The sequence below is a fragment of the Mycobacterium sp. KBS0706 genome, assembly GCF_005938675.2.
Taxonomy (GTDB): domain Bacteria; phylum Pseudomonadota; class Alphaproteobacteria; order DSM-16000; family Inquilinaceae; genus Inquilinus.
Genome location: NZ_VCCH02000025.1, coordinates 1 through 92698, shown reverse-complemented (window position 1 = coordinate 92698; position 92698 = coordinate 1). Strand labels below are relative to the sequence as shown.

Annotated in this window: 77 protein-coding genes and 2 pseudogenes; 48 read left to right on the top strand and 31 right to left on the bottom strand. The window is 69.3% G+C overall.

The features are described from left to right. Positions 1–234 (bottom strand): annotated as a pseudogene (locus FFK22_RS43845) (PE family protein); the annotation flags it as partial. On the opposite strand from FFK22_RS43845, the gene FFK22_RS15950 reads away from it, so the two are divergent. The 10 genes from FFK22_RS15950 (at position 224) to serA (ending at position 12831) form a co-directional block, all read left to right on the top strand. Next, positions 224–739: a hypothetical protein gene (locus FFK22_RS15950; protein WP_186002483.1), complete on the top strand. Its 516-nt coding sequence runs from the start codon at positions 224–226 to the stop codon at positions 737–739. The pseudogene FFK22_RS43845 and the gene FFK22_RS15950 overlap by 11 nt on opposite strands. A gap of 25 nt (positions 740–764) precedes the next feature. After that, on the top strand, positions 765–2069 hold the full coding sequence (gene tolB, locus FFK22_RS15945) for a Tol-Pal system beta propeller repeat protein TolB (RefSeq protein ID WP_138893621.1): 1305 nt from the start codon (positions 765–767) through the stop codon (positions 2067–2069). Between the two features lie 121 nt (positions 2070–2190). Then, on the top strand, positions 2191–2664 hold the full coding sequence (gene pal, locus FFK22_RS15940) for a peptidoglycan-associated lipoprotein Pal (protein ID WP_138893620.1): 474 nt from the start codon (positions 2191–2193) through the stop codon (positions 2662–2664). Between the two features lie 170 nt (positions 2665–2834). Continuing rightward, positions 2835–3638 carry a tetratricopeptide repeat protein gene (locus FFK22_RS15935; RefSeq protein WP_143956827.1) on the top strand — a complete coding sequence of 268 codons (804 nt, stop codon included), beginning with the start codon at positions 2835–2837 and terminating at the stop codon, positions 3636–3638. 3 nt (positions 3639–3641) lie between these two features. Next, positions 3642–4928, top strand: coding sequence for a tRNA lysidine(34) synthetase TilS (gene tilS / locus FFK22_RS15930; protein WP_138893487.1), 1287 nt, complete (start codon positions 3642–3644; stop codon positions 4926–4928). 90 nt (positions 4929–5018) lie between these two features. After that, positions 5019–6968 (top strand): ATP-dependent zinc metalloprotease FtsH, encoded by a 1950-nt coding sequence (gene ftsH, locus FFK22_RS15925; protein ID WP_186002482.1) that lies wholly within the window; start codon positions 5019–5021, stop codon positions 6966–6968. A 347-nt stretch (positions 6969–7315) separates the two neighbouring features. Then, positions 7316–8326, top strand: a complete 1011-nt coding sequence (folP, locus tag FFK22_RS15920) for a dihydropteroate synthase (RefSeq protein WP_221938628.1) — start codon at positions 7316–7318, stop codon at positions 8324–8326. After that, positions 8327–9685: a phosphoglucosamine mutase gene (gene glmM / locus FFK22_RS15915; RefSeq protein WP_138893486.1), complete on the top strand. Its 1359-nt coding sequence runs from the start codon at positions 8327–8329 to the stop codon at positions 9683–9685. A gap of 301 nt (positions 9686–9986) precedes the next feature. Continuing rightward, the gene (locus FFK22_RS15910; RefSeq protein ID WP_138891714.1) at positions 9987–11171 is read left to right on the top strand and encodes a phosphoserine transaminase; all 1185 of its coding nucleotides are present in this window, start codon (positions 9987–9989) and stop codon (positions 11169–11171) included. Positions 11172–11253: 82 nt separating this feature from the next. Next, complete coding sequence (gene serA, locus FFK22_RS15905; protein ID WP_138891715.1) at positions 11254–12831, top strand: phosphoglycerate dehydrogenase; 1578 nt, start codon at positions 11254–11256, stop codon at positions 12829–12831. 171 nt (positions 12832–13002) lie between these two features. Here serA and FFK22_RS15900 read toward each other — a convergent pair whose 3' ends face one another. From FFK22_RS15900 to FFK22_RS15870, 7 genes are all read right to left on the bottom strand, one after another. Further along, positions 13003–13944, bottom strand: a complete 942-nt coding sequence (locus FFK22_RS15900; RefSeq protein ID WP_138891716.1) for an ABC transporter substrate-binding protein — start codon at positions 13942–13944, stop codon at positions 13003–13005. Positions 13945–13998: 54 nt separating this feature from the next. Beyond that, a complete protein-coding gene (locus FFK22_RS15895) occupies positions 13999–15000 on the bottom strand; it encodes an ABC transporter permease (RefSeq protein ID WP_138891717.1) in 1002 nt (333 codons plus the stop codon). After that, complete coding sequence (locus tag FFK22_RS15890) at positions 14997–16523, bottom strand: sugar ABC transporter ATP-binding protein (RefSeq protein ID WP_138891718.1); 1527 nt, start codon at positions 16521–16523, stop codon at positions 14997–14999. The genes FFK22_RS15895 and FFK22_RS15890 overlap by 4 nt, the downstream gene beginning before the upstream one ends. Next, positions 16520–17545, bottom strand: a complete 1026-nt coding sequence (locus FFK22_RS15885) for a LacI family DNA-binding transcriptional regulator (protein WP_138891719.1) — start codon at positions 17543–17545, stop codon at positions 16520–16522. Before FFK22_RS15885 ends, FFK22_RS15890 begins: the two co-directional genes overlap by 4 nt. Before the next feature lie 121 nt (positions 17546–17666). Then, entirely contained in the window at positions 17667–18428 is a 762-nt protein-coding gene (locus tag FFK22_RS15880; RefSeq protein ID WP_138891720.1) for an SDR family NAD(P)-dependent oxidoreductase, read from the bottom strand. Positions 18429–18608: 180 nt separating this feature from the next. Continuing rightward, positions 18609–19505 carry a helix-turn-helix domain-containing protein gene (locus FFK22_RS15875; protein ID WP_138891721.1) on the bottom strand — a complete coding sequence of 299 codons (897 nt, stop codon included), beginning with the start codon at positions 19503–19505 and terminating at the stop codon, positions 18609–18611. A 151-nt stretch (positions 19506–19656) separates the two neighbouring features. Further along, on the bottom strand, positions 19657–20304 hold the full coding sequence (locus tag FFK22_RS15870) for a TetR/AcrR family transcriptional regulator (RefSeq protein ID WP_186002481.1): 648 nt from the start codon (positions 20302–20304) through the stop codon (positions 19657–19659). Between the two features lie 140 nt (positions 20305–20444). Here FFK22_RS15870 and FFK22_RS15865 point away from each other — a divergent pair, with 140 nt between their 5' ends. After that, positions 20445–21578, top strand: a complete 1134-nt coding sequence (locus FFK22_RS15865; protein WP_138891723.1) for an HlyD family secretion protein — start codon at positions 20445–20447, stop codon at positions 21576–21578. A 25-nt stretch (positions 21579–21603) separates the two neighbouring features. Further along, on the top strand, positions 21604–23184 hold the full coding sequence (locus FFK22_RS15860) for a DHA2 family efflux MFS transporter permease subunit (RefSeq protein ID WP_138891724.1): 1581 nt from the start codon (positions 21604–21606) through the stop codon (positions 23182–23184). A gap of 107 nt (positions 23185–23291) precedes the next feature. Here FFK22_RS15860 and FFK22_RS15855 read toward each other — a convergent pair whose 3' ends face one another. Further along, positions 23292–24152 carry a DUF2189 domain-containing protein gene (locus FFK22_RS15855; protein ID WP_138891725.1) on the bottom strand — a complete coding sequence of 287 codons (861 nt, stop codon included), beginning with the start codon at positions 24150–24152 and terminating at the stop codon, positions 23292–23294. A gap of 262 nt (positions 24153–24414) precedes the next feature. Here FFK22_RS15855 and FFK22_RS15850 point away from each other — a divergent pair, with 262 nt between their 5' ends. From FFK22_RS15850 to FFK22_RS15825, 6 genes are all read left to right on the top strand, one after another. Next, the gene (locus FFK22_RS15850; RefSeq protein ID WP_138891726.1) at positions 24415–24804 is read left to right on the top strand and encodes a cytochrome c family protein; all 390 of its coding nucleotides are present in this window, start codon (positions 24415–24417) and stop codon (positions 24802–24804) included. A gap of 344 nt (positions 24805–25148) precedes the next feature. Then, positions 25149–25979: a cytochrome c oxidase subunit II gene (locus FFK22_RS15845; protein ID WP_138891727.1), complete on the top strand. Its 831-nt coding sequence runs from the start codon at positions 25149–25151 to the stop codon at positions 25977–25979. 98 nt (positions 25980–26077) lie between these two features. Further along, positions 26078–27841, top strand: a complete 1764-nt coding sequence (gene ctaD / locus FFK22_RS15840; protein ID WP_138891728.1) for a cytochrome c oxidase subunit I — start codon at positions 26078–26080, stop codon at positions 27839–27841. 11 nt (positions 27842–27852) lie between these two features. Next, on the top strand, positions 27853–28557 hold the full coding sequence (locus FFK22_RS15835; RefSeq protein ID WP_138891729.1) for a cytochrome c oxidase subunit 3: 705 nt from the start codon (positions 27853–27855) through the stop codon (positions 28555–28557). A gap of 15 nt (positions 28558–28572) precedes the next feature. After that, entirely contained in the window at positions 28573–29286 is a 714-nt protein-coding gene (locus tag FFK22_RS15830) for a heme-copper oxidase subunit III family protein (protein ID WP_138891730.1), read from the top strand. Positions 29287–29291: 5 nt separating this feature from the next. After that, the gene (locus tag FFK22_RS15825; RefSeq protein WP_138891731.1) at positions 29292–29663 is read left to right on the top strand and encodes a cytochrome C oxidase subunit IV family protein; all 372 of its coding nucleotides are present in this window, start codon (positions 29292–29294) and stop codon (positions 29661–29663) included. A 307-nt stretch (positions 29664–29970) separates the two neighbouring features. On the opposite strand, the gene FFK22_RS15820 is transcribed toward FFK22_RS15825, so the two are convergent. Continuing rightward, positions 29971–31581 (bottom strand): M20/M25/M40 family metallo-hydrolase, encoded by a 1611-nt coding sequence (locus tag FFK22_RS15820; RefSeq protein WP_138891732.1) that lies wholly within the window; start codon positions 31579–31581, stop codon positions 29971–29973. 4 nt (positions 31582–31585) lie between these two features. Then, positions 31586–31837 carry an Lrp/AsnC ligand binding domain-containing protein gene (locus FFK22_RS15815; RefSeq protein WP_138891733.1) on the bottom strand — a complete coding sequence of 84 codons (252 nt, stop codon included), beginning with the start codon at positions 31835–31837 and terminating at the stop codon, positions 31586–31588. Between the two features lie 378 nt (positions 31838–32215). Between FFK22_RS15815 and FFK22_RS43840 the strand changes: the two genes are divergently transcribed. From FFK22_RS43840 to FFK22_RS15785, 7 genes and pseudogenes are all read left to right on the top strand, one after another. Then, on the top strand, positions 32216–34810 hold the full coding sequence (locus FFK22_RS43840; protein WP_143956826.1) for a calcium-binding protein: 2595 nt from the start codon (positions 32216–32218) through the stop codon (positions 34808–34810). Between the two features lie 91 nt (positions 34811–34901). Beyond that, a complete protein-coding gene (locus tag FFK22_RS15805; RefSeq protein WP_138891734.1) occupies positions 34902–37262 on the top strand; it encodes a calcium-binding protein in 2361 nt (786 codons plus the stop codon). A 99-nt stretch (positions 37263–37361) separates the two neighbouring features. Then, positions 37362–40028, top strand: coding sequence for a calcium-binding protein (locus tag FFK22_RS15800; protein WP_138891735.1), 2667 nt, complete (start codon positions 37362–37364; stop codon positions 40026–40028). A gap of 154 nt (positions 40029–40182) precedes the next feature. Next, positions 40183–40746 (top strand): hypothetical protein, encoded by a 564-nt coding sequence (locus FFK22_RS15795; protein ID WP_138891736.1) that lies wholly within the window; start codon positions 40183–40185, stop codon positions 40744–40746. A 3-nt stretch (positions 40747–40749) separates the two neighbouring features. Then, positions 40750–41214 (top strand): annotated as a pseudogene (locus tag FFK22_RS44775) (calcium-binding protein); the annotation flags it as partial. A 42-nt stretch (positions 41215–41256) separates the two neighbouring features. Continuing rightward, the gene (locus FFK22_RS44770) at positions 41257–42006 is read left to right on the top strand and encodes a hypothetical protein (RefSeq protein WP_373683747.1); all 750 of its coding nucleotides are present in this window, start codon (positions 41257–41259) and stop codon (positions 42004–42006) included. Between the two features lie 203 nt (positions 42007–42209). Then, entirely contained in the window at positions 42210–43181 is a 972-nt protein-coding gene (locus FFK22_RS15785; protein WP_138891738.1) for a calcium-binding protein, read from the top strand. A 6-nt stretch (positions 43182–43187) separates the two neighbouring features. Here the strand turns inward: FFK22_RS15785 and FFK22_RS15780 are convergent, their stop codons facing one another. Continuing rightward, positions 43188–44207: a substrate-binding domain-containing protein gene (locus FFK22_RS15780; RefSeq protein WP_138891739.1), complete on the bottom strand. Its 1020-nt coding sequence runs from the start codon at positions 44205–44207 to the stop codon at positions 43188–43190. Positions 44208–44263: 56 nt separating this feature from the next. Between FFK22_RS15780 and hisE the strand changes: the two genes are divergently transcribed. Beyond that, positions 44264–44872 (top strand): phosphoribosyl-ATP diphosphatase, encoded by a 609-nt coding sequence (gene hisE / locus FFK22_RS44415; protein ID WP_306770117.1) that lies wholly within the window; start codon positions 44264–44266, stop codon positions 44870–44872. 75 nt (positions 44873–44947) lie between these two features. Here the strand turns inward: hisE and FFK22_RS15770 are convergent, their stop codons facing one another. Beyond that, a complete protein-coding gene (locus tag FFK22_RS15770; RefSeq protein ID WP_221938627.1) occupies positions 44948–47233 on the bottom strand; it encodes a phosphocholine-specific phospholipase C in 2286 nt (761 codons plus the stop codon). A gap of 177 nt (positions 47234–47410) precedes the next feature. On the opposite strand from FFK22_RS15770, the gene FFK22_RS15765 reads away from it, so the two are divergent. Further along, the gene (locus tag FFK22_RS15765; protein ID WP_138891742.1) at positions 47411–47890 is read left to right on the top strand and encodes a cupin domain-containing protein; all 480 of its coding nucleotides are present in this window, start codon (positions 47411–47413) and stop codon (positions 47888–47890) included. Positions 47891–47923: 33 nt separating this feature from the next. On the opposite strand, the gene FFK22_RS15760 is transcribed toward FFK22_RS15765, so the two are convergent. Further along, positions 47924–48661: a hypothetical protein gene (locus tag FFK22_RS15760; protein WP_138891743.1), complete on the bottom strand. Its 738-nt coding sequence runs from the start codon at positions 48659–48661 to the stop codon at positions 47924–47926. Positions 48662–48789: 128 nt separating this feature from the next. Here FFK22_RS15760 and FFK22_RS15755 point away from each other — a divergent pair, with 128 nt between their 5' ends. Both FFK22_RS15755 and FFK22_RS15750 read left to right on the top strand, forming a co-directional pair. Beyond that, positions 48790–50292 carry a M81 family metallopeptidase gene (locus FFK22_RS15755; protein ID WP_138891744.1) on the top strand — a complete coding sequence of 501 codons (1503 nt, stop codon included), beginning with the start codon at positions 48790–48792 and terminating at the stop codon, positions 50290–50292. Between the two features lie 314 nt (positions 50293–50606). Next, positions 50607–51584, top strand: a complete 978-nt coding sequence (locus FFK22_RS15750) for a hypothetical protein (RefSeq protein WP_143956825.1) — start codon at positions 50607–50609, stop codon at positions 51582–51584. A gap of 328 nt (positions 51585–51912) precedes the next feature. Here the strand turns inward: FFK22_RS15750 and FFK22_RS15745 are convergent, their stop codons facing one another. Continuing rightward, on the bottom strand, positions 51913–55056 hold the full coding sequence (locus FFK22_RS15745; RefSeq protein ID WP_138891903.1) for an efflux RND transporter permease subunit: 3144 nt from the start codon (positions 55054–55056) through the stop codon (positions 51913–51915). A 22-nt stretch (positions 55057–55078) separates the two neighbouring features. Beyond that, positions 55079–56323 (bottom strand): efflux RND transporter periplasmic adaptor subunit, encoded by a 1245-nt coding sequence (locus FFK22_RS15740; RefSeq protein ID WP_138891904.1) that lies wholly within the window; start codon positions 56321–56323, stop codon positions 55079–55081. A gap of 362 nt (positions 56324–56685) precedes the next feature. Between FFK22_RS15740 and FFK22_RS15735 the strand changes: the two genes are divergently transcribed. After that, positions 56686–57831, top strand: a complete 1146-nt coding sequence (locus tag FFK22_RS15735) for an IS4 family transposase (protein WP_138891905.1) — start codon at positions 56686–56688, stop codon at positions 57829–57831. A 121-nt stretch (positions 57832–57952) separates the two neighbouring features. Here FFK22_RS15735 and FFK22_RS15730 read toward each other — a convergent pair whose 3' ends face one another. The 5 genes from FFK22_RS15730 to FFK22_RS15710 all read right to left on the bottom strand — a co-directional run bounded on the left by FFK22_RS15730 (position 57953) and on the right by FFK22_RS15710 (position 63753). Next, on the bottom strand, positions 57953–59122 hold the full coding sequence (locus tag FFK22_RS15730) for an iron-containing alcohol dehydrogenase (RefSeq protein ID WP_221938626.1): 1170 nt from the start codon (positions 59120–59122) through the stop codon (positions 57953–57955). Between the two features lie 131 nt (positions 59123–59253). Further along, the gene (locus FFK22_RS15725; RefSeq protein WP_138891906.1) at positions 59254–60639 is read right to left on the bottom strand and encodes an aldehyde dehydrogenase family protein; all 1386 of its coding nucleotides are present in this window, start codon (positions 60637–60639) and stop codon (positions 59254–59256) included. Positions 60640–60750: 111 nt separating this feature from the next. Then, positions 60751–61365: a hypothetical protein gene (locus FFK22_RS15720; protein WP_138891907.1), complete on the bottom strand. Its 615-nt coding sequence runs from the start codon at positions 61363–61365 to the stop codon at positions 60751–60753. 13 nt (positions 61366–61378) lie between these two features. Further along, positions 61379–62464: a nucleoside hydrolase gene (locus FFK22_RS15715; protein WP_138891908.1), complete on the bottom strand. Its 1086-nt coding sequence runs from the start codon at positions 62462–62464 to the stop codon at positions 61379–61381. 371 nt (positions 62465–62835) lie between these two features. Continuing rightward, the gene (locus FFK22_RS15710) at positions 62836–63753 is read right to left on the bottom strand and encodes an alpha/beta fold hydrolase (RefSeq protein ID WP_138891909.1); all 918 of its coding nucleotides are present in this window, start codon (positions 63751–63753) and stop codon (positions 62836–62838) included. A gap of 78 nt (positions 63754–63831) precedes the next feature. On the opposite strand from FFK22_RS15710, the gene FFK22_RS15705 reads away from it, so the two are divergent. Further along, positions 63832–64434, top strand: coding sequence for a TetR/AcrR family transcriptional regulator (locus tag FFK22_RS15705; RefSeq protein WP_138891910.1), 603 nt, complete (start codon positions 63832–63834; stop codon positions 64432–64434). Here the strand turns inward: FFK22_RS15705 and FFK22_RS15700 are convergent. Further along, entirely contained in the window at positions 64431–65201 is a 771-nt protein-coding gene (locus tag FFK22_RS15700; RefSeq protein WP_138891911.1) for a DeoR/GlpR family DNA-binding transcription regulator, read from the bottom strand. The two genes, FFK22_RS15705 and FFK22_RS15700, sit on opposite strands and share 4 nt — an antisense overlap. 229 nt (positions 65202–65430) lie before the next feature. Between FFK22_RS15700 and FFK22_RS15695 the strand changes: the two genes are divergently transcribed. Together FFK22_RS15695 and FFK22_RS15690 are read left to right on the top strand one after the other, a co-directional pair. Next, positions 65431–66297 (top strand): choline/ethanolamine kinase family protein, encoded by an 867-nt coding sequence (locus tag FFK22_RS15695; RefSeq protein ID WP_138891912.1) that lies wholly within the window; start codon positions 65431–65433, stop codon positions 66295–66297. Beyond that, positions 66294–68738, top strand: a complete 2445-nt coding sequence (locus FFK22_RS15690) for an FAD-dependent oxidoreductase (RefSeq protein WP_138891913.1) — start codon at positions 66294–66296, stop codon at positions 68736–68738. The genes FFK22_RS15695 and FFK22_RS15690 overlap by 4 nt, the downstream gene beginning before the upstream one ends. Before the next feature lie 9 nt (positions 68739–68747). On the opposite strand, the gene FFK22_RS15685 is transcribed toward FFK22_RS15690, so the two are convergent. Next, positions 68748–69209, bottom strand: coding sequence for an Lrp/AsnC family transcriptional regulator (locus FFK22_RS15685; protein ID WP_138891914.1), 462 nt, complete (start codon positions 69207–69209; stop codon positions 68748–68750). 149 nt (positions 69210–69358) lie between these two features. Here FFK22_RS15685 and FFK22_RS15680 point away from each other — a divergent pair, with 149 nt between their 5' ends. From FFK22_RS15680 to FFK22_RS15670, 3 genes are all read left to right on the top strand, one after another. Further along, positions 69359–70360, top strand: a complete 1002-nt coding sequence (locus tag FFK22_RS15680) for an ornithine cyclodeaminase family protein (RefSeq protein ID WP_138891915.1) — start codon at positions 69359–69361, stop codon at positions 70358–70360. A gap of 102 nt (positions 70361–70462) precedes the next feature. Then, the gene (locus tag FFK22_RS15675; RefSeq protein ID WP_221938625.1) at positions 70463–71038 is read left to right on the top strand and encodes an NADPH-dependent FMN reductase; all 576 of its coding nucleotides are present in this window, start codon (positions 70463–70465) and stop codon (positions 71036–71038) included. Between the two features lie 52 nt (positions 71039–71090). Continuing rightward, entirely contained in the window at positions 71091–71594 is a 504-nt protein-coding gene (locus FFK22_RS15670; protein ID WP_138891917.1) for a VOC family protein, read from the top strand. A gap of 159 nt (positions 71595–71753) precedes the next feature. Here the strand turns inward: FFK22_RS15670 and FFK22_RS15665 are convergent, their stop codons facing one another. From FFK22_RS15665 to FFK22_RS15655, 3 genes are all read right to left on the bottom strand, one after another. After that, entirely contained in the window at positions 71754–72659 is a 906-nt protein-coding gene (locus tag FFK22_RS15665) for a DMT family transporter (RefSeq protein WP_138891918.1), read from the bottom strand. Between the two features lie 14 nt (positions 72660–72673). Continuing rightward, entirely contained in the window at positions 72674–73450 is a 777-nt protein-coding gene (locus FFK22_RS15660; RefSeq protein WP_138891919.1) for an SDR family oxidoreductase, read from the bottom strand. 66 nt (positions 73451–73516) lie between these two features. Then, on the bottom strand, positions 73517–74923 hold the full coding sequence (locus FFK22_RS15655; protein ID WP_138891920.1) for a glutamine synthetase family protein: 1407 nt from the start codon (positions 74921–74923) through the stop codon (positions 73517–73519). Positions 74924–75200: 277 nt separating this feature from the next. On the opposite strand from FFK22_RS15655, the gene FFK22_RS15650 reads away from it, so the two are divergent. From FFK22_RS15650 to FFK22_RS15615, 8 genes are all read left to right on the top strand, one after another. Continuing rightward, a complete protein-coding gene (locus FFK22_RS15650) occupies positions 75201–76766 on the top strand; it encodes an amino acid permease (protein ID WP_138891921.1) in 1566 nt (521 codons plus the stop codon). Positions 76767–76900: 134 nt separating this feature from the next. Beyond that, the gene (gene denD / locus FFK22_RS15645; protein WP_138891922.1) at positions 76901–77899 is read left to right on the top strand and encodes a D-erythronate dehydrogenase; all 999 of its coding nucleotides are present in this window, start codon (positions 76901–76903) and stop codon (positions 77897–77899) included. Positions 77900–78128: 229 nt separating this feature from the next. Then, positions 78129–79187, top strand: coding sequence for an ABC transporter ATP-binding protein (locus tag FFK22_RS15640; RefSeq protein WP_138891923.1), 1059 nt, complete (start codon positions 78129–78131; stop codon positions 79185–79187). Between the two features lie 55 nt (positions 79188–79242). Next, positions 79243–80559 carry an ABC transporter substrate-binding protein gene (locus FFK22_RS15635; RefSeq protein WP_138891924.1) on the top strand — a complete coding sequence of 439 codons (1317 nt, stop codon included), beginning with the start codon at positions 79243–79245 and terminating at the stop codon, positions 80557–80559. A gap of 23 nt (positions 80560–80582) precedes the next feature. Then, positions 80583–81359, top strand: a complete 777-nt coding sequence (locus FFK22_RS15630) for a pentapeptide repeat-containing protein (protein ID WP_138891925.1) — start codon at positions 80583–80585, stop codon at positions 81357–81359. Positions 81360–81393: 34 nt separating this feature from the next. Continuing rightward, positions 81394–82338, top strand: coding sequence for a carbohydrate ABC transporter permease (locus FFK22_RS15625; RefSeq protein WP_138891926.1), 945 nt, complete (start codon positions 81394–81396; stop codon positions 82336–82338). Further along, positions 82338–83222: a carbohydrate ABC transporter permease gene (locus FFK22_RS15620; protein WP_138891927.1), complete on the top strand. Its 885-nt coding sequence runs from the start codon at positions 82338–82340 to the stop codon at positions 83220–83222. The genes FFK22_RS15625 and FFK22_RS15620 overlap by 1 nt, the downstream gene beginning before the upstream one ends. Positions 83223–83233: 11 nt before the next feature. Next, the gene (locus FFK22_RS15615; RefSeq protein ID WP_138891928.1) at positions 83234–84130 is read left to right on the top strand and encodes an alpha/beta fold hydrolase; all 897 of its coding nucleotides are present in this window, start codon (positions 83234–83236) and stop codon (positions 84128–84130) included. 22 nt (positions 84131–84152) lie between these two features. Here FFK22_RS15615 and FFK22_RS15610 read toward each other — a convergent pair whose 3' ends face one another. The 3 genes from FFK22_RS15610 to FFK22_RS15600 form a co-directional block, all read right to left on the bottom strand. Next, entirely contained in the window at positions 84153–85142 is a 990-nt protein-coding gene (locus FFK22_RS15610; RefSeq protein WP_138891929.1) for a glutathione S-transferase family protein, read from the bottom strand. A gap of 239 nt (positions 85143–85381) precedes the next feature. After that, positions 85382–85981 carry an NAD(P)H:quinone oxidoreductase gene (gene wrbA / locus FFK22_RS15605; protein WP_138893603.1) on the bottom strand — a complete coding sequence of 200 codons (600 nt, stop codon included), beginning with the start codon at positions 85979–85981 and terminating at the stop codon, positions 85382–85384. A 125-nt stretch (positions 85982–86106) separates the two neighbouring features. Then, on the bottom strand, positions 86107–87279 hold the full coding sequence (locus tag FFK22_RS15600; RefSeq protein WP_138893604.1) for an MFS transporter: 1173 nt from the start codon (positions 87277–87279) through the stop codon (positions 86107–86109). A 122-nt stretch (positions 87280–87401) separates the two neighbouring features. Here FFK22_RS15600 and FFK22_RS15595 point away from each other — a divergent pair, with 122 nt between their 5' ends. Next, positions 87402–87731 (top strand): helix-turn-helix transcriptional regulator, encoded by a 330-nt coding sequence (locus tag FFK22_RS15595; protein WP_138893605.1) that lies wholly within the window; start codon positions 87402–87404, stop codon positions 87729–87731. A 199-nt stretch (positions 87732–87930) separates the two neighbouring features. Next, positions 87931–88779: a hypothetical protein gene (locus FFK22_RS15590; RefSeq protein WP_138893606.1), complete on the top strand. Its 849-nt coding sequence runs from the start codon at positions 87931–87933 to the stop codon at positions 88777–88779. Positions 88780–89128: 349 nt separating this feature from the next. On the opposite strand, the gene FFK22_RS15585 is transcribed toward FFK22_RS15590, so the two are convergent. After that, positions 89129–90331, bottom strand: a complete 1203-nt coding sequence (locus tag FFK22_RS15585) for an MFS transporter (protein WP_306770116.1) — start codon at positions 90329–90331, stop codon at positions 89129–89131. Beyond that, positions 90316–91032, bottom strand: coding sequence for a GNAT family N-acetyltransferase (locus FFK22_RS15580; protein ID WP_138892840.1), 717 nt, complete (start codon positions 91030–91032; stop codon positions 90316–90318). Before FFK22_RS15580 ends, FFK22_RS15585 begins: the two co-directional genes overlap by 16 nt. A 120-nt stretch (positions 91033–91152) precedes the next feature. Between FFK22_RS15580 and FFK22_RS15575 the strand changes: the two genes are divergently transcribed. Both FFK22_RS15575 and FFK22_RS15570 read left to right on the top strand, forming a co-directional pair. Then, complete coding sequence (locus FFK22_RS15575; RefSeq protein WP_138892841.1) at positions 91153–92040, top strand: LysR family transcriptional regulator; 888 nt, start codon at positions 91153–91155, stop codon at positions 92038–92040. 55 nt (positions 92041–92095) lie between these two features. Then, a partial coding sequence (locus FFK22_RS15570) for an NAD(P)H-binding protein (protein ID WP_143956824.1) occupies positions 92096–92698 on the top strand: 603 nt, incomplete at its 3' end.

The following is a 92698-nucleotide window of genomic DNA, read 5'->3' as shown; positions in this document are numbered from 1 at the left end:
GCCGCCGACCCCGACGCCGCCGCCGCCCACGCCGCCGCCTCCGCCGGTGCAGGCGCCATCGCCCGAGGCCACCAAGCCGCCGCCGCCTCCGCCGACGCCACAACCGCCACCACCCCCGCCGCCGCAGCAGCGGCCGAACCCGCCCTCGGGCAAGCCGGAGGCGGAGCCGACCCCGACTCCGTCCCCGCCGACGCCGCCGGCCGAGACGGCGCAGGCCGACCCGATGGCGATCACGCCGACCGAGGCGCCGCGTCCGGGCTCGCGACCCAAGGCTCCGCCGCCGGCGCCGACGCAGCAGGGCGCGACGACGACGCGGCCGAACGCGCCGTCGCAGCCGCAGGGCGATGAGATCGCGGGGCTTCTGGACGGCGCGCCAAGTGGGCGGACGAGCAGCCGTTCGTCGACCCGTCCGCCGCGAGCGACGGGGCAGGGTGGGCCGGCCACAAGGATCTCGGTCGGCGAACAAGGGGCGATCCGCGACAAGATCAGGGGATGCTGGAACATCGACGCCCAGGCTCTCGGCGGCGTCGTCGTGCAGATCCGCGTCTCCGCCGTCCAGCCGGACGGGACCATCCTGTCGAAGGATGTGTCGATCGCCGACAACGGCGGCAACCAGGCCGCGGCGAATGCGGCGCGGCGCGCCGTCCTGAACCCGACCTGCCAGCCTTGGCCGGCGCCGAGCGGCGGATGGCCGAACGATACGTTCCTTCTCGTGTTCGACCCGAAAGACTTCTTCTGACCAGCCAGGAACCGAGGTGCAGACAATGAAACGAGGCTTCCTCCAGACCACGCTGGCCGCCCTGGCTGCGGTCGTATCCCTCTCGCTCGCCGCCATGCCGGCCCAGGCCGAGATCCGGATCGACATCAACCAGGGCGTGACCCAGCCGATGCCGATCGCGATCACCGACTTTCCCGGTGACTCGGTCGGCAGCCAGATCACGCAGATCATCACCGCGGACCTGCAGCGCTCCGGCCTGTTCGCGCCGATCGACCCGCGCGCCTTCACCCAGGACGCGGCGTCGCTGCAGCAGGGCCCGCGCTTCGCCGACTGGAAGGTGCTGGCGGCCCAGGCCCTGGTCACCGGCCAGGTCCGGCCGCGCGGCGACGGCCGCTACGACGTCGACTTCCGGCTCTGGGACGTCAGTGCCGAGCAGCAGCTGACCGGCCTGACCCTGACGGGCGACAGCGCGCTGATGCGCCGCGTCGCCCACAAGATCGCGGACGAGATCTACCGCGCCGTGACCGGCGAGGACGGCTATTTCGACACCCGCATCGTCTACGTCTCCGAGACCGGGCCCCAGATCAACCGGGTCAAGCGCCTGGCGATCATGGACCAGGACGGCGCGAACCATCAGTTCCTGACCGACGGCTCCCAGCTGGTGCTGACGCCGCGCTTCTCGCCGAACACACAGCAGATCACCTACATGGCCTATGTCGGCAACAAGCCGCGGGTCTATCTGCTCGACCTCGGCAGCGGCCGGCAGGAATCGCTCGGCGATTTCGCCAACATGACCTTCTCGCCGCGCTTCAGCCCGGACGGCAACCGGGTGATCTTCAGCATGGCGCAGGCCGGCAACACCGACATCTACGTCATGGACCTGCGCACCCGCTCGGTGCAGCGCCTGACCTCGGATCCCTCGATCGAGACCTCGCCCTCCTATTCCAAGGACGGGACGCAGATCGTGTTCGAGAGCGACCGCGGCGGCAGCCAGCAGCTCTACATCATGAACTCCGACGGCTCGGGCGTGCGCCGCCTCAGCTTCGGCCAAGGCACCTACGGCACCCCGGTGTGGTCGCCGCGCGGCGACCTGATCGCTTTCACCAAGATCACGGGCGGCCAGTTCTCGATCGGCGTGATGCGGCCGGACGGGACGGGCGAGCGTGACCTAGCCTCGGGCTTCCTGGCGGAAGGCCCGACCTGGGCGCCGAACGGTCGCGTGCTGATGTACACGGCGAGCGGCGGCGGCGGCAGCAAGCTGGTCACGGTCGACATCACCGGCCGGGTCAGCGCCGCGGTGCCGACGCCCTTCGATGCGTCCGACGCCGCCTGGTCGCCGCTGCTGCCGTGACGGCAAGCCGCAGAAATGCTAGAAATATCGCAAGAAATACCTTGCGGAGCGGGCAGTAACCTGCTTTTCCCTCAACCGCTTTCCGAATCGTAACGTCGGATCCACGTCAGGGGCAAATACCATGCGTCTCAAGATTGTGTCCCTCATGGGGGCTCTGCTGCTGGCCACGGCCTGCAGCTCCACCCAGAACGCCGGCACCGGCGCCGGCGCCGGCGGCCTTGGCTCCGGCACCGCCGCTCCCGGCTCGCAGCAGGATCTGGCGCAGAACATCGGCGACCGCGTGTTCTTCTCGCTCAACGGCTTCGACCTGAGCCCCGAGGCGCAGGCCACGCTGAACAAGCAGGGCGGCTGGCTGCAGCAGTACCAGAGCGTCGCCGTGACCGTCGAAGGCCACGCCGACGAGCGCGGCACCCGCGAGTACAACCTCGCGCTCGGCGACCGCCGCGCCAACTCGGTGCGCAACTACCTGATCGCCAATGGCGTTGCCCCGTCGCGGGTCACCACCATCAGCTACGGCAAGGAGCGTCCGGCGGTGCCGGGCCATGACGAGTCGGCCTGGGCGCAGAACCGCCGGGCGGTCACCGTCGTCAACTGATCCCGCCAGGACGGCGGACCGGTCCCCCGGTTCGCCTCCGGACGGAGGACTCGCGCGCCGGACGGCGGCAGCGGCATCGCCGTTGCCGCTGTGCCCGGCGCGTCTTATTTTCGCCGCTGGGATCGGCCCAAGATCGGTCCCGTGCCCCGAACCGTGGAGGTGGAGGCGACATGCCGGCTTCGCACAGGCGATGGAGTATTCTTGCGGTCGCGGCGCTCGCCGTCGCGGTCCTGGCCCCGTCCGGGCCGGGCCGGGCGCAGAGCTACGAGGCCCAGCTCGAGGTCCGGGTCAGCACGCTGGAGCAGCAGATCTCGCAGCTGACCGGCCAGATCGAGCAACTGCAGTACCAGAACCAGCAGCTCGCCGATCAGCTGAAGCGGGCCCAGGCCGACATCGAGTTCCGGCTGAACGAGCTCGAGGGCGGCGGTGGCGGCGCCAAGGCCGCGCCGGCTCCGGCTCCCGCCAAGCGGGCGCCGGCCCAGAGCGCCCCGGCCGCGCCGCGGACGCCGCAGCCCTTCACCCCGACGCCGCTGATGCCGCCGAAGCGGTCCGACGCCGAACCGTTGCCCCCGGCCTATGACGGCCAGGGCGACAGCCTGGGCGGCATGATTCAGGACATGGGCGCGGCCGATCCCGGGACCTCGGTCCCGGGCTTCGCCTCGACCGAGCCGCAATCCTACGGTCTCGCCGCGGCGCCGGGCGGCGATACGACCGACCCGTACAGCCTCGGCGAGTCCCTGCTGGCCCAAGGCCGCCCGGGCGAGGCGGCCAATGCCTTCAACACCGCCTGGTCGATGGATCCGCGCGGGCCGCGGGCGCCGGCCGCGCTGATGCGCCTGGCCCAGTCCCTGCTGGCGGCCCGGCAGGACCGCTCGGCCTGCGACGCCTTCGCCCGGCTGGTGGCGGATTATCCCGACGCCCCGGCGCAGATGCTGCGCCGCGCCAAGGACCAGCAGCTGCTGCTGCGCTGCTGATGCATGCATGACCCGGTCAAGGACGAAGAATTCGCCGCGCGGCTCGACCGCCTCGGCCCGTTCGACCGGCCTCTCCGCCTCGCCGTCGCCGTCTCCGGCGGCCCCGACAGCATGGCGCTCAGCCTCCTCGCCGCACGCTGGGTCCGGCAGAGGGGCGGCCAGATCCTGGCCCTGACCGTCGACCACCGGCTGCGCCCGGACTCGACCGCCGAAGCCGACGCCGTCGGCGCTTCCCTGGCCCGGCACGACATTCCCCACCGCATCCTGACCTGGACCGACGCCCCAGCCCGGGCCTCGCAGGACCAGGCGCGCCGCGCCCGCTACGACCTGCTGGACCTGGCTTGCCGCGAGTCCGGCATCTGCGACCTGCTGGTCGCCCATCATCGCGAGGACCAGGCCGAGACCGTGCTGCTGCGCCTGGCCAAGGGCAGCGGCATCGACGGGCTGGCCGGCATGGCCGCCTGGCGCCCCGCGCCCTGGGGCCGGCTGCTGCGGCCGCTGCTCGACCTGCCGAAGGCGCGGCTGGCGGCCACCTGCGCCGGATTCGGCGTGATCCCGGTCGACGACCCCTCTAACCGCCGCAGCCGCTACGCCCGGCCCCGGCTGCGCGCTGCCCGCGAGGTGCTGGCCGCGGAAGGCCTGACCGACGACCGGCTGTTCGCCCTGGCCCGCCGCGCCGGCCAGGCCCGCGCCGCGCTGGAGCGAATCGCCGCCGATCTGGGCCGCCGCGCCGTGTGGCTCGCCCCCGCCGGCTATGCCGCGATCGACCTCACGGCCCTGCAGCAGGCCGAGCCGGAGATTACCCGGCGCCTGCTCGACTCCGTCACCGCCTGCATCGGCGGGGGCGGCGAGGCTCGCTTCGATGCGCTGGAGCGGTTGGCCGATGCGGTGCGGGCCGGTGCGCTGCTGGGTCGCACCCTCGACCGCACTCTGGGGCATTGCCGCCTGCGCGCCGCCGCCGACCGGCTGCTGGTATTTCGCGAGCGCCGCTTCCTGCCGGAAATCCTCGGCCCGGCGCCTGGCGCATCCTTGCTCTGGGACGGTCGATTCCACATCGACATCCCCACCGACGCCGCTCCGGGCGACCGGATCGCGGCCTGGGGCGACGCGGCGAAGGGGACGGCGCGGCGCGCCGATCTGCCCTTCGACGCGGCCGCGGTATTGCCGGCGCTGTGGCGGAACGGCCACGTGCTGCGCCCTCCGAGCCTTGCCGGCATGGCCGGAGACGGCCTGTTTCTGCGGTTCGAGCCGCTTCGACCGCTGCTTTCGATTGGATTCCCGGTTGTTTAGACGCGGCGCTATATTATCTACTAGCGAGCCTCCGGAGGCTTTCCGGGGACCCACGACGCCGTGGCGCCGCGCAAGCGGTATGCGCGGGACATGAGGCGACCGTCCGTGAACAATTTCGGCAAGAACTTCGCGCTCTGGATCATCATCGGCCTGCTGCTCCTGGCGCTGTTCAACCTGTTTCAGAGCTCCGGCGGCCGTGCCCCGCAGGGCGAGCTGGCCTATAGCGACCTGGTGACCGCGGTCGAGAAGGGCCAGGTCGGGGACGCCAAGGTCCAGGGCAACACCGTCAGCGGCCATTACAACCAGACTGGCGGCGGCGGGACCTTCTCGACCTACGTCCCGGACGGCACCGACATCGTCAACAAGATGACGCAGGCCGGCGTCAAGGTGCAGGCCGCGGCGCCCGAGGGGCCGAACATCATCACCGGCATGCTGCTGAACTGGCTGCCGATGCTGCTGCTGATCGGCGTCTGGATCTTCTTCATGCGCCAGATGCAGTCCGGTGGCGGCAAGGCCATGGGGTTCGGCAAGAGCCGCGCCCGGCTGCTGACCGAGCGCACCGGCCGCGTCACCTTCGACGACGTCGCCGGCATCGACGAGGCCAAGCAGGAGCTCGAGGAGATCGTCGAGTTCCTGAAGGACCCGCAGAAATTCCAGCGCCTGGGCGGCAAGATTCCGAAGGGCGTGTTGCTGGTCGGCCCCCCGGGTACGGGTAAGACCCTGACCGCCCGCGCGGTCGCGGGCGAGGCCAACGTGCCGTTCTTCACCATTTCCGGCTCGGACTTCGTCGAGATGTTCGTCGGCGTCGGCGCCTCCCGCGTCCGCGACATGTTCGAGCAGGGCAAGAAGAACGCCCCCTGCATCATCTTCATCGACGAGATCGACGCGGTCGGCCGCCATCGCGGTGCCGGCCTGGGCGGCGGCAACGACGAGCGCGAGCAGACGCTGAACCAGCTGCTCGTCGAGATGGACGGTTTCGAGGCGAATGAGGGCGTGATCCTGATCGCCGCCACCAACCGTCCGGACGTGCTGGATCCGGCGCTGCTGCGCCCCGGCCGCTTCGACCGCCAGGTGGTGGTGCCGAACCCGGACATCATGGGCCGCGAGAAGATCCTCAAGGTCCATATGCGCAAGGTGCCGCTGGCGCCGGATGTCGACCCGCGAGTCATCGCCCGCGGCACGCCCGGCTTCTCCGGCGCCGACCTGGCCAACCTGGTCAACGAGGCCGCCCTGCTGGCCGCCCGGCGCGGCAAGCGCGTGGTCGCCCATGCCGAGTTCGAGGAGGCCAAGGACAAGGTCATGATGGGCGCCGAGCGGCGGTCCATGGTCATGACCGATGCCGAGAAGAAGACCACCGCATACCACGAGGCCGGCCACGCCATCGTCGGTCTGTACGTGCCGGAGCATGATCCGATCCACAAGGCGACGATCATCCCGCGCGGCCGGGCGCTCGGCATGGTGGTCAGCCTGCCGGAGAACGACCGCATCAGCTGGGCCAAGATCCAGATGGAATCGCGGCTGGCCATGACCTTCGGCGGCCGCCTGGCGGAAGAGCTGATCTTCGGGCCGGAGCGGGTGACCAGCGGTGCCTCGAGTGACATCCAGGCGGCGACCAACCTGGCCCGCGCCATGGTGACCGAATGGGGCATGTCGCCGAAGCTGGGCCGGCTGCGCTACAGCTCGAACGGCCAGGAGGTGTTCCTCGGCCATTCGGTGACGCAGACCCAGAACATCTCGGAGGAGACCGCCAAGATCATCGACGAGGAGATGCGTCGCCTGATCGAGGAGGCCGAGTCCAAGGCCCGCAACATCCTGACCGAGCATATCGACCAGTTGCACCTGCTGGCCAACGCGCTGCTCGAATTCGAGACGCTGACCGGCGACGAGGTGCGGGGCCTGATCCTTCGCGGCGAGCCGATCGTGCGGCCGGAGCCGAATGACGAGCCGCCGCCGCCGAAGCGCCCGACCAGCGGCAAGCGCACCTCGGTGCCGTCGGGCGGCGCCAAGGGCATGGATCCGGAGCCGCAACCTGGTACCTGATCGGGCGGGCACCTGACCGGATGACGACTGACAAGACCCACGGGCCGCGTTTCGACGCGGCCCGTGCCGTTTCCCTCACCGACGATTTTGCGCCCTTGGCCGGTCCCGGGGTGCGGCTGTATCTGCGCCCGCTCGGTCTGGCCGACGCCGTGCCGGGGGCGCTGCCTTTGGCCGGCGGCCTGCTGTCCTTCGACCGGGTCGAGCTGATTCTCAGAGAGGGAACGGAGTCCCCCCTCCCCCCGCGGGAGGGGGATAGGGGGAGGGGGCACTCTCCGCTCGACACCTCCCGGACCGTGGCAGACCAGCCTGTACAGCCAAGCGGACCATCAGCCCATTCGCGCGCAGACGTGCGCAGACCCCTCCCCCTAACCCCCTCCCGCAAGGGGAGGGGGGACAAGGATGGAATCTGTCCGGAGTGTGTCCGTGCCGTCGCCAATCTCGACACCCTGCGCCGCTGGGCCGAACGCCACGGCCTCGGCGCCGCGGTCGACGACCGTCTCGACCGGCTCAGCCGCCCGCGCCTCGCCTTCGCCGGCCTCGGGCTCGACCGGCCACGGCTGATGGGCATCGTCAACGTCACCCCCGACAGCTTCTCCGACGGCGGCGACTTCGCCGATGCGGGCCGCGCCATCGCCCAAGGGCTGGCGCTGGCCGAGGCGGGGGCGGAGATCCTCGACATCGGCGGCGAATCGACCCGGCCCGGCTCCGCCCCGGTCTCGGCCAAGGAGGAGATCGCCCGGATCGACCCGGTGATCCGCGACCTCGCCAACCGCGGCCTGGCCGTGTCGGTCGACACCCGCCACGCCGTGGTGATGCAGGCGGCGCTGGCCGCCGGCGCCCGCATCGTCAACGACGTCACCGGCCTGACTGGCGATCCCGCCAGCCTCGGCGTCGTCGCCCGCGCCGGCTGCCCGGTGGTGCTGATGCACATCCAGGGCGAGCCGAGGACGATGCAGCAGGATCCCGCCTATGACGATGTGCTGCTCGACGTCTGCGACTGGCTGGAGCAGCGGGTGGCGGTCTGCGCCGCCGCCGGCATCCCGCCCGGCCGTATCGCCATCGATCCGGGGATCGGCTTCGGCAAGAAGTCGGTGACCCATAACCTGCCGCTGCTGCGCGGCCTCTCGCTGCTGCACGGGTTAGGCTGCGCCGTGCTGCTCGGCGTATCGCGCAAGCGCTTCATCGGCAGCCTGTCCGGCGCCGCCGATCCGAAGGGCCGGGTGCCGGGATCGATCGCGGCGGGGCTGTACGGCGTCGCCCAGGGGGTGCAAATCTTACGGGTGCACGACGCCGCGGAGACGCGGCAGGCGCTGGCCGTGTGGTCGGCGCTGCAGGACGGGACAGAGGGTGGGGATTAGATGACGCGCAAGCTGTTCGGGACCGACGGCATCCGCGGTCGCGCGAATGTCGAGCCGATGACGGCCGAGACGGCGTTGAAGGTGGCGACGGCGGCGGCGGCGCAGTTCCGGCGCGGCGACCATCGCCACCTGGTGGTGATCGGCAAGGACACGCGGCTGTCCGGCTATCTGCTGGAGCCGGCGCTGACCGCGGGCTTCATCGGCGCCGGCATGGACGTCACCCTGGTCGGCCCGATCCCGACCCCGGCCATCGCCATGCTGACCCGGTCGCTGCGCGCCGATCTCGGGGTGATGATCTCGGCCTCGCACAACCCGTATGAGGACAACGGCATCAAGCTGTTCGGGCCGGACGGCTACAAGCTGTCGGACGAGGTCGAAAAGGCGATCGAGGACCGCATCGCCCAGCCGGCCGACGACCAGCTCGCCGCGCCGGCCCGGCTCGGCCGCGCCCGGCGGCTGGACGACGCCTCCGGCCGCTACATCGAATACGCCAAGAACACCTTTCCCAAGGGGCTCCGGCTCGACGGCCTCAAGGTCGTGGTCGACTGCGCCAACGGCGCCGCCTACAAGGTCGCCCCCGCGGTGCTGTGGGAGCTGGGGGCCGAGGTCGTGACCATCGGCGTGTCGCCCGATGGGCTGAACATCAACAAGGGCTGCGGCGCCACCGCGACCGATGCGATGCAGCAGGCGGTGGTGGTTCATGGCGCCCATCTGGGTCTGTCGCTGGACGGCGACGCCGACCGGCTGATCATGGCCGACGAGACCGGCCACCAGATCGACGGCGACCAGCTGATGGCGATGATCGCGCGCGACTGGTTCTCCGGCGGCCGCCTGGCGCAGCCGGCCGTGGCCGCCACGGTGATGTCCAACCTGGGCATGGAGCGGTTTCTGGGCGGCCTGGGCATCAGCCTGATCCGCACCGCCGTGGGCGACCGCTACGTGGTCGAGACCATGCGCGAGCGCGGCCTGAACCTGGGCGGCGAGCAGTCCGGCCACATCGTCATGAGCGACCATGCCACCACGGGCGATGGGCTGATCGCGGCGCTGCAGGTGCTGGCGGTGATCCAGCAGTCCGGCCGGCCGTCCAGCGAGGTGTTCCGGGTGTTCGAGCCGATGCCGCAGCGTCTGCGCAGCGTCCGCTTCACGCCGGTGCCGGGCGCGCCGTCGCCGCTGGAGCAGGCGCCGGTGCAGCAGGCGATCGCCGCGGCCGAGGCGAAGCTCGGCAAGGACGGCCGCCTGCTGATCCGCAAATCCGGCACCGAGCCGGTGATCCGGGTGATGGCCGAGGGCGAGGATGCCGCGCTGATCGAGGCCCTGGTCGGCGAGATCTGCGCCACGATCGAGACCGTGGCGGCCTGACGGGCTGGTGCCCGCCCCCCTCACCCGAAATCGCTACGCGATTTCGACCTCTCCCCAAGGAGAGGTGACCGAGCCCAGCTCCATTTTCCCCTCTCCTCGGGGAGAGGGAGGGGCCCATTCGCGTTGGCGAATGGGAGGGTGAGGGGGCAGGGTGCCCGTTGCATGAGTCCTTGCGCAAACTTGCGCTGCCAGACCTGCGCCGGACGCTTTGCAGATAGCGATTGACGCGGCGCCGTCGATCCATATGCTCGGCGGCGGGCCACGTCCCCCCACCGGGACGCTGCTATCTGGAAGGATAGACATGACTGCGAGTGCGCTCGCCCCCACGCCCGGACTCCGTCCGCGCAACCCCAATTTCTCCTCCGGTCCCTGTGCCAAGCGTCCCGGCTGGTCGCTCGAGGCGCTGCAGAATGCCGCCCTCGGCCGGTCGCATCGCGCCGGCATCGGCAAGGCCAAGCTGGCCGATGTGATCGAGCGGTCGAAGCGCGTGCTGCGCATGCCCGCCGGCTGGCGCCTGGCCATCGTGCCGGGGTCGGACACCGGCGCCGTCGAGATGGCGCTGTGGACCCTGCTCGGCGCCCGCGGCGTCGACCTCCTGGCCTGGGAAAGCTTCGGCGAGGGCTGGGTCACCGACGTCGTCAAGCAGCTCAGGCTGCCGGATGTCCGCACCTTCACGGCCGCCTATGGCGAACTGCCGGATCTCGGCCAGGTCGATTTCGACCGCGACGTGGTGCTGACCTGGAACGGCACCACCTCCGGCGTGCGCCTGGCGAATGGCGACGCCATCCCGGCCGGCCGCCAGGGCCTGGTGATCTGCGACGCCACCTCGGCCGCCTTCGCCATGGACCTGCCCTGGGACAAGCTCGACGTCGTCACCTGGTCCTGGCAGAAGGTGCTGGGCGGGGAGGGCGCGCATGGCATGCTGGCCCTGTCGCCCCGCGCGGTGGAGCGGCTGGAGAGCTACACCCCGGCCTGGCCGCTGCCGAAGGTGTTCCGCCTGACCTCCAAGGGCAAGCTGGCCGAGGGCCCGTTCAAGGGCGAGACCATCAACACCCCGTCGATGCTGTGCGTCGAGGACGCGATCGACGGCCTCGCCTGGGCCGAGGAGATCGGCGGCCTGGACAAGCTGGTCGAGCGTTCGGAGAACAATCTCGCCGCCGTCGCCGCCTGGGTCGCGCGCACCCCCTGGGTCGACTTCCTGGCGGCGGATCCGGCGATCCGCTCCTGCACCTCGATCTGCCTGAAGATCGTCGACCCGGCGATCACGGCGCTGGACGAGGAAGCCCAGGCCGCGGTGCCGAAGAAGATTGCCTCGCTGCTGGAGAAGGAAGGCGTCGCCTTCGACATCAACGGCTATCGGGATGCGCCCCCGGGCCTGCGCATCTGGGGCGGCGCCACGATCGACACCGCCGATCTCGAGGCGCTGCTGCCTTGGCTCGACTGGGCGTTCGACCGCGCCCGGGCCGAGCTGAAGCTGGCGGCCTGACCTCTCCTTCCTGACAACGTCCTGCGCCTCGCCCCGCCACCGTCGCGGAGCGGCGAGACGCAGGTCCCTTCGGAGCAAGACGATGCCCAAGGTTCTCATTTCCGACAGCCTGTCCCCGGCCGCCGTCGCCATCTTCCGTGACCGCGGCGTCGAGGTCGATGTCCGCACTGACCTCAAGCCCGAGGAGCTGAAGGCGATCATCGGCCAGTATGACGGCCTCGCCATCCGCTCGGCCACCAAGGTGACCAAGGAGGTGCTGGCCGCCGCGACCAACCTGAAGGTCGTCGGCCGCGCCGGCATCGGCGTCGACAATGTCGACGTGCCGGCGGCCACCCAGCGCGGCGTGGTGGTGATGAACACGCCCTTCGGCAACTCGATCACCACCGCCGAGCACGCCATCGCCATGATGTTCGCGCTGGCCCGGCAGCTGCCGGACGCCAACGCCTCGACCCATGCCGGCAAGTGGGAGAAGTCCCGCTTCATGGGTGTCGAGCTGTTCGGCAAGACGCTGGGCCTGATCGGCTGCGGCAACATCGGCTCGATCGTCGCCGACCGCGGCATCGGCCTGAAGATGAAGGTCATCGCCTACGACCCGTTCCTGTCGCCGGAGCGGGCGCTGGACCTGGGCGTGGAGAAGGTCGAGCTGGACGGGCTGTTCCAGCGCGCCGATTTCCTGACGCTGCACACGCCGCTGACCGACCAGACCCGCAACATCATCGACGCGGCGGCGATCGCGAAGATGAAGCCCGGAGTGCGCATCATCAACTGCGCCCGCGGCGGGCTGATCGTCGAGGACGACCTGCTGGCGGCGCTGAAATCCGGCCATGTCGCCGGCGCGGCGCTGGACGTCTTCGCGGTCGAGCCGGCGAAGGAAAGCGCCTTCTTCGGCCTGCCCAACGTGGTCTGCACCCCGCATCTCGGTGCCGCCACCAGCGAGGCGCAGGAGAATGTGGCGCTGCAGGTGGCCGAGCAGATCTCCGACTTCCTGCTGTCCGGCGCCGTGACCAACGCGCTGAACATGCCGTCGGTGACGGCGGAGGAGGCGCCGAAGCTGAAGCCGTACCTGGCGCTGGTCGAGCAGCTCGGCGGCTTCGCCGGCCAGATCACCGAGACCCGGCTGAAGGCGGTCAACATCACCTATGAGGGCGATGTCGCCCAGCTCAACACCCGGCCGATCACCAGCGTCATCCTGGCCGGGCTGCTGCGGCCGCTGCTCGACAGCGTCAACATGGTGTCGGCGCCGGTGGTGGCGCGCGAATACGACATCGACGTGAGCGAGACCAAGCGCGAGACTTGCGAGGACTACCACACGCTGGTGCGGCTGACGGTGACGACCGAGCGCCAGACGCGCAGCATCGCCGGCTCGCTGTTCGCCGGTACCAAGCCGCGGATCGTCGAGCTCGAGGGCATCTCGCTGGAGGCCGAGGTGGCGCGCAACATGCTGTTCGTGCGCAACGAGGACAAGCCGGGCTTCATCGGCCGGCTCGGCACGGTGCTGGGCGACGCCGGCATCAACATCGCCAACTTCAATCTCGGCCGCCGGCCGGAGGGCGGCAGCGCCCTGGCGCTGGTTTCGGTCGACAGTCCGGTGGCGGAGGGGATCGTCAAGACCGTGCAGGGCCTGCCCAGCGTGGTCCAGGCCAAGGCGCTGAATTTCTGATCCTGGTGCACTGTCCGAATGGAAAACCCCGGCCTGTAGCCGGGGTTTTTCTCTCTGCGTCCTCCTCCCTGTCATGCCCGGGCTTGACCCGGGCATCCGGAGACTGTCGAGACCCACTGGATTGCCGGATCAAGCCCGGCAATGACAGCAGGGGGAGGGCGGGGCCTCTCCTCAGAACGGCGAGTCCGGGAAGTAGAACTCCTTGGCGTTGTCCTTGGTCACCAGCGTGGCATCCAGGATGTATCGGCCGCGGACCGGCAGGTGGTCGTAGAGATTGGCGGCGGTCAGGTCCATCGCCACCGCGACCATGGCCGGCGGGTACAGCACGTCGACCGGGATCATCTTGTCGCCGTCCATCACCTTCTTGACCATGTCCTTCATGCCGGCGCCGCCGACCACGAACTTGATGTCGGTGCGGTTGGCCTGCTGGATCGCCTCCAGCACGCCCACGGCCATGTCGTCATCCTGGCACCACACCGCGTCGATCTTCGGGTACTTGGCCAGGTAGTCCTGCATCACCTTGAAGGCGTCGTCGCGGCTCCAATTGCCGAACTGCTTGTCCAGCACCTTGATGCCGCTGCCGGCAATCGCCTCGTCGAAGCCCTTGATCCGCTCCTCGTCGATCACGATCGGCAGGCCGCGGATGACCACGACGTCGCCGGTGCCCAGCGTGTCCTTGATGTATTTGCCGGCGACGCGGCCCAGCTCCGGGTTGTTGCCGGCGACGTAGAGGTCCTGGATCGACTGGTCGCTCAGCGCCCGGTCGACCACGGTGACGAAGACGCCCTTCGACTTTACCTGGCGGATCGGGTCGGTCAGCTCGTCGGAGTTGTGCGGCAGGGCCACCAGCGCATCGATGCCCTGGGTGGTCAAATCCTCCAGCGCATTGGCCTGCGAGGCGCCGTCCGGCGAGGTCTTGACGATCACCTTCAGCCCCGGATAGCGGGCTTCCAGCGCCTTCGCCTGCTCCTGCGCGTGGTAGACGACGCCGCCGGTCCAGCCATGGTCGGCGGCCGGGATCGACACGGCGATGGTCTTGCTCTCCTGCGCCTGGGCGGCGCCGAAGGCCGCCAGCAGGGCCACGGCCGCGAGGCCGATCATCTTGAAACGCATATAATTCCTCCCCACGAATCGAGCCTGTTGCGAACGGGCGGCTCCGCCCCGCACTCAGCCGCCCGGCCGGCGCAGCAGCGATCGCTGCACCAGCATGGCGATGATGATGATGGCGCCCTGCACCGCGCCGATCAGGTACTCGCTGACCAGGTTGGACAGGGCCATGATGTTGCCGACGACCTCGAGGATCAGGGCGCCGCAGATCGTGCCCCAGATCCGGCCGACGCCGCCGCGCAGCGCGGTGCCGCCGACGACCACGGCGGTGATCGCCTGCAGCTCCCACAACAGCCCGGTGGTCGAGGTGGCGGAGCCGAGCCGCGGCACATAGACCAGCACGGCTACGGCGACGCAGACGCCCTGGATGACATAGGTCAGGGTCCGCACGCGGTCGACGGCGATGCCGGAATAGCGGGCGACGTCCTCGCTGGACCCGACGGCGCGGACATGGCGGCCGAACGGGGTGCGGTACAGCACGAAGGCGCCGAGCGCGCCGACCGCCAGGATCACCAGGATCGGCACCGGCACGCCGAACACCGTGCCGAAATAGACCGGGCGGTACAGCGCCCGCAGGTCCGGCGCCTTCATCGCGATCGATCCGCCCTCGGCCAGCCAGATCAGCAGGCCGCGATAGATGCCCATGGTGCCGAGGGTGACGATGAAGGGCTCGATTCGCCCGACCGTGGTGATCAGCCCGTTGCCAAGGCCGCACAGCGCGCCCAGCATGATCGCCGCGGCCATGGCCAGCGCGATCAGGCTCATGCCGTCGCCGAGCGGCGCCGCGTTCATCAGCAGGATCATGGCGCCGGCGACGAAGCCGGCCATCGACCCGACCGACAGGTCGAGGCCGCCCGCGGTGATGACGAAGGTGGCGCCGACCGCGATGATGGCGATGAAGGCGCTGCGCGTGGCCACGTTCAGCAGGTTGTCGGCGCTGAGGAAGTTCGGGTTCAGCAGGGCGCCGACGACGATCAGCACGGCCAGGGCGAAGAAGGGCGCCGCGGTGCGGATGTCGAATCTGAAGCCCCGTCCGGCGGGCGTCGTGGTCGTGGTGCTCATGCTTCCCCAGCCAATGCCATGGTCTTCACGCCGGTGGCGTAGGTCACGATCTCGTCCTCGGTCATCGCCTCGCCGGTGACCTCGCCGACGATGCGGCCCGACCGCATCACCAGGATGCGGTGGCACAGGCCGATCAGCTCCTGCATCTCCGAGGAGATCACGATCACCGACTTGCCCTGGGCCGCCAGCTCGGCGACGAAGCGGTAGATCTGCTGCTTGGTGCCGATGTCGATGCCGCGCGTCGGCTCGTCGATCACCACGATCTCCGGCTCCAGCAGCATCATCTTGCCCAGGAGCAGCTTCTGCTGGTTGCCTCCGGACAGCTGCCCGGCCAGCAGGTCCTTGCGGCGGGTGCGGACGTCGAAGGCGGCGATGGCGTGGTCCAGCTCCGCCCATTCCTTCGCGGTGTCGATCACCGGCCCGCGGGTGAAGCGCTTCAGCGCCGCCAGGGTGAGGTTGATGCGCAGGTCCTGGGCCAGCAGCAGGCCTTTGCCTTTGCGGTCCTCGCTGAGATAGACGATGCCGGCCGCCATGCTGTCGCGCACCGTGGCGAAGCGCACCGCCTCGCCGTTCCGCCGGACCTCGCCATGGGCCGTGCGCAGCCCCAGCACGCCCTCCAGCAGCTCGGTGCGGCCGGCGCCGACCAGCCCGGCGAAGCCCAGGATCTCGCCGCGCCGCAAGGTGAAGGACGCATCCTCGGCATAGCGCGGCACGGTCATGCCCCTGACCTCGAGCACCGGGTCGCCGGCCGGGGCGCCGGTGCGCGGCGGGTAGAGATTGGACATGTCGCGGCCGACCATCATCCGCGCCATGTCGACCGGCTGCAGCTCCGCGGCGGGCCGGGTGCCGACCAGCCGGCCGTCGCGCAGCACCGTCACCCGGTCGGCGATCGCCTTCACCTCCGGCAGACGGTGCGAGACGTAGAGCACCCCGACGCCCTTGGCGCGGATGTCGTGGATGACCTTGAGCAGCGCGTCAGTCTCGTGCGAGGTCAGCGACGCCGTCGGCTCGTCGAAGATCACGACGCTGTGCGGCACCAGCAGCGCCCGGGCGATCTGCACCAGCTGGCGTTGGGCGATCGACAGCTGGGCGACCACGACGGCCGGGTCGATCTCCGCCCCCAGCGACCGCACCGCCCCGGCTGCGCGGGCGTTCATGGCGCGGTCGTCCACGGCGAGGCCGCGGCGGACCTCGCGGCCGAGGAACAGGTTCTCGGCCACGGTCAGATGCGGCGCCAGCAGGATCTCCTGATGCACCAGCACGATGCCGTGCCGCTCGGCATCCACCGGGCCGGCGAAGCGGATCGGGGCGCCGTTCATGCTGATGGTGCCGGCGGTCGGCTCCAGATGCCCGGCCAGGATCTTCATCAGCGTCGACTTGCCGGCGCCATTCTCGCCGATCACGGCATGGACCTCGCCCGGCTGCAGCTCGAAGCCGATCTCCTGCAACACGGCCACCGTGCCGAAGGTCTTGCCGAGGCCCTGGACGGACAGCACCGGCCCGGAGACAGGGGAGGGGATCATGGCATGTTGTCCCGGATGAAGATGTCGATCCGGATCCGCTCCTGGTCCGGCACGATCGGCACGTCGTCGCGCAGCGCCAGCAGCACCCGGATGCTGCTGCGCGCCATGTGGCCCGGGTCCTGGTTGATGACGGCGTCGATGGTGCCGCGGATCAGGTGGCGGCGGGTGAACTCGGTCAGCTCGTGGCCGATGAAGACGATGTCGCGGGCCCGGCCGGTCGCCTCCAGCGCCGCGACCACGCCCTGCTGGCCGCCGCCGACATTGTAGAGGCCGACCAGGTCCGGGTTCTCGTCCAAGAGGGTGCGGGCGGCGGCCTCGACCCGGGCGGCGTCGTCGCGCGCCTCGCGCAGCGGCAACACCTCCAGCTGCTTGTATTCGCGGGCGATGACCTGCTCGAAGCCGAATTGCCGCTCGATATGGTCGCGCAGCTGCAGCGAGCCGGCGATCAGCCCGACCTTGCCCGGGCGTTGGCCGAGGAAGCGGCCCATCAGGCTGGCGGCGGTGCGGCCGGCGGCGTGGTTGTCGAGGCCGACATAGTGGCGGCGCTTGCTGCCGGGCAGGTCGGAGACCAGGGTGACCGCGGTGGTGCCGCGGGCGGCCAGGGTCTTCAGCGCCTCGACCACGGCCGGGTGGTCCAGCGCCACCATGGCGACGCCGTCGAGTTCCGCCGGCAGTCCTTCCAGCGCCTCGGCCAGGGCCTCGCCGTCGAAGACGTCGACCAGCAGCACGTCGATCGCCACCCGCTCGGCCTCATAGCGGCGGGCGAGGGTGCGGAACTCGCGTTCCAGCGTGTGCATGAAATCGTTGGCGCCGACCGGCAGCACCACGGTGAAGCGGAAATCGCGCGCCCGCGACAGGCGCGAGGCCAGCCGGTCCGGCTCATAATGCAGCCTTTCGACCGCCGCCTTCACGCGGTCGACCATGCGCGCATGGATGCCGGCACGTCCGTTCAGCACGCGATCGACGGTCGCAACGCTGACGCCGGCTTCACGCGCGACGTCTTGCAGCGTCGTCCTGGCCACGGAAACCCCTCCCTGGATTGAAGGGATATCATCAAAATTTGATGAAGGGAAATCAAACAGGAGCGTGGGTATCGGAGGCGCAAGACGGCGGCCCCGCCTCCCCAGGGGCCGCCATGCAGGGTCAGCCGATGGCGACGCTCATGCCGCCATCGGCCATCACGACCGACCCGACGATGAAGCTGGCGCGGTCCGAGGCGAGGAAGGCGACGATCTCGGCGATCTCCGCCGGGTCGGCCGCACGACCGATTGGCGCATTGGTGCCATGCTCGGCGAGGAAACCTCGGCCATCCTCCATGAAATGGTTGAGGAGGTTGGTGACGACATCGCCGACGCCGATCGCGTTGACGCGGACGCCGTGCTTGATCGCCTCGAGCGCCTGCGTGCGCGTCAGCTGGGCGAGGGCACCCTTCGAGGCGGTGTAGGCGGCGATCCCGGGGAAAGCGAAGTAGGACGCGTAGGATGCGATGTTGACGATCGACCCCGACTGCTTCGCCATCATCACCTTGGCCGCCTCGCGTGAGTGAAGGAACGCGCCGGTGACGTTCGTGTCCATCTGCCAGTTCCAGTCTTCGCGGGACATCTCGACCAACTCCTTGTAGAGAATGCGGCCGGCATTGTTCACGAGGATGTCGAGCGTGCCGAAGGTCGCGACAGCAAGGGCCACCGCCTCTTCCGCGGTACCGTCGACGGTGATGTCCGCCACCAGGCTCACAAGCCCATCCCGGTCCAGATCCTTGACCGCCGGATCGATGTCCTCGGCGACGACCTTGGCGCCGCGGGCATGTAGCAGTTCGGCGATCGCACGACCGATTCCACTCGCCGCTCCCGTTACCAGCGCGACCTTGCCCTCGACCTCGTTCACGGATGTTTTGCGGTTCGACATCGGTGTCTCCTGACGGGATCACCAGGAAAATGGCCGATTTCGCTGATCCCGAAGGCGAACCGGCCCCGTCTTGATGACGTGGGACCGATATGCCACCGAGGCGCACGCCGTTCTCTCGGGCGATCGACGAACCTGTCGGGGTTTTGCTCAAATCGTCGGAAAGGGTCGAGCGTGCCTGGTCTAGGCACCGCGATAGGCTCCGGGCGAGACGCCCGTTTCCTTTCGGAAGACCTGTGAGAAATGGCTCGGGCTGGAATAGCCGACATCCATCCCGATCGAGATGATCGACCGGTTGGTCTCGCGCAAAAGCTGGCGCGCGGCCGCGATCCGCAGCCCGATGAAATATTGCGAGGGTGCAAGCCCGGTGGAGCGCTTGAACTGCCGGCTGAAATGCGCCTCGCTCATCTCGGCCGCGCGCGCATAGAGGCCGAGATCGAACGCGCTCGCCAGGTTCTGCTGCATCAGGTCGGTCACGCGCCGCAGGCGATAGGCCGGGATGGCGCTGCGACGGCGGACATTGGTGCGTCCCGGATCCACGTAGCCCCGCACCACATGGATCGACACCGCCAGTGCGACGCTTTCCAGAAGCAGGGAACTCGGCTGCGTCCGCCCCGAAATCTCGCGCGCCAGAGTCTCGATCAGCAGGCCGAGCTCGGCGTCGTGGACGCCCGAGACATCCCGCAGCACCGGTCGGCCGGCCGTGCCATGAACCTCCTGCATTGCGCGCTCCAGCAGCGGGAGCCCGAGATAGAGATGCATCACCTCGAAGGGCGTCCCGTCGCGGGAACGCCAGCGCAGCTCGTAAGGCTCGTCTGAATCGGTGAGGAAGAAATCGCCAGCCTGCACGTCGCTGGCCGACCAGTCGCCGCCGAGGTCACGCTCCTCCACCGTCGCCGTCCCCTTGAGGATCCAGACGATCAGGGGCTCGGCGACCGCCGGCACGATGAAGCTCTCTTGAACCGCATTGCGCGCGAAGATCTGGACGACGACATCCCTGGGCCAGCGATCGCCGCCGTCCGCAATCAGACGCCCGGCAATATGGGCCTGCAGCATTTCGGCGGATGTCTTGTCGGTCACGCCTGGGCCTTACGGATCGAACTCAGCCGAATTGTAGCTTTGGAATTGACGGATCGGCACTCCGAGGACCGTTGGTGCGTTGCCTGGGGCCGGGGTGGATCCCATCGTCTTCCCCGGGGACCGGATCGATCCTCCCTTTGGCGGCGCCGGATCAGCGTGGCACCAGGCAGCCGTGCAGAAAGATCTCCACCGCCTCGTCGACCCGGAGGTCGGTCTCCGCCGCCATCGGCAGCGGCGCGACGCCGAGCGTGGCGGCGCGCAGCGGCTCGGCGATCGCCATCGAGACCAGCATCCGGGCCATGCTCATGCTGTCCTCGAAGCGCAGCATGCCGTGCCGGCGCTGCGTCTCCAGCCACGCGGCCAGTGCCTCGGCGTTGCGCACCGGGCCGGCCTGGTAGAAGGCCTTCGCCATCTCCGGGAAGCGCAGCGACTCGGCGTAGATCAGCCGGTTCAGCGCCACCGTCTCCTCCGACAGCACCAGCCGCGCCAGCTCCTGCAGGAACTGGCGCAGCGCCTGCTTCGCCGCCGCCGGGTCCGGGCCGGCGTCGTGGCCGATCGGCGACCGCAGCGCCTCCGACCGGGCGTCGATCACCGCCTCCAGCAGGTGTTCCTTGGTGTCGACGAAGCGGTAGATCGTCTTCTTCGACACGCCGGCCGCCTGGGCCACCGCCTCCATGCTGGTGCCCCCGAAGCCCTGCGCCAGGAAGATCCGGGTCGCCGCCTCCAGGATCAGCCGCCTGGTCTCCTCGTCGCTGCGCTGCTGCGGCCGCCCCCGCGGCCGTTTCGGCGTTTCCTGCATGTCTGGCCCCTCGGTCGCGCATTTGCGCATTTCGCCTTCATCTCCCATCTTTGGATGGAAACCGTCAAGTTTCCTAAATAGCCTCGACATCCCAGCCGCCCTCGAAGACGGCCGGCGATCGGCTTTGGAGGGCAAATGTCATGACGCATCAGGTTCAGCCGGCCCAGCTCCGCACCGCCCCGGCGCCGGAGGCCAGCGAGGCCCCGGCCGCACCGGCGCCGCGCCGCCGCATCGGGAAGAAGCTCCTGCTGCTGCCACTCGGGGTCGTCGTCCTGGCTGGCGCCGCGTGGTTCGGCTGGAATTGGTGGACCGTCGGCCGGTTCCAGGAATCGACCGACGACGCCTATGTCCAGGCCGATTCGACCACCATCGCGCCGAAGGTCTCCGGCTACATCGCCGAGGTCCTGGTCCAGGACAACCAGGCGGTGACCGCGGGCCAGCCCCTGGCCCGGATCGACGACCGCGACTATGCCGTGGCGCTGGACCAGGCCAAGGCCAATGTCATGGCCGCCCAGGCCGATATCGCCGATGCCGATGCCGCGATCCAGCAGCAGGCGGCGGCGATCGAGCAGGCCCGTGCCACGGTCGGGGTCGACCAGGCGGCGTTGACCTACGCCCAGCAGCAATTCGACCGCTACACCGCCCTGGCGCGCACCGGCAACGGCAGCGTGCAGAACGCGCAGCAGATGACCGCCAACGTCCAGTCCTCGACGGCGACGCTGCAGCGCGACCAGGCGGCGGTGACCGCGTCGGAGAAGCAGCTCGACGTGCTTCGCGCGCAGCTGGAGAAGGCGAAGGCCGCCCTCGCGGCCGACCAGGCGGCGCAGCGTCAGGCCGAGCTGAATCTCGGCTACACCACCATCGCCGCGCCGGTGGCCGGCACCATCGGCAACCGCAGCCTGCGGGTCGGCCAGTATGTCCAGGCCGGCACCCAGCTGATGGCCGTGGTGCCGCTGGCCGAGACCTATGTCGTCGCCAACTTCAAGGAGACGCAGCTGACCGACGTGCATCCGGGCCAGCCGGTCGACATCGCGGTCGACATGTTCCCGGACGCCGACATCCACGGCCATGTCGACAGCCTGTCCCCGGCCAGCGGCCAGGAATTCGCCCTGCTGCCGCCGGACAACGCCACCGGCAACTTCACCAAGATCGTCCAGCGCATCCCGGTGAAGATCGTGCTGCAGCGCAACGACCCCCTGGCGGGCGCGCTGCGCCCCGGCATGTCGGTGATCGCCACCATCGATACCAAGCAGGACACCGCCAAGGCGCAGTGAGCGCTGCGGCCGGAGGACCACGATCATGTCGTCCGCAACCACCACCGCCGGCGCTCCGCCGGCCGACCGCGCCAGCCTGACCACCTGGATCTCGGCGTTCTCCGGCCTGCTCGGCGCCTTCATGGCGGTGCTGAACATCCAGATCACCAACGCCTCGCTGCCGCAGATCGAAGGCGGCATCGGCACCGGCGTCGACAACGGCGCCTGGATATCGACCTCCTACCTGATCGGCGAGATCATCGTCATCCCGCTGACCGCCTATCTCAGCCAGGTCTTCTCCTTCCGCCGCTTCCTGCTGGTCAACACCACGCTGTTCCTGGTGTTCTCGGTGGCCTGCGCCTTCGCCGCCAATCTCGGCGAGATGATCCTGCTGCGCGGCATCCAGGGCTTCACCGGCGGCGTGCTGATCCCGATGGCCTTCACTTTGGTGATGACCCGGCTGCCGCTGTCGCAGCGGCCGATGGGCATGGCGCTGTTCGCCATCACCGCCACCTTCGCGCCGGCGATCGGCCCGACCATCGGCGGCTGGCTGACCGACAATTACGGCTGGGAATACATCTTCTACATCAACCTGGTGCCGGGCGCCTTCATGCTGGCCGGGCTGGCCGCGACGCTGGAGCGCGAGCCGATGCGCCTGTCCCTGCTGAAGGAGGGCGACTGGTTCGGCATCGCCACCATGGCGATCGGCCTGGCGGCGCTGCAGACGGTGCTGGAGGAGGGCAACAAGGACGACTGGTTCGGCTCGACCTTCATCGTCCGGCTGACCGTCGTCGCCGTCGTCGCCCTGTCGCTGTTCATCTGGATCGAGCTGCGCGTCGCCAAGCCGGCGGTCGACCTGCGGCTGCTGCTGCGCCGCAACTTCGGCTTCGGCACGCTGGCCAACGTCTTCCTCGGCTTTGCTCTCTACGGCAGCGCCTATCTGCTGCCGCAATACCTGGCCCAGGTGCAGGGCTATGATTCACAGCAGATCGGCGAGGTGATGGCCTGGACCGGCCTGCCGCAGCTGCTGATCATCCCGCTGGTGCCGATGCTGATGGGGCGGGTGGACGGCCGCTGGCTGGTGGCCGGCGGGCTGCTGGTCTTTGCCGGCAGCTGCTTCATGAACATCAACATGTCGCTGGTCTATGGCGGCGACCAGCTGCTGGTGCCGAACATCGTCCGCGCCATCGGCCAGGCGGTGGTGATGGCGCCGCTGTCGGCCATCGCCATGGCCGGCATCGCCCGGCACGAATCCGCCGCGGCCTCGGGCCTGTTCAACATGCTGCGCAACCTGGGCGGCGCCTTCGGCACCGCGCTCCTGGGCACCATCGTGACCAAGCGCGAGCAGTACCACTCGAACATCATCGGCCAGTCGGTGTCGCTGTTCCGCGAGGAGACGCGCACCCGGATCGACCAGCTGACCCAGTATTTCCTGTCGAGCGGCGTGTCCGACCCGGCCACCGCCAAGCACCAGGCGATCATCGCCATCGGCCGGACCGTCAGGGCGCAGTCGCTGGTGATGGGCTTCAGCGACACCTTCGCCGTGCTGGGCGTGATCCTGCTGGCCTCGGCCGCCTGCGTCTTCATCATGCGCAAGGGTGCCGCCTCGGGCGGCGGCGGGCACTGAGCCAATTCGTCATCGCGAGCCCCGAAGGGGCGTGGCGATCCAGCGGCACCGGCCCCTGGATCGCCACGTCGCTACGCTCCTCGCGATGACGGGCGCGGTTGCGCCCGTCAGTTCACCATCTTGCGGTAGAGGTGCCAGGTGGCGTGGCCGAGCACCGGCATGACCACGATCAGCCCGACGAACAGCGGGATCGAGCCGACCACGAGGCCGGCGGCGACGATCAGGCCCCAGGCCGCCATCGGGATCGGGTTGGCGATCACGGCGCGGACCGAGGTCCAGATCGCGGTGTCGGCGCCGACGTCGCGGTCCAGCAGCAGCGGGAAGGACACCACGCCGATCGCCATCGCCGCCACGGCGAAGATCAGGCCGACGCCGCAGCCGACCACGATCAGGGTCCAGCCGGCGGTGGTGCCGAACACCTCGTTCAGGAACAGGCCGAGCGAGGCCGGCTCGTCCGGGCCGAGCGTGGCGTTGTAGATGACGTTGGCCACCACCATCCAGACCACGAAGATCGCCGCCAGGATGGCGCCGACCATCAGGATGACGCCGAATCGGGGCGTCCGCAGCACGCCGAAGGCGGCGCCCCAGCTGGACGGCTCGCCCAGCTCCCGCCGCCGGCTCATCTCATAGAGGCCGATCGCGGCGAAGGGCCCGATCAGGGCGAAGCCCGAGGCCAGCGGGAACAGGAGCGGGATCATGTCCTGCCCGACCATGGCCCGCGCCAGCACCAGCCCGACCACCGGATAGATCAGGCAGAGATACAGCACGTCGGTGCGGTAATGGCCGAAATCCTCGAAGCCCTTGACCAGGGCGTCGCGCAGGTCCCGCAACCCGATGCGATGGACCGCCGGGGCCAGGAGATTGAGGTTCTCCTCGGCGTGGAACACGGTCTGGCCGCCGGTGCGCAGGGCGTGGCTGCCGAATTTGAGCTGATCCGCTCCCCACTCCAGAGGGTTTCGGATGGTCATGTCCGTTCCTCCCGAACTTCCGGGGGCTCGCTTCGACCGGGGCAGTGCGGCCGGGATGGCCGCCGGTCACGTCGACGCGACCCGCCATGGACCAAAGTATAACCCGGCTGCGACATTCCGTCCCCTGTCTTTGTCGGGGGGTGTGGAGCAGCTCAATCAGGACGAATCGCACGGCCCTTGAAGCCGGCGGCGGAAAGCCGGAATATCGCGGCATCGGCACCGTCCGATCCAGCCAGCGTCCAGCCAGCCAGGAGGAAGCGTGATGATGCGTTCGACCCTGATCGGTGCCCTCGCCTTGATGGCTCTCACCACCGCGGCCCGGGCCGATGGCGACCCGGCGGCCGGCGAGAAGGTGTTCACGCAGTGCAAGGCCTGCCACCAGATCGGCGAGACCGCCAAGAACGCCGTCGGGCCGGAGCTGAACGGCCTGTTCGGCCGCCATTCCGGCTCGGTCGCGGGCTACAACTACTCGGATGCCAACAAGAACTCCGGCATAACCTGGGACGAGACGGTGTTCCGCGAATACATCAAGGCCCCGCGCACCAAGATCCCGGGCACGAAGATGACCTTCATCGGCATCAAGGACGACCAGAAGATCGACGATCTGATCGCTTTCCTCAAACAGTTCGACGCCGACGGCAAGAAGAAGTAAGGCGGCGGCTGCGGCCGCCGACATCGGTTGACAATCAAGCGGGCTGACCCGCATCATCAATTTACAGGCCACGGCCGGACAAGTCTGAAGCTGCAAGGGTCGTCTTCGCGTCGACCGTGACGCGGGACGGCCGGGCCAGATGAAGAAGCCGGCCGGCCTTGACGAGTGCGAAGGCCGCTGTCCATGACGATGTGGCCCAACTTCGGGGGAGAACGCCGCGCCGGCCCAACGGGTCAGGGCGCAGAGGCCTCCCGCGCTGTGCCGCCGCATCCCCGCTCCAGCTCAGATCGACCGACGTCCGGCCCCCTCGTCGATGCAATCGCTCAAGACGGGGGTGACCGGAAATGAAGACCGCGCTCGTCCTGGTTCTGGTCGCTATCGGCTCGGTGGTGTTCCACCTGCTGAGCCCGTGGTGGTGGACCCCGATCGCCTCGAACTGGCGCTACATCGACGGCACGATCGAGATCACCTTCTGGATCACCGGCGTGGTGTTCACCGCGATCGTGCTGTTCACCGCCTATTGCGTCTGGCGCTTCCGCCACCGCGAGGGCAACGTCGCCGACTACAAGCCGGAGAACAAGCGGCTGGAGGGCTGGCTGACCATCGCCACCGCGGTCGGCGTGGCGGCGATGCTGGCGCCGGGGCTGGTGGTCTGGGCCCATTTCGTCACCGTGCCGGACGACGCCACCGAGGTCGAGGTGCTGGGCCAGCAATGGCAATGGTCCTTCCGGTTGCCGGGCCAGGACGGCAAGCTGGGCACCGCCTCGACCCAGGCGATCACGCCGGAGAACCCGTTCGGCATCCATGGCGACGACCCCGCCGGCAAGGACGACGTGCTGATCCAGGGCGGCGAGCTGCACCTGCCGGTCGACAAGCCGGTCAAGCTGCTGCTGCGCGCGGCCGACACGCTGCATGATTTCTACGTGCCGCAGTTCCGGGCGAAGATGGACATGATCCCGGGCTCGGTCACCTATTACTGGTTCACGCCGACCCGCACCGGCACCTTCGAGGCGCTGTGCGCCGAGCTGTGCGGCACCGGCCATCCCTACATGCGCGGCACCGTCATCGTCGACGCCCAGGCCGATTACGATGCCTGGCTGGCGCAGCAGGCGACCTACAGCCAGGTCTCGGCGCTGCCCGTGCGGACCGACCGCGAGGTGGCCGCCGCGAAGTAGTTCCGGCCCCGGGAAGGGGAGGGGCCGCGAGGAGGGAACACATTCGGCCGGGACGATCCCCGTCGAGCCCGGCCGGGAGGAAGCAGGAGGACACGCCCATGGTGGACGTCATCCGCGAGCCTGTCGCACCGGTGCCGCCGCTCGAAGTGCCGGATGTCGACCTGTACCATCCGAAGAGCTGGCTCACCACCTGGGTGTTCTCGCAGGACGCCAAGGTCATCGCCGTGCAGTATGCCTGCACGGCCCTGGCGATCGGCTTCGTCGCCCTGGTGCTGTCCTGGATGATGCGGCTGCAGCTGGCCTTCCCGGACGACTTCGCCTTCATCGACGCCACCGGCTATTACCAGTTCATCACCATGCACGGCATGATCATGGTGATCTACCTGCTGACGGCGCTGTTCCTGGGCGGCTTCGGCAACTACCTGATCCCGCTGATGCTGGGCGCGCGGGACATGGTGTTCCCCTACGTCAACATGCTCAGCTACTGGATCTACCTGCTCGCGGTGCTGGTGCTGGTGGCCGGCTTCTTCGCCCCCGGCGGGCCGACCGGGGCCGGCTGGACCCTGTATCCGCCGCAAGCGATCCTGTCCGGCACGCCGGGCGGGCGCGAATGGGGCATCCTGCTGATGCTCGCTTCGCTGATCCTGTTCATCATCGGCTTCACCATGGGCGGGCTGAACTACGTCGTCACCGTGCTGCAGGGGCGGGCGCGGGGGATGACGCTGATGCGGATGCCGCTGACGGTGTGGGGCATCTTCACCGCCACGGTGATGGCGCTGCTGGCCTTCCCCGCGCTGTTCGTCGCCTGCGTGATGATGCTGATCGACCGGCTGCTCGGCACCAGCTTCTTCATGCCGGCCCTGGTCGAGATGGGCGAGCAGCTGAAATACGGCGGCGGCAGCCCGATCCTGTTCCAGCACCTGTTCTGGTTCTTCGGCCATCCCGAGGTCTACATCGTCGCCCTGCCGGCCTTCGGCATCGTCTCCGACCTGATCAGCACCCACGCCCGCAAGAACATCTTCGGCTACCGCATGATGGTGTGGGCCATCGTCGGCATCGGCGCGCTCAGCTTCGTCGTCTGGGCGCACCACATGTATGTCAGCGGCATGAACCCGTATTTCGGGTTCTTCTTCGCCACCACGACGCTGATCATCGCCATCCCGACGGCGATCAAGGTCTACAACTGGGTGCTGACCCTGTGGCGCGGCGACATCCATCTGACGCCGCCGATGCTGTTCGCCCTCGCCTTCATCGTCACCTTCGTCAATGGCGGGCTGACCGGGCTGTTCCTCGGCAATGTCGTGGTCGACGTGCCGCTGTCCGACACCATGTTCGTGGTCGCCCATTTCCACATGGTGATGGGGGTGGCGCCGATCTTCGTGGTGTTCGGCGCGGTCTACCACTGGTACCCGAAGATCACCGGCCGGATGCTGGACGACACGATGGCCAAGATCCATTTCTGGGTCAGCTTCGTCGGTGCCTACGCGATCTTCTTCCCGATGCACTATCTCGGGCTGATCGGCGTGCCGCGGCGCTACTTCGAGCTCGGCGAGACCGCCTTCGTGCCGCCCTCGGCCCATGATCTCAACATCTTCATCACCGCCGCGGCCCTCACCGTCGGCGCCGCCCAGCTCCTGTTCCTGTTCAACCTGATCTGGAGCGTGCGGCACGGCCGCGACGCCGGCGGCAACCCGTGGCGGGCGACGACGCTGGAATGGCAGACGCCGACCACCCCGCCGCCGCACGGCAACTGGGGCCGCGAGCTGCCGGTGGTCTATCGCTGGGCCTATGACTACAGCGTCCCGGGCGCTGCGCAGGACTTCCTGCCGCAGAACCAGCCCGGCGCCGTGCACCACGGCTGAGGGCGCCGGCGATGGTCGTCGTCACCCTGTTCATGCTGGCGCTCGGGGGCCTCTGCCTGCTGTGGCTGGCGCGCCAGGGGCTGATGGAGAAACCGTGGCTGGAGGAGAGCACGGTCGCCAACGTGCCGGCCACCGGCGCCTCGCCGCGGCCGACGCCGCTGATCGGGCTGGGCGTGTTCCTGGCCGTCGCCGGCGCGCTGTTCGCCCTGCTGGTCAGCGCCTATTCGATGCGGATGGCGATGCCGGACTGGCGGGCGCTGCCGGTGCCGGTGCTGCTGTGGATCAACACCGTGGCGCTGGCCGCCGCCAGCATCGGCCTGCAATGCGCCCAGGCAGCGTCCCGGCGCGACGACCTGGCCGACACCCGCACCGGCCTCCTGGCCGGCGGCGCCGCGTCGCTGGTGTTCGTGGTCGGGCAGCTCCTGGCCTGGCAGCAGCTGCACATGCTGGGATATTTCCTGGCCAGCAACCCGGCCAATTCCTTCTTCTACCTGGTCACCGCGGTGCATGGCGTGCATGTGCTGGGCGGCCTGGTGGCCCTGGGCCGCACCGGCGCCCGGGCCTGGCGCGGGGATGAGCCGGAGCGGCTTCGTCTCAGCGTCCAACTGTGCACGCTGTACTGGCATTTCCTGCTGCTGGTCTGGCTGATCCTGCTCGCCCTGCTGACCGGCTGGGCGGACCGCTTCGCCGAGATCTGCAGCCAGTTGCTGACCTAGGGGAGGTCCACGTCGATGGCCGAAACCCATATCGCCGGATCCGTTGTCCGCGCCGAGGGCTGGCGCGGCATCTCGGATGACTGGTCGTCCGACCAGCGCGCCTTCAAGAGCGCGTCCTGGGGCAAGGCGATGATGTGGATCTTCCTGCTCAGCGACACCTTCGTCTTCGGCTGCTTCCTGCTGTCCTACATGACGGTGCGGATGTCGACGGCCGAGAGCTGGCCGAACCCGAGCGAGGTGTTCGCGCTGACCATCGGCGGCGAGTCGATCCCGCTGATCCTGATCGCGATCATGACCTTCGTGCTGATCAGCAGCAGCGGCACCATGGCCATGGCGGTCAATTACGGCTATCGCCGCGACCGGGTGAAGACGGCGGTGCTGATGCTGGTGACCGCGGCCTTCGGCGCCACCTTCGTCGGCATGCAGGCCTTCGAATGGACCAAGCTGATCCATGAAGGGGTGCGGCCCTGGGGCAACCCCTGGGGCGCGCCGCAATTCGGCTCCGCCTTCTTCATGATCACCGGCTTCCATGGCACCCATGTCACCATCGGCGTGATCTTCCTGATCGCCATGGCCCGCAAGGTGCTGCGCGGCGACTTCGAGACCGGCCGGCGCGGCTTCTTCACCAGCCGGCGGGGCAATTACGAGATCGTCGAGATCACCGGCCTGTACTGGCATTTCGTCGATCTGGTCTGGGTGTTCATCTTCGCGCTGTTCTATCTGTGGTGAGGGACATGGCACACGCCGCAACGCATATCGACGAAGGGCATGGGCAGTCGCAACCCGTCGCCCATGCCCAGGGGCAGCAGCACCCGATCAAGCTGTACCTGGTGGTCTGGGGCTGGCTGTTCGTGCTCAGCGCCTGCTCCTACGGGGTCGACTATTTCGCCCTGCAGGGCCTGCTGCGCTGGGGCCTGATCCTGATCTTCATGATGCTGAAGGCTGGGCTGATCGTCGCCGTGTTCATGCATATGAAGTGGGAGCGGCTGGCCCTGGTCTACGCCATCACGGTGCCGCCGGTGGCGCTGCTGGTCTTCGTCGCCATCATGGTGGCCGAGTCCGACTACACCCTGCTGACCCGGATGCTGTTCCTGGGCGGGCAGTAGGGGCGGGCTGCACCAACACACTCCTTCGATCGGCGAGATCGGTCGTGGGTTTGCGAGAAAATTGCCTCTCCCGCATGCGGGAGAGGTCGGAGACGCGAAGCGGCTCCGGGTGAGGGGATAGCGGCCTCGCCGAAAGCACAATTTTCCCATGGGCGAGCGCGTGGTCCGCTTGGTTTTGTGAGGGTGATCCCGGCGTCGCGGCCGAGTAGCCCTCACCCGGTCTCGCTACGTGAGCCCGACCTCTCCCGCAAGCGGGAGAGGCAATCGGACAGTACCCGACAGATGATTGAAGCCGATAGGGCTCAAGTCACCCCCTGATCACCCCATCCGCGATCTCGCGGATCAGCTCCGGCAGCACCTCGAAGGCATACGGCCGATAGATGCGCTCCAGCGGCGTGTGGTAGTCGCGGCCCCAGGGGCCGGCATTGACGATCGGGATCTGCGCCAGGGCCGGGCCGTCGGGCCAGGGCAGGCCGGCGCCCCAGGCCGGGGTGTCGGCGGCGATGGCGGCGACCGAGCTCTCGTCGCCCATGCCGAGGAAGCTCATATCCGAGATGCCGGGGAACCAGGGCTCGAGCCCGATCGTGGTGCCGTGGCGCTCTGCGACCCGGGCCGCGGCCTCTCGCGTCGCCCGCTCCAGCCGCTGCCCGGCCTCGTCATCGCCCAGCGACACCGGCAGATAGGGCATCGACGCCAGGCCCAGCACCACCGCCGGGCCGCTGCGGCCGCTGAAAGCCCACAGCGCCTCGGTGATCCGCCGGCACTGTTCCGGCAGGTCGAGCCCGGCCTCCGCCGCTGCGGCCGCCACCGCGGCGAGCGCCGCTTCGGCCCCGGGCGACCGCGCCAGCACCTCGCGGCGCAGTTCGGCGTAGCGCAGCACCGGCACGTCGGGCACATCGGCCCCGCCGCGCTGCCGCAATTGCGCCGCGACCCCCGCGGCCGCATCGCCGATCAGCCGGGCCAGCGGCGCCAGCACCTCCTCCGGCCCGCGCCGGTACCGCGCCGTGTTCCAGAACATCCAGACCGTGCCGGGGGTGGTGACGTCGTAGCCGGCCTTGCCGTCCTTCATGCCCAGCAGCGTCGCCGGCGTGCCGGAGGCATTGCCCAGGCTCTCGGTCAGCTCCGGCGCCCATTCCACCGCGGCGGCGATGGCGCCCGCCAAGGCGGCGGCGCTGACGCCGTGGATCGTCTCGGCGGCATGGGCGGCGCGGCCGATCACCAGCGCGCTCGGCAGCAGCTTGCCGACGCTGCCCAGCGCCACCGACCGGCCGAAGCGGCCGTCGCCGGTGTCGCCCAGGCAGTCGAGATTGATCGCGGCGTCGAGGCTCAGCCCCAGCCGCTCGGCCAGGCCGGGCAGGGCGCGGGCGGCGCTGCGGGCGCCGGCGGAGTTGACCTCCTCGTCCGGCACGGCAAGGAACAGCAGGTTGCCCTCGCGCTCAGGCTCCGCGGCGGCAGCCTCCAGCACCGCCAGGCCGGCGGCGAGCCCGCCCTTCATGTCGAGCAGGCCGCGCCCGGGCAGGAAGTCCGGCCCGGACAGGTCGGCCAGGGCCAGCCGCTCCGCCTCGCTGCGCGCATCCCGCCGCAGCCGGGCCAGCAGCGCCTCCTTGAGCTGCTCCGGCTCGGTCGCCAGCGGCTGCAGGTCGCCGTAATCGGCGGTCGTCACCGTGTCGAAATGGCCGGTCAGCACCACGGTGCGGCGGCCGCGGCCGCGCAGCAGCGCGGCGACGCTGGCGCGGCCCAGCCGGTCGCCGGCCGGAATGGTCCAGACATCGTCCGGCCGGTCGCGGAAGGCCGGACCGGCGCGCAGCAGGCCGCACAGCGTCTCGGGAAGAGCCACCTCGTTCGCCGTGCCGGTGACGCTGGGGATGCGGGTGAGGGTCAGCGCCCAGTGCTCGGCGCGGGCGGCGAGGTCGGTCATGGTCTCAGCTCTTGCCGGCGAAGGCGTTGAAGGTGATCAGCGTCATCGTGTCCTTGATGTGCGGCAAAGCGTGGATGCGGCTGTTGACGAAGCGGCCGACATCGACGTCCTCCGGCAGGTAGCATTTGACCATCAGGTCGAACTGGCCGGAGATCGAATAGATCTCCGACACCTCCTCGATCTCGTCCACCGCATGCTCGGCCGTGTCGTAGGCGTGGCCCAGCTCGCATTTCACCATGATGAAGATCGGACGCATCCAGCGGCCTCCGTGACTCGGGGTTCCGGGCGATCCTAGCCCGGCCGCGGCGCGAGGTCATGCGGGGGATGGTCCTGCGGCGAGATGGTTCGCCAACCATAATTCTGGCACAGTTTCATAAAATAAGAGGCGCCCCGCTGCTCAATGTTGAGCGGCACCTCGGCCATGCATTGATCCCTGGAGAGGATCCGGCTGTCACAGAAGAGTGTCGAGATAACAATATTTCGCCTTGGTCCTATTGAATGCGGCAGGATCAAGAACAAAAAAAGCCGCCATGAGCAATAGAGAATCATCCGGTCGGGATTTCGGATCGCGGCCGTTTGGCACAGTTCGGTCGTAAGCAATTGCCGATCTGACATTTGAACAGGAGGGGAAATCATGGCCACAGTCAGCTATTCATGGGCCTATGACGTTTTCGGTTTCATCTTGAACAGTGACGCCACCGGAAACCAGGGGGATGTCGCCATCGCCAGAACAGCCGACGGGGGCTATTTGGGGGCGTGGACCGTCGACGGCGGCTTTGTCCAGGGGCGATACGTCGATGCCGACGGCACGCCGGGCGTCGAATCCCAGTTAAACACCACGGTGCTTGACAACCAGTTCGACCCCAGCATGGCGCTGCTGGGCAACGGCCACAACGTGGTCAGCTTCACCGATCACAGCAGCGGCACCGATGTGATTCGGGTCCGCATCCTCGGCGACGGCGCCCCGCCCTCGGATTTCTCGATTTCCACCGGTGCCAAGCCCCAGCGGGAATCCGACGTCGCGGCCGTGGGGGCCGACAGCTTCGCCGTGGCCTATACGCGCGACTTCGGCGGCGGCGACACCGATGTCCTGGTTCAGCGATACGAGGCGGATGGAGACCAGATCGGCGGGGTGATCGTCGTCGACAACGCCAGCGACATGGCCACCGACCATGCCTCGGTCACCGGCCTCGCCTCCGGCGGCTTCGTCGTGGCCTGGGAGCAGAGCCTGATCGCCGGCGGCACCCATTCCGTCTGGTTCCAGCTCTTCGATGCATCGGGCGGTCGGGTGACCGTTGCGGGCGATACGCTCAACAGCCATCACCTGATCGACGGCTTCGGCTCGATCAACCAGGACATCCAGGTCGCCGCCCTGCAGGATGGCGGCTTCGTCGTCGCCTATACCGACAACGGTTGGATAAACGACGGCGGCGAGGGCGTCGATATCACGACGAAGATCTATAATGCCGACGGAACGGCGCGCAGCAACTATCTGCTGGTCAACAGCGACGTTACGGGCGATCAACTCCACCCGACGGTCACCGTCCTGTCCAACGGCTATTTTGTGGTCGGCTGGGTCGGTGGAGGCGTGCTCTACTATCAAGCCTACGATCCGTCGGGCGCCGCCATCGGCTCCAACTACATCGCCCACAACACAGATGTCACCGAAGCCGAGATCGCGGCCCTGGCCGACGGCCAGATGGCCAATGTGCGCGAGAGCTCGTTCACCGACGGCGACGGCAGCTCGGTCCGCAGCTCGGTGCATGCGCTGACCCGCACCACCCTCGGGACGGCGGCCGACGAGACCCTGACCGGCGACGGCCTGCGCGACGTCATGAACGGCGGCGACGGCGACGACATCCTCGACGGCGGTGGCGCGGTCGACACCTTGCTCGGCGGCGTGGATAACGACGTGCTCCGCGGCGGCGCCGGGGCCGACGTGCTCGCCGGCGGCGACGGCACCGACACTGCCAGCTACTACACCAGTGCGGCCGCGGTGACGGTCGACCTCGCCGCCGGCAGCGCCAGCGGCGGCGACGCCGAGGGCGACACGCTGAGCGGCATCGAGAACCTCTCCGGCAGCAACGTGAACGACGACACCCTCGCCGGCGACGCGGGCGCCAACAAGCTGCAGGGCTGGGGCGGCGGCGACGTGCTCCGCGGCGGGGCGGGGGCCGACACGCTCGAGGGCGGGGCCGGCATCGACACCGCCAGCTACTACACCAGCGCGGCCGGCGTCACGGTCGATCTTGCCGCCGGCACCGCCAGCGGCGGCGATGCCGCAGGCGACACGCTGACCGGGATCGAGAACCTCTCCGGCAGCAATCTGGGCAACGACATCCTCTCCGGCAATGGCGGTGCCAACAAGCTGCAGGGCTGGGGCGGCGACGACGTGCTCCGCGGCGGCGCCGGGGCTGACACGCTGGAGGGTGGTGCCGGCATCGACACCGCCGGCTATTACACCAGCGCGGCCGGGGTCACGGTCGATCTCGGCGCCGGCACCGCCAGCGGCGGCGACGCCGCCGGCGACGTGCTGAGCGGCATCGAGACCCTCTCCGGCAGCAATGTCGGAAACGACATCCTCACCGGTGATGCCGGCGCCAACAAGCTGCAGGGCTGGGGCGGCGACGATGTGCTCCGCGGCGGGGCCGGGGCGGACGCGCTGGAGGGCGGCGCCGGCATCGATACCGCCAGCTATTATACCGGCATGGCTGGAGTCTCGATCGATCTTGCCAACGGCACCGTCAGCGGCGATGCCGCGGGCGACACATTCAGCAGCATCGAGAACCTCTCCGGCAGCCAGGGCACCGATGTCCTGGAGGGGGATGCCGGCGCCAACGTCCTGCAGGGTTGGAACGGCGACGACTCGCTCGTCGGCGATCTCGGCAAGGATACGCTGACCGGCGGCGCCGGGGCGGATCGCTACTACTTCACCGCCACCGGCGACAGCGTGGTCGGGGCCGATGCCGACGTGATCACCGACTTCAGCCACGCCCAGGCCGACATCATCGACCTGAACATCATCGACGCCAACACCGGCGTCGCCGGCAACCAGGCGTTCAGCTTCATCGGCCTCAACCTGTACACCGGCGTCGCCGGCCAGCTGCGCTATGCCGTCGCCAACGGCGTCACCACCATCGCCGGCGACGTCAACGGCGACAAGGTCTCCGACTTCCACATCACCCTGACCGGCAGCATCGCCCTCGTCGCCGCCGATTTCGGGCTCTGAGCCGGCCGGCCGCCCCCGACCGGGGCGGCCGTCCGTCCCGGGCCGCGGAGCGCCGTTTCATCGGGATATTCGAACAGGAGAGGGGGGAGTTATGGCCGCAATTTCCTATTCATGGACCACTTTGGTTCCCGGTTTCTACTTGAACGGCGATCCGGCCGGCAGCCAGGGGGATGTCGCCATCGCCGCGACCGCCGACGGGGGCTACCTGGGCAGCTGGAGCGTCAGCAGCAACTATGTCCGGGCACGGTACGTCGATGCCGACGGCACGCCGGGCTTCGAAGGCCAGCTCAACACCACGACGGTCGACACCCAGTTCGACTCCAGCATGGCGCTGCTGGGCAACGGCCGCAACGTCGTCACCTTCACCGATCACAGCGGCGGCATCGACACCATCCGGGTCCGCCTCCTCGGCGTGGGCGAAATCGGCCCGAACAACGATTTCGCGGTGCCAGCTGTCTTGGTGGCCCAGCGGGAATCCGATGTCGCGGCGCTGGGTCCCGACGGCTTCGCCGTGGCCTACACCCGCGACTTCGGTTCCGGCGACACCGATGTCGTGGTCCAGCGATACGACGCGGCCGGAGCCACGGTCGGCGCGGTGATCTCCGTCGACTCCAGCTTCGGCCTGGCCACCGACCATGCCTCGATCGCCGGCCTCGCCTCCGGCGGCTTCGTCGTGGCGTGGGAGCAGTCCGCGGTCATCGGCGCCGGCAGCCATTCCGTCTGGTTCCAGCTCTACGACGCGGCGGGCACCCGCGTGACCGTCGTGGGCGACGCGCCCAACACCCATCACCTGATCGACGACATCGGCTCGATCAACCAGGACATCCAGGTGGCCGGCCTGCAGGATGGCGGCTTCGTCGTCGCCTATGTCGACAATGGCGGGGAGGGCACCGACGGCACCGAGATCACGGCGCAGGTCTACAACGCCGACGGAACGGCGCGCAGCGACTATATCCGGGTCAATGAGGACCCGGCGGGCGATCAGCTGCGCCCGACGGTCACCGTCCTGTCCAACGGCTATTTCGCGGTCGCCTGGGCCGATGACGACGGCTTCCTCTACTACCAGGCCTATGATTCGACGGGCACCGTCCTCGGCTCCAACCTCACGGCCTACACCGACGTCGTCGAAGCCGAGATCGCGGCCCTGGCCGATGGCCGGATGGCCAATGTGCGCGAGAGCGTCCTCACCGATGGCGACGGCAATTCGATCCGCAGCTCGGTGCATGCGCTGACCCGCACCACGATCGGGACGGGGGCGGACGAGACCCTGGCCGGCGACGGCCTGTACGACATCATGAACGGCGGCGAGGGGACCGACATCCTCGACGGGTTCGGCGCCGACGACGACCTGTTCGGCGGCGAGGGCGCCGACACGCTCCGCGGCGGCGCCGGGGCCGATGATCTCGACGGCGGCGCCGGCACCGACACGGCCAGCTACTACACCAGCGCGGCCGCGGTGGCGGTCGACCTGGGCGCCGGCACCGCCAGCGGCGGCGACGCCGAGGGCGACACGCTGAGCGGCATCGAGAACCTCTCCGGCAGCAACACGGGCAACGACACCCTCGCCGGCAATGCCGGCGCCAACACGCTGCAGGGCTGGGGCGGCGGCGACGTGCTCCGTGGCGGGGCGGGGGCCGACACGCTGGAGGGCGGCGCCGGCATCGACACGGCCAGCTACTACACCGGCGCGGCCGGGGTCGTGGTCGACCTCGGCGCCGGCAGTGCCAGCGGCGGCGATGCCGCCGGCGATACGCTGAGCGGCATCGAGAACCTCTCGGGCAGCAACCTCGGCAACGACACCCTCGCCGGCAACGGCGGCGCCAACACGCTGCAGGGCTGGGGCGGCGACGACGTGCTCCGCGGCGGAGCCGGGGCCGATGTGCTGGAGGGCGGCGCCGGCACCGACACGGCCAGCTACTACACCGGCCTGGTCGGGATCGAGGTCAGCCTGACCATCGGCACCGGCAGCGGCGGCGACGCCGCGGGCGACGTGCTGAGCGGCATCGAGAACCTCTCCGGCAGCCAGGGCAATGACGCGCTGGAGGGGAATGCCGGGGCCAATGTGCTGCAGGGCTGGAACGGCGACGACACCCTCGTCGGCCGGACGGGCAAGGACACGCTCACCGGCGGCGCCGGGGAAGACCACTATTCCTTCCTCACCATCGGCGACAGCGTGGTCGGGGCCAATGCCGATGTCGTCACCGACTTCAGCCACGCCCAGGGCGACCGCATTGACCTGGCGGCGATCGACGCCAACACCGGCGCCGGCGGCAACCAGGCCTTCAGCTTCATCGGCGCCAACCTCTACAGCGGGGTCGCCGGGCAGCTGCGCTTCTCCGTCGCCAACGGCATCACCACCATCGCCGGCGACGTCAACGGCGACAGCGTCTCGGACTTCCACATCGTCCTGACCGGCAGCATCGCTCTCGTCGCCGGCGATTTCATCCTCTGAACCGGCCCGGCCGCCCCCGATCGGATACCGGCAGGGGGCGGCCACCCGTCTCGAACCACGGTTCGGTGGTCGGCGCAGATTTTGAACAGGAGAAGGATCATGGCCACTATCAGCTATTCCTGGACCGCCGTCGTCGGCGGTTTCACCTTGAACGACGAGACGGCCGGCAATCAGTCGGATGTCGCCATTGCCGCGACCGCCGATGGGGGCTATCTGGGGTCGTGGAGCGTCGGCAGCGCCGATGTCCGCGGCCGGTATGTCGACGCCGACGGCACGCTGGGCGTCGAAGGCCTGCTCAACACCACGACATCCGGCAACCAGTTCGACGCCAGCATGGCGCTGCTGGGCAACGGCCACAACGTCGTGAGCTTCACCGACAGCAGCGGCGGCGCGGACACGATTCGGCTCCGCATCCTCGGCGACGGCGCTCCGGCCACGGATTTCGCGGTGTCCGCCAACCCCAAGCCGCAGCGCGAATCCGACGTCACGGCGCTGGGCTTCGACGGCTGTGCCGTGGCCTTCACCCTCGACTTCGGTGCCGGCGACACCGATGTCCGGGTGCAGCGGTACAACGCGAACGGGACCGTGAACGGCAGTGCGATCGTCGTCGACAACAACGTCGGCCTGGCCACCGACCATGCCTCGATCACGAACCTCGCCGGCGGCGGCTTCGTGGTGGCCTGGGAGCAGTCCGCGGTCGGCGGCGGCAACCATTCCGTCTGGTACCAGCTCTTCGACGCATCGGGCGGCCGCGTGACCGTTGCGGGCGACGCGCCCAACAGCCATCACCTGATCGACGGCACCGGCTCGATCAACCAGGACATCCAGGTCGCCGCCCTGCAGGATGGCGGCTTTGTCGTCGCCTATGCCGACAACGGCTGGCCGGGCAGCACCGGCACCGATATCACGGCACGGGTCTACAATGCCGACGGAACCGCGCGCACCGCCTATCTGCTGGTCAACACCGACACCGCGGGCGATCAGCTCCACCCGACGATCACCGTCCTGGCCAACGGCTATTTCACGGTCGGCTGGATCGATGGGGACGCGCTTCTGTATCAGGCCTATAGCCCGCAGGGCATCGCCCTCGGCTCCAACTACGCCCCCAGCAATGTCGACGTCATCGACGCCGAGATCGTGGGCCTGGCCAACGGCGAGGTGGCCAATGTGCGCGAGAGCGCGTTCAGCGATGGCGACGGCACTTCGGTCCGCAGCTCGATCCATGCGCTGACCCGTACCACCCTGGGGACGTCGGCGGACGAGGTCTTGGCGGGCGACGGCCTGCGCGACGTCATCAACGGCGACGCCGGCGACGACCAGCTCTTTGGCAGTGGTGCCGACGACAGTCTGATCGGCGGCGAGGGCGACGACGACCTTTTCGGCGGGGCCGGCGCCGATGTCCTCGGAGGCAGTCACGGCAACGACACGCTCCACGGCGACGCTGTCGATGACGTCCTGATCGGCGGTTTCGGCGCCGATGTCCTCGATGGCGGAACCGGCGTCGACACCGCCACCTACGACGGCAGCGCGGCCGGGGTCACGGTTGACCTCGCCGCCGGCACCGGCAGCGGCAGCGACGCCGCGGGCGACACGCTGACCGCGATCGAGAACCTCTCCGGCACCCAGTTCGACGACGTGCTCGCCGGCGACGCCGGCGCCAACACGCTGGACGGACGGTTCGGCGACGACGTGCTCCGCGGTGGGGCCGGGGCCGACACGCTCGACGGCGACTTCGGCACCGACACCGCCAGCTATTATACCGGCGGCGTCGGGGTCACCATCGATCTCGCCGCCCATACCGCGAGCGGCGGCGATGCCGCGGGCGACACGCTGACCAGCATCGAGAATGTCTCCGGCAGCCAGGGCAGCGACACGCTCGCCGGCGATGCCGGCGCCAACAAGCTGCAGGGCTGGAACGGCAACGACGTGCTCCGCGGCGGGGCAGGGGCCGACGTGATGGACGGCGGCGCCGGCACCGACACAGCCAGCTACTTCACCGGATCGGCCGGGGTTACGATCGACCTTGCCGCCGGCACCGCCAGCGGCGGCGATGCCGCCGGCGACATGCTGACCGGCATCGAGAACCTCTCCGGCAGCCAGGGCCACGACATCCTCGCCGGCGACGCCGTCGGCAACAAGCTGCAGGGCTGGAACGGCGACGACGTGCTTCGCGGCGGGGCCGGGGCCGACACGCTCGAGGGCGGCGCCGGCAGCGACACCGCCAGCTATTACACCAGCGCGACCGGGGTCGCGGTCAGCCTCGCCACCGGCACCGCCAGCGGCGGCGACGCCACGGCCGATGCGCTGAACAGCATCGAGAACCTCTCCGGCAGCAACCTGGGCAATGACGGGCTGGAGGGGAATGCCGGCGCCAATGTGCTGAACGGCTGGGGCGGCAACGACGCCCTCGTCGGCGGCGGCGGCAAGGACACGCTCACCGGCGGCACCGGGGCGGACCGCATCTACTTCACCGCCCTCGGCGACAGCGTGGTCGGGGCCAATGCCGACGTCATCACCGATTTCAGCCATACCCAGGGCGACCGGGTCGACCTGACGGGGATCGACGCCAATGCCGGCGCCGCCGGCGACCAGGCCTTCAGCTTCATCGGCAGCGGCCTCTACACCGGCGTCGCCGGCCAGCTGCGCTATGCCGTCGCCAACGGCATCACCACCATCGCCGGCGACGTCAACGGCGACAAGGTCTCGGACTTCCACATCATCCTGACCGGCATCGTCAATCTCATCGCCATCGACTTCGTGCTGTAAGGGCCGGCGCAGGCCTCGGTCGCGCTATCATGTCACGCAGAGCTGCGGTCCGGACCGCGCGGCTGTCTTGTCCATCATCCGTTCATACGACGCGGCGGAGAATGGACAGGGGTAGAGTTTCACGGACGGCCGCTGGACGGGAGGGAGCGGAACGATGGCGTTCATACCCAGCAATCTCACCGCGCTGGACTGGGACCTCACCCGCAATGCCGGATCGTTGTCGGTCCCGATCGAGGATTTCGGCGGCATCGCCTGGACCAGGCTGCAGGTGACCGCCGGCGTCACCTATTATCTGGTCGGCAGCGCCGTCGCTGCCACCGACCCCGGCTCCGGGGTTGCCATCCTCGACTCGGCTGGCAACCCGCTCGCCGCCAGCCCGGCCGGTGCGCTCGGCATCCTGACCTTTTCGGCGACATCGACCGGATCGGTGTTCGTCGGGGTCGCGAACGCCATGGGGTACCCGGGGGCTGCGGACCTCTTCGTCACCACCAACCCGGCATCGGTTCTTGTCGAGGTCGCCGGCGCATACACGGCGCTGGCCGGCGAGCGCGTCGCCGGCCGTGGGGACGCCAATTCGATCGGCCTCGGGGCAGCCGGGCTGGACGCGCTGGGTGGCGGCGGCGACGACACACTCACCGGCAACGGCCTGGACAATCGCCTCAGCGGCGGCGCCGGGGACGATCGCATCGACGCCGAAGACGGCAACGACGCGATCTAGGGCGGCCTCGGCATCGACCGCATCGACGGCGGTGCCGGCAACGACATCGTCTATGCCGGCGACGCCCCCGACGCCGTCCTCGGCGGCGACGGTACCGACCAGCTGCGTGGCGGCGCCGGGGCCGACGGGCTCGATGGCGGTGCCGGCAACGACACGATTTCCGGAGATGCCGGGAACGACCGTGTCCGCGGCGGGATCGACAACGACACGCTGTCGGGAGCTGACGGGGACGACAGTGTCTCCGGTGACGAGGGCGACGACGTTCTCTACGGCGGGGCCGGCGAAGATGGGCTGTTCGGCGAAGCGGGCAACGACACGATCTCCGGGAACGACGCCCATGATTTCATTACCGGGGACGAAGGTGACGATTCGCTCGACGGGGGTGCCGCCAACGACCAGCTTTATGGCGAAGAGAACAACGACGTGCTCCGCGGCGGCGCCGGGGGCGACGACCTCGACGGCGGCGCCGGCCTCGATACCGCCAGCTACTACAACGGCAGCGTCGGGGTCGTGGTCGATCTCGCCACCGGGAAGGGCAGCGGCGGCGAGGCCCAGGGCGACTTCCTGTACAGTATCGAGAACCTCTCCGGCAGCCAGGGCAACGACAACCTCTATGGCAACGCCGGCGCCAATGTGCTGCAGGGCTGGAACGGCAATGACGTGCTCCGCGGCGCCGCCGGGGCCGACCGGCTCGACGGCGGCGCGGGCATCGACACCGCCAGCTACTACACCGGCACGACCGGGGTCGTGGCCAGCCTTGCCAGCGGCCTCGGCAGCGGTGGCGAGGCCCAGGGCGACACCCTGGCCGGCATCGAGAACCTCTCCGGCAGCCAGGGCGGCGACAGCCTCTACGGCAATGGCGGCGCCAATGTCCTGCAGGGCTGGAACGGCAACGACGCCCTCATCGGGCGGGCCGGCAAGGACACGCTGACCGGCGGCGCCGGGGCGGACCGCTTCACCTTCGCCGCCCTCGGCGACAGCGTGACCGGCGCCAATGCCGACCGGATCACCGATTTCAGCCATGCCCAGGGCGACCGCATCGACCTGGCGGCGATCGATGCCAGGTTCACGGTCGCCGGCGACCAGGCCTTCAGCTTCATCGGCACCGCCGCCTTCACCGGCGTCGCCGGGCAGCTCCACACTTGGCACGACGCTGGCCGGACCATCGTCTCCGGCGACGTCAACGGCAACGGCACCGCCGACTTCAACATCGTCCTGACCGGCACCGTCAATCTCGTCACCGGCGATTTCGTGCTCTGAGCCGGACTGCCCCGCGACGTCGCTCAGGTGAAGCCTCGGAACATTCAAAGCCGGACGGCTTGCGCGCCGATCCGGCCTAGGATTTACTGCCTTGGGCCGGACACCGGCTCGGGCCCGTGCGGCGGAATCCGGCTATTCAACTTGCATTTGTGGCTGATTTTTCCAAAAGGCCGGCAGCGGCGATCGATTTGAAGGGGACTGCAATGAGCGGAGCGACACCGGGTGACGACGTGCTCTACGGCACGGAGGGAGGGGATTATCTCGATGGCGGCGCCGGCAACGACCAGATCTTTGGTCTGGGCAGAGGCGATATTCTGATCGGCGGCAGTGGCTCCGATCGTCTGGATGGCGGTCTTGGTTCTGATTTTGCATCCTATAGCGGCTCGTCCGCCTGGGTGTTTGCCAGCCTGAAGAACGGTGCCGTTCACGGCGGCGATGCGGACGGCGACGTCCTAGTCAGCATCGAGAATCTGATTGGATCCACCTTCGCCGACATGCTCGACGGGGATGACGGTGCGAACTGGCTGGATGGCCATGAAAGCAATGACATGCTGGCCGGGTGGGGCGGCGACGACGAGTTGATCGGTGGCGCCGGCGCGGACTCTCTGAACGGTGGCGACGGCACCGACACAGCAGACTATTCGGGCTCGACCGGGGTCGTGGTCGATCTCTTTGCCGGCACCATCAGCGGCGGCGATGCCGCAGGCGATACCCTGACCAGCATCGAGAACATCTCCGGCGGAGGGTACAACGACTACTTGGTCGGGACCAGCGGCGCCAATGTGCTGCAGGGCCGGGCCGGCGACGATGTGCTGATCGGCGCCCGCGGAGCGGACACGCTGATCGGCGGCGCGGGAGCGGACCGCTTTCTCTATGTCGGCACGGCCCACAGCCCCGTCGGGGCGGCGGCCGACCGGATCACCGACTTCACCCGGGGCCAGGGCGACCGCGTCGATCTCTACGGCATCGACGCGAACGCCACGGCCGTCGGCAACCAGGCCTTCAGCTTCATCGGCACCGGCCTCTATACCGGCGTCGCGGGGCAACTGCGCTTTGCCTTCACCAGCCCCGGCATCACCACCATCGCCGGCGACGTCGACGGCGACAAGGTCTCCGACTTCCACATCACCCTGACCCGCACCATCGCCCTCGTCGCGGCCGACTTCGTGCTCTGAGCCGGCTCAGCCGGCCGGCGCCGGGCCGCGGACGGTGCGGCGCCAGACCAGCGGCGCCGGGATCGTCAGCCGCAGCGGCGCGGTGCCTTCCGGCGCGTCCAGCGCCGCCATCACCGCGTCGCCGGTGGCGTCGACCGACTGGTCGAAGGTGGTCAGGTCATAGGCCGACCAGCCGGCCTGCTCGGTGTTGTCGAAGCCGATGATGCAGAGGTCCTCGGGCACCCGCAGGCCCAGATCGTGGCGGGCGGCGTCGAGGAAGCCGAAGGCGACCAGGTCGCTGATGCAGAAGGCGGCGTCCGGCCGGTCCGGCCGCAGCAGCAGGTCATGCGCCGCGGCCCGGCCGGTGGCGTAGACGGTGCGGCCGCCGCGCCACACCGCCGGTTCGATCCCCTCCGCCCGCGCGGCGGCGAGGAAGCTGGCCTCGCGCGCCAGCAGCGCGGGCGTGCCCTGGGCCGAGGTCACCAGGCACGGCCGCCGGCAGCCGGCGCGGCGGAAGGCGGCCACCGCCACCTGGCCGGGCAGGGTGCTGTCGATGGCGATGTTGTCGGGTCCTTCGATCCGGTCGTCGCGGTTGATCAGCACCACCCGCTGGCCGGCGGCGATGCACAGCCGGGTGATGTCCTCCGACGGCGTGCCGGACAGCACGATGGTGGCGTCGGCGCGGTAGTTCAGGATCTGCCGCAGTGCCGAGCGGGCATCGGCATCGCCGCGGCCGCTGGTGCCGATCAGCATGGCGACGCGGCCGCTGTGCTGCAGCCGGTCGGTCAGGGCCCCGACCATCCGCGACCGCAGCGGCGTCTCCAGGTCGGAGGCGACGATGCAGACGATGGCGCTGGACCGCCGGGTCAGGCCGCGGGCCAGGTGATTGACGTGGTAGCCCAGCGCCTCCGCCGCCGCCAGCACCCGCCGACGCGTCTCGTCCGAGACGCTGGCGCCGGGTGTGAAGGTGCGCGAGACGGCGGAGCGGGAGACGCCGGCCCGGTCGGCCACCTGCTGGGCGCTGGCGAAGCTGCGGCGACGCGTCACGACGGAACAGACCTGCTGCGGAGCCACCTGGCGCAGGCGGCGAAACGGCCAATGATATGCACAGCCGTGCAGAAGGCAAGCACCAGGGCTGGTTTTCCATGGCCGCCCATGAGCTATGGATAGTTGACAGGCCAGCCCTTTCGTGTCGAGCTTGCACAGCCGTGCAACATCTGCGGCGCATGGCGCGGACGATCGCAATCCTGTCGTGTCATGAACAGCCCAAGGCGGCTGTGTGGCGGATGGAACACTCGGGCGCCGTGATTGCGGCGCAGACTCCTGCGAGGGCCGTTGGAGGCGGTTCCCGGAGGGAAGCGGAAGGGGTCAAAAAAATGGGTCATCAGACGGTCGCATGGGATCGGCTTCAGGCGCTGGCAGAGGAACTGCGGGAGCGGCGGTCGCGCATGCAGTTCAGCCCGCGCACGGCGAAGCTGCTCGACAGCGGCGTGCCGAAAATGGCGCAGAAGCTGGTCGAGGAGGCGGCCGAGGTGGCGATCGACGCCGTGCGCGGCGAGCGCCAGGCCGTGATCGAGGAGGCCGCCGACCTGATGTTCAACCTGACCGTGCTGCTGACCGAGCTCGAGATCGGCCCCTGCGAGGTCTGGGACGAGATGGACCGCCGCAAGAAGCTCTACGGCATCGCCGAGAAGCTGCCGAAGGACCGGTAGTCCGGCCCGCCGGCGCTCTGGTCTTCATCCTGTTGTGATGGGCCGCGGCGCCGGAGCGCCGCGGCCGCATCTCGTTCAGACAGTCTCGACGGCGAGGCCGCCGATCTTCGGGTCGGTCAGGCTCGGGCGGCCGGTCTCGACGTGGCCGGCGAAGCGGCGCAGGAAGCCGTCGCCGGTCCCCGCCGTGACGCTCAGGTCGAACCAGCCGGAGCTGGCCCGCAGCGACCAGCGGTCGCGCATCAGGGCGCCCGGCCACAGATAATGGTGCCGCGGCGGCTCGGCGCTGTAGCCGTTGCTGACGGTCAGGTAGCAGGGCCGGAAGCCGATATTGCTCAAGAGCAGCGTGATGTCGCCGCTCAACCCGTCCTGCATCAGCCGCACCTCGGGTCGCGCCTCGCCCGACAGGATCGGCGTGAGCCGGCCCTTGAACTGGTTCAGCATGCCGTTCGGCCCGTAGACCGACAGGTCGTAGCTGCGGCCATGGTCCGGGTTCCAGCTGTCCGACAGCGTGTCGCCGGCCCCGACCGTGTATTGCCACGGGCCCCGCCGGTCGGCGGTCGGCTGCATCGGCCGGTCCGGGAACACGGTGTCGTCCGGCTCATAGGGCTTGCCCGCCTCGTCGAAGGTCGCGCCGCCGCCGGCATAGACGGTGAAGCAGGCGCCGACGGTCCCGGCATTGGCGAAATCGATCCAGAAGCCCTGCCCGTCGGGGTCGACCCGACCCTGGGCGCTGAGCCGGTAGGGCAGGGGCCGGGCGCGGCGCTGGCCCTGCTGCTGCACCGGCCGCGACTGGGTCGTGGGCGGCACCGGCCCGGGCCGGCCGGCGGCGGCATCGGCCTGGGCCTTGTAGCGGCTGGTATCCGGCAGCGGCGGCAGGGCGGCGTCGGGGGTGCGGAAGTCGAAGGCCGTGGTCAGGTCGCCGCAGACCGAGCGGCGCCAGGGCGAGATGAAGCGGCAGGGCACGCCGAAGCGCCGTTCGATCAGTTGCAGCACCGAGGTGTGGTCGAACAGCTCGGAGCAGACCCAGCCGCCCTTGCTCCAGGGCGAGACCACCAGCATCGGCACCCGGGGGCCGAGGCCGATCGGCACGCCGTTGAAGTTCTCGTCCCCGACCGGCAGCGTGCTGCGGCCCTGATAGCCGTAGAAGCGGGTGTTCACCGGCGGCACCGGCGCCGGCACATGGTCGAAGAAACCGTCATTCTCGTCGTAGTTCACGATCAGGACGGTCTTGGCCCAGACCTTCGGGTTGCTGGTCAGCGCCTCCAGGATCTTGTCGACGAAGGCCTGGCCGGCGGCGGGGGAGGCGTTCGGGTGCTCGCAGAAGGCGTCGGGGCAGATCACCCAGGACACCTGCGGCAGCCGGTCGGCCTTGACGTCGTCGGCGATCGCCCGCGCCAGGACCGCGTCATAGGGATCCTCGTTCGAGGCCAGCTTGGGGCCGACATAGGCGCGGCCGCGCTTGTACAGGTCCGAACTCTTGCTGATCTTGCGGAAGTCGCGGTGATAGGCCAGCGAGTTGCAGCCATAGTTGGAATAGGCCTGGTAGACCCGCCAGTCGATGCCGTGCTTCTCCAGCGTCTCGGCATAGGCTTCCCAGGCGAGCCCTTCCCAGGGCTCGTCGAGATCCATGTCGGCGGTCCAGTTGTTGTCCAACTCCTGGCCGTGCAGCCGGCGCTTCGGGTTCTGGGGATCGCGGCCGGTCAGGGTGTAGACGCTGGCGCCGCCGGTGTAGTACTGCCGGTTCGGCTCGGTGTTGGCGAAGATCGAGCAGTGGTTGGCGTCGCAGATGGTGAACGCATCCGCCAGCTGGCGGTAGAAGGGCAGGTCGGAGGCGGTGTCGTAATAGCCCATCGACATCCGGCTCTTCAGCGGCACCCAGCTGTCCCAGGTCTTCCACAGCGACTGGTCGAGCTTCCAGCTGTGGTCGGTGCCGTCCATGTGCTGGGCGCTGGTGCTGCGGGTGTCGAGCCGGAACGGCAGCACATAGTCGAGCTTGGCCTGGGCCTTGGGATCGGCCTCGTACCAGCGCTCCCGCTCATGCCAATGGTCCCAGCCGACATTGTCGTAGCCGGTGCGGCTGGCGCCGTTGCGGCCGACGCTCTGGTACCAGACCGGCCGGCCGCTCGGCAGCGGCGCCGGGCGCGGGTCACCGAAGCCGCGGACGCCGTTCAGCGTGCCGAAGTAATGGTCGAAGGACCGGTTCTCCTGCATCAGCACGACGATGTGCTCGACATCGCGCAGGGTTCCGGTGGCGTTGTGGGCGGGGATCGCCATGGCTTGGCGGATGCTGGCCGGCACGGCCATCGCGGCCGCGGCGGCGAGGCCGGTCTTGAGGAATTGGCGGCGGCTGTCGGAGGTCACGATCAGGGTCTCATGGCAACGGGAAGAATCGGACGCCGCTCCTATAACAGCGAACCGTGACGGACCGGTGAAACCGGGTTTCGGAAATGCCGGGAAGGATCCGTCGTGGTTGCGTCAGCCGCAGTCGCGGCGCAGTCTGGCGTCGAACGCCGCGGGAACTTCCGGACCGACCGAAGCATGACCGACCACCACCATCACGAGACCCCAGACTGGCGCCTGAACGGGGTGCGCGTGATCCGCGGCACCGATCTCGACCCCAACACCGCCCAGACGCCGGGCATGGACCGCAAGGCGGCGATCAACGCCGCCCGGGTCGGGGCGCAGAAGATCTGGGCCGGCACGGTCACCATCCATCCCGATGCCAAGACCGGCGCGCACCACCATGGGCCGCTGGAGAGCGTGATCTATGTCGTCCGCGGCAAGGCCCGGATGCGCTGGGGCGAGAAGCTGGAATACGTCGCCGAGGCGGGGGCGGGGGACTTCATCTTCGTGCCGCCCTATGTGCCGCACCAGGAGATCAACGCCTCGACCGACGAGCCGCTGGAATGCGTGCTGGTGCGCAGCGACAACGAGGCGGTGGTGGTCAATCTCGACATCGAGCCGGTGGAGAAGCCGGAGGCCGTCTACTGGGTCGATCCGATCCACAAGCATCCGTGAAGGGCAGGGGCGGCTGCGACCAGCCGCTTGCCGTCACTGGCCCGGCTTGCCCCGGCTGTAGACGCCGGTGAAGCTGACATTCATGCCGCCGCACATCAGGTTGTCGGCCGCCAGCAGATAGGGGCCGACCCGCCACAGCCGGACGCGGCACACGGAATCGTCGCCGGGATTGGCGTCGTAGGGCGCGGCCTCGCCATCGTCGCCGGCGGAGAAGGCGGCCGTGTCGCCGTCCGGCGTCAGCGTGCCGCCGATCTGGCCGACATTGATCGCGCCGCGCGCCACCCGCTCCGGATCGTCGCCGCCATAGGTGGCATTGCCCTCGATCGCGATGGCGTTGCCGGCCGCCTTCCTGATGTCGATCTCCTGCTCGTCGCCGCTGCGCCAGGCGCCGGTCCAATCGCCCTCCGCCGCCTGCGGCGTGTCGGCCAGCGCGCTCAGCGGCAGCAGGCCGGTGGTGGACGAGAATTTCGGCGCGCCGCCGGTGAAGGTGGCGCAGGCATAGGCACCCTGGATGGCGGTGACGACGACGCGGTCATTGGCGACCAGATAGCCCTTCATCCGGCAGGCGGCGCTGTCGTTCGGGCAACCTTGTCCGCCGGACGCCCCCTTGCTGAAATGCACCCGCTTCTGGCCGGGGGCGACGGCCTTCAGCTGCGGCGCGCTGTCCGCGGCGCCCAGGGTCGGGACCACGTCGCAGGTCTCCTGCGCCGCGGCGAGCGAGGGCAGCAGGGCGGCGGCGATCAGGATGGCCGGAAGAGTGATGGGGCGCATGCGAATCTCCATAGGGCGGCCATCCTAGGCCGCGACGACTGGAGCGTCATCCCGGCGGCGCGCGCGGCTCGACCCTCCGCCGCGGCTGTGCGATGACGGTGCGGTGACGGATCGAGGGGAGTAGGGACATGCGGATCGCGGTCGGCGGGTTCCAGCACGAGACCAACAGCTTCGCCTCGGTGAAGGCCGGCTACTCGCAGTTCGAGATGGCGGATGGCTGGCCCGGCCTGTCGCGCGGCGCGGCGCTGGCGCCGGCCCTGGCCGGGATCAACCTGCCGGCCGGCGGCTTCCTCGCGGCCGCCGCGGCGGCGGGGCACGAGATCGCGCCGCTCCTGTGGTGCTCGGCCTCGCCCTCGGCGCCGGTGACCGACGATGCTTTCGAACGGATCACGGCGATGCTGGTCGAAGATCTGCGCGCTGCCGGGCCGGTCGACGCCGTCTATCTCGACCTGCACGGCGCCATGGTCACCGAGAGCGTGCCGGACGGGGAGGGCGAGATCCTGGCCCGCATCCGCGCCGTGACCGGGCCGGACATCCCGGTCGTGGCCAGCCTCGACCTGCACGCCAATGTCACCCGGCGGATGGTCGACATGTCCGACCTGCTGGTGCCCTACCGCACCTATCCGCATGTCGACATGGCCGAAACCGGGGCGCGGGCGGCGGCGCTGCTGGACCGCATCCTGTCCGGCTGGCGGCCCGGCAAGGCGTTCCGGCAGGCGGAGTTCCTGGTGTCGCTGGTGGCGCAGTGCACGCTCAGCGACCCGGCGCGCCGCCTCTATGCGCTGATGGCCGAGCTGGAGCGCCGGCACGACGTCTCGCTCGGTTTCTCGATGGGCTTCCCGGCGGCGGATTTCGCCGATTGCGGGCCCAGCCTGGTCGGCTACGGCGCCGATCCCGCGGCGCTGGAAGCGGCGGTGGACGCGATGGCGGCGGCGATCGCCGCCGCCGAGCCGGACTTCGTGCCGGTGCTGCTGCAGCCCGACGCGGCGGTGGCCGAGGCCCGGCGCCGGGCCGCCGGGGCGGGGCGGCCGGTGGTGCTGGCCGACACCCAGGACAATCCCGGCGGCGGCGCCGAATCCGACGGGGTGGTGCTGCTGGAGGCGCTGATCCGCGGCGGGGCCGAGGGCGCGGTGCTGGGCCTGCTGGCCGATGCGGCGACCGCCGAGGCCGCCCATGCCGCCGGCATCGGGGCAGTGCTGGACCGCGGCATCGGTGCCGGCACCGCCTATCGCGGCCAGCAGCCTCTGCGGGCGGAATGGACGGTGGAGGCGTTGGGCGACGGCCGCTTCACCGGCACCGGCCCGTTCTACGGCGGCAACCGCATGCAGCTCGGACCGATGGCGCTGCTGCGCCATTCGGGCGGCGTCCGCGTCGCTGTGTGCAGCCGCAAGCAGCAGGCGGCCGACCAGGCGATGTTCCGCCATCTCGGGGTCGAGCCGGCGGAGCAGTCGATCCTGGCGCTGAAGAGCTCGGTCCATTTCCGCGCCGATTTCGAGCCGATCGCCGAGGCGGTGCTGGTGGTCGAGGCGCCGGGCCCGAACCTGGCCGACCCGGCCGCCCAGCCCTTCACCCGCCTGCGCGACGGCGTTCGCCTGCGTCCGCTGGGACCGGCCTTCTTCCGGCGGCGGTAGCAGCGCGGTCGAGGATTATTGCGTTGCCTCTCCCGCCTGGCGGGAGAGGTCGGGCTCGCGCAGCGAGACCGGGTGAGGGCTGGTCCCGGCCTCGACAAAGGGGCCTCACCCTGAAAAAGAACGTCATGGCGAGCCCCGCAGGGGCGTGGCCATCCAGCGAAAACCCTGACGTTGCGATGACGATTCCATGGGATGCGATTTCCTTTGACTAATTGTTCCCTATTTGTTCTAGTGAAGGGATGGTCGATACCGCCACAGCAGAAACTCCCTCCGCCGCTTCGCCGGCCGCGGATGCGGCCGTCCGGGAGATCGAGGTGCTGTCCGGGCTGACGCAGCTCGCGCTGGAGATGGCCCGGACCTTCCAGGCTCAGGGACTCGCCGCCCTCGCGGCCGGCGATCTCGGCCGTGCCGGCAAGGCCGAGGCCCGCTTCAGCAGCCTCTTTCTCGCCATCCGCCGCGTCGTCGCGCTCAAGGCCAAGCTGCGAAAGCAGCGGCAGGACGCCGCCGCTTCGCCGGCCGAGGCCGCGATGCTGTCCGAGCTGATGGAGCTCGCGCTGGCGCTGGTCACGGCCTTCCAGGCCCTGGGCGTCGCCGCCCTCGATGCCGGCGATCTCGACCGCGGCGGGGATGCGGAGACTCATTTCAGCAGCCTGTTCCTCGGCATCCGCCGCGCCGTCGCATTGAAGATCAAGCTGCGCGAGCAGCAGGAGAAGGCGCGGCGCGAGGCCGAGCAGCGGCGGGAGAGCCGGCAGCATGAGAAGGACGACCGGCGCCAGGCCGTCGCCCGGGGCGTCGCCCAGGCCATCGCCGCGTCCCCCGGCACCGACGCCGACGCCAAGGAGCGGCTGACCGTCGATCTCTGGGAAAAGCTGACCGAGGACGACCGCATCGATGTCGACCTCGCCGACAGGGCCTTGCCGATCGAGGCGCTGATCGCCAGCCTGTGCCGGGCCCTCGGCCTGCCGCCGCACTGGCCCGGCGGTGCCGGGCCAGCCGGGACCGGCAAGGCCGGTCCGAGGGGCCGCCCAGCCGGGGATGTCCGCGGGACCTCCGGTCCGCCCGGGGGGCAGCACGGCGCTTCCGGCACGACCGCCGCCGGTCCGGAGCGGCCCGAGGCCGGCGATGCCGGCCCGCCCGAAGCCGCCATGGCACCGCCCCGGCCGGTTCCCCCGCCTGCTGCAGGAGGAGGGCAGGGAGGTGTCGGTCCGCCTGCGACGGCGCCGCCCGGCACGTATCCGGCCGGATGCAAGGGCCGAGTGCGCGACCGACGACGACTGGGCCTGGCTGCATGACTGGGTGAGAGACGCCGGCACGGGCGACCCGTGCCGTGCGCCGCCGGCTGTCTGCGCCAGGCATCACGCTCCGCCCGCTGGCGGCTGCATTCTTCCGGCAACGATGAGAACGCAGTGGGCTTTTGCGTTGCCTCTCCCGCCTGGCGAGACCTTTTCAGAACGCTCGTTCCTCGCCGTCATTGCAAGGAGGCGAAGCCGACGAAGCAATCCATCGCGCCGCCCGTGCTGCTGCATGGATTGCTTCCCCCGGCTCAAGGCCGGGGTCGCAATGACGGTGTTGGGACTTCTGAAACGGCCTCGCAAGCGGGGAGGCAATGCGGTCAGCTCTCTATTCAGCAGGGGCGTGCCCTGCGGCGCCGCCTTCGACCGCAGCACCCTTGGCCCCGCGCCGGACCCAGCGGCCGAAGGACAGGGCGCCGTGGGTCAGGTCCTCGACATAGAGGTACAGCACCGGGGTGATGTAGAGCGTCAGCATCTGCGACACCACGAGCCCGCCGACCACGGCGAGGCCCAGGGGCTGGCGCAGCTCGGCGCTCGCGCCCTGGCCGACCGCGATCGGCAGGGCGCCCATCAGCGCCGCCATGGTGGTCATCATGATCGGCCGGAAGCGCAGCGTGCAGGCGCGGTAGATCGCGTCGCGCGCCGCCAGCCCCTCGCTGCGCTGCGCGTTCAGGGCGAAGTCGATCATCATGATCGCGTTCTTCTTGACGATGCCGATCAGCATCAGCACGCCGATGATCGCGATCACCGACAGGTCGGTGCGGAACAGCATCAGCGTGCCGAGCGCGCCGATCGCCGCCGAGGGCAGGCCGGAGAGGATCACCAGCGGGTGGGTGAAGCTCTCGTAGAGGATGCCGAGCACGATGTAGATCGTCAGCACCGCGCCGAGCAGCAGCAGCCCCTGGTTCTGCAGCGACTGCTGGAACACCTGGGCGTTGCCGGCATAGGCGGTGGTGATGGTCACCGGCAGGTTGATGTCGGATTTGATCCGGTCGATCTCCGCCGTCGCGTCGCTGAGCGACTTGCCGCCGGCGACGTTGAAGGAGATGGTGACGGCCGGCAATTGCCCCTGCTGGTTGACCGATAGCGGCCCGGCCGTGCGCTCCACCGTGGCGAAGGCGCCGAGCGGCACCAGGTCGCCGTTGGAGGAGCGGACATAGATCTTGTCGAGCGAATCCGCCGACCACGGGAAGGCCGGGTCGAGCTCGAGGATCACCTCGTAGCTGTCGACCGCGGTGAAGATGGTCGAGATCTGCTCGGTGCCGAAGCCGCCATAGAGGGTCGAGCGCAGCGCGTCGCTGGTGACGCCCAGCTGGGCCGCCTTGTCGCGATCGACCTTCAGCGTCGCCTGCAGCGCGTTCAACTGCAGGTCGCTGACCACGTCCTGCAGCACCGACGAGCGGCGCATCGCGGTCGTCATCTTGCCGGCCCAGTCGTACAGCTCCTGCTGGTTCAGGCCCTGCATTACGAACTGGTACTGGGCGGAGGAGGTGCGGCCGCCGACCCGCAGGTTCTGCACCGGCACCATGTAGCTGTCGATGCCGGAGATCGGGGCCAGCTGGCGCCGCAGGTCGGAGATCACGGTGTCGAGCGGCGGGCGCTGCTCCTTCGGCTTCAACTGTACGAACAGCCGGCCGGAGTTCAGCGTGCCGCCATAGCCGTTGGTGCCGACGCTCGACACCACGTCCTGGACATAGGGCGACTTCTGGAACACGTCGCGGACCTGGTTCTGCAGCCCGATCATGGCGTCGAAGGACACGTCCTGCCGCGCCTGGGTGGTGACCTGCAGCTGGCTCAGATCCTCGGTCGGGAAGAAGCCCTTCGGGATCGCCTGGAACAGCAGCATGGTGCCGGCGATGGTGCCGAAGAACACCAGCAGCATCACCGGCCGGTGTGCCAGGCACCAGCCCAGCGTCCGCGAATAAAAGCCGAGGATGGCGTCGAAGCCGCGCTCCAGCGTCCGGCCGATCGCGCCCTCCGGCTTCTCCTCGTCATGGCCGTGCAGGAAGCGCGAGCACATCATCGGCGTCAGCGTCAGCGAGACGAAGGCCGAGGCTGCGATCGACATGGTCACGACGACCGCGAATTCGTTGAAGATGCGGCCGACCACGCCGCCCATCAGCAGCACCGGGATGAACACGGCGACCAGCGACAGGGTGATCGACAGGATGGTGAAGCCGATCTCGCGGCTGCCCTTCAGCGCCGCCTCGAAGGGCTTCATGCCCTCCTCGATGTAGCGGACGATGTTCTCCAGCATCACGATCGCGTCGTCGACCACCAGGCCGACCGAGAGCGTCAGGCCCAGGAGCGAGATGTTGTCGATCGAGAAGCCGCACAGATACATGCCGGCGATGGTGGCGACCAGCGAGATCGGCACCGTGATCGTCGGGATGATGGTGGCCGACACACGGCGCAGGAACAGGAAGATCACCATCACCACCAGGGCGATGGTCAGGCCCAGGGTGAATTGCACGTCGGTGACCGCCTGGCGGATCGAGGTCGACCGGTCGTTCAGCACGTTGATCTTCACCGAAGGCGGCATGTCGGCGCTGAACTTCGGCAGCAGGTCCTTCACCGCGTCGACGATGGCGACGGTGTTGGCGTCCGGCTGGCGCTGCACCGCCAGCACGATCGACCGGTTCTGGTCGAACCAGCTGGCGGTCTGGTCGTTCTCGACGGAATCGATCACCTTCGCGATATCGCCCAGCCGCACCGGCATGCCGTTGGGCGACGCCACGATCAGATCGGCGAAGGCCTTGGCGTCGTACATCTGGGTGTCGGCCTGCAGGATCAGCTGCTGCTGCGGGCCCTGCAGGGTGCCGACCGGCGTGTTGACGTTGGCAGCGGCGACCGCCTTCTGGACGTCGTCGACGCTGATGCCGCGGTGGTTCAGCGCGTCGGGGTCGATCTGGATGCGGACGGCGTATTTCTGGCTGCCGTAGATCGACACCTGGGCCACGCCGGTCAGGGTCGACAGGCTGGGCGAGATCACCTGCTCGGCGAAGGCGTCCAGGGTCGACAAGGGCAGCGTGTCGCTGCTGACCGACAGCAGCATGATCGGCGCGTCGGCCGGGTTGACCTTGCGGTAGCTCGGCGGCGAGGTCATCTCCGGCGGCAGCTTGCGCTGCACCGCGGTGATGGCGGACTGGACGTCGGCGGCGGCCGCGTCGATGTCGCGGTTCAGGTCGAATTCCAGGGTGATCGTGGTCGACCCCTGGACCGAGGTCGCGGACATCGACTGGATGCCGGCGATGGTCTCGAACTGCTTCTCCAGCGGCGTCGCCACCGAGCTCGCCATCGTGTCCGGGCTGGCGCCGGGCAGGCTGGCCGAGACGTTGATCACCGGGAAGTCGGTGTTGGGCAGCGCCGCAATCGGCAGCTGGCCGAAGGCGAACAGGCCCGCCATGACCATGGCGACCGTCAGCAGGGTCGTCATCACCGGGCGGCGGATGCAGAGCTCCGAGAGGTTCATGGCCGTGTCTCCCGCGCCTGGATCAGGTCGGGCTGACGGCGGAGGCGACGCCATCCGCGCGCGGCGCCGCCGGGGCCGTGCCGGCCGCCTTCTCGGTGATGCGGCTGCCCTGCATCAGCCGCAACTGGCCCTCGGTCACCACCTTCTCGCCCGGCTTCACGCCCTGGGCGACCACGGCGGTGTCGCCGACCGTGCGCGCCACCGTCACCGGCCGCATCTCGGCGGTGCCGTCCGGCTTGGCCACGAAGACGAAGGCGCCGTCCTGGCCGGCCTGCAGCGCCACCGTCGGCACGGTGATGGCGTTGTCCTGGGTGCCGAGCTGCAGCGCCACCCGGACGAACTGCCCCGGCCACAGGGCGAAGGCGGCGTTGTCGAAGGTCGCCTTCAGCGGGATCGTTCCCGACTTGGTGTCGACGGTGCTGTCGATGAAGCTCAGCTTGCCGCTGGCGATGCGGCGCTGGCCGTCGCTGTCGAAGGCGTCGACCGCCGGCGGGGCCGGGCTGGTCACCGCCGCGCGGATAGCGTCCAGGTTCCGCTCCGGCACGGTGAAGGCGATCCGGATCGGCGTCATCTCGGTGATGGTGACCAGGCTGGTGACGGCGCCGCTGGTGGCGTTGCTGTTGGTGGTGTTGGCCTTGACCAGGTTGCCGGCGGTGACCGAGACGACGCCGAGGCGGCCGGTGATCGGCGCCTTGATCTGGGTGTAGGACAGGGTCAGCTGGGCCTGGTCGAGATTGGCCTGGTCGGCGGCGACGGCGGCCTCCGTCCGCTTGGCGGCGGCCATCGCCAGGTCATAGGCCTGCTGCGAGACCGCGCCGGTCTTGACCAGCGGCTTGTCGCGCTCGACATCGGCCGCGGTCTGGTCGCGGTCGGCCTGGTCCTTGGCCAGGTTGGCCTGGGCCAGGGCGACGGCGGCCCTCGGCGGTTTGTCGTCGAGGGTGAACAGCAGGTCGCCGGCCTGGACGGTCTGGCCGTCGGCGACATGCACCTGCATCACCTGGCTGTCGATGCGGGAGGTGACCAGGACGGTCGCGATCGGCTCGACCGTGCCGATGGCGGAGATGGTGGTGGCGACCGGTTTCTGCTCGACCGCGGCGGTGACCACCGGGATCGACCGGCCGGCATTCTTGCCGCCGGACTGGCTGGCGCCGGCCTCGGCGGTCTTGCCGCTGCGCTCGATCGCATCCGCGTTGCCGAAGCGTTGCCATGCGACGGCGCCAATGGCGATGCCGAGGACCGCGACGACCCCCAAAACCGAGCGCTTCATGGCCTGATTCCCGCAGCCGGATCGCACCGGAAAAAGGCCTGCCCGCCCCGGTGCCTCACCGACATGTAAGACTTTTGTGCAGTGCGATGGGGTTAATAATTTTCAATGCGTCAAGTGCGACGGAATGCAAAATGCCGCACGAGTAAAGGGCACCCGGCGCAGCCGTATCCGGGAAAATAGAGAGGAAAGAAGGAAAGGGGCGGGGAGGATTGATGACCTCCAAGCCAGCCCTTGTCCCCAACTGTCATGCCCGGGCTTGACCCACGGCTGTCCGGTTGAGTTTTTGTGGACAAGGCGCATGGCGTTGATTCTGCTGGTTCTCGAACGTCTGGTAACGTTTCGGGACAGCAGAAAGCAACGCCATGCAGCACAAGAATAGCGTGTTCCACGATCTTCTGAAGCACGTTCCGTGGGCCGGCTTCGAGGAGTTGGTCGAGCAGCACGGCGCCGATTTTCGGGTGCGGAGCTTGCCGAGCAAGACACAGCTGATCGCGCTGGTGTACGGCCAGCTGTCCGGGGCTCAGGGCCTGCGCGAGATCGTCGGTACGTTGCAGAGCCGTGCGGCGCGGCTCTACCACCTGGGCGCCGGAGCGGTGGCGCGCTCGACGCTGTCGGACGCCAATGCGGTGCGGCCCCCCGAGGTGTTCACCGGGCTGCTCGGCCTGCTGATCGACCAGGCGCATCGCGGGCTCCGGCGCGAGCTCGACGGCACCACCTATCTCATCGATTCAACCAGCCTGCGGCTGAGCACCTTGAGCGGCTGGGCCCGCTTCAGTGCCGGCGTGTGCGGGGTGAAGGCTCATGTGATCTACGATCCGGACGCCGACTGCCCGGTCTATCTCTCCATCACCCCGGCCAAGGTCAATGACATCACCGCCGCCCAGGCGATGCCGATCGAAGCCGGCGCCACCTACGTCTTCGACCTCGGCTACTACGACTATCGCTGGTGGGCCGAACTCGATGCCGCAGGCTGCCGCATCGTCACCCGCTTCAAGACCCGCACCAAGCTCTCCCTGATCGAGGAACTGCCGGTACCGGAAGGCGGATCCATCCTGTCCGACCGCATCGGCTTCCTCCCCGCCCGCCAGGCCAGCAGCCGCCGCAACCCCATGGCCGATGCCGTGCGCGAGATCTGCGTGCGCATCGACACCGGCAAGGTGCTGCGGATCCTGTCCAACGACCTCGATGCCCCGGCCCAGGAGATCGCCGATCTCTACAAGCGACGCTGGGCCATCGAGCTGTTCTTCCGATGGGTCAAGCAGACCCTCAAGATCACCCGCTTCGTCGGCCGCTCGGAGAATGCCGTGCGCATCCACATCGCCGTCGCCCTGATCGCCTTCCTGCTGCTGCGGCTGGCCCAGGCCGCCCAAAGCGCGGTCAAATCTCCGCTCGCCTTCGCCCGCCTGATCCGCGCCAACCTCATGCTGCGCAGGCGCATCGACCGCCTGCTCCTGCCCGAGCCCAGCCCCATCCCAAATCCAGACCAATTGGTGCTCCAATGGGCCTAATCCTTAACCGGACAGCCGTGGGCTTGACCCGGGCATCCAGGGACTATCGATGCCGTACTGGGTGGCCCCTGGATCACCGGGTCAAGCCCGGCGATGACAAGATCAAGGGGAGGGGCAGGCCTTACAGCCGCCCGTTCACCGCATCCACGAACACCGCGCGCAGGTCGTCGGCCTTGACCGGCTTGGCGTTGCTGCCGGTCGACGGGTCGGCCTCGGCCATGCGGCCGATCTCCTCGGCTCGGTTGTCGCCGATGCCGATGTCCTTCAGCGTGTGCGGGATGCCGATCTCGCGGCGCAAATCCAGCACCCAGATCAGGACGGTGTCGAAGCTGGGGTTCGACAGGTCGATATAGCGGCCCAGCCGCTCCATCCGGCCCTCGATGGCGTCGCGGTTGTGGACCATGCAGTACGGCATCAGGATGCCGTTCAGCAGGCCGTGATGGGCGTCGTACAGGGCGCCGAGCGGGTGGGCGAGGGAGTGGATCGACCCCAGCCCCTTCTGGAAGGCGGTGGCGCCCATGCTGGCGGCGACCAGCATGTTGCTGCGCGCCTCCAGGTTGCGGCCGTCCTTGACCGCGACCGGCAGCCATTCCCGGATCAGCCGGATGCCCTCCAGCGCGATGCCGTCGGCCATCGGGTGGAAGCCGGGGGCGCAGAACGCCTCCAGGCAATGAGCCAGGGCGTCCATGCCGGTGGCCGCGGTGACATGCGGCGGCAGGCCGAAGCTCAGCTCCGGATCGGCGATCACCACGACCGGCATCATCTTCGGATGGAAGATGATGCGCTTCACATGCGCGTCCTCGTCGGTGATGACGCCGGCGCGGCCGACCTCCGACCCGGTGCCGGCGGTGGTCGGGATGGCGATCACCGGGGCGATCTTCGACGCGTCGGCGCGGGTCCACCAATCGCCGATATCCTCGAAATCCCACAGCGGGCGCGACTGGCCGGCATGGAAGGCGATGGCCTTGCCGGCGTCGAGCGGGCTGCCGCCGCCGAAGGCGATGACGCCGTCATGGTCGCCGGCGCGGTAGACCGCGACGCCGTCGGCGACGTTCTTGCCGGTCGGGTTCGGCTTGACGTCGCTGAACACGGCGGTCGGGATGCCGGCGGCCTCGTTGGCGGCCACGGCGTCGGCGATCATCGCCAGCTTCGCCAGGCCGGGGTCGGTCACCAGCAGCGGCCGCGTCAGGCCATGGGCCTTGCACAGGTCCGGCAGCTCCTTGATCCGGCCGGGGCCGAACTTCACCGCGGTCGGGTAGTTCCAGTTGCCTTTGAGCATCGTCGCCTTCATCCGCCCTGTCGTTGACCGCTTTTCCCATTGTCATGCCCGGGCTTGACCCGGGCATCCAGAGACTGTCGACATTTTCTGGATTGCCGGGTCAAGCCCGGCAATGACAGAACCAAAACACAAACCGCCCGTCCTCACCCCGGAAGCCGCAGATGGAAGGATTTCGGCCGGGTCAGGTAATCGTAGCCGAGGGTCGAGAGGGTGCAGCCGCGGCCGGACTCCTTGACGCCAGTCCAGGCCAAAGCCGGGTCCAGATAGTCGCAGCGGTTCAGGAACCAGGTGCCGGTCGCGACCTGGTCGCCGATGGCGATGGCGGCGTCGACGTCGCGGGTGAAGACCGAGGCGGTCAGGCCGTAGGGGCTGTCGTTCATCAGCCGCACCGCCTCCTCGTCCGACGCCACCTTCATGATGCCGACGACCGGGCCGAAGCTTTCTTCGGTCATCACCCGCATCGAATGGTCGACGCCGGTCAGCACCTGCGGCGCCAGATAGGGCGTGCCGGCCTTGTCCGCGGCGAAGCCCTTGGTGTCGATCAGGGCGCGGGCGCCCTGGCGCACCGCCTCCGCGGTCTGGCCGCGCACGAAATCGGCGGCCGAGGCCCGGACCATGGGGCCGAGCGTCGTCGCCTCCTCGGTCGGGTCGCCCAGCACATATTGCCGGGTCAGCTCGACCGCGCCCTCGACGAAAGCGTCGTAGACCGAGGCGTGGACATAGATCCGCTCGATGCCGCAGCAGGACTGGCCGGAGTTGAAGAAGGCGCCATCGACCAGCGTCTCGACCGCGTGCTTCAGGTCGGCATCGGCGCGGACATAGCCGGGGTCCTTGCCGCCGAGCTCCAGCCCGACGCCGACGAAGCGGCCGGCGGCGGCCTCCTCGACCGCGCGGCCGCCGGGGACCGAGCCGGTGAAGGCGACGAAGTCGACCGCGCCGCTGCCGATCATCTTCGCCGTGGTCTCATGGTCGGCATGGATGTGCTGGAACACGCCCGGCGGCAGGCCGGACAGCGCCTCGGCGAAGCGCTCGGCGCACAGCGGGGTCTGGTGCGAATGCTTCAGGATCACCGCATTGCCGGCCATCAGAGCCGGGACCACGGCATTGACCGCGGTCAGATAGGGGTAATTCCAGGGCGCGACGACGAAGACCGTGCCCAGCGGGTCGCGCCGGATGAAGCGGCGGAAGCCCTCCTTCGGCCCGACATCGACATCGGCCAGCGCCCCCTCGGCCACCGAGATCATGTAGCGCGCCCGCTCCTCGAAGCCGCGCACTTCGCCGGGGGTGTAGCGCACCGGCCGGCCCATCTGCCAGGTGATCTCGCGCGCGATCTCCGGCCCGGCGGCAACGAAGGCGTCGACCGCGGCGGACAGCAGCCGCGCCCGCTCCGACACCGGCACGCGCCGCCATTCGGCCTGGGCCACCCGGGCGCGGGCCAGCGCCGCCTCGGCCTCGGCCGGCGTCGCCAGCGGCCGCTCGACATAGATGCCGCCGTTCACCGGCGTGATGGTCTTCAGGATCTGGGTCATTCGGGATCTCGGGACTGCCTCTCTGCGGCGCGCATCTTGGAGCCATCGCCCGGGATTTCCCAGAGGGATCGCGGCCCGCCCCGGGCCGCGTCCGGCGCATGGCGCAGGCCGTTATCGCAGCCCGTCCAGCTCATCCACGGGCGGCCGGCCGCCGGCGAGCATCTGCTCGGCCAGCGCCTGGAAGGCGCCGCCGGCGCTGCGGCCCTCGGCCTCGTCCATGAAGCCCGACTGGTTGCCGGGGCCGAGCCGCAGCGCCGCCCGGGTGATCTGCTCGTCCTCGCCGCCCCAGAGGTAGTTGTGGATCACGGCGATGCCGTGCCCGTCCGGCGCCAGGAACGCCGCCGCGCCGCGGGCGATCGTCAGAAAGACGATGAAGTCGTTCAGGTTCTCGGAATAGGTCAGGGTCCCGGCCACGAGATCCTGGGTCCCGGGATCATAGGCCGCCTGCCGGAATTCGGGCGCCTCGGCGGCGTCGAGGATGCCGCGCAGCGCCTGCCGGTTCGTCGCGGCGCGCCCGAGAGTGGCATCGCACTCCGCGATGGTCCGCAGCAGCTGGACCACCGAGACGCTGCGGATTTCCTCCGGGCCGTCGGCGAAATACCACTGGCCGCCGATGCTCCGCCAGTCGAGCCAGCGCGACGCCGGGGCAGGCGGCGAGTCCAGCCAGCGGACGAGGTCGGGCCGGGCGATCCGAAGCTTGAGGAAGGCGCCGTCCGGCTCCGACATCGTCCTGTCTCCATCAGCTCGCCGGCTTGATCGGCACCGGCCGGGTCATCAGGTCGACATAGAGGTCGAAGAAGCGGCGGTTGTCGAACTGCTTCACCACCTTGATCTTGTGCAGCAGCTTCGTCGGCTGCTCCTGCCAATAGCCGAAGGTGCGGCCGTAGCCGGGGCCGAAGGCGATGTCGACATCGACGAACAGGTCCTCGACCTTGGTGGCGTAGCCGGGGTCGACCAGATAGGCGAGGGCGAGCGTGTCGAAGACGTTGACCGTCGCCTTCGGGTCCCCGGCGAAGGCCTTCGCCATCCAGGTGTCCTTGAACAGCGCCGGGATCGGGCCGCCGGCGGCGACGATCCGGTCCCAGTCGGGCTTGGTCAGCTGGGTGATGTCGGTGACGTCGAGCGGGATGATGGCCTGGTCGATCGGTTCGCGCATGACGATGCGCGTGGCCTCCGGGTCGATCCAGACATTCATCTCGGCGGCCGGGGTGGTGTTGCCGCGGACGTCGAAGGCGCCGGCCATGTAGACGATCTGCTTGATCAGCGGCACGATCTCCGGGTTCTTGCGCACCGCCAGGGCGATGTTGGTCGCCGGGCCGATCACCAGCAGCGACACCTCGTGCGGGTTGGCCTTGACCGTGTCGACGATGAAGTCGACCGCGTCCTGGTCGCGCAGCTTGGTCTTCTGGGCGAAGCCGTCCGGCGGCGCCACCAGGTCGGCATCGGCCGGCTGCGGCCGGTGGAAGGCGGTCTTGTAGCTTTCGCCGAAGCCGAACAGGGCGCGCTCGCTCTCGAAGCTCTCCGGGTCGTGCACCAGCGGCAGGTTGGCGCCGGCATAGACCCCGACCTTGTCGGCGATGCCCAGGCGCTCGACCGCCCGCAGCGCGTCCGCCACCTCCTGCTTCAGCCAGTTGTTGCCGGTCACCACGGTGACGCCCTTCAGGTCGATCACGCCCTCGCGGTCGAGCTGCGCGGCCATGATCAGGACCTGGCCGTCATCCCCCGCGGTGCTGAAATCGGTGTCGAGGATGACCTTCTCGGCGGCCTGAACCGGCACGGCGGCCAGCGCCCATGCCGCCACGGCGGCGGCGATCCATCGCTGCATCTTCTGTGCCTCCTCCTGCGCGGACGGGCGTCCTCCGATTCGAGTCGCCGGCGGTCCGCCGTCCTACGATCGCACGCCCGGTCGCCAGCCGCAGCGCGAATCGGCTTCGGCCCATGACGACCTCGTGTTGTGGCTGATCAAACAGCTTTGGGCGCCCAACGCATCGGCATCCGGCGCGAAAGCGGGCAATTTTTGGGCAGAATCGAGCGTGACCAATTTTTAATCTCTTTTCGCTTGCGAAGCCCGTCGCGCCATGCTTATGTTGCAGTGCGATATGCAGTGATGAGCTGCTGTCGTAACGCACTTCTTGGGCGTTTCCTCCCTAAACTCGGGCCGCAGTTCGCTGCGGCCTGTTTTCTTTTGGGGAGGGCTCAGCCCCTGGCCGAGGCCGTGACGAAGGCGGCGAGCTCGCGTCCGAACCGGTCCGGCTCCTCATAGAAGGGACTGTGGCCGCTCTCCGCATACACCGAGAGACGGCTGCCGGAATGGATCGCCCGGATCCGCTCCGACATCGCCAGCCGCACCAGCCGGTCATGTACCCCGTGCGTCAGCAGGATCGGACCGGCATAGGCCTGGAACACGGGTTCGAGATCCGGCGTGGCTGTCCTGACGAAGCCTTCGCCGACCGCCCGCGCGGTCATTCCGTTGACGACCAGCATGCGCTGCAGCTCCACGCCCGTCGGCGGCTGGTGGAAGCAGGCCTCCAGGAAGCGCGCCGTCTCCGCCGTCCGCTCGGCCAGGTCGGGCGAGGTGGTGGTGCGGGCGAAGGTGCCTGCCAGCGGCGTCAGCAGATCGGGCGACAGCTTGGTGACGGCATCGACCAGGTTGAATCCCGCCACCCGCGCGCCGCCGTATTTCCGCAGATACGCGCCGGCCACGTAGCCGCCGAGCGACCAGCCCACCAGAACGGGGCGGCGCAGCCTGGCGCCGGCGATCACGGCGGCGACGTCGTCCGCCCACCGGTCGGCATCGGCATAGGAATCGGGGGAGGGGGGCTTGTCCGAATCGCCATGGCCGCGCAGGTCGAAGCGGACCAGCCGGAAGCCGGCCAGCCCCGGGTCGGCGAACTGCTTGTCCCAGCTCAGCCGGCTCTGGCGCAGGCCGTGGATGAACAGGATCTCCGGCGCCTGCGGGTCGCCCTGCGCCTCTCCGATCAGTGTCGTGCCGTCCGATGAGCGGACGGAAAACGTCTCCCGGGCCTGCGGCGCCGCAAATCCGAGCCTGGCGTGAACGGCCAGGGCCGCGAGGCCGGCCGCACCGGCCAGGAAGCTGCGTCGTGAGTGATCCATCGGTCTCATCCATGTTGTTTATCGATCACTAATCAACCGATTTGACGCTGGCCGTCAAGATGTTGTTTAGTGGTCGATATGGAACCAGATGAGAAATCCCGCGGCGGCCGGCCATGGAGCTTCGATCGCGACAAGGCGGTCGAGACCGCCATGCGGCTGTTCTGGCGGCACGGCTATGAAGGGGTGTCGATCGGCGACCTGACCAAGGCGATCGGCATCGCACCGCCGAGCCTGTACTCGGCCTTCGGCAGCAAGGCCGGGCTCTACCAGGAGGCGCTGAACCGCTACGAGGGCAGCACCATCTCCCTCGATGCCGGCCTCGTCGCCTCAGCGGTCACGCTGGCAGAGGCGGTGCGGCGGCTGCTCGAGACGGCGGTCCGGTCGGTCACCCATCCCGACCGCGAGCGCGGCTGCATGGTCTCCAGCGGCATGATCGCCTGCCACCCCGACCACGCTGCGCTGGCCCGCGACCTCGCCGCCCGGCGCGACGCCATGCGCGAGCGGATCGCGCAGGCCCTCCAGCCCTTTGCCGACGCGGAGGAGGGGCGCCGCCTGGCCCGGCACCTGGTCGCGGTCATGCAGGGCATCTCGATCCAGGCCCGGGACGGCGCGGCGCCGGCGGAGCTGCAGGAGATTGTCGAGGACGTGGTCGTCGGCGTCACGGCGCGGTCTTCCCGCTAGGACTCATCCTCCGGCACCACAATCCGCACCCCGGCGGCGTCGCAGCGGCGGGCGAAGTCGGGCGGGGGCGGGCGGTCGGTGAGGACCAGGTCGATATCGGCCAGGCTGCACACCTTCACCGGCGCCTCCCGGCCGAACTTGCTGTGGTCGGCGATCACCCAGGTCTCCGCCGCCTGGGCCATCGCCGCATGCGAGAACTCGGCCTCGAACAGGTGGAAATCGACCAGCTCGCCGCGGCCGTTGATGCCGCCGACCGACAGCACGGCGCAGCGCACCTGGAACTGGCGCAGGAAGGCGATGGCCGATGGGCCGAAAGCCGCCACGTCGTCACCGTTCACCTCACCGCCGCACAGGAAGACGCGGTTGTCGTTGCGCGGCGCCAGCCGGCAGGCGATCTCGGCCGAGTTGGTCACCACCACCAGGCGGGAATGATGCGCAAGGGCCTGGGCGACATAGGCCGAGGTGGTGCCGTTGTCGAGGATGAGCGGGTCGCCGTCGGCGATCCGGGATGCGACCAGCGCCGCCACCGCCTGCTTGGCCTCGTGGTGGCGCTGCATCCGGCGCTGGAACGGCGGCTCCTCCAGCCCGTCCGGCAGCATCACCCCGCCATGGAAGCGGACCACCGCGCCGGTCTCGATCAGCGGCTTGACGCTGCGCCGGACCGTCTCGGTCGAGACGTCGAAGCGGCGCGCCAGCTCGGCGATGCTGCAGCTGCCGGATTCGCGCACGGCCTGCAGGATCTCGCCCTGCCAACGGTTGGACAACATCGGCGCTGCGGCGTTCCCTCGCCCTGGAGAATGGCCCTATCCTATCGGCGGGCCGGCGCGCCCTGTCCAGCTTCGATCGCATCCGGCCGCGAAATCGCGGTGGATTGTCACGCGAAGACAGTCAGTTCCCACAAGAAGCTACAGGATCGATTGGCCTTCTGTGGGTTTGCGGCGCTTCGACATTGACGGGCCGGGCCGCGCGGCCTATCCGTCGATCAGGGAGGCGGGAATGCCGGAGGCGTCGGACATCATCGCCGGGCTGGGCTGCTGGAGCGGGCGCGTCACCATCGCGCCGCTGGCCGGCGGGCTGACCAACCGCAACTACAGGGTCGACGACGCTGCCGGATCCCATGTCGTGCGGCTGGGCGCCGACATCCCGCACCACCACATCCTGCGCTTCAACGAGCTGGCGGCCAGCCGCGCCGCCGCGTCCGCCGGCATCTCGCCCGAGGTGGAGCACGCCGAGCCCGGCATCCTGGTGACCCGCTTCGTCACCGGCGAGACGCTGACGCCCGAGCGGGTGCGGCAGCAGGCGCCGCGGGTGCTGGAGCTGGTGCGCCGCGTGCATCACGAGATGCCGGGCCATCTGCGCGGCCCGGTGCTGGCCTTCTGGGTGTTCCATGTGCTGCGCGACTACGCCCATGCGCTGGAAGGGCGGCGGCCGGCGGCGGAGCTGGCCGGGCTGCTCGGCCGCGCCGCGCAGCTGGAGGCGGCAGTCGGGTCGGTCGAGCTGGTGCTGGGCCACAACGACCTGCTGGCCGCCAACTTCATCGATGACGGGCAGAGGCTGTGGCTGGTCGACTGGGACTATGCCGGCTTCAACAGCCCGCTGTTCGATCTCGGCGGCCTGGCCTCGAACAACGGCTTCTCGGTGGCGGAGGAGGCGGCGATGCTGGAGGCCTATTTCGGCTCCCCGCCCTCGGCCGACCTCTCCCGGCGCTGCGCCGCGATGAAGGCGGCCTCGCTGCTGCGCGAGACGATGTGGAGCATGGTGTCGGAGATCCATTCGACGCTGGATTTCGACTACGCCGCCTACACCGACGAGAACCTGCGGCGCTTCGAGGGCGCCTGGGACGATTTCCAGAGGATGCCATGACCAGCTTTCCCACCCAGGCCCGCGCCGTGGTCATCGGCGGTGGCATCGTCGGCGTCTCGACCGCCTATCACCTCGCCAGGCTGGGCTGGGCCGACACGGTGGTGATCGAGCGGCACAAGCTGACCTCCGGCTCGACCTTCCATGCCGCCGGGCTGGTCGGGCAGCTGCGCTCCAGCGCCAACATCACCCAGCTGCTCGGCCATTCGGTGCGGCTCTACACCGAGCTGGAGCGCGAGACCGGCCTGGCCACGGGCTGGAAGATGAATGGCGGCCTGCGCCTGGCCTGCACCGAGGCGCGCTGGACCGAGCTGAAGCGCCAGGCCACCACGGCCCGCAGCTTCGGTCTCGAGATGCACCTGCTGACGCCGCAGGAGGCACAGGATCTGTGGCCGCCGATGCGGGTCGACGACCTGGTCGGCGCGGCCTTCCTGCCGACCGATGGCCAGGCCAACCCGTCCGACATCACCCAGTCCCTGGCCAAGGGCGCGCGCATGGCCGGCGTGGCGATCTGGGAGGACACCGAGGCCACCGGCATCGAGACGAAGGACGGGCGGGTGACGGCGGTCGTCACCAGCCGCGGCCGCATCGCCTGCGAGGCCGCGGTGAACTGCGCCGGGCAATGGGCGCGCGAGCTCGGCCGCAGGGTCGGTGTCAACGTGCCGCTGGTGTCGGTCGAGCACCAGTACATGGTGACCGAGCCGATCGCGGGCGTGACCCGCACCTTGCCGACGCTGCGCGACCCCGACCGGCTGACCTACTGGAAGGAGGAGGTCGGCGGGCTGGTGATGGGCGGCTACGAGCCGAACCCGATCGCCTGGGCGGTCGACGGCATCCCGGAGGGCTTCAACTTCCAGCTCCTCCAGCCGAACTGGGACCATTTCCAGCAGATCATGGAGCTGGCGCTGGGCCGCGTGCCGGCGCTGGAGACGGCCGGGGTGAGGGAGCTGATCGCCGGGCCGGAGAGCTTCACCCCCGACGGCAACTTCATCCTCGGCGAGGCGCCGGAGCTGCGCGGCTTCTATGTCGGCGCCGGCTTCAACGCCTTCGGCATCGCCTCGGGCGGCGGCGCCGGCAAGGCGCTGGCGGAATGGATCGCCGGCGGCGAGCCGCCCTACGACCTGTGGCCGGTCGACATCCGCCGCTTCGGCCGGGGCCAGGCCGATGTCGACTGGGTGCGCAAGCGGACGCTGGAGCTGTACGGCAAGCACTACGCCATCGCCTGGCCGAACGAGGAGCATGCCAGCGCCCGGCCGCTGCGCCGCTCGCCGCTTTACGACCGGCTGAAGGCGCAAGGGGCCTGCTTCGGCGAGAGGCTGGGCTGGGAGCGGCCGAACTGGTTCGCCGCGCCGGGCGAGGCGGCGGAGGAGACCCCGGGCTTCGGCCGGCCGAGCTGGTTCGACGCGGTGGCGCGCGAGCATCGGGCGGCCCGCGAGGGTGTCGTGGTGTTCGACCAGTCCTCCTTCGGCAAATTCGCCCTGGTCGGGCGGGACGCCGAGGCGGTGCTGTCCTGGATCTGCGCCAACGACGTGTCGCGGCCGCCGGGCGCGCTGACCTACACTCAGATGCTGAACCCGCGGGGCGGCATCGAATGCGACCTGACCGTCGCCCGGCTGGCGGTGGACCGCTACCACATCACCACCGGCACCGCCTTCGCCACCCATGATTTCGACTGGATCGCGCGCAGCATCCCGGCGGGCGCCGACGCGCAGCTGGTCGACGTCACCTCGGCCCATGCCGTGCTCAGCCTGATGGGGCCGAAGGCGCGAGATGTTCTCCAGGCGCTGACCCGCGACGACGTCTCCAACGCCGCCTTCCCCTTCGGCCGGGTCAAGCGGATCGCCGTCGCCGGCGCCCCGGTGCTGGCGCTGCGCATCACCTATGTCGGCGAGCTGGGGTGGGAGCTGCACATCCCGACCGAGTTTGCCGTCGGCGTCTATGAAGCAGTGATGGCGGCGGGGGCGGAGCACGGCATCGTCAATGGCGGCTACCGTGCGATCGAGACGCTGCGGCTGGAGAAGGGCTACCGCGCCTGGGGCAGCGACATCGGGCCGGACCACACGCCGCTGGAGGCCGGGCTCGGCTGGGCGGTGAAGCTGAAATCCGCCATCCCCTTCCTGGGGCGCGAGGCGCTGGAGGCGCAGCGTGGGCAGAAGCTGCGCAAGATCCTCGCCACCTTCACGGTCGATGACCCGGCGGTGGTGCTGCTGGGCCGCGAGACCATCTTGCGCGACGGCAAGCCGGCCGGTTGGCTGTCCAGCGGCGGCTTCGGCCACACGATCGGCAAGCCGATCGGCCTCGGTTATGTCCGCGACCCGGCCGGCCTGGACCGCGCGACGCTGCTGGGCAGTGTTTATGAGCTGGAGGTCGCGACCGAGCGGGTGCCGTGCCGCGTCCATCTCGAGCCGCTCTACGATCCCCGGATGGAGCGGGTGAAGGGGTAGGACAGGTGGCTAAACGGGCAGCGGCGCGTCCGGTTTCACATTGGCGATCGACGCGTAGGTGTGGGTCTCCCTGACGCCCGGCAGGGGCAGGATGACCCGCTGCAGGAAGTCCTGGAACGCCGCCATGTCGGCGATCCGGGCCTTGACCAGATAGTCGAAGCCGCCGACCACCATGTGGCACTCCAGGATTTCCGGTGCCCGCCGCACGGCCTCGGCGAAATGATCGAAGACCTGCGGGGCGGTGTGGTCGAGCCGGACCTGGATGAAGACCAGCGTCCCTCGCCCCAGCTTTCCGGGATCGAGCACGGCCCGGACCGCAGTGATGAAGCCCTCGCGGAACAGCCGCTTGACCCGCTGGCTGGTCCCGGTGGGCGACAGGCCCACCCGCCCGGCAAGGTCGAGGGTGGTGCGGCGTCCATCCTCCTGCAGCAGCCGCAGAAGCGTGCGGTCGACTCCGTCGAGATCGCTCATGCCAAAAACACTTTCCAACAGATATTGTGGTTCTGATTTCACTCAAAAATATCAAAATCAACGTATTTAATCGCGCGGTTGGTCGCAATAGCCTTGTCGGCATCAATCATGCCGGTTCCCGACCGGGGCCGGCTGTCAGGAGGCTGAGAATGCTGAAGGCCGAGGCTGTTTCGATCGCTCTCCCGTCGCTGTCGAAGGGAGAGACCAGGATCTTGACGTTGAGCGAGGCGGATGTCCGGGCGTGCATCGACCCGCTTCAACTGCTGGAGGCCCTGGCTGCTGGTTTCAGGGCCTTGGCGCTGGGCCGGGTCGTCACCCCGGCGCGGCCGCAGCTCGACGTCCCGCAGGCCGGCTATTCCCTGGCGATGCCGGCCTGGACGGACGGCATGAATCTAACGGTGAAGATCGTCAACGTCTTCGAAGGCAACATCGGCAAGGGCATTCCCAGCCATCTCGCCACCATCCACCTGTTCGACCCGGCCAGTGGCCTACCGGTCTGCATCATGGACGGTACCTACATCACGGCGGTGCGGACCTCCGGCTCCGCAGTGCTGTCGGTGCGCGAGCTCGCCCGCCGGAACGCCAGGGTGGCCACCGTGGTGGGGGCGGGCGTGCAGGCCGACCAGCATCTCGCCCTGCTGCCGCTGGTGCGGGATTTCGCCGAGATCCGCGTCGCCTCGAAGCGCTTCGAGGACGCCGCGGCCCTGGCCGGGCGCCATCCTGGCGTCATCCCGACGGCGGAGCTGGAAGCGGCCATCCGCTCATCCGACGTGGTCTCCCTGGCGACCCATTCCTATGAGCCGGTGATCGACGCCGGCTGGGTCCGGCCGGGCACGCATGTCACCTCGGTCGGGGTCGCGCCACCGGGCGGCGAATTGCCGGTCGTCCTGGTGCACGGGGCCACGCTCTATGTCGAGACCAGGGACGCTTTCGAGCCTACTCCCGTGGGGTCCTGCGAACTGGCCGGCCTCGACCCGGACACCGGCATCACGCTTGGCGACATGCTGCTCGCGCGGCGGCCGGGCCGTGTTTCGGCGGATCAGATCACGGTCTACAAGGCGATGGGGACGGCGATGGAGGACATGGTGGCGGCAGACCTCGCCTATCGCCACGCCCGTCGGTCGGGCAGGGGCACGCTGATCACCCTGTAGCGGTGCTTGATCCTCGGCAACATCGCCGCGAGAAATCTCTAGACTTGAAGTTTACTTGAACTTGTAGCGTGCCCCCGACTCGTCACCATCGAGGGGCACATCATGGACCAACTCCGCATCGGCCTGATCTATGGCAGCGTCCGCGACGGCCGATTCTGCGACACCGTCGCCGGCTGGGCGGCCGGCGAGATCGAGCGGGCCGGCGGTTTCGCGCTCGACCCGATCGATCCGCGCATGCTCGGCCTGCCGGACTGGAGCGGCCGGCGGGACGGGGAGGGCGTCGCCGCCTTCCGCGAGCGCATCGACCGGGCCGAAGCCTTCGTCGTGGTCACGCCGGAATACAACCACGCCTATCCGGCCGTGCTGAAGTTCATGATCGACTGCGCCTATGCCGAATGGCAGGCCAAGCCGGTCGCCTTCGTCAGCTATGGCGGCATCTCCGGCGGCTTGCGGGCGGTGGAGCAACTGCGCCTGGTCTTCGCCGAGCTGCACGCGGTGACCCTGCGCGACACGGTCAGCCTGGCCTTCGCCCCGCGCCGCTTCGATGCCTCCGGGCGGCTGGTCGAGCCGGAGCAGACCACCGCCGCCATGGCGGTGATGCTGAAGGCGCTGCGCTGGTGGGCGACGACCCTGCGCCAGGCCCGCGCCGTCGCCCCCTATGCCGAGGCGCGGGCGTAGGCGGGTTTCGATGCGATCCGAAATCACTCTCCAATCGAGAAAGGGAGCCGTCATGGCGGTTGTTCCGATCCAGTCTCTCTATGAAACCCACCTGACCGTCAGCGATCTCGATCGCTCGATCGCGTTCTATCGGGACGTGCTGGGGCTCGAACTGGCCCACAGGGTGCCGGATCGTCATGCCGCGTTCTTCTGGGTCGGGGCCAGGGAACGAAGCATGCTGGGGCTCTGGTCGATCCACTCGTCTCCGCTGCGCCTCCGGCTTCACATTTCCTTCAGGGTCGATCTGGAGGACCTGCATCGGTCGATGACGGCCCTGCGCAAGGCCGGGGTCGAGCCGAGGCCGGCATTCGGTCATCCCGCCACCGAGCCGATCGTCTTCTCCTGGATGCCGGCGGCCAGCGTCTTCTTCGACGATCCTGACGGCCACTCGCTGGAATTCATCGCATGTCTCCCCGAGGAGCCTCGCCCGGAGCACGGTGTCGTTTCTCTCAGCCGGTGGCGGGCGCTCGACCGAGCCACCGGTGCCGGGCCGTCGCTCATGCAGGAATGGGCGTAGGGCCTGCAGCAGTGCGTCCGGAACGGCCCAAAAAGAACCCCGCCGGAGGAGGCGGGGTTGAGGGGTCCAGTGGTGGAAGGGAGCTTTCGCACCCCCCGATAGAGAGACGATGCAGGGTTGCGCTCTATTCCGAATTTTTGCGGTTCTCGATGAATGGCGTCACCGCGCGAAGGTCGCAAGCGCGACGCCGCCGAGGGTCAGGGCCAGGGCGCCGGCCTCGCGCGGGCCGAACGGGTCGCCCAGCAGCGCCACCGAGGCCAGGACGCCGACCACCGGTACCAGCAGCGACCCGATGGTGGCGATCGAGGCCGGCAGCCGGCGCAGCGCCGCGAACCAGGCGACATAGGCGAGGCCGAAGGCGAGGGCGCCGCCATAGACCAGTGCCGCCCAGTGGCCGGCGTCGAGCCCGCCGAAATCCGGCTGCTCCAGCAGCAGCCAGACCAGCAGCAGCGGCAGCAGGCCGAGCCCGGTCTGCCACGCCACCAGCGCGGTCGGCGGCATTGCCACCGGCGCCCGCTTGGCCAGCACGGTGCCGAGCGCGAACAGCATCGACCCCGCCAGGGCAAGGGCCACGCCCGGCAGCTTGGCGGCGATGTCGCTCTCGCCCGGCGTGCCATGCGCCACCAGCAGCACGATGCCGGACAGGCCGAGCACCAGGCCGATGCCGCGGCGCATGGTCGGCCGTTCGCCCAGCAGCGGCCAGGCCAAGAGGGCGGCCCAGATCGGCAGGGTGTAGGCCAGGATCGTGGTCTCCGACGCTCGCAGCCACAGCAGCGACAGCGTGGTCAGCGCCATCCAGGCGGTGACGTTGAGCGAGGCGGCCAGGCACAGCCGGCCCCATTGGCCGCGCGGCGGCACCAGGGATTCGCGGCGGGCCAGGGCGATCGCCAGCACCAGGGCGGTGCCGATCAGGCCGCTCGCCGCCCGGATCGAGAAGGGCGGCAGCGCGGCCAGCAGGTACTTCACCAGGGGCCAGTTGAAGCCCCACATCAGGCTGGTCGCGACCAGCAGCCCCAGCCCCTGGACGGAAACCCCGGGCGTCCTGGATCCGGCGTTCGTCACCATCCGGCCGCCGGCCGTCAGACGACCACCGGGCTCTGCAGCCCGTCCATGGTGATGTTGACGCCGGTGATGTAGCTGGCCTTGGCCGAGGCCAGGAACAGCACGGCGTCGGCGATCTCCTCCGGCTGCGCGCCGCGGCCGAGCGGGATGCGCGACACTGCTCGCTGCCGGGCCTCCTCCAGGGTGATGCCGTGCAGCCGGGTCTCGGCCTGCAGCCCCTCGGCGACCCGCTCGGTCTCGGTCAGGCCGGGGTTCAGGCCGACGACGCGGACGCCCTTGCCGGCATAGGCGAGGGCGAGGCCGGCCGTCGCCAGCATCAGCGCGGCATTGGCGGCGCCGCCGGCGATGTGCACGGTGGACGGCACCTTGCCGCCATTGCCGATGACGTTGACCACGACGCCGGTGCCGCGCGCGGCCATGCGCTTCGCCACCGGGTCGATGACGTTGACGTAGGAGAAGAACTTGGCGTCCATCGCCGCCCGCCAGGCGGCAGGGGTCAGCTCATCGGCCGGGGTGCGGCGGGCGGCGCCGGCCGAGTTGACCAGCACGTCGATCGGGCCCAGGGCGCGCTCGGCCGCCTCCACCGCCGACAGGGCGGCCGCGGCGTCGGTGAGATCGGCGGCAACGGCGACGACGCCCGGCAGGCCGGCCGCGGCGCGGTCGAGATTGGCCTGGGCGCGCGAGACGATGGCCACCCTGGCGCCTTCCGCCAGGAACGCCTTGGCGCAGGCCAGGCCGATGCCCTTCGATCCGCCGGTCACCAGCACGGTCTTTCCGGTCAGGCCGAGATCCATGGAACGCTCCTTCGGGTCAGGTCGAGGCGTAGGTCGGGTTCGCCAGGGCGAACCCAACCAACGGTCTCAAATGATCTCGAAGTACCGTGCCAGCTCCCAATCGGTGATGTGCTTGCGGAATTCGCGCTCCTCCCATTCGCGGGTCGCGGCGAAATGCTCCACCCAGTCGTCGCCGAACAGGCCGCGCGCGGTCTTCGACCCGCGCAGCCGCTGGGCCGCGTCCCACAGCGTGCGCGGCAGCTCCGACTTGCGCGGGAAGGTCTTGGCGTAGGCGTTGCCCTTGACCGGCGCGCCCAGCTCCAGCTTCTGCTCAATGCCCCAGAGGCCGGCGCCCAGCGCCGCGGCGAGGACGATATAGGGGTTGGCGTCGGCGGCGGCGATGCGGAACTCGACCCGCTGGCTCTTCGGCCCGCCCTGGATCACACGCAGCGCCGTGGTCCGGTTCTCCACCCCCCAGGTCGCCGAGGTCGGCGCCCAGAAGCCCGGGATCAGCCGGGAATAGGCGTTCACCGTCTGCGCGATCATCGCCAGGAACTCCGGCATCAGCGCCTGCTGGCCGGCCACGAAATGGCGCATGACAGCACTCATCCCGTGCGGGTCCTTGGGGTCGTGGAAGATCGGCTTGCCCTTGCCGTCGACCAGCGACATGTGGATGTGGCCGCTCTGCCCCGGCACCTCGTTCGACCACTTCGACATGAAGGTGGCCATCAGGTTGTTGCGCTGGGCGATCACCTTGGTGAAGGTGCGGAAGATCGTCGCCTTGTCGGCTGCGGCCAGGCCGTCATCGACCGCGATCGCCGCCTCCAGCACGCCCGGGCCGGTCTCGGTGTGCAGCCCCTCGATCTCGCAGTCCAGCGCCTGCATGGTGCCGAGCAGCTCGTGATACAGGTCCGACCACACCGTGTTGCGCAGCACCGAATAGCCGAAGAAGCCCGGCGTCAGGTTGGTCAGGTTGCGGTAGTGCTTCTCGCGCACCGAATGCGGCGTCTCGTCGAACAGGAAGAACTCGTATTCGAACGCCGCCTTCAGGCCAAAGCCCATGTCGGCGGCCTTGTCCAGCATCCGGCGCAGCAGCGCGCGCGGGCACACCGCCTCGGCCTGGTCGGCCAGCTCGCATAGGAAGAAGGGCAGGTCGTTCTCGAAGGGCAGGCGGCGCATCGTCTCCGGCAGGACGCGCACCGGCGCGTCCGGATAGGCGGTGTGCCAGCCGGTGTAGCGGGCGTTGTCGTAGAGCTGGTCGTGGCTGTCCCAGCCGACGATCACGTCGCAGAAGGCGAAGCCCTTCTCCAACGACGAGAAGAACTTCTCCCGCGACATGTATTTGCCGCGCAGGATGCCGTCGACATCGGTCAGCGCCACCTTGACGTGGTTGTAGCCGCCCTCCTGGACCAGCTTGCGGGCGTCGTCGGCGGTGAAGCGAGGGGCGGCTGCGGCCGCGCGGGGGGCCGCGGCCCGGGATGTGGGTTGCGCCATCGGATCGAAGTCTCCCGTTTCCTGTCGCCCGCCGCCTGGTTTCTCCGGCGGGTCGGTGCGGATCTATTCAGAGCATGCCGAGCGAAGCGGCGGCAAGAGATGCCGGTTCGCCGCCCGCTGCCGGACCGCCCGTCACCCCGACATGCTTGCCGGGCGTGTGGTTCGGTGAGACAGTTTATGCCGAATCCGGGCCGGCCCGTGTGGGATCTTGCCCGTTTCGCGGTGTGAGGAGCGACCCGAGAAGCAGTCCGGAATCGGCAAACAGGGGGTGCACATCATGTCCCAGGACGGTCATCGTTCGGGAGGCGAGCACGACATCGCGGAGGACGTGAAGATCCTGCACGGCATGGGCTATGCCCAGGAGCTGCTGCGGCGGATGAACGGCTTCTCCAACTTCGCTATCTCCTTCTCCATCATCTGCATCCTGTCCGGCGGCATCAATTCGCTGGGGCAGGCGATCGGCGGCGTCGGCGGCGCCGCGATCGGCATCGGTTGGCCGCTCGGCTGCCTGGTCTCCCTGGTCTTCGCTCTCGGCATGGGCCAGATCGCCTCGGCCTATCCCACGGCCGGCGGCCTCTACCATTGGGGGTCGATCCTCGGCGGCAGGGCGCTCGGCTGGCTCACCGCCTGGCTCAACCTGCTCGGCCTGATCACCGTGCTCGGCGCGATCAATGTCGGCACCTTCCTGTTCGTGGTCGGCGCCTTCGGCGCCCAGCTCGGCCTCGAAGGTACGTTCTGGCACCAGGTGATCTTCCTGGCGCTGCTGACCGGCAGCCAGGCGCTCTTGAACCATCTCGGCATCCGGGTCACCACCCTGCTGACCGATCTCAGCGGCTACCTGATCTTCCTGGTCGCGATCGCCCTGACCATCGCCTTCCTGGCCTATGCGCCGGCGATCGACATCTCGCGGCTGTGGACCTTCACCAACTACAGCGGGCCCGCCGGCGGCGACGTCTGGCCACAGCACAGCAGCCTGCTGATGGTGTTCCTGCTCGGCCTCCTGCTGCCGATCTACACCATCACCGGCTTCGACGCCTCGGCCCACACCTCCGAGGAGACGGTGCGGGCCTCCTACAACGTGCCGCGGTCGATGGTGCGGTCAGTGGTGCTGTCCGCGGTGTTCGGCTACGCCATGCTGGTCGCCTTCGTGCTGGCGATCCCGAACATGGACGAGGCCGCGGCACAGGGCTGGAACGTGTTCTTCTGGACCTCCGACGCGGTGCTGCCGGCCGGGCTGAAGCTCGTGCTCTACATCGGCATCGCGATCAGCCAGTACCTGTGCGGACTGGCCACGGTGACCTCGGTGTCGCGGATGATCTTCGCCTTCGCCCGCGACGGCGGCTTGCCGGCCTCGGCCTCGCTGCGCAAGGTCAGCCCGACCTTCCGCACCCCGGTCGCCGCGATCTGGACCGGCGCCATCCTGGCCGTGCTCTTCACCGTCTATACGCCGGTCTACACCACCGTGGTGTCGGTCACGGTGATCTTCCTGTTCATCTCCTATGGCCTGCCGATCGCGCTCGGCGCCATCGCCTATGGCCGCACCTGGACCCAGATGGGGCCATGGACGCTGGGCGGTGCCTACCGGCTGGTGGCGCTGCTGTGCGTGCTGTCTGTGATCCTGATCTTCACCATCGGCGTGCAGCCGCCGAACGACAAGGCGCTGTGGATCACGGTCGGCTTCCTGGTCCTGACCGCGCTGGTCTGGTTCGGGCTGGAGCGGCGGCGCTTCCAGGGCCCGCCGATCGGCGACGTGATCCGCCGGCGCCAGGCCGAGATCGCCGCCGCCGAGCAGGCGGTTGGCGAGACCGCCGGCGCCGCGGTTGGCCAGGCCGGCAAGGCCTGACGCGGACCACGATCATTCAGGGGCGCCTCGTCGGGCGCCCCTTTTTCTTGCCGTAGGGGCGGGGGCGGCCTAAACCATATAAGTCGTACAATATGGCCGCCGATCGACGGCGGCGGGTTCAGGGGAAACGCAGGATGAAGGTCGTCATCACCGGTGGTCTCGGTTTCGTCGGGCTGAACCTCGCCCGGGCGCTGCTGAAGCGGGGCACGCTGACCGGCATCTCCGGCCAGCAGGAGCCGATCGACGCGATCACCCTGTTCGACATGGCGGCGCCGGACCAGCGGCCGGACGGCCTCGACGACCGGGTGTCGATCGTCACCGGCGACATCTCCGACCGCGCCACCGTGACCGGCCTGGTCGACCGCGACGACATCTCGGTGTTCCACCTCGCCTCGATCCTGTCGGGCGGCGGCGAGAAGGATTTCGACCTGGCGCTCCGGGTCAATCTCGACGGCGGGCTGAACGTGTTCGAGGCGCTGCGGGCGCGGACGGGCGGGGCGCAGCGCTTGGTCGCCGCCAGCTCGATCGCCGTGTTCGGCGGCGCGGTGATGCCGAAGCTGGTCACCGACGCCACCAAGCAGACCAGCCAGACCACCTACGGCGTCACCAAGACGATCTGCGAGCTGCTGGTCAACGACTACAGCCGCAAGGGCTTCTTCGACGGCCGCTCGGCCCGGCTGCCGACCATCTTCGTGCGGCCTGGCAAAGCGAACTCCGCCGCCTCCAGCTTCTGCTCCGGCGTGTTCCGCGAGCCCTTGAACGGCGTCGAATGCGTGCTGCCGGTGACCCGGGCGCAGCTGCCGATGCTCGGCTACCGCAACTGCGTCGCCAGCTTCATCGGCCTGCACGAGGCCCCGGCCGCGGCCCTGGGCGACGACCGCGCCGTCAACCTGCCCAGCCGCGCCTACACGGTCGAGGACATGGTCGCGTCGGTGAAGCGGGTGGCCGAGAAGTACCAGATCAAGCTCGGGCCGATCACGACCAAGCCGGACCCGGTGATCCAGGCGATCGTCGACGGCTGGGCCACCGACGCCTCCTGGGACCGCGCCAAGGCGCTGGGCCTGCCGATCGACGAGAGCATCGACCGCGTGGTCGAGGACTATATCGAGGATTTTTTGCCGAGCCGGCACTAACCCCTTCCTGTCATTGCCGGGCTTGACCCGGCAATCCAGAAGATGTCGACAGCCTCTGGATGCCCGGGGTCAAGCCCGGGCATGACAGTTTTGGATGGCCCGCTGATACCGGTAACAGATTTGTACGATCAAACCGCCAAAACCGTTTGACCGATCCCGGTCATCCGTTACCCTCTGCGGCAACGATCGGCGGCCAGGATGCCTCCGGCAGCGCTCAGAGGGAGGGGGAATGGCCTCGGTCTCGATCCGTGGTGTCACCAAGAGCTTCGGCACCGTTCCGATCATCCATGGCGTCGACATCGAGATCGGCGACCACGAATTCGTGGCGCTGGTCGGCCCCTCCGGCTGCGGCAAGTCCACCCTGCTGCGCATGATCGCGGGGCTGGAGCGGATCACCGGCGGCGACATCTCGATCGCCGGGCGCCGCATCAACGATGTCGCGCCGAAGGAGCGGGACATCGCCATGGTGTTCCAGAACTACGCGCTGTACCCGCACATGACGGTGCGGGACAACATGGCCTTCGCCCTGATGCTGGCCAAGACCGACAAGGCCGAGATCGACCGGCTGGTCGGCGACGCCGCCGGCATCCTCGGCCTGTCGGCGCTGCTCGACCGCTATCCGCGGCAGCTGTCCGGCGGCCAGCGCCAGCGCGTCGCCATGGGCCGCGCCATCGTCCGCGACCCGCAGGTGTTCCTGTTCGACGAACCCTTGTCGAATCTGGACGCCAAGCTGCGGGTGCAGATGCGCACCGAGATCAAGCTGCTGCACCAGCGCCTGAAGACCACCTCGATCTACGTCACCCATGACCAGGTCGAGGCCATGACCATGGCCGACCAGATCGTGGTGATGCGCGACGGGCGGGTGGAGCAGGCGGGCGCGCCGCTGCATCTCTACGACAATCCGGCCAATGTCTTCGTCGCCGGCTTCATCGGCTCGCCGGCGATGAACTTCATCGACGGCACGGTGGCCGATGGCGGCGTCCGCGCTGGCGACGGCACGCTGCTGCCGCTGCCGGCGGGAGCCAAGGTCGAGACCGGCAGGCGGGTGCGCTACGGCGTGCGGCCGTCGCATCTGCGCGTCGCCGCCGACGGCGCCGGGCTGCCGGCCGAGGTCGAGGTGATGGAGCCGACCGGCGACGACACCTTCGTCTATGGCCGCATGGCGGGGCAGGAGATCTGCGCCATGTTCAATGAGCGCCAGAGCTTCGGCCCCGGCGACACCATCCGGCTGCAGCCCGATGTCGGGCGCGTCCACCTGTTCGACGCGGAGACCGAACGCCGCCTCTAGACGGCGGCGGCTTTCAGACACCGATTTTCAAGCAAAGACAGAGGGGAGAGGAACCATGGCTGAATTCACGCGGCGCGGCATCCTGAAGACCGGCGCGGGGCTGGCCGCGGCCGGCGCCATTGGCTCGGGCGGCCTGATCCGCCCGGCCCATGCCCAGGACCTGTCCTACACGCCGGAATCGGGCGCGACCCTCAGGGTGCTGCGCTGGGCCAAGTTCGTGCAGGGCGACGAGACCCAGTGGCTCGCCAACACCAAGGCGTTCAGCGACAAATACGGCGTCCCGGTGCGGGTCGACAGCGAGGGCTGGGAGGACATCCGGCCGAAGGCTGCGGTCGCCGCCAATGTCGGCAGCGGGCCCGATATCGTGCTGGTCTGGTTCGACGACGCCCAGCTGTACCCTGACAAGCTGCTCGACGTCACCGAGCTCGCCAACTACCTCGGCAACAAATACGGCGGCTGGTACGAGGGCCTGCAGGGCTACGCCCAACGCGACGGCAAGTTCGTCGGCCTGCCGCTGGCGGCGATCGGCAACGCCATCTGCTACCGCGAGAGCTGGGTCAAGGAAGCCGGCTTCTCCGAGTTCCCGAAGGACACCGACGGTTTCCTGGCGCTGTGCCGCAAGCTGAAGGAGAACGGCCATCCGCCGGGCTTCACCCTCGGCAACGGCGTCGGCGACGGCAACAATTTCGGCCATTGGATCATGTGGAGCCATGGCGGCAAGATGGTCGACGAACAGGGCAACGTCGTCATCAACAGCCCGGAGACGATCGCCGGGCTGAAATATGCCGCCGAGCTGTACAAGACCTTCATCCCCGGCACCGAGGCCTGGCTCGACACCAACAACAACCGGGCCTTCCTGGCCGGCGAGATCAGCGTCACCGCGAACGGCGTGTCGCTCTACTACGCTGCCAAGAAGGACGACAATCTGAAGGAGATGGCCAAGGACATCCGCTGCGTCCAGCTGCCGATCGGTCCGGTCGGCCAGTCGGTCGAGCTGTGCCAGACCAGCACGGCGGTGGTGTTCAACTACACCAAGTATCCGAACGCGGCGAAGGAGTACCTGCGCTTCATGTGGGAGAAGGAGCAGTTCTTCCCCTGGATGGAGGCGTCGAGCGGCTATTGCTGCCAGCCGCTGAAGGGCTATGCCGACCATCCGGTGTGGAAGGAGGATCCGAACCACGCCGCCTATGCCGGCGCCTCGGCCCGGCTGCGCCCGAACGGCTATGCCGGCCCGCTGGGCTACGCCTCGGCGGCGGCGATGGCGGACTACATCGTCGTCAACATGGTCGCCGAGGCCGCCACCGGCCAGCGCACGCCGGAGGAAGCCGCCGCCCGCGCCCAGAAGCGGGCCGAGCGGTACTATCGGGTGTAGGCTGTCGGCCGGGGAGGTCGGGCATGGTGTTCGGTGCACGGATCGTGCTGGCGGCGCTGTTCGCCGCCCTGGCCGTGCCGGCCTGGGGCGCCGATCTGACGCGGGACCAGGTCATCGCGACGCTGTCCCGCGCCTCTCCGGCCTCCCCGGCAGATTTCTCCGGCAAGTCGCTGGAGAAGGTAGACCTCAGTGGGCTCGACCTGTCGGGGGCGAAATTCGCCGGCGCCGATCTGTATGCGGCCAAGCTGGAGGACGCCAATCTGACCCGGGCCGACCTGACCGGCGCCAATCTCGGCCTCGCCTGGGTGATCCGGGCGAACTTCACCGATGCCGACCTGTCCGGCGCCAAGGTCCAGGGGCTGGTCGTCGCCTCGGGCATGCAGACCAACCCGGCCGAGGCCCCGGTCTTCCTCCGCACCAGGTTCGTGGGGGCGCGGGTGATCGCCCGTTTCGGCGGCTTCGACCTGCGCGGGGCCGACTTCACCGACGCGAAGCTCGGGGTCGACATGCGCAACCAGTCGATGGGGATCCTGCGGGCCGACTTCTCGGGCACCAGGCTGGACGGCGCGATCTTCACCCGGGCCGATCTCGGGCGCGCCTGGTTCCGCTTCGCCAAGCTGCAGGGGGCCCGCTTCACCGGGGCCAGCCTGCTGCATGCCGACTTCTCCGGCGCCGACCTCACCGGGGCGGATCTCACCGATGCCGACGCCACCGGGGCGGATTTCGGCCAGGCGATCCTGACGGGCGCGGTCGGGCTCGACACCGTCAAAGGACTGGACCCGGCGGTCCCGCGCCGATAGCGCCGCGGAACGCAGCCGCATGAGTGGAGGACAGATGTCGACGATCGCCCAGCGAAGATCGCCGCCCCCGACCGCGTCGTGGATGGCGCGGATGATGGAAAGCCGCAACGCGCTGGGGCTGGCCTTCCTGCTGCCGGCCGCGGTGATCCTGCTCTTGTTCCTGACCTATCCGCTCGGCCTCGGCGTCTATCTCGGCTTCACCGACACGCGGCTCGGCCGGCCCGGCATCTGGATCGGGGCCGAGAACTACGAGTTCCTCTACGAGGACCCGATCTTCTGGCTGTCGGTGTTCAACACCATCCTCTACACCACCGTCGCCAGCATCTTCAAATTCGTGCTCGGCCTGTGGCTGGCGCTGCTGCTGAACCGGCATTTGCCGTTCAAGGCCTTTCTGCGCGCCATCGTGCTGCTGCCCTGGGTGGTGCCGACGGTGCTGTCCGGCATCGCCTTCTGGTGGATCTTCGACGCCCAGTTCTCGGTGATCTCCTGGGCGCTGATCAAGATCGGGCTGATCGACACGCCGATCAACTTCCTGGGCGACGTCGCCAATGCCCGGGCCTCGGTGATCGCCGCCAACATCTGGCGCGGCATCCCCTTCGTCGCCATCACCCTGCTGGCCGGGCTGCAGACCATCCCGCAATCGCTGTACGAGGCCGCGGTGCTGGACGGCGCCAGCAACTGGCAGCGCTTCCGCTGGATCACCCTGCCGATGCTGTCGCCGATCATCGCCGTGGTGATGACCTTCTCGGTGCTGTTCACCTTCACCGACTTCCAGCTGATCTATGTGCTGACCCGTGGCGGCCCGCTGAACGCCACCCATCTGATGGCAACGCTGTCGTTCCAGCGCGCCATTCCCGGCGGCCAGCTGGGGGAGGGGGCGGCGATCGCCTCGGCGATGATCCCGTTCCTGCTGGCCGCGGTGATGTTCAGCTATTTCGGCCTGCAGCGGCAGCGCTGGCAGCAGGGAGGGCGCGACTGATGGCGATCAAGAGCGATGGGATCGCCGATGAAGGCGGCATGGGCTATCTGGAGCGGCTGCCGCGCCGGGTGGTGACGGTCTACCTGCCGCTGGCGGTGTTCGTCTTCGTGCTGCTGTTCCCGTTCTACTGGATGGCGGTCACCTCGGTGAAATCGAACGCCGAGCTGTACAACTACAAGGACTTCAACCCGCTCTGGGTGGCCGAGCCGACGCTGCGGCACATCCAGTTCCTGCTGTTCGAGACCTCATATCCCAACTGGCTGTGGAACACGATGGTGATCGCGGTCGGGTCGACCGTGCTGGCCCTGGTCTGCTCGGTCCTCGCCGCCTATGCGATCGAGCGGCTGCGCTTCACCGGGGCGCGCATCGTCGGCCTCGCCATCTTCCTGGCCTATCTGGTGCCGCCCTCGATCCTGTTCATCCCGCTGGCGGTCCAGCTCGGCCAGCTCGGCCTGCTGAACAGCCAATGGGCGCTGATCCTGACCTACCCGACCTTCCTGGTGCCGTTCTGCACCTGGCTGCTGATGGGCTATTTCCGCTCGATCCCGTTCGAGTTGGAGGAATGCGCCATCATCGACGGCGCCTCGCGGCTGCAGATCCTGCGCCGCATCACCCTGCCTCTGGCCGTGCCCGGGCTGATCTCGGCCGGGATCTTCGCCTTCACCCTGTCCTGGAACGAGTTCATCTACGCCCTGACCTTCATCTCGGATTCCGAGCGCAAGACCGTGCCGGTCGGGGTCTTGACCGAGCTGGTGCAGGGCGACACCTACCAGTGGGGCGCTTTGATGGCCGGCGCCCTGCTGGGCTCGCTGCCCGTGGTGCTGCTCTATTCCTTCTTCGTCGAGCACTACGTCTCCAGCATGACCGGCGCCGTGAAGGAGTGAGGGAGAAAGCCGTGACCCGGCCCGCGTTGTCCGTCGACACCGAGTTGCTGCGCGTCGCCTATGAGGATTCGGGGCCGGGCGACGGCCCGCCGCTGGTGCTGCTGCACGGTTGGCCGGATCATCTCCGCACCTGGGACCGGGTCCTGCCGGTGCTGCACGAGGTCGGGTTCCGCACCCTGGTGCCGAATCTCCGCGGCTTCGGCGGCACTGCCTTTCGCGATGCCGACACCATGCGCTCGGGCCAGCTCGCGGCGCTGGGGCAGGACGTGCTCGACTTCGCCGATGCGCTCGGCCTCGGCCGCTTCGCCGTTGTGGGGCATGACTGGGGCGCCCGCGCCGCCTATATCGCCAGCGCCCTGGCGCCGGAGCGGGTGTCGCACTGCATCGCCATGTCGGTCGGCTGGGGCACCAACGCGCCGGACCAGCCGCTCGAGCTGACCCAGGTCCAGAACTACTGGTACCACTGGTACATGGCGCTCGACCGCGGCGCCGATCTGGTGCGCGACGACCGCCGCGGCTTCACCCGCCACATCTGGTCAAACTGGACCCCGGATTGGGAGTTGTCGGACGAGGAGTTCGAGGAAACCGCCACGGCCTTCGACAATCCGGACTGGGCCGAGGTGGTGCTGCACTCCTACCGCGTGCGCTGGGGCCTGGCGCCGCGCGACCCGCGCTACGAGGACCTCGAGGCGCGGCTGGCCGACAGCCCGGAGATCGCGGTCCCGACCCTGGTCCTCCATGGCGGCTCCGACCCGTGCAACGACCCCTCGACCTCGGCTGGGAAGGAGACGTTCTTCCGCGACCGCTACGAGCGTGCCGTGCTGCCCGGCATCGGCCATTTCCCCCAGCGCGAGGCCCCGAACGCGGTGGCTGAGGCGATCCTGCGGTTCCTGGCCGGGGAAGGTTGACCCGAGGCGAAGCGGAGGCTGCTCAGCACGCCTCCGGCAGCCGCTCCCGTCCATGCGGAGCCGTCAGGTCCAGCACCGGGCCCTTCGGCACGATGCCGGTCGGGTTGATGGTGTGGTGGCTCTCGTAATAATGCCGCTTGATATGCGTCATCTCGATCGTCGCCGCCACGCCCGGCAGCTGCGCGATCTCGCGGGTGAAGCCCCACAGCGCCGGGTATTCGTGCAGCGGCCGCAGGTTGCACTTGAAGTGGCCGTGATAGACCGGGTCGAAGCGCAGCAGCGTGGTGAACAGCCGGATGTCGGCCTCGGTCAGCCGGTCGCCGACCAGCCAGCGATGCGCCGACAAATGCGCCTCCAGCCGGCCCAGCGTCTCGAACAGCTGGGTCACCGCCTCCTCATAGGCCGCCTGGTCGGTGGCGAAGCCGGCCTTGTAGACGCCGTTGTTCACCCGGTCGTAGATCTCGGCGTTGATCGCGTCGATCTCGGGCAGCAGCGCCGCCGGCGATAGATCGACCGAGCGATCGGCGAATTCATCGAACGCCGAATTCAGCATCCGGATGATCTCGGCCGATTCGTTGTTGACGATGCTGCGGGTCTCCTTGTCCCACAGCACCGGCACGGTGACCCGGCCGGTGTAGTCCGGCTTGGCCATGGCGTAGACCTCGTGCAGGGCGGCGCGGCCGTTGACCCGGTCGCCGGTGGCGCCGGGCGACCGCACGCCGGTGCGGATGTCGGCGAAGGTCCAGCCCTGGGCGCCCATGAACGGGTCGACCACATCGACCGAGATCACGCCCTCCAGCCCTTTCAGCGCCCGTACGATCAGGGTGCGGTGCGCCCAGGGGCAGGCGTAGCAGACATAGAGGTGGTAGCGCCCGGGCTCGGCCTTGAAGCCGGAGCTGCCATCGGCCGTCACTGTGTTGCGGAAGGCGCTGTCCTGCCGCACGAAGCGCCCGCCGGTCGATTTGGTGTCGTACCACTGGTCGGCCCAGCGGCCCTCGATTAGCAGGCCCATCGTCTTCTCCTTCGGCCGCCGGGGCGGGGCCCGGCGGCTCTATCATGCCGTCAGCGTATCGCTAGCGAAGACAACGCAGTCCGATTGCCTCTCCCGCTTGCGGGAGAGGTCGGAGACGCGAAGCGGCTCCGGGTGAGGGGAGTTCGTCGAGGCCGGGGCCAGCCCTCACCCGGTCGTCCTGCGGACGCCCGACCTCTCCCGCCAGGCGGGAGAGGCAATATGTAAGCATCCTGTCGCCTTCAGCCGGCGAGCTTCGAGGCGATCTTCGTCACATGGGCGCCCTGGAAGCGGGCGCCGGCGAGCTCGTTGGCGCTCGGCTGGCGCTGGCCTTGGCCGCCGGCGATGGTGGTGGCGCCGTAGGGCGACCCGCCGGTGATCTCGTCCAGCGTCATCTGGCCCTGGAAGGAATAGGGCAGGCCGACCACCACCATGCCCTGGTGCAGCAGGAAGGTGTGGAAGCTCAGGATCGTCGCCTCCTGGCCGCCATGCTGGGTCGCGCTCGAGGCGAAGACGCTGCCGACCTTGCCGATCAGGGTGCCCTTCATCCACAGCCCGCCGGCCTGGTCGAGGAAGTTCCGCATCTGCGCCGCCATCATGCCGAAGCGGGTCGGCACGCCGAAGATCACGGCGTGGTAATCGGCCAGCTCGTCGATCGTGGCGACCGGCGCCGCCTGGTCGAGCTTGAAGTGCGAAGAGCGGGCGACCTCTTCCGGCACCAGCTCGGGCACGCGCTTGATGGTGGCCTCGCCGCCGGCCTCGCGGACGCCTTCGGCAACGGCCGTCGCCATGGTCTCGATATGGCCGTAGGAGCTGTAGTAGAGGACCAGGACCTTCGTCATCGGATGCATTCCCTTTGGGCTGGCAGCCAGTGCTGCGGCTGAAAGGTAGCCCTCGGGACGGCGCGGGATAACCCGCCGATCCGGCACAGGATTGTTTCCTGGGAGGCGACGATCGGTCCTGGCGGCTAAGCCGGCTGCGCACTCGCCGCCCGGCTCCGCGCCGTCGCTGCCAGCAGGGCCAGGGCGATCGCGGCGGACAGCGCGCCGACCCAGCCGAGCGCGGTGACGCCGCCCCGCTCCAGCGTCGCCGCCCCGAGCGCCGAGCCGAAGGCGATGCCGGCATACAGCGCCGAGGAATTGAGCGACGCCGCGATCATCCCGACCTCCGGCGCCAGCCGGATCAGCCGCGTCGTCTGCGCCGGGTGGAAGGCCCAGCCGGCGATGCTCCAGACCAGCATCAGCGGTACGATGGCGATCAGCGCCTGCCCGCTCGGCAGGGCGGTGACGGCGGACAGGCCGGCCAGGGCCAGGGTCAGGACCGCGAGGGCGCCGAGCTGCAGCCGGGCCGGGCCGATCTTGTCGGTCAGCTGGCCGCCGAGGGTGTTGCCGGCCGCGGAGCCGATGCCGAACAGGAACAGCATGACGGTGACGCCGTCCGGGCCGATGCCGGCCGCGCGTTCCAGATAGGGCGCGATGAAGGTGTAGAGGACGAACGCGGCCGCGATCCAGAAGAAGGTCACGGTCAGCGCCTGCAGCACCGCCGGCCGGCGGGCCACGGTCAGCCGCTCGGCCAGGGTGGAGGCCCCGAGCGGCAGCCTGGCCGGCAGGCCGAAGCGCAAGCCCGCCACCCCGGCCAGGCTGAGGCCGGCGACGATCAGGAAGGTCGACCGCCAGTCGGCGTGGTTGCCGATCCAGGCGCCGAGCGGCACCCCCAGCGCGGTGGCGATGGTCATGCCGCTGGTCACGGCGGCGATGGCCCGGCCGCGACGCTCGGGCGGCACCAGCGACGCCGCCACGGCATAGGCGGTCGGCATGAACAGCCCGGCGCTGAGCGCCAGCAGCACCCGGGCGGCGACCAGCTGCCACAGGCTCTCGGTCAGCGCCGCCAGCAGATTGGCCAGGGCGAAGGCGAGGAGGGCGGCCATCAGCAGCCGGCGCCGGTCGAGGCCGCCGCACAGCGCCGACAGGATCGGCGAGCCGACGGCATAGGCGAGGGCGAAGATCGTGATCAGCTGCCCGGCGGTGGCGACGGAGCTGTGGAAATCCGCGGCGATCGCGGGCAGCAGGCCGGCGATCATCAGGCCTTCGGTGCCGATGGCGAAAGCGCCGATCGCGAGCCAGACCAGGGAGGCGGGCATCGACCATGTCCATTGTTCAATGATATTTGAACTATATCAGCGCCGGCCGATTGGCCGTCAAGCAGCTTGTTCAAAATTCGTTGAACATTGAAACGTCGCGGCGGATCGACTAGATCTGGCGCATGCGCCCGCCGTTCCAGCCCGATCGCGACCAGCTCGACCTCGTCACCATCCTCGCCGCGCTCAGCGACCCGACCCGGCTGGGCATCGTCGCCACGCTGTCGGAGGTGGGCGAGGTCTCCTGCAGCAGCTTCGGCGATGGTGCCACCAAGACCGCCTTGTCCTACCACTACGCCAAGCTGCGCGAGGCCGGGGTGACCCGGACGCGGATCGTCGGGACGCAACGCTTCATCTCGCTGCGGCGCGACGACCTGGACGAGACGTTCCCCGGCCTGCTCGACTCCGTCGTGACAAATGCGCGCAGGGCGAGGCCCTCCGGACCGGCGTCGTAGTGCTGCCGTGCCCCGCGAAACGGCCGCCGCCGGGAAATTTTCGGTTACGAAACGGTAATTTCGCTGCCCCCGCCTCGCCGGTTATGGTGTCCTCACCGCAAAGGCTCGGGAACGCTGTAGGTCCCTGTGCGTTTCGAGCCTCAAGACCCAGCGCAATCCCCAGATGATGACGCCCTTGCGTCATCCGAGTCAGCAGCCCATGCGGACCTTCTCAGTCGTCACCACCTGCCACGCCGACGGCTATGCCGAATACGGCCGCCGCATGATCGAGACCTTCGATCGGCACTGGCCGGACGACATCCCTCTGATCCTCTATCGCGAGAACTTCGTGCCCGAGGTGCGGAGCGACCGGGTCACCGTGCGCGACCTGGTCAGGAGCTGCCCGGATCTGATGGCGTTCAAGCGCCGGCACGCCGACAACCCGCTGGCGCATGGCCAGACCCAGCGCTATCGCTTCCGCCTGTCGCGCAACCCCTACAAGAACCGCATCAAGCTGGGCGAGCGCAACTGGGGCGCCGGCTTCCGCTGGGACGCGGTGCGCTTCGCCCATAAGGCCTTCGCCATCTTCCACGCCGCCAAGACCTGCGACAGCGACGTGCTGATCTGGGTCGACGCCGACAGCCTGTTCTTCGCCGGGCCGACCCGGCAGGAGCTGGAAAGCTTCGTCCCGCCGGACTGCTTCGTCGGCCATCTGCAGCGGCCGACCTACACCGAATGCGGCTTCATCGCCTACAATCTGCGCCACCCGGCGACGCAGCAGATGCTGGCGGCGTTCGAGCGGCTGTACACCGAGGACGAGTTGTTCCGGGAGTACGAGTTCCACGACGCCTACCTGTTCGACGTGGTGCGCCGCCAGATCGAGCAGGGCGGCCACCGCTCCTACGACATCGCCGAGGGTATCGGCGCGCGGGCCAAGCACGTGCTGATCAACTCGCGCCTCGGCCGCTTCATGGATCACGTCAAGGGCGGCCGCAAGGATGCCGGCCACAGCGGGCGCGGCGACCTTGTGGTCGACCGCCGCGAATCCTACTGGGCCAATTCGGCCTGAGGTCAGGCTAGGTCATGCCGACGGATTCAAGGCGGTAAGGTGTTGCCTCTCCCGCTCGTGGGCTGCGGTATTCACATATCGATCGACGACACCGGCGGCGAGCGTCCAAACGGATTGCCTCTCCCGCCTGGCGGGAGAGGTCGGACGTCCGCAGGACGGCCGGGTGAGGGCTGGTCCCGGCCTCGACGAAATCCCCTCACCCGGAGCCGCTTCGCGTCTCCGACCTCTCCCGCAAGCGGGAGAGGCAATCTTTTCGTATGCCAACCGTCCGATACCGCTCATCGATGCGTGAATCCGATAGCGCTGGCGGGAGAGGCATTCTGCGAGCCCTGCCCGAATTCAGTCCGCTCTAAGGGCCTGACGCGGGCGCCGCCCGCCCGGTCCGGACCACCGCGCACAGTGCCGCCGCGGCGCCCAGGGTGATGACGGCCAGCGCGGCCGAGAGCCACAGCGCCGCGGCCTCGCCCAGCCTTTCGATCACCGCGGCATAGGCGATCGGCGCCGCGGCCGAGCACAGGAAGCCCGGCACCAGCAGCCTTCCGGCGATCGCGCCGTAGCGGCGCGGATCGAACAGCACCAGGGGCAGCGTGCCGCGGGTGATGGTCAACAGGCCGTTGCCGGCGCCGTACAGGAAGGCGAAGGCGATCGCCGCCGCCGGGACCACGCCGCTCCACAGCCCGGCCAGGAAGCAGACCGGCAGCACGGCCGAGGCCGCCAGGGTCAGCGCCGGCGGCGACAGCCCGCCGCCGAACAGCACCTCCGCCAGCCGGGCGCCGGACTGGCCGATGCCGCGCAACGTCGCGATCCAGACCGCGACCGGCGCCGCCAGGCCCAGCCCGGCCAGGATGCCGATCATATGCGCCGACATGCCGGCATTCAGCGCATTGGTCAGGGTCACGATCAGGGCATAGAGCGCGCCGGCGATCCAGGGCTCCCGCCGGGTCCCGGGCGAGGGCGCCGGCGCCGCGCTCCGGACGCGCTCGCCGCTGCGGCCGGCGGGCAGGGCCAGATGCAGCGGGATGGTCAGCAGGGCGAAGCCGGCGTAGGCGAAGACCGCGTTCCGCCAGCCGAAGGCGGCGGCCAGCTGCTCGCCGATCGGCCAGAAGGCGGTGGAGGCCAGGCCGCCCAGCAGCGTGATCTGCGCCATCGGCTTGCGCGCCTCCGCCCCGCCGATCCGCGCCAGCGCGGCGAAGGCGGCGTCGTACAGCGTGCAGCGCATCGCCAGCCCCAGCACCAGCCAGGCGGCATAGTAGGAAATCGGGTCGCGGGCCAAAGCGAGGCTGGCGCAGCCCAGCGCCGACAGCACCGATCCCGCCGTCATCACGAAGCGGCCGCCGCGCCGGTCGATCAGCCGTCCGACCCAGGCCGAGGACAACCCCATCACCAAGAGCGCGGCGGAGAAGCCGCCATGCACCAGGGTGTGGCTCCAGCCGGTCTCGGCGATGATCCGCGGGCCGAAGCCGCCGATCAGGTAGTAAGTGGTGCCCCAGCTGACCAGCTGCGCCAGGCCGAGGCCGAGGACGGTGCCGCGGCGGATCACGCGCCCGGCCACGGCGCGGGTGGAGCGGCATCCCCCGGGCCGAGCGCCCGCTGCATCAGCACGGTGTCGACCCAGCGGCCGAACTTGAAGCCGATCGACCGGAAGGTGCCGACCCGGCTGAAGCCGAGCGCCTCGTGCAGCGCGATCGAGGCGGTGTTGCTGCTGTCGCCGATCACCGCCACCATCTGCCGCCAGGGGCCGGCCTCGCAACGCTCGATCAGCCCGGCCAGCAGCGCCCGGCCAATGCCGCGGCCGGCCTGGCCGTCAGCGACATAGACCGAATCCTCGATGGTATGGCGATAGGCCGGGCGCGGCCGGTAGGCGCCGGCATAGGCGTAGCCGACCAGCCGGCCCTCGATCTCGGCCGCCAGATAGGGCAGGCCCTGGGCCAGCACCGCCGCCCGCCGGGCCGCCAGCTCCGCCGTCTCCGGCGGCACCTCCTCGAAGCTGGCCAGGCCGTGCAGCACGTGGCGGGCATAGATCGCCTGCACCGCAGGCAGGTCCGCCTCCGCCGCGTCGCGGACGATGATCGGGGAGGCGAGGGGACGGTCGGGCAGCATGGTCGCTTCAGTCTTTCGGTCTGGGTCGCGGCGTCCGCGCAGCGCCTCGCCGCGGCGGATTCCGAGATCGGCCAGGCGCCGGTCGTCGAGTCCGCGCAGCAGCTCCAGCTGGCGGCGGCGGGACTGCGGCGAGGCGGATAGCCAGTGCAGCATCTCGGACATCAGGGGGCAAGGCATCGGGCAAGGCCGTCGTGGGGACGGGTCGAGATTGCGCTTTCGTGATGGATAAGGGAAATTTCGATATCCAATGCAGAGCATAAGGAATTCTTTGGGATGCGCGGGCTCAGCCTCGACCAGCTTCGCACCTTTGCCGAGGTGATCCGGGCCAGCAGCTTCTCCGGCGCCGCGGCCCGGCTGAATCTGACCCAGCCGGCAGTCAGCCTGCAGATCCGGCAGCTCGAGGCCCGGCTCGGAATCCGGCTGGTCGAGCGGGTCGGGCGGCGGGCGACGCCGACCGCGGCCGGGCGGGATCTGCTGCTCCATGCCGGGCGGATCGAGGCCGAGGTCGCGGCCGCGGTCGAGGCGATGGCGGAGCATGCCGGCGGCGCGGCCGGGCGGGTGCGGCTCGGCACCGGCTCGACCGCCTGCATCTACCTGCTGCCGCCGGTGCTGCGGGCGCTGCGCCGCCGGCTGCCGTCGCTCGAGATCGTGGTCTCGACCGGCAACACCGCCGGCATCCTGCGTTTGCTCGAGGAGAACGCGCTCGATCTCGGGCTGGTCACCCTGCCGGCGCCGGGCCGCGCCTTCGCCGTGACGCCGCTGATGCAGGAGGAGTTCGTCGCCGTCGCCCCGGCCGAGGCCGACGACCTGCCGGCGGCCGTGACCCCGGCCTCGCTGGTCGGCCGGCCGGTGGTGGCGTATGAGCCGGGCGGCCACACCCGGCGCATCGTCGACGACTGGTTCGCCCGCGCCGGGATCAGCCTGAAGCCGGTGATGGAGCTGGGCAGCGTCGAGGCTATCAAGGAGTTGGTCGGCGCCGGCCTCGGCTGCGCCATCCTGCCCTCGATGGCGGTGCGGCAGGCGCCGGGCCTGGCCGTCCATCCGCTGTCGCCTCGACTGCACCGCGGGCTCGGGCTGGTGCTGCGCCGCGACAAGCCGCTGGCCCGCGGCCTGCGCGAGACCGTCGCGGCGCTGCAGCAGGCTGCGGCGGAACGCGCCTGACGGAACCGGACGGCCGGATCGCCTGTCCCTCCGATGAACGACACGGGAGCGATGCATGTTCATCATCCTCGGCGGCACCGGCCGTGTCGGCTCGGCCGCGGCGCAGGCTCTCCTCGACCAGGGGCAGCCGGTCACCATCGTCACCCGCAGCGCCGCCCAGGCCGAGAGCTGGGAGCGGCGCGGCGCCGGGGCGGCGGTCGCGGACGTGCATGACGTAGAGCGCTTGCGGGCCGTGTTCCGCCGGGGCAGGCGCGCCCTCCTGCTCAACCCGCCGGCGGATGTCTCGACCGATACGGATATCGAGGAGCGCGAGACGGTGCGCTGCATCCTGGCGGCGCTCGACGGCTCCGGCCTGGAGAAAGTGGTGGCCGAATCGACCTATGGCGCGAGGCCGGGCGAGCGTGTCGGCGACCTCACCGTGCTGTACGAGCTCGAACAGGGGCTGAAGGCGCAGCCGATCCCGGCCACGATCCAGCGCGCCAGCTACTATATGAGCAACTGGGCGTCGTCGCTGGCGGCTGTGCGCGGGAACGGCATCCTGCCGAGCATGCTGCCGGCCGGGCTCAGGATCCCGATGGTTGCGCCGGAGGATCTCGGCAAGACGGCCGCGCGCTGGCTGACCGAGCCGGCGGAGCGGACCGGCCTCCACTATGTCGAG

Excerpts from the sequence above, each read along its gene's own strand:
- FFK22_RS15785 (WP_138891738.1), top strand. The coding sequence starts at position 42,210 with ATGAGCGGAGCGACACCGGGTGACGACGTGCTCTACGGCACGGAGGGA.
- FFK22_RS15600 (WP_138893604.1), bottom strand. The coding sequence starts at position 87,279 with ATGCCCGCCTCCCTGGTCTGGCTCGCGATCGGCGCTTTCGCCATCGGC.
- hisE (WP_306770117.1), top strand. The coding sequence starts at position 44,264 with ATGCACAGCCGTGCAGAAGGCAAGCACCAGGGCTGGTTTTCCATGGCC.
- FFK22_RS15860 (WP_138891724.1), top strand. The coding sequence starts at position 21,604 with ATGTCGTCCGCAACCACCACCGCCGGCGCTCCGCCGGCCGACCGCGCC.
- FFK22_RS15745 (WP_138891903.1), bottom strand. The coding sequence starts at position 55,056 with ATGAACCTCTCGGAGCTCTGCATCCGCCGCCCGGTGATGACGACCCTG.
- FFK22_RS15695 (WP_138891912.1), top strand. The coding sequence starts at position 65,431 with ATGCCGGAGGCGTCGGACATCATCGCCGGGCTGGGCTGCTGGAGCGGG.
- FFK22_RS15665 (WP_138891918.1), bottom strand. The coding sequence starts at position 72,659 with ATGGTGACGAACGCCGGATCCAGGACGCCCGGGGTTTCCGTCCAGGGG.
- FFK22_RS15720 (WP_138891907.1), bottom strand. The coding sequence starts at position 61,365 with ATGTCGGAGCCGGACGGCGCCTTCCTCAAGCTTCGGATCGCCCGGCCC.
- FFK22_RS15950 (WP_186002483.1), top strand. The coding sequence starts at position 224 with ATGGCGATCACGCCGACCGAGGCGCCGCGTCCGGGCTCGCGACCCAAG.
- FFK22_RS15845 (WP_138891727.1), top strand. The coding sequence starts at position 25,149 with ATGAAGACCGCGCTCGTCCTGGTTCTGGTCGCTATCGGCTCGGTGGTG.
- FFK22_RS15630 (WP_138891925.1), top strand. The coding sequence starts at position 80,583 with ATGGTGTTCGGTGCACGGATCGTGCTGGCGGCGCTGTTCGCCGCCCTG.
- FFK22_RS15805 (WP_138891734.1), top strand. The coding sequence starts at position 34,902 with ATGGCCGCAATTTCCTATTCATGGACCACTTTGGTTCCCGGTTTCTAC.
- FFK22_RS15590 (WP_138893606.1), top strand. The coding sequence starts at position 87,931 with ATGCGGACCTTCTCAGTCGTCACCACCTGCCACGCCGACGGCTATGCC.
- FFK22_RS15655 (WP_138891920.1), bottom strand. The coding sequence starts at position 74,923 with ATGGCGCAACCCACATCCCGGGCCGCGGCCCCCCGCGCGGCCGCAGCC.
- FFK22_RS15800 (WP_138891735.1), top strand. The coding sequence starts at position 37,362 with ATGGCCACTATCAGCTATTCCTGGACCGCCGTCGTCGGCGGTTTCACC.
- FFK22_RS15685 (WP_138891914.1), bottom strand. The coding sequence starts at position 69,209 with ATGAGCGATCTCGACGGAGTCGACCGCACGCTTCTGCGGCTGCTGCAG.
- FFK22_RS15900 (WP_138891716.1), bottom strand. The coding sequence starts at position 13,944 with ATGCGTTTCAAGATGATCGGCCTCGCGGCCGTGGCCCTGCTGGCGGCC.
- serA (WP_138891715.1), top strand. The coding sequence starts at position 11,254 with ATGCCCAAGGTTCTCATTTCCGACAGCCTGTCCCCGGCCGCCGTCGCC.
- ctaD (WP_138891728.1), top strand. The coding sequence starts at position 26,078 with ATGGTGGACGTCATCCGCGAGCCTGTCGCACCGGTGCCGCCGCTCGAA.
- denD (WP_138891922.1), top strand. The coding sequence starts at position 76,901 with ATGAAGGTCGTCATCACCGGTGGTCTCGGTTTCGTCGGGCTGAACCTC.
- FFK22_RS15910 (WP_138891714.1), top strand. The coding sequence starts at position 9,987 with ATGACTGCGAGTGCGCTCGCCCCCACGCCCGGACTCCGTCCGCGCAAC.
- FFK22_RS15865 (WP_138891723.1), top strand. The coding sequence starts at position 20,445 with ATGACGCATCAGGTTCAGCCGGCCCAGCTCCGCACCGCCCCGGCGCCG.
- FFK22_RS15690 (WP_138891913.1), top strand. The coding sequence starts at position 66,294 with ATGACCAGCTTTCCCACCCAGGCCCGCGCCGTGGTCATCGGCGGTGGC.
- tilS (WP_138893487.1), top strand. The coding sequence starts at position 3,642 with ATGCATGACCCGGTCAAGGACGAAGAATTCGCCGCGCGGCTCGACCGC.
- wrbA (WP_138893603.1), bottom strand. The coding sequence starts at position 85,981 with ATGACGAAGGTCCTGGTCCTCTACTACAGCTCCTACGGCCATATCGAG.
- FFK22_RS15935 (WP_143956827.1), top strand. The coding sequence starts at position 2,835 with ATGCCGGCTTCGCACAGGCGATGGAGTATTCTTGCGGTCGCGGCGCTC.
- FFK22_RS15815 (WP_138891733.1), bottom strand. The coding sequence starts at position 31,837 with ATGCGTCCGATCTTCATCATGGTGAAATGCGAGCTGGGCCACGCCTAC.
- FFK22_RS15795 (WP_138891736.1), top strand. The coding sequence starts at position 40,183 with ATGGCGTTCATACCCAGCAATCTCACCGCGCTGGACTGGGACCTCACC.
- FFK22_RS15580 (WP_138892840.1), bottom strand. The coding sequence starts at position 91,032 with ATGCTGCACTGGCTATCCGCCTCGCCGCAGTCCCGCCGCCGCCAGCTG.
- FFK22_RS15830 (WP_138891730.1), top strand. The coding sequence starts at position 28,573 with ATGGCCGAAACCCATATCGCCGGATCCGTTGTCCGCGCCGAGGGCTGG.
- FFK22_RS15760 (WP_138891743.1), bottom strand. The coding sequence starts at position 48,661 with ATGCGCCCCATCACTCTTCCGGCCATCCTGATCGCCGCCGCCCTGCTG.
- FFK22_RS15625 (WP_138891926.1), top strand. The coding sequence starts at position 81,394 with ATGTCGACGATCGCCCAGCGAAGATCGCCGCCCCCGACCGCGTCGTGG.
- FFK22_RS15640 (WP_138891923.1), top strand. The coding sequence starts at position 78,129 with ATGGCCTCGGTCTCGATCCGTGGTGTCACCAAGAGCTTCGGCACCGTT.
- FFK22_RS15595 (WP_138893605.1), top strand. The coding sequence starts at position 87,402 with ATGCGCCCGCCGTTCCAGCCCGATCGCGACCAGCTCGACCTCGTCACC.
- FFK22_RS15610 (WP_138891929.1), bottom strand. The coding sequence starts at position 85,142 with ATGGGCCTGCTAATCGAGGGCCGCTGGGCCGACCAGTGGTACGACACC.
- pal (WP_138893620.1), top strand. The coding sequence starts at position 2,191 with ATGCGTCTCAAGATTGTGTCCCTCATGGGGGCTCTGCTGCTGGCCACG.
- FFK22_RS15650 (WP_138891921.1), top strand. The coding sequence starts at position 75,201 with ATGTCCCAGGACGGTCATCGTTCGGGAGGCGAGCACGACATCGCGGAG.
- FFK22_RS15705 (WP_138891910.1), top strand. The coding sequence starts at position 63,832 with ATGGAACCAGATGAGAAATCCCGCGGCGGCCGGCCATGGAGCTTCGAT.
- FFK22_RS15715 (WP_138891908.1), bottom strand. The coding sequence starts at position 62,464 with ATGCAGCGATGGATCGCCGCCGCCGTGGCGGCATGGGCGCTGGCCGCC.
- FFK22_RS15825 (WP_138891731.1), top strand. The coding sequence starts at position 29,292 with ATGGCACACGCCGCAACGCATATCGACGAAGGGCATGGGCAGTCGCAA.
- FFK22_RS15855 (WP_138891725.1), bottom strand. The coding sequence starts at position 24,152 with ATGACCATCCGAAACCCTCTGGAGTGGGGAGCGGATCAGCTCAAATTC.
- FFK22_RS15895 (WP_138891717.1), bottom strand. The coding sequence starts at position 15,000 with ATGAGCACCACGACCACGACGCCCGCCGGACGGGGCTTCAGATTCGAC.
- FFK22_RS15620 (WP_138891927.1), top strand. The coding sequence starts at position 82,338 with ATGGCGATCAAGAGCGATGGGATCGCCGATGAAGGCGGCATGGGCTAT.
- FFK22_RS15850 (WP_138891726.1), top strand. The coding sequence starts at position 24,415 with ATGATGCGTTCGACCCTGATCGGTGCCCTCGCCTTGATGGCTCTCACC.
- glmM (WP_138893486.1), top strand. The coding sequence starts at position 8,327 with ATGACGCGCAAGCTGTTCGGGACCGACGGCATCCGCGGTCGCGCGAAT.
- FFK22_RS15890 (WP_138891718.1), bottom strand. The coding sequence starts at position 16,523 with ATGATCCCCTCCCCTGTCTCCGGGCCGGTGCTGTCCGTCCAGGGCCTC.
- FFK22_RS15880 (WP_138891720.1), bottom strand. The coding sequence starts at position 18,428 with ATGTCGAACCGCAAAACATCCGTGAACGAGGTCGAGGGCAAGGTCGCG.
- FFK22_RS15735 (WP_138891905.1), top strand. The coding sequence starts at position 56,686 with ATGCAGCACAAGAATAGCGTGTTCCACGATCTTCTGAAGCACGTTCCG.
- FFK22_RS15835 (WP_138891729.1), top strand. The coding sequence starts at position 27,853 with ATGGTCGTCGTCACCCTGTTCATGCTGGCGCTCGGGGGCCTCTGCCTG.
- FFK22_RS15670 (WP_138891917.1), top strand. The coding sequence starts at position 71,091 with ATGGCGGTTGTTCCGATCCAGTCTCTCTATGAAACCCACCTGACCGTC.
- FFK22_RS15700 (WP_138891911.1), bottom strand. The coding sequence starts at position 65,201 with ATGTTGTCCAACCGTTGGCAGGGCGAGATCCTGCAGGCCGTGCGCGAA.
- ftsH (WP_186002482.1), top strand. The coding sequence starts at position 5,019 with ATGAGGCGACCGTCCGTGAACAATTTCGGCAAGAACTTCGCGCTCTGG.
- FFK22_RS15755 (WP_138891744.1), top strand. The coding sequence starts at position 48,790 with ATGCGGATCGCGGTCGGCGGGTTCCAGCACGAGACCAACAGCTTCGCC.
- FFK22_RS15635 (WP_138891924.1), top strand. The coding sequence starts at position 79,243 with ATGGCTGAATTCACGCGGCGCGGCATCCTGAAGACCGGCGCGGGGCTG.
- FFK22_RS15730 (WP_221938626.1), bottom strand. The coding sequence starts at position 59,122 with ATGAAGGCGACGATGCTCAAAGGCAACTGGAACTACCCGACCGCGGTG.
- FFK22_RS15675 (WP_221938625.1), top strand. The coding sequence starts at position 70,463 with ATGGACCAACTCCGCATCGGCCTGATCTATGGCAGCGTCCGCGACGGC.
- FFK22_RS15660 (WP_138891919.1), bottom strand. The coding sequence starts at position 73,450 with ATGGATCTCGGCCTGACCGGAAAGACCGTGCTGGTGACCGGCGGATCG.
- FFK22_RS15820 (WP_138891732.1), bottom strand. The coding sequence starts at position 31,581 with ATGACCGACCTCGCCGCCCGCGCCGAGCACTGGGCGCTGACCCTCACC.
- FFK22_RS15710 (WP_138891909.1), bottom strand. The coding sequence starts at position 63,753 with ATGGATCACTCACGACGCAGCTTCCTGGCCGGTGCGGCCGGCCTCGCG.
- FFK22_RS15680 (WP_138891915.1), top strand. The coding sequence starts at position 69,359 with ATGCTGAAGGCCGAGGCTGTTTCGATCGCTCTCCCGTCGCTGTCGAAG.
- FFK22_RS15740 (WP_138891904.1), bottom strand. The coding sequence starts at position 56,323 with ATGAAGCGCTCGGTTTTGGGGGTCGTCGCGGTCCTCGGCATCGCCATT.
- FFK22_RS15765 (WP_138891742.1), top strand. The coding sequence starts at position 47,411 with ATGACCGACCACCACCATCACGAGACCCCAGACTGGCGCCTGAACGGG.
- FFK22_RS15575 (WP_138892841.1), top strand. The coding sequence starts at position 91,153 with ATGCGCGGGCTCAGCCTCGACCAGCTTCGCACCTTTGCCGAGGTGATC.
- FFK22_RS15870 (WP_186002481.1), bottom strand. The coding sequence starts at position 20,304 with ATGCAGGAAACGCCGAAACGGCCGCGGGGGCGGCCGCAGCAGCGCAGC.
- FFK22_RS43840 (WP_143956826.1), top strand. The coding sequence starts at position 32,216 with ATGGCCACAGTCAGCTATTCATGGGCCTATGACGTTTTCGGTTTCATC.
- tolB (WP_138893621.1), top strand. The coding sequence starts at position 765 with ATGAAACGAGGCTTCCTCCAGACCACGCTGGCCGCCCTGGCTGCGGTC.
- FFK22_RS15725 (WP_138891906.1), bottom strand. The coding sequence starts at position 60,639 with ATGACCCAGATCCTGAAGACCATCACGCCGGTGAACGGCGGCATCTAT.